This window comes from Streptococcus sp. OMI750 (genome assembly GCF_047463895.1).
GTDB lineage: Bacteria > Bacillota > Bacilli > Lactobacillales > Streptococcaceae > Streptococcus.
In genome coordinates this window covers 55,412-170,754 of the sequence record NZ_JASHCZ010000001.1, presented here as the reverse complement: position 1 = coordinate 170,754, position 115,343 = coordinate 55,412, and the positions used below count along the sequence as shown (strand labels likewise).

Below are 115,343 nucleotides of genomic sequence, written 5' to 3'. Positions count from 1 at the left end.
ACTAGAGGAACCTTTAGATCCATGGTGACCTACTTTTAAGACATCCACTTGCAGTTGCGGATAGTGGCTTAAGAGTTTTTTCTCCCCAGCTTCTTCTAGATCACCTGTAAACAAAAACCGTTTCTGATAGAACTGCCCATAAAGAACAATCGAGTCATCATTTTTACCATCTCCAATACCATCAGGGGCCAAGACCTCTAGGTTGCTGTCAAAAATGGGAAGCCGTTCCCCTCTCTTGACTACTTGAATCGGACAATGAAGCTGTTTCAACTGTTCCCGAAATTTAGCTTGGGTGAGACTTCCTGAGCTAACATAGACTCTTTTAGCAGGAATCTGTCGAGTGACCTCTACCATATCTCCCATATGATCCTGATCGGTATGGGTCAGAACCAAAGCATCCAGTTTTCCAACACCTCGACTCTTGAGATAGGGAATCAGAGTTTTTTCTGCATTAACAGACGAACTTCGCTCCTGCCACTTGTCCCCATTTTTAAAGTCAACGCGTCCTCCGACATCAATCAAAATGGTCCTTCCCCTCCAATCACGTAAAAAGATGCTGTCCCCTTGGCCGATGTCCACCACGGTGATTTCATTTTCTAAAGGGTGTTTGGTCCAACAAAAGAGGAACAGAATCAAACCGCACAACAAAATACGAAGGCCTTTTTGTTTCCGAGTATCGTAGAAGATTCCCAAAAGAAGCAAGAGGACAACTAAAGCTAGTCCTGACGGCTGACCAAATACCAAAGGTAAAGATGTAATCTTTGCAATCCAGCGAATACACTCTTCAATGAGAAGAAAGAAATTGTTAAAGATCGTTAAAGGCTTCAGGATGGACAAAAGAAACAGGAGCGTTAATCCAGGAAGCAAGACAAGGTCAAAAAGGAAAGAGAAAAGGAAGGTTAAAAGGATTGACCAAGGTTGGAAAACACTAAAATAATAGGTTAAAAGTGGTAAAATCCCTAAACTAATCCAGAAACTTTCTACCAACACCTTTTTGATCCCTGAAGAGGAACTGGAATCTACCAAAGTTAAAATAAAGGCGTATGCGCAACTTAAAACGCCGCCAGCTGTCAGAAGAAACTTGGGCATGAAAATCATTAAGAGGATCAGGGTCACAGCCAGATTGTCCATTCCTCGGATGCTCTTTTGAGAAAGTAACTTTTGCACGAGACTACGAACAACTGAAATAGAAAAACCTGTTAAGCCGGCATACACCAAGGAAATCGGAAGCATCAGGAAATCGACGGTCTCTTGCAAGATTCCTAGACGTAAGAGCATTTTTCGAATGCCATTGATAAAAAAGCCAACCTGCATTCCTGATAGGGCAAACAAATGGATAATCCCTAAACTCGAGTAAAGCTGATCCATCTCTTCAAAATCCGTATCCAAATAACCGAAAAGAAGGCCAGTCATATACTGATTCATCGGAAGAGGAAAATGCTCTTTGCTCCAAACAATAGCTTGTCGCCTCCACTGGGATAACCAATCAAAAAGATTCCAAGTCTTGACTGGGATGGCAGATTGAATTGCCTCCATCTTCATTTGGTAATAAATCCCCTGTGTTTTCAAATAAGCCTGATAGTCAAATCCTCTAAAATTCCGCTGTCCTTCTGGCTCTTCTATGCCCCCCTTATAAGTCAGCTCTATCACCTGAGTTTGTCCTTGCCATTGCTTCTTTTCTTTTTCTGATTTCAAGGTGTAAAAGACTTGGTAGGTCTTTCCCTGATTTTTAGCGCGAAAAGATAGGGCATCCCCATTGATCTTGATAGTATCTGGGATCAGACGTAAGTGGGCTGGGGCTTGCCTTTCCACTTGTATTGAACGATCCTGTACTCTCTGAAAGACAAAGAAGGCAAAAAAACAAAGGGTTGCTAAACCAAGACCTAGCAAACTTGAGCGATCCTCTTTATAGTGATGAAGAACTAAAACTACCACCACCACTAGACCACCGATAGAAAGCCAAGATGGTTGATACACACTAAAATACAACCAAAGAAGTAAAAAAGCGAGGTGGGCAAGTGAAAAAGGAGGGTCTTTAATCCACCGTAAAAGCATCTTTAAGTTTCTCCAGTGTTTTTTCACCAATCCCTGAAACATTTTTGAGATCCTCTACCGATCGGAAAGGGCCATTTGCTTCCCGATAGGCAATAATGTCCTGGGCACGTTTTTGTCCAATTCCAGAGACCGTCTGGAGCTCTGCTTCGGTCGCTCGATTTAAATGGACCTTGCCCGTTTTTTCTGCTGGCGCTGACGAAGTTGCAGGACTTTCTGAACTCCCAAGTGCTGGAACATCCTCTCCTTCTTTAGCAACATAGATCACGGCTTCATCGGAGAGTTTTTGCGCCAAGTTGACCGATTGGCTATTGGCATCTGCTGTCATCCCGCCCGCCTTATGAATGGCATCGTGGACTCTGCTATTGGAACGCAACTCATAGACACCTGGTTGTTTGACGGCTCCTTTGACATCGACCGTAATGATCTCGGGTGTATCAGACACAGAAGGAGCCGGCTTTTCTTCTTTTGAACTAGAAGCTGGCACTTTTTCCGAACTCGCAGTTGAAGTGGAAGCCGGGTAAAGATCCGGTACGGTCGATGCACTTAAGTTGGGACGATGAAAAAGAAAATACCCTCCCAGTAAGAGTCCAATCGCTGCAATCGCAAAAAATAGCTTATATTCTTTGATTTTTTCAATCATATCTTCCATAAGAAGCCTCCTCTCACTTTTAATATTCGTAAAAATAAAAAAAAACTGAGAAATTTCTCAGTTTTTTATTTATTTTTCCGATGTTTGTCCGGATCCCATACAAAGCTTGCTAGGTAACTAAAGAACAAGGTCAAGATGCCAACGACTAAAACGGCAGGAAGCAAAAGGATTTTTAACAAACGAATCAAGATAAACGGTTTCGTTGGGGTATTGATCGCTTGTGCTTCCGCATCCAAGCGATCAAACTCCTCTTGGATCCGGTGAGCAACTTCTGCCACGCCTTCGTCATTCATCTTTTTGATATCCGAAATATCAATCGGGTGTCCAAAGTTCATATCAATTCGCTCACCTGTTGCCAACCCTTTCAAGTCTCTTGGCCCAGTATACGTCACAGGCATGATACGGACCTTGGCCATTTTGGCAATAATGGCAACACCGCCCTTGACATCTTGCGAATGCCGGCTTCCACTTGGAAACATAATCAAGGATCGGTTGCTCTTCTTCAACATATTGATGGGATACTTAATGGCTTCGGCTCCCGGATTTTCACGGTCGATCGGAAATGCCCCACACATACGAATCCACCAGCCAAAAATACGATTGGTGAAGAGTTCTTTTTTTGCCATAAAGATAAATTGCTTTGGCTTGGTCGCAAAGGCCATATAGACTGGGTCCCACCATGTCCTATGTGGGGACACCAAGATGTAATTTTCTTCTTGATCTGGAATATTGTCCGTATGATGGTAATGGGCATTGCCATTTAAAACCCAAAGAATAAAGGCAACAAGGCCCCGTAAGTAGGTGTAAAACATAGTTGTTCCTCAAATCCATTTCATAAGTCTCTCAACATGATAGCAAATCATATTGAACCTTCTTTTTCATTATACCGTAACCTTTTTTTGACCGCAAACTTTTTCTGTATAAAAAATGTCTCAGCGGGCCGATTCTATATAGTCTTTTTCTCAAAAAAATGATATCATATTGTCTATGGAAACGAATGAATTAAAGGGGTTATCCCTCAGTGAAGTCCGCAAGAAAATGGATCGTGGACAAACCAATGATTTTACAACGAATACTAGTACCAGTACCTGGCAAATTATCAAGCGCAACGTCTTCACCTTGTTTAATACCTTAAACTTTGTGATTGCGGTAGCCTTGGCTGCTGTACAGGCCTGGAGCAATATGATCTTTTTCGCGGTCATTTGCTTCAATGCCATTACAGGTATTATGACTGAAATGCGCGCCAAGCGGATGATTGATAAGCTCAATCTCATGAGTCGTGAGCTAGTGACTGTTATTCGAGACGGGGAAAAAGATGCGATTCCACCAGAAAAACTTGTTCTGGGTGATCTAATGCTCCTGTCTTCGGGTGAGCAGATTCCAAGTGATGCAGAAGTCATGTCTGGAATTGCTGAAGCCAATGAAGCCATGCTAACAGGTGAGAGTGATCTTGTCTTAAAAGAAGTCGGAGATGAGCTCCTGTCTGGAAGTTATATCGCCAGTGGTCAGGTGTATGCGCGGATTAAGCGCGTTGGAGCAAACAACTATGCCAACAAGCTAATGATGGAAGCTAAAACCTTGAAGCCCATCAATTCACGCATTCTCTATAACTTAGCGAAAATTTCTAGCTTCACTGGGAAAATTATCATCCCATTTGGTCTTGCCCTTTTCTTTGAAGCACTGTTGATCAAGATGCTACCGATCAAGGATTCTGTCGTGAATTCTTCCACAGCTCTCTTGGGAATGTTGCCAAAAGGAATTGCCCTACTGACGGTTACGTCTCTTTTGACGGCGGTTATTAAGCTCGGCATGCGCAAGGTACTTGTTCAAGAAATGTATTCCGTGGAAACTCTCGCACGTGTGGATACTTTGTGTCTAGATAAGACAGGTACCATCACTCAAGGGAAGATGACAGTTGAAGCTCTCCATAGCTTATCCGATCATTTTTCTGAGGAAACGATCAAGGTCATCCTTTCTGCCTATATGCAATATAGTGAGGATACCAATCCTACTGCTCAAGCCATTCGTAAGGCTTATGGGGAGTTGGAGCATGCTTATACTGCAGAAAACATCATACCTTTCTCAAGCGATCGGAAATGGGGAGCCATGTACCTCTCCAACCTTGGCACCGTCTTTCTCGGTGCTCCTGAAATGCTCCTTCAAGAAAATCCAGCAGCTGTCCTTGAAGCACAAGGCCGTGGATCGCGCGTTCTCGTCTTAGCCCACAGTTCAGAACGGATCAGCATGCAGGAATTGAAACTACCTGAAAATCTTGAAGGGATTGCCGTTATTGAGATTACGGACCCCATTCGTGAAGGGGCTTCTGATACTCTTGAGTATTTGCGCTCTGAAGGCGTGGATCTTAAGATCATCTCTGGTGACAACCCTGTAACAGTCTCTTATATTGCTCAACAAGCGGGCTTCAAAAACTACGAAAACTACATCGATTGTTCTACTATCTCGGATGATCGATTAGTCGATCAAGCAGAGGAAACCGCTATCTTTGGACGCGTATCCCCTCACCAAAAGAAACTGCTCATTCAAACCTTGAAAGCGGCTGGTCGGACGACAGCTATGACTGGAGACGGGGTCAATGATATCCTCGCTCTTCGTGAAGCTGACTGCTCCATCGTAATGGCTGAAGGAGATCCTGCAACCCGTCAAATTGCAAATATTGTTCTTTTGAACTCTGACTTTAATGATGTTCCAGAAATTCTATTCGAAGGTCGTCGTGTGGTCAATAACATTGGACGAATCGCTCCGATTTTCTTCATCAAAACGATCTATTCCTTCCTCTTGGCTATTATCTGTATCGCTAGTGCCCTTTTCTTCAACGTCAATTATTTGCTGATTTTTCCATTCATCCCTATTCAAATCACCTTGATTGACCAATTCGTCGAAGGATTTCCACCATTTGTGTTGACTTTTGAACGCAATATCAAACCGGTCGAAAAACACTTCTTAAGACGTTCTCTTCTGTTAGCCTTACCAAGCGCCTTGATGGTCGTCTTTAGCGTCTTGTTCATTCGCCTTTGGGGAGCAAGCCATGGTTGGTCTGCAGCCGATATGTCTACTGTATCCTATTACTTACTTGGATCCATCGGTTTCCTATCCGTTATCCGGGCCTGCCTACCACTAAATATCTGGCGCGCCCTTCTCATTCTCTTTTCTGTTGTAGGATTTTATGCATCTGCGGTCGTATTGAAAAACTTGATCGAGATTTCACTCCTTACAGCCACTACTTTCCCAGTATATCTGGCCTTGATGGCTGTCTTTACAGGAGTCTTTATCCTCAGCACGATTCTACAAAAATATGAATTTGACTAAAAAAGAGGCTGGGACAAAAGTCCTAGCCTCTCAATTGTCTTTGGATTGTCGAGCAAGACACAGTGGTTGAGTGGGCTCTACTACGCTGATTTCATCAGCTTTTACAGCCCTACTCAACTGTGCGGAGGTGGGACGACGAAATCGAATTCTAACGAATTAACGATTTCTGTCCCACTCTCTTTTTCTGTTCTGCCCACCTTTTCCCAAGACTCTTTTCATGCTATAATAGAGCCATGACAGATATCGAATTAAAAGACGGCGAGCGCGTCAATCAACTTTTTTCAAGTGATGTGAAAATCATACAAAATCGAGAAGTTTTTAGTTACTCCGTGGATAGCGTCCTGCTCTCGAGCTTTCCAAAATTACCTAAGCGAGGTTTGATTGTTGATCTCTGCGCTGGAAATGGAGCTGTGGGACTATTTGCAAGTACCCGAACAGAGGCTCAGATCATTGGTGTCGAAATTCAGGAACGTTTAGCAGATATGGCTACCCGTTCAATTACACTCAATGGCTTGGACCAGCAAATGTCCATGATCACTGATGACCTCAAGCATCTCCCCCAACATATCAAGGGGAGTAAGGTGGATATTATCCTTTGCAATCCCCCTTATTTCAAGGTTGATGAGCATTCCAATCTCAATGAGAGTGAACACTACCTCTTAGCCCGGCATGAAATTACCACCAATTTAGATGAGATTTGCCATGTGGCCCAGCGGGTTATCAAATCAAATGGTCGCTTAGCGATGGTCCATCGTCCAGATCGCTTTTTAGATATCATCGAAACCATGAAGCGTTACAATCTTGCACCTAAGCGGATCCAGTTTGTCTATCCAAAAGTGACCAAAGAGGCGAATATGGTATTGATTGAGGCGATCAAGGATGGCTCACTGGACGGTTTAAAAATTCTGCCTCCCCTCTTTATTCACAATGAAGACGGCAGCTATACAGACGAGATTCATGAGATCTACTATGGAAACTAAGGCCTACATGTATGTTCTAGAGTGTGCAGATGGCTCCCTCTACACTGGCTATACCACGGATATCGAAAAACGCCTGAAGACCCACAATGCTGGAAAAGGCGCCAAATACACACGGGCTCGTCTCCCCGTTACACTTCTTTACCAAGAATCCTATCCAGATAAGCCTTCTGCTATGTCTGCCGAGGCTCTCTTTAAGAAGAAATCTCGCCAAGCAAAGCTCAACTATATCAAAAAGAACCGTCGGACTCCATAGTCCAACGGTTTTTCATTTACAAAATGGTGATACGGTATTGGTGACTCCGTGTCTCTTGAGGGGCCAACTGGATCACACCTTTTTTATCTTCAAAAAAGTCGCCCTCTTCTGCAGATGTGGAAATACCTGTCCAAGGCTCTAAGGCAATGAAGGGGCCCTTGTTATTAGTAGACCAAAGGACCAGATTTTCAAAATCTGCAAAGTCAAATTTCAAACCATTACCTGATTTTGTCGAGATCAGCTTCACAGATTTAGAGGCTAACTGATCTAAAATAATGGCGTCTTTCTCGAAAAGATCGTGTTTCAACTGTAAGCTAGATATATGATCTAAAAATGGCGTCCGCTGCAGGCGATCGACCAAACCGGTTTCTGTAAACAAGAGAGGGACGCTACAAGTTTCTTCTTTTTCAAAAATCAACTCGTAGTCTTCATAGACTTCATCTGCTAAAAGGGGGCAATGAAAGGCTGGATGCCCTCCAATGAAATAAGGCATGACTTGATCTAACTCTAGATTTTGCACGCGATAGGTGATGGTGATCTCTTTCCCTTTCAATTCATAAGCGATTTCCACTCGAAAATGGTAGGGGTAATTTTGCAAGCTCTCGTCATTTGAGGTGATTTCAAAGACAAGACGATTATCTGTTTGTGCTTTGAGTTCAAACTCTCTCTTGCGAATGAGACCGTGTCTTGGAAGCTGACCTATCTTCACTCCATCTTTTAGATGATACTGTACTTGGCCATTACGGACACTTCCACAAATCGGAAACAGAACGGGTGCTTGTCCTGACCAATACTCTGGATCCCCTTGCCAGAGATATTCAATACCTTCCTTGCTTCGGATAGAACTCAATTCTCCTCCAAAGGTCTTAAAGTGCACTTCTAGATCATTATTTTTTAATGCAATCACCATGGATGACACCTCTTTATAGTTGTTATAGTAATTATATTCATTATAACCTTTTAGCAAAGATTGTCAATTTTTATCTTTTTAGTTAAAAATTTTTAAAAAAATAAGAAAAAAACCTTGACAAAGCACAGAAATAATTGTAGACTTAATATGTTAACAGAAACATTCCGTTTTAGGAATCCGTTCTTTCTGTTTTCTGACTTTTTTAGGATGCTCCTTATCATGATACATTTTTTCTAAAAGAGTCAGTTATCATTTAGGTCTCCTTATAAATATACAAGGGTTAACAGCTAGTTAACCCTTGTATTTTTGGTTTTCAATAAAAAGACGGCCTATTGCTAGACCGTCTTTAGAATTTATTTATCCCCTTTATTGCGGATGACAAAGCCATTTTTCTTTTCATTGGAAGTGCGATGAGGACGTTTATTACCTTTGCCCTCAAAGTCCCGGCTGTTTTTATTGGACTTGCGTTTGAAATCACGGCGTCCACCTTCACGGTCATCTCTGCGATTTCGATCACGGCGTTGGTCTCCACGACGGCCATTTCCACGGCCGCCTTTGCCTTTCCCACCAAAGCCACCACCGGATGGTTTAAATGGCAATGGTTTTTCACGCGCAATCTCAACTTCTGGAAGACTATCTGGATCTTGAACGGTCAAGCTCAAGATATACATAGCCAATTCTTCAGGAGTGAATTCTGCAGCCAATTTGCGAGCATCTTTACCAAACTTCTCAAAGTTAGTCCGGATGGTTTCATCCTCAAAGTCTCGCTCAATTTTCTTCAGCGCTACTTGTTTTTTCGCTTGGAAGGCTTCTGCTGCTGTTGCAGGTTTCATTCCCTTCATCCGCTTTTTGGTCAAGTTCTCAATGATTTGCAAATAGCCCATTTCATTTGGCGAAACAAAGGTAATGGATTGCCCTGTTTTCCCAGCACGACCTGTCCGTCCGATCCGGTGAACATAGCTTTCTGGATCTTGTGGAATATCGTAGTTGTAGACATGGGTCACACCTGAAATGTCCAACCCACGTGCCGCAACGTCCGTTGCCACCAAGACGTCCAAGTTCCCATTTTTAAAGTCACGAAGGACACGGAGACGTTTGTTTTGATCCAAATCTCCGTGAATCCCTTCTGCTCGGAAACCACGGATCTTCAAGCCACGCGTCAATTCATCGACCCGACGTTTAGTCCGACCAAAGACAATGGCAAGCTCCGGTTGCTCGACATCCATCAAGCGGGTCATGGTATCAAACTTTTCGCCCTCTTTGACACGGATATAGTATTGATCGACCAAGTCGGTGGTCAATTCTTTGGCTGCGATCTTAACGTGTTCGGATTCTTTCATAAACTGAACACCAATGCGTTTGATGGCTTCTGGCATCGTTGCTGAAAAGAGCAAGGTTTGACGTGTTTCTGGAACACGGCTAATGATAGCTTCGATATCTTCCAAAAAGCCCATGTTGAGCATTTCATCTGCTTCATCCAAGATCAAGGTTTCAATATGATCGAGTTTCAAGGCCTTGCGCTTGATCAAATCTAGCAAACGGCCAGGTGTTCCCACAACGATATGAGCGCCTGACTTCAAGGCTTTGATTTGCTTTTCAATGCTTGATCCACCATAGACAGAGCGGACTTTGACACCCTTGCTGCGTCCAAAGCGGAAGAGTTCTTCCTGACTTTGAACCGCCAACTCACGCGTCGGAGCAATAACAAGGGCTTGGATTACTGTGTTATCGACATCGATCTTCTCCAAAGTTGGAAGACCGAAAGCGGCTGTTTTACCAGTCCCTGTTTGCGCTTGACCGATGACATCTTTTCCTTCAAGAGCCAACGGAATGGTTTGTTCCTGGATCGGGCTCGCTTCTACAAAGCCAGCTTTTTCAATTTCTGCTAATAATTCAGCAGATAAGTTAAATTCATTGAATTTCAATTCTTTCTTCTTTCTAAAAAGTGGTGCGAAGCCACTTTATCACACTTCTTTTCAATGCGAAAACGCACTGATTGCATAGGAAGTCTCCTTCCCGGTTACCTGTCGCAAGACTCATCTAAAGGAAAACCCAATCGTTTTTTATGGAATTCCCTTCGGCGAAAAATGTTTTCGCACTAGCGGATTTGGTTGATTAAAGTCGTTTTCCAAACGAAAAGACACCAAGATCCTCCTTGTGGTAGATTGACCAACATTCCTTTTCTAATTGTTCCATCTCACCAGCATTTCTCTCATACAAGTTTGCAACTTATCTAGTATAACACAATGGACGACCAAATGATAGTCAAAGGAGAATAATTTTATTTTTTAGGAAAAATTTTTAAAAACTTGAAAATAATCAAGAGGGCAGTTTCCCCTAGATTTAGCTGACTTTCTTCTGACATCGTTCAAGAATCCCTTTAAATAGGAGTATAAAAACTTCGGAAAAACTTTTTTTGGTAGTTCTTGCGTTTTTACAAATAAATATGTATAATACAGTTAGTATCTAAAATATTTCTGTATAAAGAAATAGGATCATTTTATCTGATTCAACGATTTATTCTAAGTTCTGATTTATTTAGAACCACTCAGTACTATTAAATCTACTCCTACTATTTCCAAGAAGATTTTGTACAGTCGATGAACTATTCACACTGCCCCTTCTTTGGAGAGGAGGGCAGGTGTCTAGATGGTTCCTATTTCTCAGATTATTCTAGATACGAAGAGGCTCGGATTTCTCCAAGCCTCTTTTTTTATCTTTTTTTCACAATCCACCGCATGACCTTTGCCAAAAGGAGCCATAATATAAAGCTACATACCGATACATAAATCCAAGCATTGGGATCCTCTGTCATAGGAAGAGGGATATTCATTCCAAAGAAACCGGTGATCACAGCTAAAACAGCCAACAAGGCTTCAAAGATGGTTAGGGTAGTCAAGTTGTCATTCAGGTTATTGTTTAGGATATTATTGTATGATCCAGACAACTGCTGCAAGACATTGGAAATCAACTCGGTCATTGAAACCAACTGACGCGCTTCAATCATAGCATCATCAAACTGTTCTTTTTCAACATCATTCATCCTGCGATAAATGGCATGCGCTTTAATATGTTCCAGCAACATCCGATTTTGCTTGGCAGCAGCAACTAGATAGACCATACCGGTCTCTAGGTCAGAGAGGGCATAGAGATTCTTGGTCGTCGTTGTCTTTCGAAGCAAGCGATTGAGTTCATCCTTGTGCTTATCCAGGCGATCAATAATCGGATAATAAGCATTACTGATCATTTCAAGACCTGCAAAAAGCAACTTATAGATCGACAGCTCCTCATGGCTTTCCAAATAGCGAACCATTTGTTCAATGATATAGGCATTGACCTGGTTACTGATGGTCACGAGTCGCGTATCTTGAACGATAAAGGTCATAGGAATGGTTTCGTAGTATTCCTTGTCCTTTTCTAAATCCAATACATTGTAGATAAAGGTGATCGTACCGTTTTCTCGATTGTAATCCATATGGGCACGTTCGTTCTTATCCATCGCGTACTCAATGGTTTCTTTGTCAATCTCGTATTTTTTATAAAGATATGAGTTTTCAGCAATCATATCCGAGTCGATATTGATCCATTTCCGATCTTGACCCAATTGTTTATCGATAAACATTCCGTCTCCTTTCTCAACTGTTCTCTATCAAATTGATTTTTTTATTTAAAGACCGCACTGGCTAATGCTTGCTGAATTTCAATAACACTGTTGTCACTCTTAAATTGTAAAACTTCTGAAGGTTCCACTGCTGAAGATACCCAGATTTTTAATTCGGCATCCAAATCAAAATGACCGGAAGTTTCAACTGAAAATCGAGAGATAGAGCGATAAGGAAGGGATTTGTAGGATGTTTTCTTACCTGTTACTCCTTGCTTATCTACCAAGATCAAACGAAACTCAGTAAAGACGATTAAATCACGAATCAAGCTAAAAGCAAGCGTCACTTGCTCTCCCGGCACCAAGATATCTTCCAGATCTCTTTCTACCTTATCGACATTTTTTTGAGAGGCATTGCCCATCAAACCACTTAATAATCCCATAGTTTCTCCTTTATAAGCGAAAACGGATAGGTTTCCATTTTCGTCTTTCTATTTTCTAAGATAGATTTAGAATTGTTTCTTAACCCATTTTTTCTTCCAGCTCAACCTCTGGATACTTATCTGCAAACCAACGGAGGGCAAAGTCGTTTTCAAAGAGGAAAACAGGCTGGTCAAAGCGATCTTTGGCCAGGATGTTTCGGCTTGAAGACATACGCTCATCCAGATCTTCAGGTTTGATCCAGCGAACCGTCTTTTTGCCCATTGGGCTCATCACCACTTCGGCATTGTACTCATTTTCCATCCGGTGCTTAAAGACTTCAAACTGCAATTGACCAACGGCACCCAACATGTATTCACCTGTTTGGTAGTTGGTATAGAGCTGGATGGCCCCTTCTTGCACCAATTGCTCGATTCCCTTATGGAAGGACTTTTGCTTCATGACATTCTTGGCAGATACCTTCATGAAGATTTCAGGTGTAAAGGTTGGCAGTGGTTCAAATTCAAACTTGTTTTTGCCCACTGTCAAAGTATCTCCAACCTGATAAGTTCCGGTATCGTAAACCCCGATGATGTCTCCTGCTACAGCATTGCTAACATTCTCACGGCTCTCCGCCATAAACTGGGTGACATTAGATAACTTAGCCCCCTTACCGGTACGAGGCAGATTGACACTCATCCCACGTTCAAATTCACCAGATACGATCCGCACAAAGGCAATCCTGTCACGATGACGAGGATCCATGTTGGCCTGAATCTTAAAGACAAATCCTGAGAAATCCTTGTCATAAGGATCGACCAGTTCTCCATCTGTCTTCTTGTGACCATGTGGCTCCGGAGCAAACTTGAGGAAGGTTTCCAAGAAAGTCTGCACCCCAAAGTTCGTCAAAGCTGATCCGAAGAAGACTGGTGTTAATTCACCCGCAAGGATAGCTTCTTCTGAGAATTCATTTCCTGCTTCTTGCAAGAGTTCGATGTCATCCTTGACTTGATCGTAGAATGGATTGTTGGCAAAGAGCTTGTCTCCATCTTCTAGACTAGCAAAACGCTCATCTCCTTTATAGAGTTCCAAGCGTTGGTTATAGAGGTCATAAAGTCCTTCAAAGGCCTTCCCCATCCCAATCGGCCAGTTCATTGGGTAACTGGCGATACCCAAGACCTCTTCCAATTCTTGCAAGAGATCCAGTGGCTCACGTCCATCACGGTCCAGCTTGTTCATAAAGGTAAAGACTGGAATCCCACGGTGTTTGACAACCTCAAACAATTTTTTAGTTTGAGCCTCAATCCCCTTGGCAGAGTCCACCACCATGACCGCAGCATCCACCGCCATCAAAGTCCGATAAGTATCTTCAGAGAAGTCCTCGTGCCCTGGGGTATCTAGGATATTGACCCGTTTTCCATCGTAGTCAAACTGCATGACAGATGAGGTTACCGAAATCCCACGTTGTTTTTCGATATCCATCCAGTCAGACTTGGCAAAGTTTCCTGTTTTCTTTCCTTTTACCGTACCGGCTTCCCGAATCTCTCCCCCAAAGTAGAGCAACTGCTCAGTAATCGTCGTTTTACCAGCATCCGGGTGGGAGATGATGGCAAAGGTACGGCGTTTTTTAATTTCTTCTTGTACGTTCATGTTCCTATTTCTTTCTCTTCTTATTTTCTGACAAATTTACAAATTCATCTCTACATCGGATCTCTCCTCAATTTCTCTATCTGTCCTATTATAGCGAAAATAGGCACTTTTTTCAACGATGATTCTTCTTTGAGAGCAAAAAGAAAGACTAAAATCCCTAGATTCTAGTCCTCTTATCATGACTATTAGAAGGCTCCAAATCCTCCGCCACCGCCACCATCCGAGAATCCACCGCCGTCAAAGCCACCACTGCCATCTGAGGAGTTAATAGAGAAGTTTGAAACACTGTAGGAATCAGCTGCATAACTCATCAAGGTAGAGCCGTCTAGGAAGGAATTTGAAGAGGTCGTTAGCCAAACAACAGTGTCCCAGTTTTCGTATGGCAAGGAAATCTGATGATTTTTGAGTACCTGACTCACTTTTTTAGCTTGACCATACATAGTTGCATAGACTAGGATACGATTCCATAGAACGACACTCTCCAGTTCCGCTTGGTTGAAATTTGGAATACTTTCGATCATATTTCGAAAGGCCATCCATTGGAATTGTGCATCCAAGTTCTCTAAGGATTGGAGATGATCTTCGCGAATTTTCACAACAATATAAAATGGAATCAATAACAAAACCAAAAATAAAATGATCCAAAAATAGAAGGAAGATAGGTGTGAACCAAATCCAAAAGATAAGAAACACATGCTCACAAATAAGATCAGTAAGAGCCAAAAATGTAGGGCACAGCCTGTTTTTGAAAAAGCTTCTTCTTTCTCAGATAAGTCTCTAAAATAAGAAGGTAATCCTAATTTTGCAATTTCTTTTTCTACACCTTTTGACAATTGCTGGGCATCCTTTTTTAAAAGCGATTGAACGTCACTTCCAACCTTTCGAATATGGTCTCTTTGTGTGTCTGATGTTGCAGCTTGAAAATCTTTTTTTAGGGCTACTTTGTCAATTTTATACTTTGAGAATACCTCACTGATATTGATTTCAGATTCTTGATCAAAAATCATATCAATAAATTGTAATTCAAAATCAGCCAAGCCTTCATAATGGAGACAAGTCAAGGTTTCCCCATTTTCATCTCTAGTCAAACGAAGATTTCCTCGATCAATGAGATCCAATATAGTTGCTTGGATGAGATGATTGAATTTTAATGATCCTTTCTCTCTAGATATCACCATCTGTTCAAAATCAAGTTGATACAGTGCCTCGGCTAGAACAAAAGGTGGTAAATTCTGTGGTGGTTCGTATAATCGTACTCCTTTTGCAATCCGACGAGTTCTGGTACTGATAAAATATCGAATCCATGGAATGAAAGCGAGGAAAAATAAAAGAAACGATACAATTGGAATGACTCTGAGAAATAGTGTCTTGTAGATAACTGTTTTTTGTTGAATGGATTTTTCTTTTTTTAGAAATGTATCTTTTCCCTTTTCCTTTTTAATCTCATTAGATTGGCCTCGACGCAGAGCTTCTGTCATGGGCCAATAGGCGTGGAGTTCCAATTTTCCATTCTTTGGGAAGTTTCTTAACTGAATGTGATAGCCAGTCGCAGTCCGTTCGACTTGGGCTGGTGGATTAAGGTAACCAGTATGGGCATACAGTTTTCCCTGCTTGGCATCCAAGCCATCCACATAAAAATCTAATTTCTCAACCTGCTCATCTCCATCTGAAATAGGAAACCAATTCAGTTCTGCAATATCGTTATAGAAAGTCAAGAGATGATCAATCTTCCATTTCACTTTGATCTTGACCGTTCCACCGACGATACGTGCATTGTATATTTTTAATTGACGGCCGTCTTCCAGGTCTGTTTCTTCTACACGAATCTCTCGTTTTTCACCATCTACATAGGCTTCAACTTGAGGATTTTCATGGATTTTGAATCCTTTGGGAAGGGGATCTACACTCCCTAAAGTTACATACTGCCCATTGTAGCCTGTCTGAAACTGATAGGTAATTTCTTGTGTAAATGTTGCTTGACTATCTTCCTGCAAGTGGAGGTGACCCACATAGGATTCAATCCTGTAGCGAACTTCATCATCTGCATGTACCATCGTTATGGTACAAAACATACTCCAAACAAGGGTCATCAGTAGCAAGAATCGCTTCATACATTTCTCCTTTTAAAAAAAGGATTGAGACAGTAATGTCCCAACCCTTACACTTGTTATTTTCTCACTGTCACCCGCTCACTTCTGCGATTGAAGATCTGATTAAAGAGTAACAAGGCAAGGGCTAAAATGCTGGATACAACTAGATAGTTGAGCCAGATCTTATCCCCTCTCATAATCGGAGGTCGGGCCATGAGTCCATAATTCCCTCCAGTGATTTGGTTGATACCGACTAGAAATAAATCTAGGACAAAGGTATAGAGAACAATCTCTCGATTTTTTAAGAGGCTCGAATCATAGCATCTCAAGAGATAGATCAAGGAATTAATCAAGAGACAATAATGCCCGAGGAGGAAGGAAAAGCTCGTAATATGAGGGAAGTTATATGGGTCAAAGACCGGATATCCCAAGGCAAAGATCGCTCCACTCACTCCCATCAAGGCAAAGAACTGCTTACTCTTCCATCGGTCTGGCAAGAACAAGACCGCAAACATAGCCAAGCGACAGTGATAAAAAGGCAGGCTATTGGACCAAGGAATGTGATAGGTAAAATACCAAAGATACAAGCAAATTAGCTGGAAGCCCTGTAAGTATTGAAACCATTTCCGAAATTGCTCATTCTGATAATAGCGAAGTGACACCATAATCGCTGTCACAATTAACAAGACCATCACACTATACCAAAGTGCTGAAATAGCTGGTGGTGCTGTAGATTCTGTAGTGAAAAAATGATGCATAAAATCTCCTTATTTAAACAGATTTAGGTATTCTTCTTTTCTTACTGTACTGAACGATCGTATTGATGAAAATCAGTGTCCCCGTCATGAGAACTGTCACGATCAAATAGTTGAGCACAAGGCCGTGGTCACCTATCACAGGAGGGCGACGCATAAAGCCGTAGTTTCCACCCGTTGCGAGATTCGCCAGCTGAATAATGGCATTGACCCCAAACGTCATCTGACAGATTTTCCAAACAGCCCCTTCTTCCACCTGGTAGGATTGAACCAGATAGATCAAACAGTTGGCCAGGAGAGCCCAGTGACCAAAGACATTGTTGATCGAAGATACGTGAGGAAAAGGATAGGGATAAAAAACAGGATGAATCAAGGCCATAATGGAGCCAAAGACTCCCACGAGGGCAAAATATTGTTTGAAGCTCCCCTTGGGAGCCAAAAGAATAATCCACATGGCCATGCGGCTATGATAGAAGGGAAGACTCTCTGAAAGAGGCAAGTGAGCAGCTAGATACCAAGAGTTGATGATGAGCAACTGAATCAATTGCCCCCAATACCAAAAGTTTTGATAACCTTTGGAAGAAGCAAATCGAATAGACAGATAGCCTACCACCATCAATGAAGCCGGCAACAAAAAATACCAAGCCCCCAATTGAGGAGGGGCCGTTGGTTGACTGGTGAAAAATAAATCCCAAAGTGGCATGATTTCCTACCCTCAGTTAATCAATTTTCTATTCTGAACGTGAAACGACAGTCTCTTCAACTATCTTGTATTTGTACTTATACCGTTGGTTGACCAAGCAAATTCCAGCTACCATCACAAAGCTAACCAAAAGGTAGTTCAAGAGTGCACCGTGGTCCCCAATAATTGGTGGACGCCGTAAGAAGCCGTAATCCCCTTTCGTCAAAAGGTTGACCAAGAAAATCAAGGCATTCATGCCAAAGGTGATCTTGAAAATTCTCAAGCCGTCTTGTTTTTCAGATTGATAATGATCCTGTAGGTAAATCAAACTATTGGCAAGCAAGGCCCAGTGGCTAAAAATTAGATTTAGAACTGTGATATGAGGGAAAGGGAAGGGATCAAAGGCTGGGTAAACCAAGGCCGCAATCGATCCTAGAACTCCCAAGAGAGCAAAATATTGCTTGATATAGGTCCCTCTAGGTGCAAAAAGAATCACCAGCATGGCCAAGCGACAATGATAAAAAGGTAAATTATCCGTCAAAGGCATGTGGGCGAGAATATACCAAGCATTGATGGTCAAAACTTGAATCAATTGTGCCCAATACCAAAAGCGTTGGTAGCTTTTGGACTGTGCATATCTAATGGAAAAGTAGCCAACCACCAACAATGAAGCTGGCAGAATGAAATACCATAGCCCAAACTCAGGCGGGGCTGATTTTTGGTTCGTAAACAATAAATCCCAAAGTGTCATTTTCATATTCCTTTAGTTTATAGTAGCCTATCCTTGGAGAGATGAATCCTCTCTTTTCACTAGGCTTTCTCCAACTCCTCTACCAATTTGGCTAAATTCATGGAATTGCTTCCCTTGATAAGGATTTGGTCCTGCTCTTTTAAGCTTTCCTTGACTTGTTTGACCATGTCCTCAAACTGGTCTTCTTCAGCGGTCTTTTTGAAATAGTAGACATGTCCGAGTGGAAACATCTGACTCGCTAACTGAGCCAAGCCCGCAATGTCCTGGCCATAGAAAATCACCGTATCCAAGACATCCGGCGAGAGACTGAGAATCATTTGGTTGTGCAGATCAATGGATTGCTCCCCTAGTTCTTTCATATCTGCAAGAACTGCCAACTTCCGGCCATTTGGATTGGCAGGAATGGTTGAGAAGGTTTCTAAAATCAGGCGCATGGCAGTTGGGTTGGCATTGTAGACATCGGATAAGATATCTGCTCCGTTACTGGCCTTTTTCCATTCCGTGCGGTTGCGCGTCAATTGCAAGGTAGCAAAACTATCACGAATCGCCGCTTCGCTCACTTCTTCTTGCAGGGCAACATAAGCTGCAATCATGGCATTAGTCGCATTGTATTTGCCTGTTACAGGCAGGTCAATAGCATCTGATAAGAAGTTCGCTTCAAAAGTCAGGCTATCCTTGCGTTCCTCCAACTTGGTAATGCTGATGTCAGCTCCTTCACCAAAGCGCACAAGCTCTTGTTGGTTGGGTAAAAAATCCTCTACAATCGGATCGGCCGGTACTAGAAGCAAGCCACCAGTTGGCATGCCATCCGCAATTTGCAATTTCCCTTTAGCGATTTCTTTGCGATCTTTGAAAAACTCCAGGTGAGCTTCCCCAATGAGGGTCACGATTGCTGCCTTTGGATGGGCAATTTCTGAGAGGAGATGAATATCTCCCAGATGGTCCTGTCCCATTTCAAGGACAAGCTTCTCTGTTCCTTCTGGCATATGGAGAACCGTGTAAGGAAGGCCAATCTCGTTATTGTAGTTCCCTTGTGTTTTATAGGTTTTATAAGTAGTAGATAATAACTGAGCTAACATATCTTTGGTCGTTGTCTTACCGTTTGAACCGGTGACCGCCAAGACATCTACTTGACTCTTCTCCAAAACATATTGGGCTAATTTTTGAAAGGCCCCTAGAACATCATCTACCAACAAATACGGGTGGCCTTCTACTTCTTTTTCAGACAAGGTCGCTACAGCGCCATTTTCAAAAGCAGTCTCAATAAAATCGTGCCCATCACGCGCTCCCTTTAAGGGAACAAAAAGGTCTCCAGGCCCAATCAAACGGCTGTCAAATTCAGGTTTGACGAGGGCCACATCTTCAAATTGGCTGATATCATTTTTTGCATGTACTAGATGAGCAACTTCATGTAATGTGAGATTCATATCCGACTCCTCAGTTCTCCGTAGCGTCTTCCCCAAAGGTCTAAACGCTCGTTTCAAATTCTTCTCATTATACCATATTCTAGATCACAAAAAAAGCCACCAAGTGGTGGCCTCTTTCTTACAACAAATGCGCTTCGTGTTTTTGGAAGACTTCTTTTCCAAGCTCTACTAACTTGGTGATCAAATCTGTATAGTTGAGACCCATATTGTCCCAAAGCAAGGGATACATAGACCATTGGGTAAAGCCTGGCATAGTATTGAGCTCATTTAAGAAGATCTCTCCTTTATCCGTATAGAAGAAATCACAGCGAGCTAAGCCCAAACCACCGATCGCACGAAAGGCTTTTTCTGCGTTGGTCCGCATGGTTTTCACAACCTCAGGGTCCAATTGAGCTGGAATGGCCATGGTAATTTTGTTGTCGATGTATTTGGCATCATAATCATAGAAGGCAACATCTTTGACAACTTCACCTGGCAAGGTACTTTTCACATCATAGTTTCCAAGGAGCCCAACTTCGATCTCACGCGCATTGACCCCTTGTTCTACTAAGACACGGCTATCGTATTTGAAGGCCAATTCGAGAGCAGTCCGAAGTTCAGTTTGGTCTTCAGATTTTGAAATCCCAACACTAGAACCCATATTGGATGGTTTGGTAAAGACAGGATAAGAGAGAGTAGCTTCAATTGCAGCAATTTTCTCCTCCAGGTCATCGCCTTCCACTACAGCTACATAAGGAACTTGTGGAATCCCTGCAGATTCCAAGACCCGTTTGGTCGTAATCTTATCCATGGCCACACTGGAAGCTAGGATACCACAGCCGACATAAGGCATTTTCAAGACTTCTAAGAATCCTTGAATAGAGCCATCTTCTCCCATCGGTCCATGAAGAACTGGAAAGACCACCGCTCCTTCCTTGTAAATTGCAGATGGAGCCACTTTCTTAGACCAGTCCACTGTATCATTGGTCATCAATTTCTCATCATCCGCTGGTTTCTCTTCAAAAGCTTGCGTCTGGATGAAATCTCCTGACTGCGTAATAAAATAGGTCTGAACAGAAAATGCTTGGTAATCAATCGCGCGCATCACACTTTCAGCTGAAAGAACAGATACTTCACGTTCTGCACTACGTCCACCATACAACAGGATTAAGTCTTGTTTACTCATAGTTTCTCCCTAATTGTTCCCTTGATTTCTTACTTGATAGTATACCATAATGATAGCCCTTTCGAAAGAACTTCTCTTATAATTCTGTCCGATTTTCAATCGCACGAAGAAGGGTCACTTCGTCCGCATACTCGATATCGGCTCCAACTGCTAGACCACGTGCCAAACGTGTCACTTTGATGCCTGCTGGTTTGAGCACGCGTGAGATATACATGGAAGTTGCCTCCCCATCTGCCGTCGCATTGGTCGCAACGATCACCTCTGTGACGGTTCCATCCATCAAGCGACTAATCAAGCTCTTGAGATTGATATCATCAGGTCCCACGCCATTCATGGGCGAAATTAAGCCATGCAAGACATGGTAGCGACCGTGGTATTCCTGGATATTTTCCATAGCAGAGACATCCCGACTATCTTCTACAACAAGAAGAAGAGATGGATCTCGCGTTTCATCTCGACAAATCTCGCAGGTTTCTTCATCGGTTAAATTGCCACAAATACTGCAATACCCTAGCTCACGCTTGGCATTCAGTAAGTTCTTGGCAAATTCATTGACATCATCATCTGACATACCAATGGTGTAAAAAGCCAGACGAGTCGCTGTTTTGATCCCAATTCCTGGCAACTTCGAATAGCTGTCAATTAATTTTGCAATAGGTGCTGGATAAAGCATAGTTTCCTTTCTAATTCATCGGGTGTTTCTGATTGTATAAGTTAATAATATCGCGCGTAATCGAATGACTAACCGTCGCCTGTAGATTGGTATTGTGCGGAAAGACCACCGCTACTGCAATCTTCGGATTAGTTGATGGGGCATACGCCACAACATTGGTATTAATAGCTTCTTTGCCTCCCTCCACGGTGGTTTCAGCTGTACCGGTCTTGGCACTAATAGGTACACTGGCCCCTTGACCAAGGGTTTTCCCTGTCGTCAACCCACTCGTACCATTGGCAACCTGGTAGAAGCCTTGTTTGATCAAGGCCATGTCCTCAGCAGAGATCGAAACTTGATTGAGTTCCTTGGTTTCGATCGCTTTTTTCAACTGGCCAAGACCCCCTTGGTCATTATTATCATAGATCCCCTCGACGACATGAGGACTCACCCGCTTGCCATCGTTGGCGACGGTTGCCGCATACTGGGCCAATTGCATCGGTGTATAGTTATCAAACTGACCAAAGGCATTGGTCAAATAATTACCAACTGTATAGTCTTTTGGAATAAAACCGGTCGATTCATTGGGAAGGTCAATACCTGTCGCCGCTCCAAGTCCATACTCTGCAAAAGTGGAGCGGAGTTTTTTCATGGCAGGTTCGACCTGATCCACTTTTAAGGTCATATTTGGGGTATAAGGTTGCCCCATCATCTTAAGGGCAATTTGGACCATATAGGTATTAGAGGAGTATTCCAAAGCTTCAACTGCATTGATAGAACGACTGCCGTATTGGGTAAACCAAGAGTTAATCGGCGTCGATCCTGCAAAGACAATAGGCTGATCGGTCAGTACCTGATTGCCAGAAATGGCACCATTTTCCCATCCTGAAGTCAAGGTTGCTCCTTTAACGACCGATCCTGGGACGAAAACATTGGTGACTGTCCCCAGAGCATCGGTTGACAAGTCCTGGCTACCAGCCTGGTGCTTAATGCCTGCCATGGCAAGAACTTTCCCTGTATCAGGCTCAAGGGCTACAGCATAGACACCTTCGGAGTAGGTCGCATTTCCAGCTTGCAACTCTGCGCTAAAGGCAGAGCGGAGAATATCTTCCACCCCTTTTTGGAAATCCAAGTCAATCGAGAGCTTGAGGTTTTCCCCCTTAGCTCCTTTTGAAATATCTACCACTTTCTCCATGTTGCCATTTTTATTCAGGAGAATTTCTTTTTCACTGCGTTTTCCTTGAAGGACCTCCTCGTATTCCTTTTCGAGATAAGAGGTTCCGACCCGGTCATTCAGAGCGTAGCCTTTTTTGACATAGTCCTCAACTTCTTCTGCCGGAAGCCCTGCCTGTTCAGTCGAAACCGTTCCGATGATAGAGGCTAAAGGAGTATCCAAAACCTTGCGATCCCAGCTAGTCGTAATCGCAATTCCTGGAAGATCTTGACTGTCTGCAGCAATGGTCGCGATTTGCTCAGCTCCTAGTGCTTGTGTCGTAATGATTCCGGTGGCAAAATTCTCCACAGCATTCATCTGACTATAGAGATAGATAATCTTTTTCTCATCTTCTGTGTAACCAAGTTTAGAGGGATCGACACTCTCTACAGCTGCTTGATAAATCTTAGCTTCTGGTAGACGGTTGCCATCTGTATCAAATTTCTTTTTCTCGGGTAAGTGACCTACAACCTCTTGGTAGACTTTGGTATTGGCTAGATAGTAATCCACTTCTTGCCGTTCGGTTACTTGAGGATTTTCTACATCCACATACTGCAAGAGTTTACCTGCGGTCTCTCGCATTTCTTGGGCCGTCATTTTGCGATCGCGCGTAAAGGTCAAGACTTGTTTGCCAACATTTTCCACCAAGGGCTTACCAGTGGCATCATAGATTTGCCCTCGCACACTCCCTTGTTTGACCGTCTTTTTCGTAGCCTTTGCCAACTTATCTGTATAGTAGGCTTGGTGAGTGATCTGCATATAGCCAAGCCTGGCAATGAGAGCCAAAAAAAGAAGGCAAATCAAACTAAACAGCAGGTACATTCTGCGTGTAATCGAATGATTTTCAAACTTCCGTATTTTTTTCTTCATGAAATAGTTTATCCTTCTTTTCTAATGAACACTTACACTCCATTTTACTATTTTTCCAAGAGTATCTCAAGAAAAGGAAGGGTCCTTTTCTCTTTTTTGCAAGGAAAAAAGATTGGACATGCTCGCCCAATCTTTTTTTCTAATAAGTCACAACATTGATTTTTCCTTTGTCATACTCAGCAATGAAAATATCCAAAACGTTGTCATAGCCTTCTTTTTCCAATTCAGCTAGCAACCACTCTTCACTTTTCCCAATTGTTTCCAAAATTTCAAGCTGAACCACACCATCCGTAATGATTGGGTATTTAGGATTTTCATCCCCCGCACGGACAACGATCATTTGACCGTTTTGTTCAATGACAGCTCGTTTCACTCCCTTTAATTGGAAAATTCCTTGTGAACGCAATTTCAAGGCAACGTCTGAAGCAGAAAGTCCCTTGGATCGACAAGCTTCCGGATCAAGCTTCCCATTTTTGATAATGACAGTTGGTTTGCCATCGATCAAGTGCTTCATAAAACGGACATTGGTATTGAGCCATTTTAAGAGTAAGATCAAAATAGTCCACATCAAGAGAATCACAATGTATTGAAGAATGGTAATGGAGCTATTGTAGATGACCCCACCAATAATTCCCCCAAGAACAAAGTTCTGTATCTGGTCTACTGCAGAACTTGGTGCTAAGTTTCCTTTCCCGGTCACATTGATTACAAATACCAAGGAAATCAAGCCGATAGCTAATTTAATCAAAATGGCTAAAAAATCTACTGTCATTTGTTCACCTCCACAAGTTCCACGTCTGTTTTATACAGATCCATCTTTTCTAATAGGTAGCTATCTGGGTCAGAGCCTTCGATAGCTCGGTAATAAACCTCTCCAACCTTCAGGATCGCCCCATCTGTGGCTGCTGAAGTATTGACATAGACATCTTCTTTTTTGACATCCAACTCCTTTGAGATGACCTCAATAAAATGGAGTGAGCGTTGGAACTGATCATTATTACTTTGGCTATTTTGGAAATTGCTGATACTGATCAAGACCACTGCCACCAGAGTTAAAATGGAGATAATAGATAATTCGCGGAATTTGCTATCGTGCTTCTCCCGATAGGCTTTCACCGCAAAAAAACCAGTCAGAAGAACAAGCAAGCCAGATATCCCAATGGTCACCCAGTTTTGCTGGCTGATCTGACCCAACACATAGTTATAAGAGTAAAATTTCATAAACAACTCCCTTTTTCCAAATGAATTCAAGCTATTATAATAGATTTCACAAGAGATTTCAAGGCATTGTGATCAGAAAATCATTAAAATTTTGTTATAATAAAACTATCAATTATGTCAAGAAAAGGAAACACAATGAAACTCATTTCATGGAATATCGACTCGCTTAATGCTGCATTGACCAGTGATTCAGCACGCGCTAAACTCTCTCAAGAAGTCCTTCAAACCTTAGTCGCTGAGGATGCAGATATCATTGCCATTCAAGAAACCAAGTTATCCGCTAAAGGACCTACTAAAAAACACCTCGAAATTCTTGAGGAACTCTTCCCTGGCTACGAAAATACCTGGCGCTCTTCTCAAGAGCCAGCTCGCAAAGGCTATGCTGGAACCATGTTCCTCTATAAAAAAGAACTCTCCCCTATTGTGACTTTCCCAGAGATCGGTGCTCCTTCGACCATGGACTTGGAAGGCCGGATCATTACCCTGGAATTTGATGGCTTCTTTGTAACACAAGTCTATACTCCTAATGCCGGTGATGGCCTCAAACGCCTAGCAGAACGCCAAGTATGGGATGTCAAATATGCTGAATATTTGGCTAACCTAGACAAAGAAAAACCTGTCCTTGCTACTGGAGACTACAACGTGGCCCACAAGGAAATCGACCTTGCTAATCCAGCCAGCAACCGTCGTTCACCAGGTTTCACAGACGAAGAACGTGCAGGATTTACCAACCTTCTAGCAGCAGGCTTTACAGATACCTTCCGTCACCTTCACGGCGATGTCCCTGAGCGCTATACCTGGTGGGCACAGCGCAGTAAAACCTCAAAAATCAACAATACAGGCTGGAGAATCGACTATTGGTTAACCTCAAACCGCATTGCAGATAAGGTTACCAAGTCAGACATGATTGACTCAGGCGCACGCCAAGACCACACCCCCATTGTCTTGGAGATTGAATTATAAGGATTTTTTTATGAACTACAATGCAGTCATTCCCGAGTTTATGGTTTCAAATATAGAACAGTCCCGTTCCTTCTACTGTGATTTACTGGGTTTCACCATCGAATACCAGCGTCTAGAAGAAAAATTTCTCTTCCTGTCTCTTGAAGATTGCCAGCTCATGCTTGAGGAGGGAACAAAGGATGAATTAGCTGAACTAACCTACCCATTTGGTCGTGGAGTCAATATCTCCTTTGGTATAGAGGATGTCCCTAGGCTCTATCAGAAATTGTTAGAAGCCAACTATCCTATTCATCGCCCATTGACCAAAAGAAAATTTCGTGTTGACGACCATTATATCTATCCTCATGAATTTGCAGTTTTAGATCCAGATGGCTATTTTTTAAGATTTAGCGAATAGAATGATCATCACCCATCTATGAGCTATACCCAAAAATCTATTTTTTTGAGTCCAGTTCAATAGCGGGTGATTGATTTATCTTTCATCTTAAAGAATGAGACAAACTAACATTCGAGACCTAAAAAAACCGGAGCCCTCAGATGAAGGCTCCGACTTTTTTTATCCTCATTGATGGAACAATGATTGTTTTTTTATTTTTTCTTCTCAATATGATCTTTGAGATCTTCTTGAGCTTTTTTATTGGATTCTGCTTTTTTCTTCAACCATTCTTCTTTGGCCTTGTTAAAGTCTTTTGCAGTGACAACATCTTTGGACATTTCAAGGTATTTGTAGAAGGTTCCTGTTCCTTTTGTACCAACCCATGAAGCAGCACGGCTGTATGGCACAGTACGTTGGAGCATTGGAGCACCACCGTTTGAAACAGTTGGAAGCGTAATAGCGCTATCTGTCAGCCAAGCTTGCGCCGCTGCATATTTTTCATAGCGTTTTGCTTGATCCAACAACTCAGCATCTGCGTCTTTCAACATGTTGGCGTATTGATCCAAACCAACTGCTGCAATCGCAGGGTTGTTTGAACCAGCATCAATACCAAGGTAGTAGAAGACAGAACCATTTACAGGGCTGATACTTTCAAGGTAAGTCGATGGGTCTTGGTAGTCCGGAGCCCAACCACCGCCTGAAATATCATAATCTCTTGCAGCAGCTGTATCACTGAAGTAGGTAATATTTTGGAAATCGTCATCCGATACCTTTTGAAGATCTACAACGACATTATCTGCACCAAGAGCTGACTCTACAGATTGTTTGAAGGAGCTTGCTTGTTGGACCATACTATTGTCCACTTGGCTGACAATGTAGTCCAAATGAATTGGGAATTGAACTCCTTGTTTTTGCAATTCAGCTTTGGCTTTCGCAAATGAAGCTTTAGCTTTTTCAGGATTGTAGAGGCTTGTTTGACCGTCGTCCAAGCTTACATCCTTCCATTGATCTCCATAAGTAACCAATTGTTTTTCAACGGCTTTACCAAAATCTTCTCCATTAACTTGGACATAAGTTGGTGGCACCAAGGTACTCCGAAGGGTCTTCTCAGCCGCATCAGAACCTGAGACTTGTGCCGCATAGGATTTGCGGTCAAAGGCGAAGTTCACTGCTTGACGGAAGTCCTTGTTCAAGATTGCTTTCTTGGTAGAGGCCTTTTGCTCGTCTGTTGTTTTAGCGGTATGATCATACTTCTGACGGTCCAAGTTGAATCCAAGATAGTAAGATGTTCCCAATTGCAACCCGTAGACAATGTTGTCGCCAAAGTTTTTCTTGACACTCTTATACGTTGAGCTATTTGGCATAACAGATGCAAAGGAATATTGACCTTTTTCAAAGTTCTTAATGATTGCATCTGGGTTTGATCCGTCATTAAAGGTCAATTTGACATTATCAATATGGACATTTTCCGCATCATAATAATCTTTGTTCTTGACCAATTCAATTTCAGATTTTGAAGTCAAAGATTTCAAGTAGAATGGACCATTGTATAAGATGCTACTAGGTTTCAAAGAACCAAAGTCTTTTCCTTGAGATTTCAAGAAATCAGCGTTGACCGGGAAAAGAACACCAGAGGTTGTTTTTGAGTTCCAGAAGCTTTCTGGACGGACCAAGGTATATTGGATGGTGTAGTCATCTAAGGCTTTGACCCCAACTGTATTAAAGTCTTTAGTTTCCCCTTTTACATAGGCATCCAAACCTTTGATCGAATTTTGAATCAAGAAGAGACCTTCTGATTTCGATTCAACAGCATGTTTGATACCTGTCACAAAGTCTTGAGCCGTAACAGCCCCATACTCTTCTCCTTCGCTCGTATACCATTTGGCATCCTTACGAAGTTTGTAAGTATAGGTTAATCCATCTTCAGAGACAGTCCAATCTTCTGCTAGACTTGGTACAAAGTTTCCGTATCGGTCATTTTCAAGAAGACCATCGACTAGGTTACTTGTGATATCTGAAGTTGTTGTACGAGTTGCAGCGATGTAATCCAAGGTATTTGGATCCGCTGAATAGACGAATGAGTAGGTTGCTTGATTGCTACTACCACCGCTACATGCTGCTAAAAGAAAGGCACCTGCAACAGAAACTCCTGCAAGAGCTAACAGTTTTTTTGCTTTCATCACTATCTCCTTATGTTAGATTTTCTATCATTATACACTATTTCTAAAAAAAAACCAAATTTATTTTAAAAAAGTTCGTTATTTCTGAATGAATATAATAAGATGACAAGAATAATCGGTCTGGAAACGGTCTTAACTAAGCTAAAAACTTGATCATATAAAGCCAATACCATTGTCAAGCAAGACCTCCCAATTTCATCCTTTTAATAAATATACGTTTACGTAAAAAAGACCCCCGCTGGTCTTTGCGGAGGATCTCCTGTTTAATCAAAATGATAGAGCTGTGGGTACTGATCACATTCTGGATTTTTAGGATGGCAAATAGCCCGTCCAAAATAGATCATGGCCTGATGAGCTGGTAACCAGCGTTCAGGAGGTAGGACGTCCATGACCCGTTTTTCCACTTCTAATGGGGTTGCGGATTTCTTGACGATGTCATGGTGCTTGCAGATACGCTCCACATGCGTATCGACAGCAAAGGCGGGAATTCCAAATCCCACACTCATAACCACATTAGCTGTTTTCCGTCCTACTCCTGCTAAGCTCTCTAATTCCTCCCGTGTCTGAGGGACTTGGCCATCAAAGTTGTCCAACAATTGTTGAGCACATTTTTTGAGAAACTTAGCCTTATTGCGATAGAGGCCTAATTTGGAAATGTGCTTAGCGATAGCTGCTTCACTAGCTGCTGCCATGGCTTGTGGGGTTGGAAAAGCCGCAAACAAACCTGGTGTCGCTTTATTAACAGCTGCATCAGTCGTCTGAGCAGAGAGCATGACTGCCACTAATAATTCAAAATGATTACGAAAATCTAGACTCGGTTTCGCATCTGGAAAAAGGGCGATAATTTCTTCAATCACATGACGTGCTCGTTTTTTTGATAAGACCATAACTTCTCCTTTACATTACTAGAATCTATTATAGCATGAAGGACCGATAGAGGTTAAAGAAATGGCTTCACAAAAAGGACTCGTCCTTGGACAAGTCCTTTTCGATTAGTCTAAAAAATGAGTATGCTTGGTAACCCATTGGGTAACCTTGATATTTAACCAGAACACATAGATCCCAAATGTAATGATGGTAAAGAACCACCATTTAATCCAATTTCCAAACAACTGCATGGCTGTGCCGTCAAAGTACTGACGACGACCATCAATCACGGTATGCTTGATCTTCCAGTTATACAGTATGCACATGCCCCAAGGAGCACAAATACCTAAGGTCAGTACAGTAATAAGAGTTGCTAATAAAACATGGCCAATATATGAAAACAGGCCTCCATCAAAATATGATTCACGATACATTTTCAATCTCCCTATCTTTTTCTATACTAATCTCTTCAAGAAAGTAATCAAGGTTTGAGCAGAGCGCTCGCCAGCCTGAATGATAAATTCATCAAAAGAGATATTGGCTTCGTGATCGGCCGTATCACTCATAGCCCGAATAACCATGAAGGGACGGCCAGCTGCATGAGCGGCCTGAGCAATGGCTGCCCCTTCCATCTCAACTGCCAAAACTTCTGGGAAATGCTCCCGAATCCTTGCGACTTTTTCCTCACTAGCAATAAAGCTATCTCCAGTCGTAATGAGACCCACGTGCGTTGCAGTAGCTTCTTCTTCCAGTACTTTTTTCATTTCCGATACAAAATAGCGACTAGATTCAAAATAAAGCGGTTGGCTGGCCATCTGGCCATACTGGTAGCCAAAAGCAGTCACATCCACGTCGTGATAAGCCAATTTATCCGCAAGAACAATGTCGCCAACAGCTATTCCTGGGGCCAGGGCACCTGCAGAACCCGTATTGATAATGGCTTCCACTTTGAAATCATTGGCTAGGACCGCTACACTCATAGCAGACATAACTTTTCCGATGCCACTTTCAACTAAAACGACTTCATGGTGACCGATTGATCCCGTATAGTAGACTTTTCCAAGACGCAGATGTTTTTCCCCATTTTTAAGAGCTTCTACCAGGATCTTTAACTCCTGTGGCATGGCTGCAATAATTCCAATTTTCATATCATTTTTCTCCTTGTGACGATCTTACAAACGCCAAATAGCAATAATCAAGACAATGAGGAGCACGATGATCCAGAACAAAATCTTATTGAGTTTGGATTGGAGAACACTTTGTTTTTGTTCCTCAATTCGACGACTCTTTGTTACCGTTGGCTCCACTTGGATCTGCAAGGTATCCTGCGAATAACGCTCTTGTGGGCCTTGGCTTCGACTTTCTCTGACGGGACGTTCATAGCCAAATCCTCTGTGGTCTGTTCGAAGGATCTTCGTCTCTTCGTTATCTAGCATCTTAGGGCCCGAGATCTCCTCGCCACGCCTCGCTCGTTCAATCATTTCATCTGTTAATAAAGGTTTTCCCATTGGATCCTCCTCTATTTATTGGATAATTCCCAGTACTGAATCGCCATAATGGTCTTGGCATCACAGATCTCGCCAGCTTGGATCAAGTCTTTAGCCTCCGTCAAGGTCACTTCTAGCAACTCTAAAGTCTCATCTTCATCTTGAGGGCGAGGATTTTCCACTTTTTTCAAATTGGTCGCAGCATAGAGTTTGATCCGCTCGTTACAAAATCCAATGGCTGAATAAAAATCATACAACAACTCTAGATTCCCTGAGTAACCAATTTCTTCTTCCAATTCACGCAGAGCAGCTGCTTGAGGATCCGCATTTTCACCCTTTTCCAACTTCCCTGCAGGGATCTCTACAGAAGTTCTCTCGATCGCCTTGCGGTACTGCTTGACCAAAATGGTCTTGCCCTCATCTGTGATCGGTAAAACCGCTACTGCTCCATTATGAAAAATCAAATCACGCTGCGCTTGACCTTTCCCGTCGGGCAGTTCCACCTGATCTGTGACCACTTGAAAAATCGGTCCTTGATAAATCTCCTTGCGCTCAATGGTTTTTTCTTCAAATTGCATGAAAACCTCCTATTTATTTTTAGGATGATGAGGAAGGCGAGTCGCGTACTCATCCTTATTGACTTGACGGCCACGACCAATTGCAATCGCATCTGCTGGTACATCCTTGGTAATGGTGGATCCAGCACCTACTAGGGAATTGTCGCCTAATTCAACTGGTGCAATGATGGTCGAATTTGAACCAACAAAGACATTGTTGCCAATAAGAGTCTTGTATTTATTTTTGCCATCATAGTTGACGGTGATGGTTCCTGCACCAAAGTTAACGTTGCTACCAACTTGGCAGTTGCCAATGTAGGTCAGATGACCAGCTTTGGTATTCTCTCCGATAGACGAACCTTTGACTTCGACAAAGTTTCCAATATGGACATCTTTGGCCAGGCTAGAACCAGGACGAATATGAGCGTATGGTCCTACTGTCACACCATCTGCTACCGTGCTTTCTTCAATCATAGAGTTGGTGATGACAGCACCTGCACCGATTTCACTGTCCACAATATAGGTTCCATTGGTTAAGACGGCTTCAGCCCCAATTTTTGTGTGCCCTTTTAGGGTAACATTGGCTTCGATTTGCACTTCTGGTGCGATCTCAACATCGACATCGATATAGGCTGCATCCGGATTGACAAAGCTCACCCCATTGACCATGTGGGCTTGGTTAATGCGACGACGCATGATGCCTTCTGCTGTCGCAAGGGCCACGCGGTCGTTAACCCCGAGACTTTCATCAAAGTCTTTGAGCGTATAGGCTCCAACTTTCTCTCCTGCTTCTCGGAAGATCCCAATCACATCTGTGATATAGTATTCACCTTGGGCATTGTTGGTATTGATATTCTTCAAAGCTTCAAAAAGACGGGCATTGTCAAAGACATAAGTCCCTGTATTGATTTCTTTGATTTGTTTTTCAAAATCTGTCGCATCTTTTTGCTCGACGATGCGAAGCACTTCCGCGTTGTCATTACGAACAATCCGGCCATAGCCAAATGGATTCGCTGCTTCGGCTGTCAAAATCGTTGCCACATTCTTGTGGTTGATATGGAAGTCGATCAAGTGTTTGAGACTGTCACCCGTAATCAAAGGAGTGTCTCCTGCAATGACGAGGGTATGCCCTTCAAGGCCTTTCAAGACTGGCTCTGCCATCATAACCGCATGGCCAGTTCCCAATTGTTCGGTTTGTTTGACAAACTCTGTTTGTCCCACTAAGACTTGCTCTACCAATTCCGCCTTGTGGCCCACAACTGTTACAGTCTTTTCAGGTGAGATGGCTCCAACACTACGGAAGACATGCTCCAACATAGAGATCCCTGCAACCTTATGAAGAACCTTGGGCAGATCTGATTTCATACGGGTACCTTTCCCCGCTGCTAAAATAATGGCATAATTTGGCATAACATTTCTCTTTTCTGTACAATATCGCTTACATTATACCATTTTTTAGCCCTTTTGGAAAATAAGACCAGATCAAAAAACTCTCCGAAAAGGAGAGCGTGTTCTATAATGGATAAACCTTGCGAAATTCTTCTAAAACTACCTTGCTGTCAGGTGTAAAAACCAGACCTGCTTCTCCAAAGCAGTCTTTGAAAAAGTCTTCATGAACCTGACGCCAATAAGCTAGAGATTTGTCTCCCTCACCTTCCTTATAGGCATGGTCGGCTGACACTTGATGGAAGGGCTGAACAGAAACCTTTGTAATTTCAATAATGCAGACAGCTTGATCATTACTGTCTAAAACGACATCAAAGGTTCCTTCTTGCGGAAGGGGTTCGTTCTCTAGTGCGTATAGATTATAGGCTGAAGCTGTTGCTGTTTTTTCGCCTTTAAAGACCAGTTCCGCTAAAAGCTCTGGATCCACTCCAAAGGCCCAGGCGTCTATCTCATCTCCGATAGAGGGGTTGATTTGCTTGTAGGCATTCCACATTTCTTGAGGTGTCATAAGTTCTCCTTTGTAATTTTTTACTTTCTTCTTTTATATGTTTAAGATGGTCTGGATGGTCAATTTCTAAATCAAAAATCTCTGGAATAGAGCTGTAATGGAGAATACATTCGATACCCATCTGATTCATTTTTTGTATGAAAGAAGGATTCAGATAGCCTGCTACAGCGAAATCAATCTTGTTCTTCTTTGCTTCATCCTGCATCTGTCTCAACATATCTAACATAATTGGACTTTCCATATCATGCCATTGACTGTTTCTCACAGTCGCAAAAATAAAAGAAGTTAAATCATTCATTCCAACTACAATCTTTGAAATGCCCATTTCTAGTATCCTGTCCAAGTCGAAATAAGCTGATGGTAATTCAATCATCGTGCCGACTTTCCCGGTATAACCATACTGACGCAATACTGTAATAGCTTGTTTTAATTGTTCGGCATCATTGACAAAAGGAAAAATAACAGACAGATTGGGATTGGTTTGAAAAACTTCTGTAACAACATTTGTCTCAGCCTGAAATTCATCTGGACATGCCAATAAACGCCTAGTCCCTCTATATCCAAATAAGGGGTGGCGTTCGTCAAAATACTCTTTAGTCCTGTCTAGACTATTTGCTTCTGCATTTGTTAACTCTGAAAAGCGATACCAGACTTCTTCATCTGAGTACAAATGACAAATAGTGTCTAGATAATCTTTCACAAATTGCTGACAACTTGGTAACAGGATGTTTTGATTGAGCTCTCTCAACAAGTATTCCCCACGAATCAAGCCGACGTGGTGCAATAAATGGGGATAAACTTTTTCAACAATTTTTTCGCCACTAAGAGCTAGTTGATTTTGCATGTTCATTCACCTCGTCTTAAAAGATACAATATCAGATATCATTATACGACACTTTCCTCTAGTTCAAAAGCTTCATAAGGTTCAACTAACTCATATCCTAAAAATTCTGCTACTTTTTTGGAAGCCTCGTTATGAGCATCCCAAAGTGGAAACATATCTCTATTTAAACTCTCTAGAATCATTGCAGCACCAAGCTTTTTAGCAAAGCCATTTCCTTGTTCGTTTGGTCTAGTTGCAACTTCCACTTCAACTGCTCCTTGGTAAACTAACCCTGAGGAAATCCCAGCAATCACTTCATTATTTTTAAGAATTACAAAGCCAAATCCACCTTTTAAAGCAAAATCCTGGTAGGACTCAAAATCCCCCTGTAAATCTTGTGACGATTCTTCCTCAGAAAGGCAGTTATAAATACGACTATCAATAGGTACAATATTGTAACCTTCCTCTATATGAGTAACTAGATCATTTAGAAATTCAACTTGAAAATTTGCCTTATCCTTAAAAGAATAGCGAGTAAAAGATATTAACCCAACTTGCCGATGCAGAAAATCTTGCCACTTAGTGTCTTCTGAAATAATAATCTTATAATCTAAAACATATTGCCTAACAAAATCTTCCCAAAATCTAGAATTTAGCTCCCCTGCTAGGTATAGAAAATTCCCAATATCATAAAAGCTCGTTGTCCTATCACTGTTTCGATAAACAGTCCCGATTTGAGATTTAAGACCATAGAGAACCATATATTTCTTCCATGTTTTAAATAGTTCCATTATCCCCCATCTTTACCTTCCAATTCTTATAGCTTGTCAGTTCTAATTCTGGAAATCCTAATAACTCTGCCTTAGCCTTTAATACTAAGGGAGAGGCATTGTCTGCAGTAATTTCTTCCAAATTCAACCAAATTGCATTTGCTGAATCATTGCTTCCATCAAAAACTTCATGAGGAAGGGATTTTTGAGAACGTTCTAAATCAAGTACGATATCATAAAAGGCCATGATATGGTGTACGGCGAAGTCTTGCCCTTCTTCTTGAACCAGCACGTCATAAATCCTAGGATTTGAATAACAGCTAAGCGTATAGCCTGTCTCTTCCAGAACTTCTCTCTTGAGGGTTTCTGTCAACCCCTCCCCTACTTCCTGGCTACCACCTGGTAGGTCAAAACGATGCTGATAAGGTCCTCTCGTTTTCTCAATGCAGAACAATTCCCCATTCTCAAAGCAAATGCCATAGACACCAAAGTGTTTTTTGATTTCCATATTCTACTCCTTCTAAAAGTCCAAGATCAATAACTTACCCTATCCCTTAAAAGGAAAGAGGCTATAGATTTCATGCTCCTTGACATACTTCTTTAGTATCTCCATATTCTCTTCGATTTTTGCTTGGATATCTGTCTCTTCAAACGTTGACTCAGCAATAAAGAGGTGAATCTTCAATAGATCTGTCAAGTATAGCAAACGGCGTTCCATTTCCGATTCAGGACTTGAGGCTTGCTCGATTTTTGCAAGCTTTTGCTCCAAGCTATCACCATTCAAAAATCTCTGATGAACTCTCCTTCTAATTTTTTGAGTGGATTCCTCCCCTTGTTCTAATGGAGATAAAAGGAGTTTTTTATAGACGATTACCTGATTTTCTTTTTCTCTTTCCAGATAGGCCAATAAAACCAGAGCGCTATCAACAAAGGTCCAAGTGTTAAAATTCCCTTCAAATGGAACTTGTATGATCCTATCTAATAATTCCTTAGCCATTTCCTCTTGGCCATCCAGATAAAGTAAATAGGCCAGATGATTCAGCGATTCGAGATAGCTAGCTTGGGTCTTCCTATTCTTTTTAGGGATCCGGTTTAAATACGATACTAACTCAAGATCATTTTCAACCTCTTCGATGAGTTCTTTCACATTCATTTCTTTTCTCCTATCCAATTCACTTTTTGTTATTGAGAAAGGCTTTTCTCAGGTCAATCTTACCGAAGTAGATATTCTTTCGCTGTCGCTTGGACGTCTGGGGAAAGGTAGCGCTCTATCAAGTCACCTGTCCCAACAATATATTCCTCCAGAGGGACATCTTCTCTTTGTTTCCAAAAATTTGAAAAAGCGAAATAGAACTCCAAAAACTCCGTCAAACTTTCGCTGAGTTTGTAGAAATTAGGATCTCCAGGACTGCCCGCGTAAACTGGAGAACTGTCATCTTTCATATCACAGAAAAGAATATCATCTGTATCTGTAGTAGCGAATATCTGGTATTGCCCTTCACTAAACTGAAGAATATCTTGTAAGGCCCAACATTCGACTGTCCTTGCAGGAGAATCTAATACCAACAAAATGATATTAAAATTTTGATTAGCAAAAAATAAATCCTCATTGAACACTATATGTTGATAATAATCAAGTAATTCTCCTGTAAAATCTGAGGAATGGATCCTTAATTTTTCGTTTGAAAAACTCACTGGTTGGGGAATAAACGTTGTTTCCTCATAGAGTTTAATGATCTTTTTTAATACAGTCACTACTGCCATTTTTCTCTCCTTGGTCATTCCTCTTCCGTCTCCTTTAAGAATTCCAGCCATATCTTCACATCTGGGTTTATCTCATGCGCTATCTCAGCATGCTTCCTATAATCCATATCCAAGTAGCCTTGTTCATTCCGGAAAATAATGCCTTGTTCATAACATGCTTTAAGGGTTGCAAGCATAGATTCTAATGACCGGTATTCGACCTGGGCCTCTTCTTCAAATACATAAAAACCAAGGATTTGCCCCTGACCTTCTGGAGCCAAGTTCATGGCATAAAAATCTCCCCCTCCACTGGCAAAAATTGGGAACCAGCATTGATTCCAAGTAGAAGTCTTCCTCAACTCCTGATAGGTCTGGATACTTTCTTCCAGAGACATCAAATAGAAACCAGGAAAAAATGCCAGCTCACCGAGTGTGATTCCCTCACTATCTTTTGATCCGTTTCTCCAAGTATAAAGGGCATGCAAGTCCTGAGTTAGCTGCAATGGGATTTCCTCAAACAATTCTTGAATCTGTTGAGAAGATAGTCCCGGATTTAGATGGTCTACACAAGGATGATCTAGCTGTTGGAGACTTTTTTCAATCTCATTTAATAATTGGGTGATCGTTTCCATTTGTTCTCCTTGCCTTGTAAATCATTAGAGACGAGTTCCTTCGTTCCTAGAAAAGAGCTTGCGATTATACAATCCCATCTTCTTTATTGTACTCTATCATGCATTTGACTGCATATTCTACCCATTCCCAAAAATCATTAAACTCTTTTCGTTGCTCCCATCCTTCAGCGGCAAAATCATGAATGAGTTGGACTTTATTGCCCTTTCCTATTTCAAAACAAGCTGTATCATCACAATCTCCTCTTTTAGCAAATGGAATCAACTTTCTGCTTGGGTACCTTTCCTGCAATCCCTCATACAAAGACAGGGCCCATTCTGAATCCAACAGATACCAACAATCAAAATCAACTAAATTGAGTTCGATCAATTTTTTAAACGATTCAGGATACTGAAATAGCCTTTCATCCAGTAAATAGTTCTTCATTTCTTATTTCCTTTTTTGTTACTATTGAAATATCACTCCCTCAAGAGGATGTTTCTTATACATTGATACTACTATAAATCGATTGCTCATCATTTCACACTGCTACTCTATGATTGTGCCAAGTATCATCTTATTTTGCTCGGATATCTGAAAGTCATCCATGAAATAGGGTAAAAAGTCATCAAGCAAGGGATGGCTAAGCCCGTCGATTGGGAATCCTCTTTTGTGGCGTTCTTTTAGTAAAACTAAGATTTCAATTGGGAAATATTGCCATAGTAAGGTATTGAATTCAACTAAATGACTATCTTTGGTGTTCGCTAAATGATAATCACACATGGATAAAATTGTTTCTCTAAAAACATCAACATCCTCTGAAAAAATAGTTTCCATAACCTGTTTATAGGCATCATTCACATTATGATAAGGGTTCGAGTCCAAGGGTTTATATTTAGCATCACAGGCATTTTCGAGCAAGCTAGCTAAGCGGTCGCCCTGTCCATTTCCATAAAGAAAAACGACTAAAGGAAATAAACTCTTGGCTGAAAAGAAAATAACTTTTTTCCCTTTTTCAACTTGGGTTTCTTTAAAATAGGCTAATTTATCAATTAAAAATTCTACATAGGTATGATCTAAATAGGCAAGGGCAAATAAGATAGTCAAACAAATATCTGTATCAAAGTTTGAGCCACCTTTCGCTAAATATTTAGCAGAAGCCATATCTGCCATTACAGAACAAAAACAGCCGTTTAGCAAAGATTGATAGGTTTCAGATGTCTTGTTTTCAATGAACTCAGAAACCGAAGTATATGGTTTAATAGCATGAACCATCCGTACATGTTTATAGGAGTAGGTTTCTGTTTTCCCGTTTTCCTCCCAATTGATCTCAAGGCTTTTTTTGCCTGCTTTTAATGCTTCTAAAATTGCTTTAGTAGTATAAAGCTGTGCTTTTTCAAGATCAAAATCTCTCGCCTTTAGTACTTGATTTTTAACGGTTGTTATTTTTCTTTTTTGATTTGAAAGTGTTTTATTCATATTGACCTCTAAAATTTTATTTCTTACACTAAACTACCGCTATTTTTTGAAGTACATCTCTTCCTGCATTCCTATACTATCCAGTATTTCACAAGGAAGAATTGATCCACTTCCCATCATCGAGCCATTCTTTCTTATCAATCCACCATTTCCCCTTTTGAAACACCATTTGAAAACGATAGAGGGTTTCTATACCAGAACGATTCTCCTTGATGTAGAAATAAGCTTGATTCTCGTCATGCTCTTCATCAACGATAGGATGCGTCTCAAATTTGTATTCAAATGGAAAGCGGACTGATAAGGACTCTTCCCTTGCTCTGAGTGTTTTTCTAGATGTACAAAACTGATCAAAAATCGGAGCTAATTCATCCTTCAACATCTCTTTATCAGCTTTGTTTCTTAGGCTCCTAGTGGCCTTTTTCTCCCAAGAATACATAGCCTGCATAAACTGGAGTAAGGTTTCTTTTGCTAGATTCGTATGGCTCATATTTCCTCCTACTTAAACAACGGGACTAAAGGTTCGTTTATTATGAAAACATAGGTCATAAAAAGCTGTATTAAAGGCATTTTTTACTCCTCACGCATGCAAACATGTGGTAACTCTCTTCTAAGAAGTTCCCTTTGCTTTTGATTTGTTCTTCCCGTTGTTAAAAATCGGAGATGTTTCAGACTCTTCAGGTAGCTAACTGTTGATGCGTAGTTAAAAATAGACGTGTCAACAAAATCTAAAAAACGAAGCTCACTAGAGGGCTGGATAAAATCCAATTCTGGTAAATTTTTATTTGCTGTAAATGAAAGATAGAGCAACTGATTTAAATCCCTTATAAAATCAAAGTCCGGCAACTTTACACCATAATCAACGTGCAGATAACGCATGCCAGTATGAAAAGAAATGTTCTCTATTGTTTCCAAATTTGTCATGGAAGATATCCCTAGAGCTTTCACACAATCATTCTGGGGTAAGATAATCTTTTTTACTTTACTAGCCCCAACTATTAAAATCTTTTCTACTTGTTCATATTTTGAAAAGTCTAGCACATCAGATTTACTTCCCATCAAGTAAATCATCCTCGTATTGCTAGGTAAAGAAAGCTGATTAAAATCCATATCTTTCAGCATATCCTCTGGGTTTTCGACAATGTACTTTTGTCTTAATAAGCGATTGATATCGATAAATTCTTTATAAGTCAATTTTTCATCCAATAATGGTGCAATCTCTTCAATAGAATGCAGAGGCTCCATTGCCAATAAATTCTCTCTTTCGGAAAATCCTTTTTTAATGATCTCTAAATATTTATCTAAACTGGTCATTATTCACCTCTTTTTATGAATATCATGCTTCGTTTTCTTTGTTCAACCTATCTATTTTTACAATGACACTTTTACAAGAAGAATAAACCATTGCTTGTCTCAAAAACTAAAATCATGAATCTTCAGAGTATTTTTTCTAAATAAACTATATCCTGCTTGCTCAATCTCGATCAAAAATGACCTTGACTCTGGCTCTACCCGAAGCGTCTAGATATTGCTCTAGTTTCGTAATAGACTCCTCTGAATCAGACAATTGAACAAACAAATCCCCATTGATGGTCATGACATCCTTTGTCGGTAAAAGCATGAGATTCTCAACGCTTGGATCATTCACAATCATTAAGGAAGGGGAATAAATACAGCTTCTGGAGAGGTCTAGATTTCCAAATCGCTCCCTAGCAGACACAAAAATAGATTCCATCCCACCTTGGGCTTTCAGAACAAATTCCCTCTCGAAAAATGCTTCAAAACTGTCGTAGATCTCGATGACATCCATAGTAATCCCATCTAAATAATAAACTTGATGACTTTGAATGTTCCCATCCTTCAATCTATAAGCGAATTGATCTCCAATAGCAGACATACCAAAAAAATAGTAGTCTGATGCATAATCTCTCCAGACATCTTTCCATAGCCTATCCGAATTCCAAGAGTCCAGCGTGATGGCTTGAGCAGAATCTGTACCAAACAAACGATAATAGCCACCATAAAATTCCAAGCCGTTGGTTATGGAGAGCAAATCCAGGTGAGCTTGCGGAAACTGTCTGGCTTTGAGTTTTTCTAGTTCAAAAGCTGAGGCCCCACTTTCTTGTATAACCAGATCCTCACAACATTTTAAAAAATTCTTCATTTTCATTTGCTTCTCATCTCTTCATCTTTGGCTTTAACCCAGCATAAATTCAATAAAGTCTTTTCGATAGGCTTCAGGAAGTTGCTCTTCGATAATAGCCATGATTCCTGTTAAAAAACCTTCTTTATAGTCCGACAAGTCCTCATCAATGTAGATGTCATTCTCAAACTTGGTGATTTCTAGCTTTTTCATCTGACTATAAGTAGACAAGAAAGTAGATAAAGAGGGGCTTAAGCAATAGAGCTTGAAATTCCCAGGAATCTTGCCAAATACAGGACTAAGCTCGCTAGTTAGATCACAAAAAATTGGCTCATCCCCCATCATGTGAGCAAAAACCATATAACTCTCTTTCCAGCTAGGATCCTGCCATCCTTCTGATGCAGCTTCACATAGAGGGAGAGGAATTAGAGCAAGATCATAGGGAGCTCCTCTAAAATAAGCTTCTTCATCAAAGTCTAAATGCTGGTAGAACTCTTTCAATTGACCAGACAAATCTGGCTTTTCGACATGGAAACAGTCACTAGTAAATACAAGCTCTCCTAAGCCCTTGTTTCTATGATAGACTTCTACGAATTCCTTTAACAAATTGAGCATCATTATTGGACTCCTCTCACATTTTTGGGATTATATTTGGCTATTTTCAACTGACGATTACGTATCATTCTGACCGCTAGCGACAGCCTGAGCCCATATTCGTTCAAATTCTTCTTGACTAATCTTGATGGAGTCTGATAGATCCAACTCATCTTTTCGACCATCATAGAGTAGAAACCCTACTTCTGGAACATAATCCTGTAGGCAAGAGGAAGCATAAGAGTGCCCATTCAAAACGTTAATTTGTCGACTTGCACGCTGACCAGTAAACTCTGTATAAATAACTCCTAGGCCTGTCATAAACTCACTATTGCCATAATAATAATATTCTTTTTCACACATTAGAATCTTCCTTTACCATTTGTCTCTCCAAGAATGGCATCCTTTCCTCTTTGCCTCTTTCATCGACTAATTCTATGTTCATTTTCAATTTATAGAATCTACCGGTTTTTATCCTTATTCTCCAAGACTCTCACTTCTACTTTATCCTCCGCTAAATGGAGATCCAATACTTTTTCCTGGTCTTGAAAGAATAGCGTCAGGTCTCTGGTAGAAAATTCAGTAAAATAAGAGGACAAAAAGTCATCCAAATCCTCCATTTGAACAAGACATAAATCGGTGAAAACTCCCACAAAACTAGGATAAACTGCCTTCGATTTCCAACTAGACTTTGAATGGACCTACTTAGATCTTTAGTAGTAAGATTGGCAGAAAACTCATAAAGGCAAGGAATCGGAGAATCGATAGGATTCAACTCCCCAGCATACCAAGCAATTTCTTTAGGTTTATCGGTCAGAAAATGAACATCCTTGATCCCCTTCAAACTCTTGATTCGTCTTTCAACTTTTAATAAGGATAATTTCTTTTTTAAGTCACTCATTGTTCTTGCTCCATCATTCTGAAACAGAAATTTTGCTCACAATCTCATTCTGTTTATCCAACAAATAAAGAAAGTTCCCTTTTGCTTCCAGTTTACCAAGTTTAGCCCCATAATCCATCTCATGAGGAGGGCAGGATTGAATCAACTGACGGATGCTCTTGTCCTTGTACTCTATCTCCCAAAACAAATCCACCTTATCAAGCTGATGCTCCACTTGAATAGAATAGGTCGTGGATTGGATCTTCTTCCTTTTCCACTCCCAGCTATTTTCGTAATCGTTTTTCTCTATTTCATTGACTACATCCTCTATCAAGGAGCATGGAATAAAGAGCTCCTGAAACACGCGCTTTACCCCTTTTAGCAAGGCCCCTAAGAGCATCTTTTTCTGTTCCAATGGACTCGAGCTTTCATAATTAGAAAAATCAAATAAAACCTGAACGGTATAGACGCCAAGTAGGTTCATGATAGCTGGATTGCTAATCGTATCTACACATTCTACGTTGATTTTCCAACAATGCTTGGTCACAACTGGTTTAAAAAGGCGCTCTACCATAGAGGTCATACATTTGGATTCATATACGAACGCTCTTCGCTGGTCTTTCCAATTCTGTCGGTAGTCTTCAACTCTAGCTTCCTCGTAGGTTAACGTAGCTAAGTCCATCAGCTCCTCAATCCTCTGTTGATTTTCCACATAGGGCTTATCTAATTCGAAATACTCTAACTTCATATTCGTGGTCTCGCAGTTTTTTTCTTGTAGAAAGGTTTAGCCTTAGGTCAAGGTATAATGTTTGTGCTCTTCCTTCACTTTTTCCCATAGTCGCGGTGTCCCTCCTAAAATGGAAGATTGTTTGATCATTCTGAATCTCCGCAAGAAATCTTTAAGTATCAATCTTCACAGGACCAATCTCAGCAATTCTAAATAGGTCAGAAGATCCTGATAACATCACATCATTTTGGTTTATAAAATTGAATTCAACCTTATTCTCTAAAAAGAGCAGCTCCAGTTGTCCCTTCACCTTATGAATCCCCTTAGAATAAAAATGGATTTCATCTAAATTAAAAAATTCTAAATTAATTTTTATGGCATTAAATGCACTTTTCTGCCACTTTTCAGGGAAGTTAGTTGGGAAATCAAATACATAAAGGACAAGATCTAATTTGTAATCGTAACATAACACAGTATCAAGAAAAACATTCTTCAAGTCCAAATCACCATCAAACAAATGAATAATCTTTTCCTTCCCCACTGCTTTTTCAAACCATTTCACAAGATGAACTCCTTTTTAAAAATGAATATAAGTCTTCTTTTTAAGATTCATTGTTTCCCTCTTTAAGGAGATGGTAACTTCTCTCTTTAAGTAGATCTTAGAATAGCCTAATCCTCCTGCCGTCCTTTCCTTTGGATACATCCTCAATGATTGTATTTATATGTACTTCATTAAATTGACGGGAAAAGTCTACAATTTTCTGGCGATTCTGTTCTGGATATAGATAAGATGCAGCCAAAATGAACATAAACGGAGAGATTGTTCCTCTTATATTTTCCAAATAAACATCCTTGGTGATAAAGGTCATGATCTTCTCAAAATCATCATCTTTCAGCACAATCTTTCTCATATAGAGTGCTGCACAAGCACCTGCAGCTTGCAATAAGTTATTCGATTCCAAGGACTCATAAACAAAAGACAAGTTCTCTGTTTCTAAATTTTCTAGATAAGCAATCGCTACTGCTAGAGAGCGATAGGTTACAGGGGTTAGGATGTCTCTCAGCAGTAATGACTTGAGATAGGGGACTTCTTCTGTGCAATCCGTTGCAGCCATGGCGTAGAGCAAGTACATTTGTGATTCCCATGATTTAGGCTTTTCCATCTCCCCTTCCAAGGCCTGATGCAAGAATGGTCCATATCCTTTTAGTCTGCCTCTTAAAATTTTTTTCGCTGCCTTTTTTACCAAGGGCGTTCGTCCTGAAGTTAACTCATCTACATAGTCCATCTCAAACTCCTTTATTTCCTCTGCTTGCCAGTTCTTCTTCCAAGATTCTGTTATAAACTATACTTCCGACACAGGCTTCCCAGTCCAGCTCCTCAACTTCTTCCCTAGAAAAAATCTTAGGTTCTATCCTACCATCTAGCCAGACCTTCCCAAAGTGAGGACCATTTGGATCTCCCCACTTAAAGGCTAAATCCTTGAAATGGCTTGGATCAAAATCCGCTTGATGACCAATTATCTGCCAAAACCATACTGGACTTCGATCAAACAAGGTGTAGGAGTCTACAATGATGGGCTTACCTATAAATTGAGCACGACTTAGCTCCTCAACTGTTATAGTAGGACTTGCTTGAAAGATATCGAAAAATTGAATGACATGACCAACATTCACTTTTCCAAGGATTTGACCAAATACAAACATTTCCTCCGAAAATTGATAGCAAAAAATATCACCAATTTTAATAAATCGAAGTTTTGTTCTTGGCTTTTCATTCCACTCTCGAATCTTTATCTGGGTCATTTGTTCTCCATTATTAATTTAAATCCATTCCTACTACTCTTTATTTATGATATGAAAGAGATCGTCTCTTAGAACAATTCCATCGTCTTCTATCAAATAGGCCATGTGCTCCCAGAAGGGCAATTCTTGTTCAAGAGGTTCTTCCAAGGTAAGTACTTGATCCTTCAAGTTTGCTGCAATCTCTTCGACTTCATCTTGCTCAATCTCATAAAACTTTGCTTTCAAAAGAAAGATGCCTGATAGAAAGAGTGAATACGAGGAAACAAAAGTATGCAAGGAAGAATTGACATAAACCCTCGATTCTTGAAAAACTTCCCTTCCTTCTTGATTGCAAAGTAAGAAGACTTGCTTCTCTTCTCCAATTACAAAGGCACCTAAAAAACACTGACCAAAAAGCCTATAACTCTCCTGATTTTTCCTTAGTTCGACTAGTTCGTCGCCTGCTTTGACAAAAGAAAATCCCATTTTGGAGTAATCCTCTAAATATGCCAAAAGGTTGAAACGGACCTCATCCAAACTAAATGGTTTCTCCTCTTTAGGACCTACGCTAAAACCGTACTCCTTCACCAATTCATCGATATTGACTGTCATTTTTCTCCTTATCACTATCAGTCATTGAATACCATTTCTCTAATCGGCCTAGCTAATCATCAAAAGGCATAAAGCTATCATGTTGCTGATAATAATTTAAAGCCTCGACCAAGTCTTGGGGACTAGCATCTGGCTTTTCCTCAAGTGCGACTGCAAGAACATCAATCAACTGCTCTCCATAATAGACTAGCAGCAGATCTTGCTCCGTCACTTCTGTCGGGTAGACATCACGGTCTTCCACAACATCCGGATAATCGGATACCCAATAGAGCCTAGCTAGTGCCAGTTCTCCATCCTCCTTGCCATAGAGGCAAAAATCATCTGATACTAATTGATCCACGCGCACCTGCTCAATTATCTGCTCTAGTGAAAGTTCTTGGTGTTTTCGCATCCCTTCTCCTTTTTAATCTCACTCTTCAACAAAAGAGTTCAAAAATTCCTCAAAAGAAGCCCATTGACCGTAGATCTCAGCTGTTTCTTCTAGAACATAGAAATACACCTTGCCATAATCCTCTGCCCTTAAAGAAAGAGCATAGTTGCCCGATCCAGGATCATAGGCAAAATGGAGAAGATCTGTGGCCTTAAATCCCGCCGGTACAGCCTCATCGTCAAACCAGGTAAAAGACTTCTTCATCTCCTCCAGTGAATCAAAGGAATTGAAAGGAAAGAGATGACGGTCATCGTGAACACCCCTTACTTGGGGCTGGTCACCATTGTACTTGAGATAAAAATCCTTCATGGCTTCCGGCAATTTCTTTCCAAGAATCTCCTCAAATTGTAAAAAATCTTCGCTTGAAATAGCTGGATCTGTGTCTGTTAATACTAGCATCTCGTCTCCTTTTGAGTCTCTCTTCCCAAAGGCTTTTTTTATTTGACCTCCATATTACAGGTCCCTTTTAGGCTATCATACCATAAGATTCCTTTTCCATAAAGCTAAAATAGAAAATGAGCCCAGTGGTTCTACTAGACTCATTTCATCCTTATTATTTTACTTTTTTCAGCCCTTACTTCAAACTCCAACCACCATCAATGGTCAGGATTTGTCCTTGCATGGCAGAGGCCTTCCCACTGGCCAAAAAGAGACTGACTTCTGCCACTTCTTCTGGCTCTATCCAGCGTTTAATAGGGGTCTCGCTAGCCACCCAGTCTGCTAGACCGCCTGGCTCAAAGTCCGCAGCGGTCATAGCCGTTTTGACAGCTCCAGGAGCAATGCCAAAGACCTGAATCCCAGCTTCTGCATAATCCAGGGCCAGCTGTTTGGTAAAGCCTGCTAGCGCATGCTTGGAGGAAGTATAAGCGTGACCGCCACCTCCTGCTAGGCTAGAAGCAATGGAGCACATATTGATGATGATCCCTTGCTTCTTCTCCAACATTTGAGTCAGATAATGCCGTGTCAGCTCTACCGGAGTTACATAGTTGATCTCAAAGATCTCCTGAATCTCCTGAGCGCTTTGCTCAAGAAGTGGTTTGTAGTCATCCAAGATCCCAGCCGTATTGCACAAGATGTCCACCTCTGGACACCAGTCAAAAATCGGCGCCAAATCAAGAGTCAAGTCCCGCTGCAAGAAGCGGAAATCACCCAACAACTGGGGATCCGCTCCCTGGTCCACCCCATAAACCTGGTAGCCCTTTTCTAGAAAGAGGCGAGCTTGAGCCAGACCAATCCCGGAGCTAACGCCTGTGATCAAGACCCCTTTAGTCATGAACTTCCACCCAGTCTGTCGCTAAGACATCACAAGGGGTTGGACTCCACATGGAAAATCCTTCGCCTTCACCAGATACGTTAATGAGAAAATAAGGCGTCACTTCAAGGGCAACCCCGTTTTGCTCGATGGTATCGAAAAGCTGGACATAGTTCTCAGCACCACCCCAACCAGTTCGCACATATTTCTTTTTTGCCTTTAGTCCAGGCAAAATTTCTTCGAATGTCATCATCTTCTCCTTTGATTCTTACTCTCTTTATTATAACAAAAATCAAGCATCCTCGTTGCTTTCTATCTGCCATTTCTTCTTCACCTGCTCAAAAGAAAAAGCCAGAGTAGTTCTCTGACTTTTCGTTAAGCTTCTTACTTATTTTCTTCAGAATGTTGGTAGCCATAGCTGAAATAAAGGACCGTCCCAATCAAGAGAGCAAGGCCAAAGGCAATCCAAGTTCCTAGAGAATACTGGGTCATGAAAGAGACGCAGATGATAATGGATAAAATAGGCAGGAATGGAACCAAAGGAGTCTTGAACTCCCCTTCCTTTGGTAGCCCTTGTTCTTTACGAAGTTTAAGAATAGCTAAGGCCATCATGATCAAATAGGCTAGGGTACAGATATTTAAAAAGGAGGCAATACTCGCTAATGGGAAAACCCCACCTGCAATCGCTGCAGCAATCCCAGCTAGTATCGTTGCCTTTTTAGGCACCTTGGTCTTAGGATCCAACTCCCGCATCATACTGGGAAGAAGACCATCACGCGCTAAACTATAGATCATTCGAGAAAGAGCAAAGGTCATTGAAATGCAGACGGTGATGAGGGTAAAAATCGCAACGAGGGAAACATAGGTCCCTGCCCAAGAGGCTCCTACCTGACGGAGAGCATAGGCAACCGCATCATCCACATTCAACTGACTAAAAGGTACCATCCCCGTTAGCACCAAGGTTACCAAGATATAGAGCACCGTCGTAATCATCAAACTGAGAACAATCCCCCGAGGAATATTCTTTTGAGGCTCTTGAATTTCATCAACCGCCATGGAAATAGACTCGAATCCTAGGAAAGCGAAAAACATGAGCGAAGCCCCCGCCATAATCCCTGTCTGACCACCGTAGATTTCCCCAAATCCATAAGGAGCAAAATTTGCCCAGTTGGCAGGATTGAGATGAAACTTTCCTACCAGAACAAACAAAGCCAGGGCAGAGAATTTCAAAATTACCAGGATCGAATTAAAGCGCAGGACAAATTTAGCATTGTGGAGAACTAGAGCCGTCACCAGAACCATGACTAAAATGGGTAACAGATCCACATAGTTCCCTGCAGTAGGATTAAAGGTCCCATTTAAAGCAGCTGGGAGATGGATACCTCCATTCGCTAACAAGCCCTTGAAATAGGCTGCCCAACCCGAAGCGACCCCGGATACAGCTGTCATAAATTCCATAACCGTTAGCCAGCCTGCAAGCCAAGCTGGAAACTCACCAAAGATAGCATAGAGGTAACTATAGGCTCCCCCAGTCGCAGGAATACGAGAGGCAAATTCGGCAAAAAAGAGAGCTGAGAGTCCTACGCAAAAAGCTGCAATCACAATGGAAACAATCAAGGCTGGTCCAGCTAAAGTAGCAGCAGCAGTTCCCGTAATGGTGAAAATCCCCGTTCCCACCATAGCACCGATACCTAAAACAATCAAATCCCACATTCGCAAATGGCGATTCAGACCAGCATGAGATTTGCCAACATCTTTTTTTCGAAATAGATTCATCCCTTTTCCCCCCTTTTATTGTCATCATTCTATCACACTTAGATTGAAAATGGTAGCCTATCTCTGACAGTAACTTCTCCAACTAATAAAGGAGGGGCACCCCTCCTTAACTGTATTTTAACCTTCTTCAGCCTTCATTTTTTTCAAGGCCCGAATGGTAAACCAATAGTATATAACTAGCCCAAAAACAATGACGGCTGTTGGCAGGAGGACAGTCATACTAGGATTCTGAATTCCTTGTGCCAAGGTCCAGCGATGCAAGAATCCCACTACTAAGAAGGACAGAATAGGAAAGATGAAAGCACGAGCAAACTCTTCTTTCCACTGCCACAGGATAAGTCCTGCAGAAGCCCCTGTCATCAGGAAGGCATCCCATGGATTCGGCACTGTCAACCAAGCAAGTGCTGGTAAGAAACGGACCCCAACTATTTCACTGATAAAATAGATACTCAGAACGAGAACGACTACTCCATAAATTGCTTTTTTTGACTTCTCTTCTGCAAAAATGAGGCGACGAAGGAGATAGAAGAGTAGTCCAACGGCCAAAAGCCCTAAAATACCATCCGTTAGATAGACAAGTGGCTTAAGAACCAGGACTGCTTGCGAAGCAAAATCACTTAAGAGGCGATAAAAAATCACAATTCCTGAGACGATTGCACCATATTTTAGAACAGATCGCGTGGATTCTTTAGGCATGTTCTCTATGATTTGGTCTGCCATTCCCTTAGGATCCTGTCCAAAATAGTCCTTGGCCGTCCATCCATCTCCACTTGCTTGCGAAAAATCTAGCGCTAGAATATAGACCTGCTCTCTCAAAGCTTTCTCCTCATATAAGAAACCAGCGAAATTAAAATAATCCCAGAGATCTTGGAAATAAGCTTGGTCCTCCTGGCTAAAGGTTTGAACCAAAGCCTGCGTTTCTTCATAATAAATAACTGTTGTCATCTTTCTTCCCCCTTTCTTTGGAGACGAAATACAATGAGGGTTAGGGCTAGTCCTATAAGAGGAAGTGCCCATCGTAATACGTTAGCAATTTCTGGATTCACAAAGCGAATCCAACATCCAGTTACAAAGAAAGTCAGCCCCATGACCAGTAGGCTAATAGACAAACGTTCCCGATTCCTATAAGTCATCATCGAAAATCCAAGAAAGATCAGAACAGCCAGAGCAATTGCCCAACCATCTGGCAAAAGGATACTGCTATTCTGACCAAAATGAATGGAAAACATGCGCGCTAGTCTAGGAGACAACTTCAGACTGATCACACTGATGACAAGAGCCCAAGACCACTTGATTTCTCCATAGCTCTGCTTGGACCAAAGCCACATCATGAATTGACTAACCACTAAGAAGATAAGGAAATCTACCAGGTAGGTTAATGGGGCGATTTTCAGTGGTGTCATCCAGGTGAAATCCATTAAATAATGCACACCAGCTAAAATCGCTCCAAGAATGAAGACTAGTCCCACATAAGAGCCTAAAGAACGTTTAGCCAAGTCTGAAAGAACTTGATCCACCATAGCCCGTGGATCCTTTCCATAGTAGTCCATTGCACCAGTCCCGTCTCTCTCAGCAAGCTTTAAGTCACATACCATATTGTAGAGCTGTTCACCGAGTACGTCTTCGTCATAAAAATAAGACTTGGCACCAATATAGGTCATCATTTTTTTCATATAGGCTTGATTGTCCTTATTTAGGTGCATCAATTCGGCTGACATTTTTTCTGTATAATCTTCGATCATTCTTCCCCCTCCTTCTTGATACGTTCTACTTTTGTGACTAGCTCCTGCCACTGGTCCCAAAATTCCCCTAAACGCTCTTTTCCAGCATCACTGAGTGAAAAATACTTACGATCAGGACCATCTGGAGACGGCCTCATTTCCCCATGAATAACCCCTTGTTTTTCTAATTTTTGAAGTAGGGGATAAATGGTCCCAGCGACAATCTTGTCAAACCCCATCTCTTTAAGACTTTGGATCAATTCATAACCATAGATAGGCTTTTTGGAAATAATCTCTAGAACACAGCCCTCCAAGACTCCTTTTAGCAATTGGGACTCTTTCATCCTTCTCACCTCTTTCTTCGTCCACTAGTTGGTTTTACATACTAGCTTCTTCACTATCAGTATACTCCTTTTCAACTAGTATGTAAAGCATACTAGTAGTTTTTTTAAAAAAATTTTTATTCCTTAAAAAACGCATAAAATCAAGGCTTTTCAGCATTCGGTTGTGTAAATATACAAAAATAGTTTAAAAAACACTTTATTTTATGGATTGAATGGAGTATAATAATTAAAATTATACAAAAGGAGACACGAATATGAAAAAATCGAAGCTTGCTCTTTTAGCAGGTGTAGCCGCTGCTTCAACGCTTTTCCTTGCTGCATGTGGTTCATCTTCTAATTCATCAAAGGGAACAACCTACAACTACGTGTATGGTACAGACCCTGATTCCTTGAACTATTTGACTTCAAATCGTTCAACTACAAGCGACATTACAACTAACTTGGTCGATGGTTTGTTTGAAAACGATCAATACGGTAACTTAGTGCCTGCTCTTGCAGAAGACTGGTCTGTTTCAAAAGACGGGCTCACTTATACCTACAAGCTTCGAAAAGACGCGAAGTGGTATGATTCAGAAGGAAATGAATACGCTGACGTCACTGCAAATGATTTCGTGACATCTCTGAAATATGTAGCCGATAAAAAGTCCGATGCTCTTTACTTGGTTCAAAACTCAGTCAAAGGCTTGGATGATTATGTGAACGGAAAAACTAAAGACTTCTCAACTGTTGGGGTCAAAGCTGTTGATGATCATACTCTTCAATATACTTTGAACCAACCTGAATCTTTCTGGAATTCTAAATTGACTACTTCTACTATGATGCCGGTCAATGACAAATTCTTGGAATCAGCTGGGAAAGATTTCGGTAGCGTGAAACCAAATGGGATCCTCTACAATGGTCCATACATTTTGAAGTCCTTCACTTCAAAATCACAAATCGAGTTGGAAAAGAACCCTGAATACTACGACAAGAAAAATGTTCACATCGATACCGTTAAATTAACTTACTTCGATGGATCCGACCAAGACTACCTTGCTCGTAACTTCTCAGATGGTAACCTATCTACTGCTCGTCTCTTCCCAACAAGCTCAACCTACAGTACGATTGAGAAGAAATTCAAGGATAACATCGTTTATTCCCCACAAGATTCTACTGTTTACTACGCTTACTTCAACGTAAACCGTCAAAATTACGGCCATACGAAGAAGACATCTGATGAGCAAAAGAACAACACGAAGACAGCCCTTCAAAACAAAAACTTCCGTCAAGCTTTGAACTTTGCTTTAGACAGAACTTCCTACAGCGCTCAAGTTAACGGGAAAGATGGAGCATCAAAAACTCTACGTACCCTTCTAGTTCCACCGACATTTGTGCAAGCAGACGGGAAAGACTTCGGTACTCTCGTTGAAGAAAAACTTGCCGCAACAGGAGATGAGTGGAACGGTGTTAGCTTCGCAGATGCTCAAGATAGCTTGCATAATGCGGATAAAGCCAAAGCGGAACTTGAAAAAGCGAAGGCTGAATTGCAATCACAAGGTGTTCAATTCCCAATCCATATCGACTATGTTGTGGACCAATCTTCTAATGCTCTTGTCCAACAAGCAGACTCTTTGAAGAGCTCAATCGAAGCAGCCCTTGGTACAGACAATGTCGTGATCGATGTACAAAAATTGTCTACAGACGATGCAGATAACGCTACTTATTTTGCCCAATCACCAGAGCAAAAAGACTTTGATATGGATATCACTGGTTGGGGACCTGACTTCCAAGACCCATCTACTTACTTGGATATCTTAAACTCAACAGATGGTTCAACCTTGACTGGTATGGGACTTGATCCTAAGAAAGACCAAGCACTCATCGAGAAAATTGGTTTGAACGAATACCAAGCATTGCTAGATGCTGCCAATGCTGAAAAATTGGATACCAATGCACGTTATGAAAAATACGCTGCTGCCCAAGCTTGGTTGACAGAAAACGCCATTGTTCTTCCAATCTACTCTAAGGGTGGAGTTCCATCTATCACGAAGGTGACGCCATTCTCAGCAGCAAATTCTGCAATTGGTATTAAAGGTGAAACAAGCTTCTTCAAATACCAAAAAGTGCAAGACAAGACAGTCACAACGGCTGACTACGAAAAAGCTTATAAGAATTGGTTGAAAGAAAAAGAAGAATCAAACAAAAAAGCGCAAGAAGAACTTGCGAAACACGTGAAATAATCACGATAAAAACACCGAGGTTGAACCTCGGTGTTTTTTGTTCAGCAACTTGTCGTCTTTTTCATTTCTCAATCTTTTATAGACTCAGCGCTACCTCACGACAATCTTCCGATAACTTCTAGAAGTCAGAAGAAAGACGAGAACATAGGAGATAAAAAAGACAGCGCAGATAGAAAGTGTTGTTTGAAGTACCAAGCCCGCATTGGTTGCTCCTAAGATAGCAACGATCTTTGCGATCATCTTGTAGGCCACTCCTAAGTACAGGAAGGAGAAGAATAATGGAAGGAAAAAGACGGTGAGAATCTGTTTGCGAATGGTGGTGGACGTTTGCTTTTGGTCCAATCCTACTTGTTGCAAAATCACAAAATTTTCCCGATCTTCATAGCCCTCTGAAATCTGCTTGTAGTAAATCACGAGAACCGTAGCCAAAAGAAAGATCACCGATAGAAAAATCCCGATAAATAGAAGAGTCCCTGCTGTTTCACGCCAATCTTTCTCTATGCTGTATCGATCAAATCCACCAAAATAAGTCGCACCATATTGACTCATTTTGTCTGTCGAATACAGCTCTTTGATCAAGCCAGAAATAAAATCTTGGTTATCTTTATTTTTAGCAGTAATAGAGAATTCCAAATTTTTATCAACTTTTAGTCCCAGTTGGTTCAAGTCAGGGAGGACCAGGTACAAGCCCATTTGGTGTTGAAACAGGTCGGATTGAGGGAGTTTTCCTTGGATAAAATTGGAGTTTAGTTTTTCTTTAATTGTGAAGGTCTTCCCATTGATTTCTAATTGTGCGTCTAATTTTCCAGGATACTGATATCCATAGGCTAGGATTTCATTTTCCCCAAGCTCAACTTTTTGACCGGTCAGTTGCTCATAAGTCGCTTGATCAAAAAAGTAGACTGTTCCTTCTGTCTTCAACTCCTGACCATTTGATGGAGTAGACTGGTCATTCACCTCTAAGATCCTTCCATCAATCTTTCGAATTTCAGCTGACCAGTATGTTGTCTGTGCCACCTGATAATCTGACAGATGTGTCGCGTCAGCTGTTTTCTTAATTTGAGCTTGAACATCCTCAACAACCGGTTCTGTCTCAGCATCTGAAGGCATATGCCCCACACTAATCATGTAATCAGAAGGGTAAACAGTATCTAGGTAATTCTGCCCTCCAATAAAGATATTGAGCGATCCGGTTAAGGTGACCAAGACCATGGTGGAGAGAATACTAATAGTCGCAAGACCCGCTGCATTTTTTCTCATCCGAGCTATTAGGTTGGAGACAGATATAAAATTCTCTGGCTTGTAATAGTAGGATTTCCGACCTTTGAGAAATCTTAGGAAGGTAATGGAGCCTGCATTGAATAATAGATAGGTCGCTAGAATGACCAAGATGACGGCAATAAAGAATCCTTGAACCGCTGCAACTGGCCGCTCAACGGTTAGCGCTATATAAAAAGCAATTCCTAAGAGCCCTAGTCCTAACAGAGTTTGAACCAGCAAGAAGCGTCCCTTCTTCTCCCCTGCCTTTTTCTGTTGCATGAGGTGGAGGGAACTGTAGCGCAAGAGACGGAAAGAATTCAACAAAAGAATGAGGCCAAAAGCTAAGGCTAACCCAAGTAAAGTGTTAAGAACAGCCTCTATCTGGAAGGTTGATTGAATGACGACTGGTAGCCCCATACATTTTAGGAGCAAGGCGAAAATCAAGCGATCAAACAAGAGTCCCAAGCCCAGTCCTACTCCAACTGTGAGGATATAGAAGATAAGCAATTCCCATAAGGTCATGACGAGGAGGTGCTTCTTCTCCATTCCCAGAACACTGTAGAGTCCCAGTTCTTTGGAACGATTTTTCATGACATAGCCATTGGCATAAGCCACTAAAATGATGACGACCAGCTGGACGACAAAACTACCGAAACCAAGAACAGTTCTCGCCGCTCCCCCTCCGTAAGAATCCTCTAAATGAGGGGTCGATGATAAGGCGATAAAACTATAAAGGATCATGGTCGTTAATATGACAGCCAGGGCAAAGGGGTAATAGAGTTTGCGATTTTGTTTAAGGTTGGAAAGAGCTAATTTACTCGATAATTTAAACATAGCTATCCTCCTTACCCGCCATGACCGTCAAGGTATCTGAGATTTCTTGGAACATCTGACGTTCCGTTTTTTCTCCCCGGAAGATCTGGTTGTAAAGGATCCCGTCCTTGATAAAGAGCACGCGCTTAGCCCGAGCTGCTGCTGCTGTTGAGTGGGTCACCATGAGAATGGTTTGCCCCATGCTATTGATGTCTTCAAAGACATCTAGCAAGGCAGCCGAAGACTTGGAATCCAGCGCCCCTGTTGGCTCATCGGCAAGGAGGATTTCAGGGGAGGTGATGATAGCCCGTGCTACAGCCACCCGTTGTTTTTGTCCACCAGAGATTTCGTAGGGATATTTTTCAAGCAGTTGATGAATGCCTAACTCCCGACTCACGTTCTCCACCTTACTCATCATTTCCTTGACTGCTCTGCGAGAGAGAACTAGAGGCAAGAGGATATTGTCCTTGACAGACAAGGTATCGAGCAGGTTGAAGTCTTGAAAGACAAAGCCTAGTTTTTCCCGACGGAAGCTCGACGCATCCTTGTTCTTGATGGTTGAGGTGTCTATGCTATTTAGGTAGACCCGGCCTTCCGTCGGCTGGTCCAGCATGGCTAGGATATTGAGGAGGGTCGATTTCCCGGATCCTGATTCCCCCATGATGGCGACATATTCACCCTTCTCAACGGTGAAGTGAATATCCTTCAAAGCTTCGACTTGTGTTCCTTGAAAGCGGGTTTTGTAAATTTTTTTAATGTGTTGAACATCTAGTAAGGTCATAGTTAATTCCTTTCTAACTCTATAAAAGCTTCAATCGTTTTTTACAAATCAATTGTACTAAAACTGAGAGGCTTTCACCATAACAAAACCTTACAAAAGATGCATTTAATCTTACATTTTTGTAAGATTGACATATTTTTTTAATTTTACTACTATAAGTTTACCACATTATTTTAGTCAAAAGAACCCCCCTTGATACTACAAGGGATTAATTCGGCTCTATAATATTTGTAGTGGGTAAATCCCCTATAGGTATTATGGAGCCTATTTTGTTGTAGAAAAAAAGTCCCATATGACCTATAATGAAAAGCAACCAAACCATCATTAGAAAGAATCATATGGAACAATTATATTTTATCACAAAGCTTCTCGATATCAAAGAGCCAAACATCAAGATTGTAGATATCATCAATAGGTATACTCACAAGGAAATCATCGCTAAACTGGACTATGAGGCTCCATCTTGTCCTGATTGCGGAAGTCAAATTGGAAGCGACGAATAATCTCGTCAAACTTATCAAACGAAATTCCTTTGGTTTTCGAAACTTTGATAACTTTAAAAACGGATTTTTATCGCCCTGAATATAAAAATGGAGAGGACTACAATCGTCCTCTCCAGGTGTTAGCTTTTATTCAACCCACTACAGTTGACAAAGAGCCGAAGAAAGAAATACTGTGTGGTCTTTGAATAATAGATATTTTAGAGGCTAGATTCTTGAATAATTTTGTAAGATTCATAGTCATGAAAGTGAATCCTATCTCTGTTTCGACGACTTGTTTGTCCCTAACACGTACTCTTCGAAAGAAAAAATAATCTATGCTCTACCATTTTCAGGGTTCATTTGAACGATTTTAGGTCCAGATAACACTTGAAGAGCATAAGCGAACAGTGCATCTTCATAAGCATAGTTGAATGAAATCTAGGGCAACCAGTATGAGAGTTTTCCTATAGAAACATTTGACTTGGGGTACTGTCAACAAAAAAACTAATCATTTAATATTCATGAGTTGTTAAAATATCACAGAACAGACTTACTTTCAAACTTAACTGATTTGTGTTATAACTTGTAAACATTATCAACTTAATGGCGCGATTGTCAAGTTAAGATACTAGGATTAAAAATTGTCTTTTTTCTATCTGAATGTACATATAAAACACAATCACTTACTTTTTTCTTTAAAAGATTCATATATTTTTTTATATAACTCTTTTATATCTTTTTTCTGAGAATTAAATTCTTCTTTACCGTAGTCAAAATTTGCAACTACAAATCCCTCGTCAGCATTAGAAAAAGTAAAAAATTCTATTTCAATGAGTTTATTATGCTTAGAGTCCTCTATAGTGTCTCCTAAATTATTATTAAATTGCTTCACTTCTTCTTCACGAACTCCGAACCCCATAGCAGCTCCATTTGCAATGATGTTTGAAAATACTTCTTCTGAAGACGCTACTTCTTTTACAGTTATGAAGTATGTAGCTTCTTCTGTTTCTACTTCTTTCACTTTATGCCATTTTTCTGTATCACTAGAAGAAACCGTATAAACTGTTAACTCCACCGTCGGTTTATTGGTATTTTCTTTTAAGATCATTTGTTTTCCAAAGAAGAAAATAGCAAGTAGCCCAGCTACAAAGATCAAAGCAATATAAATTATCTTTTTCATACATTATCCCCTATATCTTTCATATCAATGATCACATCAACTTTGTTATAGACAGCTGGATCGTGAGTCGCTATAATAACATATTTGTCTTCATCTCTTTCATTTAATAATAAACGAATGATTTCTTTTCCAATCTCACCATCTAAAGCTCCTGTGGGTTCATCTGCTAAGATAATTTTACGTGGTTTCATTAACATTCTGGCAATAGCTACACGTTGAGCCTGCCCTCCAGACAATTCATATATTTTTTGATGTAAATGGTCGCTCGACAGTCCTACTTTTTCAAGTACATCAGTTATTATTTTTTTGTCTTTAGTGATAAGTTTCAAATTATCATATACTGTTTTGTTCTCTATTAAAGAATAATTCTGAAATACATATCCAACAGTATTTTTAAAGAAGGTTCTTTCTTTTATCTTCCAAATATCCTGTTTATCAACTAAAACGTTCCCACTATCAATTTTTTCTAATCTTCCTATAATATTAAGAAGAGTACTCTTACCAGAGCCAGAACCTCCAATCAATGCATAGCTTTTTCCAGATTCAAATCTTAAATTTAAGTCTGTAAAGATCTTCTTTGAGCCGAAACTTTTTGAAACGTTCAAAAGGTCAATTGTCATGTTTCATCTCCTTTTAAAATTTTAGTGTAGCTTTCAGATAATTTTCTAAAACTCATTATTATTGACAACATCAAAACCAGCAGAGAAGCAAGACCAATATATAGCAGCTCTATTTGCCCTGTCATAAGAAATGTAAATAGAATAACCATTGTAATAGCCATCATAAAATACTTAAGACTTGAAATTGCTATATATGTTTTTGACAAACCCAAAATGATTTTTTTCACATATTCATTCTGTTTTAGGGCAATATAAAGTTGGACATATTGATAAATGAGTATAAAGACAATACTGTAAATTATCTTCTGCAAGATTTGTGACAGTAGAATTTGGTGCTCTAAGGATTGGATCTTCAACTTCACAATTTGGTAAACATCTACTGGATTCATTGAAACATTCAACTGGTTAGCCATCTCATTTATTTTCTTTACCCCCTCAGGACTAAAAAGAGACTTATTAGTTATATTACTAGCCAAAGTAAACTTGTTGTTTTCGATCATTTTGTCTGTATCTAACACAACAACAATGTTATCTTTGCTATCTGCTACACTTGCCATTGGTAAAATATCTTTATTTTTATGATCGATATCAGCATCCTCATTGAAATAAAAAATTTTATTACCATTAGGAATTATTTGTACTGCAAGCTCTTCTTTTGTATAGTTTGTTCCAATAAATTGTTCTGCTACAACTGTATTCTCAATAGATTTCTGGTTTTCTTTCCATTTCTCAGGAATATAAATAGTTGCTATCTTATTATCTAAAATATGATAATTTGTTCCATTCACTTTATTTTGTAGGTTAGCACCTGTTTGATTGATATAAATCAGATCTTTATTTATTTCTGGATTCGTTATTCCATCATTTTCTAATTGTTTAGAAAAGTCTTCTAAAGCATGAGATGTTTTCATAAAATCTGGAACATAGGCTGAGGATCGTTCTATATATAAATAATCTAAGTTTTTGAAGGAAGCAGCTATCTGTAGATACTGATCATCCGAATCACTTACTTCTCCATTTTTAGCAGAGTTATTTTCTATTCCAAGGAACTCAATTCTTCTCCAGTCCTTTACTGTATCCCATGGTACTAAATTCTGTATCTGAATGTTAATACTGGATTGACTACTCTTTGTTTCTTGTAAAAAAATTCCTGAGATAAGGATGATAATCGAAATAATGGCAAGCCATACGACAAAAATAAGCTTGTTTTTTGCCTTGTTTTTGATAATTTCAATGGGCTTTTCAATCTGAATCGTTAACCAAAATAAAACAAAGGTAATGAGATCAATGATTTGAAAAAATATAAAATTCGTTAAAAGCAGAGAGAAAAATAACTTAGAACTATAGGTTAAGAAACCATTTCCCAAAAAAGAACTGTAAAAAATCATCAATAAAGCCATCATAATCAGTTCAAAAATAAGAGAAATGACATACTCTCTTCTTAGATCGTATACAGGCAATCCCAAAGAACGTCGTATCACCCCTTCTTTAATCTGCCTCGTCCTAACAACAAATAAAACAACTAATAAAGTTAAGTAAATGGAGCTCATTAACAGTATTCTTAAAGTTCCAGTGAATTGTAAGATTCCTCCTATATACCAAGGATAAGCAATATAGACTGTTTGCAGCCCCGTCATAGTAAGTGGTTTCAAACTGTCTACATCCATTTCCCCAAGGGTATAATACATCCCTATTATCGGTACTGACTTTAACTGTTCATTGTTTTCATCATCGACATTTACATACTTCAACTGACCCGAATTCTGAACGACCGGCTTGTAAATGGTAACTTTTTCCGTTTTTGATAAGTCACGAAGCATTTCGTATATTTCATTATTAGAAAGATTGCTTTTTCCTTGAATAGAAAAAGCACCATCAATTGGTAAAGGTATGGGCGTTTCGGTATCGCTAATAGTGACCAGACCAATTGCAGCAATCAAACAAAAGAAGAATCCAATGATACATAATTTTAATTTCATAAGCACTTACCATATTACAAAAGACACTATCTTATAATTAGATCTCTTGTTTTCATAAATTATTTTTAAAATCTATAATAATCCCAATATGCATATAATCGAACATCGTTCCAAGATTTTTTTGCACTTGATAATATCCATCTATAATTTTTTATCGTGAACTTTAAAGGTTCCAAAAATATTCGTTACTGAAGATTCTGAACCAATATTAATTGGAGACTTAACAAAGGAATTTGAATAACCATAGCTATTCATTTACAACATATTCCCATACATAAATAATGGGATATGGAGCTGGGATTGCTGTAGTTGCGCTAATGACACTAGATTTAGTAGAAAAGCTAAAACTTAAAACACTTGCAACTAGAAAAACAGACACTTTCTTTTTAATTCTCCTTGAATTAAAATATTTGATAAAACCTCCGTACTAATCCTCTTTTTAGTCCCTCAATTTTACTTTAACATGAATTGATAATATTTAGTTTTTATCACAGTTATAGTATCTAGATTCGTTATAATATTTCATAACACTCCTTTTTTAAAAATTAAACACCCCTTTTTGTAAGCACCTACATTTCAAGTGTAATGCTTTTTTAATCTGTTAACTGTTTTTAGTATATTTTTTTAGAAAAATAGGGGGCTATCTATAAAGTATAGATTTGGAAAACAAAATCATATCAATCGATGTTCTTCAGTAAATGAATATGATCATGGTACAATTAAAAATGGGCATTCAATCGTATTTATTTCTAGATTAATATCTTTAAAATACATCTTATACCTCTTTCTTATTGAAATAAGATATTGTCTTTAAGAGAAAACGTAACTAACAAATTGTATTTTTGAAATACAAAATCTAAGATTTCACGCTGAAAATATGTTACCTATTATTTTTTATGGTAGTTGTGTTTATTCCATTTAGAAAGAGCTGACATCGAGTTGATTTGTCAAGAATGACAAGAATATTGAGTACTGTTGATTTAGCATAACCAAACTTACTCATGATGGCTAGGTAGTCACCTTTTTCCAAAGTCAATAGATGTTTTTCAGAGATTCTACTTGATTGTTTTGAAAACGAGTTTTATAAATCCTTTGAACGTATTTTAAATCCAATAGGTCATGATAGACTCCTTCTTAATATCCTGTTAATTGATATTGATCCTGCATAATGGTACAATCAAGCTTAAAACGTTCGGTCTCTTTTGAAGTTGGTACTGATTTTCTTTATTTCTAAATTTTTTAATAGTTTCTCCGTTATCTTATACTCAATGAAAATCAAAGAACAAACCAGGAAGCGTGCCGCAGGCTGTACTTGAGTACGGCAAGACGAAGCTGACGTGGTTTGAATTTGATTTTTGAAGAGCATTACTGTTATAAGTGTACTTTAAAAAATAAGACCAATCCATAACATAACCTTACATTTTACCCTTGATTTCTTACATTTTTGTAAGAAAGCAAAAATGAGTCTGGGACAAAAAGTTCTCAATCACAAAAAAGCTAGAGATTTCCAATTGTGGAACTCTAGCTTTTTAATTTTAAGTCGTTCTCTTATTGTATTTTAGGAGGTTATTGGCCATGAGAACCAATCCCATGTCATTTTTAACCTGTCGTTTGCCTCTTAGATCACATCTCTTGTAACCCAAACAAGCCTTTATCTGCCCAAAGACAGGTTCCACATCAATCTTACGTTGAGCGAAAATTTGTCTACCTTCGGGAGATAAAAGCGCTTGGTATTCTTTAGTTTTTAAGTGCTGATAGCGTTCGTTCATATACAGTCCCTTTTGAGGAGCTATGTCAGGTTGTTCTGCCTTATAAACCCTAATTTCTTGCCTAAAACCTGTCGTGGTATGGCTGTGTTTGAGGTGATCAAACTGGTATACCCAACCCTCTGGATGGGTGTAGGTATCAGTTGTTTTATCGTAAGTCCAATTATCTAAATTCCTATCAGATTCTTTGTAGTTTTTCTTCTGTTCCTTATCAAAAAGACTATATTTAATCAAATGATCAACACCTATCCTATCCAAGGTGAGAAGATTCTCCTCGCTACCGTACCCCGCATCGGCGACAACTGTCTTCAAGTCATGTGGATGGGTTTCAAGGAATGGCAGAAGAGTCTTAGTGTCTGTCGGATTTGAGAAGACATCATAGTGAAGAACAAATTGGTTTTCAGTAGCGATTTGAAGATTATATCCAGCCTTGAGTTGACCATTTTTCATATGGTCTTCTTTCATCCGCATAAAAGTGGCATCTGGATCGGTTTTAGAAAAGCTGTTGCGACCTTCAAAAGTTTCTTGATGCTTCTCATATTTTTCAGCACGTATTGAAAAATCATCCTTGACTTTACGTAAGACTTTCTTGAGTTTACGACGTTGGGTTTTACGTTCGTCCTTTCCTTTAACGGGTGTCTCCTCAATATCCTGATTCAATTTTCTTAATTCTTCTTCAAGGATTTGAGCGAATGCAAGCAACTGCTCTGAGGAGATAGGCTCTTGTGTATCCAGTTCGATAGCTTGATGGATAAGGAGAGTGATTTCTTCTTGAAAATAGACCTGTATCTGTTCTTGAAGTTTAGCGTAAAACTTGTCGGTTGCCTTTTTCCACACCAAACTATACTTGTTGGCATTAGCTTCAATCTTAGTCACATCAATAAACAAGCAATCTAAGGTCACTAACTCTTCCATTTTTAAACGAAGATTGAAGTCAATGAAAAGATTACGAATGAGGTCTTCCATCCCTTCAGCAACTCGAAAACGATTGATGGTGCGATAGCGGACAACCAACTGTCCTGTTAGGTACTGCATAGCGAGATTTTCAATCATCATTTTTTCAATTTTTCGACCAGAGAAAATCCCTTGTGAATAGGCAAATAGAAGAGTAGATACAAGCATTTTAGGGTGATAAGACGGGCTACCAAAGGCATGATAGAAGGCGTGGAAGTGACTGTCATCTAGTGCATTGACAACCTTTTCGATGGTGAAAACGATGTGGTCTTGAGGTAAGACTCAAGCAAGTTCTAGTGGTAAAGTTGTCTGATTTGTGTTATAGTGAATGTGCATGGGATAGCCTTTCTAAATGGTTTTTTGGACAATTCTATTTTATCAAGGCTATCGTAACCATGCAAAAAAGCAACGGCAAATCCGTTGCTTTTTTTGGAGTTAAAGGACTTTTGTCCCATCCTCATTTTCATTTCTTAATTATTCAGCTGATGAAGAGGTAGCTTCCCCAATAGATTGGTAGACACCTTCAAGAATATTTTTCATTGAGTCACGTGCTGTTCTAATTTGTGTCAAGAAAGGCGTACGCCCTTGCTCAGGGACAAGCGTGTCATCTGAACCTGCACTTGACAGCATGTTATTGAATTGAGCTTTTGAGTCGTCCATAGCCTTGATAGCTGGTTCTATTTGTTGAGTATAAGTAGCTCTCTGTGCTTCTGGAATTTGTTGACCGATATCTTGTGCATATTTTTTGTAGTTATCTACTAATTTGCCATAAAGATTTTTAAAATCACCAATTGTTTTGGCATTATCAATTTCTTCATCCGTTAACAAGATGACTTCTTTGGAAGCAACAGAAGATTTTGATTTTTTTTCTGAACTGCTTGACTTGCTTTCTGAAGTAGATGATTTTTCTACTTTGCTAGAAGAAGCCTTTGCTTCTTTGTTAGAAGATTCTGAAGCAGTTTTACCAGAACATGCTGCCAATGTTGCAACTGACAAGAGAGCCACACCGGCTGTAAGAAGTTTTTTCATCGTTATTCTCCTATAAATAAAGTTTGAATATATTTTAAATGATTTCCCTTTCATTGTCAAATATTTTCTGTTTTCAAATGCTTTTATAACCTTATTTATCACTATCTTTTAACATATTTTCTTTCCTAAATAATACTGCATGTTTTGATTTTTTATGCATAAAACGAATAAATTAAAACCAGAAAATACTGATTTTCTGGTCTATTCTTACTTTTACTGATGAAGTAACTGTGTAAATTCTTCTTGCAGTTCCTTGTTGTCTGTTGGTTTTAGATACATCTTTCCACCATTGGTCGTTGGAGAATGAAAGACAATGCCTTCTCCTGTATCTGTAATGGCAAAGAAATAACTATGCACATCTGGATACTTGTCCCAATTGCTATAGCGTTCCACGATGCGGTATTTTGCATTTCCCTGACCAGTATCTGTATAAATGGCATCCATCTTGCTATTTTCCCCTAGAGTATAGAGGTTGTCTGGTCCTACATCACCGCCAGCGATGCCTTTTTGGTAGTTGGGTTGTCCCATCTTTTCGCCCCAGGTCTTCATAAATTCTGCTAATTTTGCTGATTTTTCCGCACTCCAAGGCGTTTTTTCCTGGCTTTGGCTATTTCCCGCTGATGGTGTGCTGTCAAAAGCTTGCCAGTCAAAACTCTTGAGATCCAGTTTATCCTCATCCGATTTTCCAAAGAGGGAATTCAGATCTGACCCCGGTACTTGGACTTCTTCTTCCTGGACTTTGGTCGCAGCTTGAGGCGTCTTTTCTATCCGTGAGAGCACGGCTACTCCTCGACCAGTACCAGATAACCAACTCACTTCTAGGACTTCTCCTCCCTGATAGAGGGTCGTCGCATTGCGCGCTCCACCGTGTCCAGCGACAAAACCTTCGGCTAGCAGAGTCGGTTTTTGGTCCTTGAGGTAATAAACTCCTGTCACAAAGTAGCTTCCATCAGTCTGCTGATTGGCGATGATCATCTCATCTACCCCATCGTTATTTAAGTCCTTAAAGGCATAGCGGACAGCTTCTGGCTGATTGATGATAGTCTCGATCACCCAGCTATTGATCATCCGATCTTCTTTAGCTAATGCATCATTCAATTTGGAAATGGCATCTAACTCTTTTGAAGTGGCAAAAATCTTTTGGTAGTCTGAAAAAACAGACTGGTATAATTGTTTGTTATCTGCTTTTTTCGCTTGTTTTTTTGCTGAAGTCTGGCTCGTTGCAGCCTCTTTTTTAGGACTGGACTGACGTTGGTATCTTTGGTAACATCCTGTTAACATGACCATACTCGAAGCCACTAACCCTAAGGGCACCCATTGTTTTCTTTTCATCTGATCTCCTTTACTCTCCCCTATTTTCATACTAAACTTTATTATACTAAAAAAAGAGTGAGGAAGGAATCCCTTCTTCACACTTAGTTTTCTTTATTCGGATTCTTTCTACGATCCGTTTGACTTTCAATATGCTCTTTCACCAAGGCAACCACCTCATCATTGGTTGGAAGGTCCGAGTGCTGAGCATCTTCCCCCGTCACTGTAATCTCCGTGTAGCTAGCTGCTTGGTTTTGGTAGATATATTTCCCAGCAGAAACACTGGTATCTGGGACCAACTCATCTGAATCATAGGTGATGGTCCCTGCTACTGAATACATATGAAGTGTATTGGGGATGGCTTCTTTTCCCTTGATAAAATCGGCCAACATCTCAGATTTATTCTTGATATTGGTCTCCGTGAAATTATAGGGAGTTCCGATGGTCATAAGGGTCTTGAGATCGATATCATAATCTCCCAGATAATTTTCAATAAAGGCTGTATAAATCAAGCCACCGTTGGAATGACCCAAGCTCTTAAAATTATTAAAATTGTATTTTTCTTGAAGGGCTTCGAAGGCTTGATTAAATAGTTTGGCTTGCTTTTTAATGTTGCTATAACCATCTTTGTTGTTTTCAAAACCAACCACAATTACTGGTTCATTGTCCTTGGCATCCATACTTCCACTATAGGTGATATGCCCATCATTCCAAACTTTGACCTTGAGCAGGCTGTGTTTGGTTCCTTGGCGGTCTTGGTTGAGCTTGGTCACCAAGCCATCAAAGCGGTTCTCTGTCGCTGAGCTTCCCGGAATCATGATGATGGGAGACAATTTTGAATTATAAAATTTCTCAATTTTTGAAACATTGGTCCGAGTCCAGCTATAAGAAGGAATGGCTAAGCCGATCAAGAAAAGACAGACCAAAGTAAGGACGATGGCTGTTTTTTTAGATTGCTTCATCGCTTTCTCCTTTCACTTTTAAATCTTTTCGAATACGATTTCCCATGCGGACAAATGGTAGATAAAGGAGCACATCGATGGCAAAACAAAGGATACTGACAGCTAAGGCTCTCAGACTTCCTCCGGTTCCAATAAAGGCATAGAGAAGGCTAGGTGTCCCGTCTGGAACCGGATAGACGGCTGCTGGCATCAGCTTGAAGCACAAAGCAACAGCTGCTATCGTCATATTCACCAAAGGAATCAATAGGAAGGGAATCACATATAGGAGGTTGAGAAGAACTGGTATGCCTACCATGAAGGAAGCCCCATTGTTAAAGAGACTTGGAAACAGACTGAGGAGGCTGACTTTATTGTCCTTTTGACTTCGCGAAACCAATAAGATTGCAACCAAAAGCGCTAGGACAGCACCGACACCAGCCACCAGACCAAAACTGCGTTACAAATTGGTCAAGGTATAGAGATGAGGAATGCCTGTCGTTGAATGATGGGTCACAGCGTAGGTGAGATTTTCCAAGGCAAAATTGTCATCCGCAATTGAGTTCAAGGCAAAGGCTTGACTATTACCAAACCAAGTAGATAGCCCACTAAATAGTCCCATGACAAAGGTGGACAGGAGATGATGACTGCTTACCGTTAGAGAAGCCAAGAACTGTCGGATAGTCTGAAAAATATTAAATTGGTTCCCGAGAACCAAAAGAAGATTGAGGCTGACCCCTAGAACTAAAGACAAGAAAATGGGACGCACCGTCTTGGGCTGATAGATGAAATCCTTGTCTACAATCTGGTCGTCACTGGCCTTGGATAGACGAAAGATTTGCCCGATTAGATAGCCTAAAAAAATCGCTAAGACGATATTGGTCGTCGCAGGTAAGTTGATACGCGTCAGTTGCCCGTCATGGAGGGGGCCCACCAACAATTCCTGAGAGCCTACTATTAGACTGACCAAAAGAGCTGTCACTCCAGCTGTCCCTGTACTTCGACCATAGTGCCAAGCTGTATATTTTCCAGCGAAGTAGGTCACTAAAGGCCCAGCTAGACCTCCTAAAAAATTGGAAAAATTAATGAGGACTTGACTAATGGCCTGATCCCATGGCAACCAGCTATCCATCGAAAAGAGCTGATGGATATAGCCTCGATCGGAGAAGACCGATAGAGCGATCACCCGAATGATTCCAGAAAATAGGAAAAAAGGAAATAAGGAAACCAGGGTTTTCTGGGAAATTTGAATCAAACTTTTTTCTCGTAACCAGAAAAACTTCTGGACTAAATACTTGGTCATGGGGCCTCCTGTTCGAGTTGATGACTTCTTCACGTTTACTGCTTTCTTCTTATTATATCATACTGGCGAGCCTTTCCTTTCGTTTGGAGAGACGTCATCATTTGAGAACGCTGTTACTATTTTCAAAACTTTTCAAAAACTCTTTGACAGAGGTCTTCATTTCCTCTATACTATTTGTTAGCTAACAAAATTATGGATCAGGTTACCGTTAGTCTTACTTTGCTACCTGACGGAAAATCAGATCGTAACCATGAATTTTCATCCGATTTTATACCAAATTCCATATCTTTAGGAAGATTTAGGAGGAATCAGACACCGATGTCACAAGAAAAAATTTCAGCCAAGGTCCTGTTTGCAATCTTTGCGACGGGGATCCTGTCCTTTTGCGGGGTGGCTGGAGAAACTGCCATGAATATCACCTTCCCAATATTGATGAAGGAATTTGAGATCAATACCGCAACCGTTCAGTGGGTCACCACCATCTATCTTCTAGTGGTTGCCTGTGTAGTCCCCTTATCTGCCTACCTTAAGCGCTCTTTTAAAATGAAGTCCATCTTTTTAGTTGGAAATCTCCTATCTGTTTTAGGTGTTCTCATTGACTTCCTAGCTCCAAGTTTTGGCTTTGTGGTTTTGGGTCGATTGGTCCAAGGAATGGGGGTTGGTTTTGCCCTTCCTCTGATGTTTAATATCATTTTAGAGCAGGTCCCAAAACGCAAGATCGGTCTCATGATGGGAGTGGGTACCCTGATAACAGCCATCGCTCCCGCTATTGGGCCTACTGTCGGTGGTCTCTTGACGGCTAACTTCGGTTGGCGGTCCATCTTTTTGGTTCAATTCCCGATCCTTCTAGCTTCTCTGGTTGCAGGACTTCGCTCCATTAAACAAATCAGTACAGTCAAGCGAGAAAGGCTTGATATCATGAGTCTTCTCGCCATTATTGCTTTATTTTTAGGCTTGATTTTAGGGATTCACGGTCTTTCTGATCATGCTTTCTTTAGTTTTTCTGTCCTTGGTTGGCTGGTGATTGGGTTCTTGGGACTGGTTCTCTTAGTCTGGCGGTCCAATCAGTTAGAGACTCCCATTATCAACCTTGCCATCTTAAAGAACCATCTCCTCACTGGCCATGTTCTTGCCTTTTTCACCTTCCAATTAGGTTCTCTGGCCATGAGTTTCCTCTTGCCCAATTATGTCCAATTGGTCAACCACTCGAGCACCACGCTTGCGGCCTTGATGCTGCTTCCAGGAGCCATCATTGGAGCAGGTTTTGCTCCTTTCTCCGGTCTCATTCTAGATAAGTTGGGCGCCCGTAAACCGATTCTCCTTGGAGCTACTTTAATCCTTCTGGCCCATTTCCACTTCACCCTTTTTGCCCTGAAGCTGACAAATGGCTTGATTCTTATCTTTTACATGATCTTTATGACTGGTATGGGACTGGCCTTTGGCAATATTATGACCAACGGACAAAAACAACTCTCTCTGGAAGAGCAACCCGATGCGAACGCGATCTTTAACACCCTGCAACAATTTGCAGGCGCTGTCGGAACAACCCTGGCTTCGCTGATCGTTGCCATGAGCCAAGCTAATCAAAAGATGGACTTCACCCAAGCCACTGCTAAAGGAAGTCGCAACGGTTTTATGGTCTTATTTGCCTTGGGTATTTTCCAACTGCTTCTCTTATTTTGGGTTGTGGGAAAAGAACATGAAACCAACTAATTAATCTCATTAAAAGAGAGTGGGACAGAAATCGGTAATTCGTTGGAATTCGATTTCGTCGTCCCACCTCCGCACAGTTGAGTAGGGCTATAAAAGCTGATGAAATCAGTGTAGTAGAGCCCACTCAACCACTGCGTCTTGCTAGACAATCCAAAAACAATTAAGAGGTTGGGACTTTTGTCCCAGCCTCTTTTTGTTATCCTTTTCTTACCCTCGTTACAATGCCATCAGTATCCTCAAAAATTATGCCACTTCTGCTAAATAAACCTTGATAGGATAGAGGTGTATGCCAAATTCTCTCTCCATTTTGCTTATAATGTCAAATTTTACAACTAAAAGATTCCATTAAATTGTCGAACTTTTATCATTTGAATTTAAGTACTTGATTTCTTTCTGTTTTTTATTTATAATCATTCTAAATAAGATGAAGGAGACATTGTATGACTGAAATGAAACATGGAGTAGATGAATCATTTAGCGATCGCTTGAATATCTTGAGAGCTGCGGTTCTAGGGGCCAATGATGGGATTATTTCTATTGCTGGGGTGGTGATTGGGGTAGCTAGTGCCACGTCAAACATCTGGATCATTTTCCTTTCTGGCCTGTCTGCAATTCTGGCCGGTGCCTTTTCGATGGCGGGAGGTGAGTATGTCTCTGTTTCCACACAAAAAGACACGGAAGAAGCCGCTGTTAACCGCGAGCAAGCCTTGTTGGATCGCGATCCAAAGTTAGCGAGAGAATCTCTCTACCACGCTTATCTTCAAAATGGAGAATGCGAAACTTCCGCAAAGATTTTGACAGAACGGGCCTTTCTGAAACACCCCCTCAAAGCCTTGGTCGAAGAGAAATACGGCATTGAATACGAAGAATTTACCAATCCTTGGCATGCAGCTGCATCTAGCTTCCTTGCTTTTTCTATTGGTTCCCTTCCTCCAATGCTCTCTATCATTCTCTTTCCAGCTAACTATCGCATTCCAGTGACAGTCTTCGTTGTTGGACTATCCTTGATCTTCACTGGCTATAGCAGTGCGAAACTAGGAAAAGCACCAACCAAGCCAGCCATGCTTCGCAACCTGATCATTGGCCTCCTTACCATGGGAGTAACCTATTTCTTTGGACAACTCTTTAGTATCTAAAAAGCTGAGACTTCTGTCTCAGCTTTTCTTATGCTTCTAATAAGGCTTGTGCTTGTTTTTCCAGTCCTGCGACCGCTTCATCTGTCAAAACTAATTCACCTGTTCCCCAAGCTTCTGGGTTTACGGTTGTTCCAGTGAACTCTCCAACAACTTGAGTTCGAACGAATGGCAAGAGCGCTTGGTATGTCGCAAACATTGGTTCGTGTCCGGCATTGGCTACTGAAGAAACCGTTACGATCTTGTCTTGAAGGGCAGATGGACCACGCGTTTCTGACAGGTCAAGGGCACGGCTAAGCCAGTCGATCAGATTTTTCACCACGCCTGGAATGGCAAAGTTATAAACTGGCGAGAAGATCCAGATGGCATCCGCAGCAAGGACCGCATCACGTGCTGCTTGCACAGCTGGCAAGGTTGGCGTTTCCAAATCTTGGTTCATCATTGGAATATCCTTGTAGTCCAAGTAAGTCACCGTTGCTTTTCCTTCAAGAAGGCTTTCTGCTTTCTGGGCCATTTTGTGGTTGAAAGATCCTTGACGAAGGGATCCGACGATAAATAAAATGTTTTTCATAGTTGCTTTCTCTTTCTGTTGTAAGAATATTTGTTATATTAACTATTATACATGCCCTAGATGTAATGTCAAGAATTACAACTTGGAATTTACTAAGCTTTATTAAATTCACTAAGCAAGGGCTAAGACGATCGATACTAAAAAGGTTGGACAATAATAGCCAACCTTCAATGAATTATAACCGTATAAATCTATAGAGGATCAACATCCAAGAAAAACAAACCCCAGAGTTCTTTACAATCCAATTAATGATAACTTCAAGCCCGCTATCTAGTCTTGCTCGACAATCCAAAGACAATTGAGAGGCTAGGACTTTTGTCCCAGCCTCCTCTCTTTTATGCATGCTCCAGCCCTTTTCGTGTGTTTTCCTTGATGGTTTCGGCTGAATGGAGTAATTTTTCTTTTTCTTCTTCTGTCAAATGCAAGTCCAATCGTTCAATAATTCCTTTTCGACCTACAATCGCTGGATAGCCAAGATAGGTTCCATATTCTGGACGATAGTTAGAGACCGGCATTTCCTCGTGGCTATCATTGATCACAGCTTCTGCTAAGCGTTGGGCTGCTGCAGCAATCCCAAAGTTGGTATAGAATTTACCAAAAAAGACAGTATGACCACCACGCAAGGATTCGTAGTTAATGGCATCAAGCTCTTCTTGAGAGAAGAGATCGGTAATAGCGTGTCCTTTGACACGGACCTGACTCCAAGCAACAAATTGAGAATTTCCATGCTCACCAAGGTTATAGCCAGATACACTAGCAGGAGAAACCTGCAAACGATCCGCAACTGCTCGCTTCATGCGAGCTGTATCCAGCAAGGTCCCTGTCCCAATCACCTGCTCTTTTGGAAGGCCGGTATATTGTTGATAGAGTTGAGTGACTGCATCGACCGGATTGGTCACTACCAATAAGACCCTACTAAAGCCTGAAGCCTTCAAATCACGCGCTACTTGCACCACTTGCTTGCTAGTAAAAGGAAGCTCCGCAAAACGGTCATCTGTGTTATTAGCCTGCAACTCGATATTTCCAAGAGTCGACACCACGACATCCGCATCTTTTAAAGCCGCGTAGTCATTGACCGTGATATGAACCGGATACCCCGTATTGGCAACTGTATCACAGAAATCCAAGGCATCTGCCTTGACCTTTTTCTCATTGGTATCAATCAAGACCAAGTGATCACAGGTGTGTTTCAAAATCATGCTGTGGGCCAAGGTCGCACCCACATGCCCCAAACCAATAATACCAATTTTTCTTGTCATCAGAATCCTCTTTTCTAGTATCGATCACACTGTTGGTGAGGATAGCTCTTTGTTGACTCTATTCTACCACAATCCTAGAAAGGTGGATTGAAAAAATGGGGAAATTTTCAAGTTTTTTCAAAAAAGAAAAGAGGCGGTGCCTCCGTTAACGACTCAGGAAAGAAGAGTCTCAATTTCTTCAATGGACAACCCCGTCATCTCTGAGATAAGATCAGGCGTCATTCCTCGCGAAACCATTTTGCGGATTAACTGCAGACGTTCTTCATTACGACCTTGTTCTAGACCTTTTTCTAAACCTTGTTCCAGCCCTTGGACTAAACCTTCTTCACGTGCTTCATCAATCGCCGTCTCCATAGTCATATCATAATTTTCTTGAATGCGAATTCGCTCGTCTATCATGGTCTTCTCCTCCTTGGTCCAGCTAGATGAATCTAATAATGAATCTGCGTGAGCCACAGCCTGACTGGGAGCTTTTGTAAACGGAAGATTCCCAAAAAACTCCAACCACTGTCTACCTGCATCTGTCAGGTTCTCATCTTTATTATACTTGTCTAGCTCTAAAAAGGCAACCTGCAGAAGATTTTGGTGCTTGCCATTTTTATAATAGGCCTTGAGTTGCTTGCCAGACCGGCTATTGGTCAGCCAGTATTTATTGATGGCGGCCTCTTCGTCTAGTAAGAGCGACTTCTCCAAAATGGCAATCCCATAGACGGGCTCCATCTGCTCGTACATCTTATGTGTCTGTCCTTGCTGGCGCAGTTTTTGTACATTCTCCACCAGCTGATTGGCCAGATAATAATGGAACCGGTTCAAGAAATACTGCTGTTTGCGAATCTGGATCTCGATGATCACCTCGGTTCCATCATGGAGCTTGGCTCTCACATCCACCGCAGTGGAGAACAAGTCATCCTCCTCATAAGCCATGCTGTGGGGCTGGCTTCCCTCCACTATCTGAGCGTCCGCCACATCCAGCTCCAAAATGTCTCGAATAAATGCTGCCGTCACCTCTGGCAAACTAAAAATCTTCTTGGCCATGATGTCCAAGGTCGGCGATACGTGCGCGTGTCTTTTCTGCATCCCTGCTCCTTTTCGATAAAAAATAGAGGGAAGGTCCCTCTACTTCTATAATTCGAAAAAAATTTGGGAAATAAGAAACATCTTATTTTGTCGCATTTTTTAAAGCTTGTTGAAGTTCTTCATCAACCGCATAGACGTATAACCCGTTAACTCCACGGGTGAGCAAAACATTTAACTCATTTCGCAATAATGTTTCTCCGTAATTAATCATTTCACCTGATTCAAGTTTTCTGTTTTGAACAGCACTTTTATTTTTGCTTTCACTTATATCAAAAATAATTTTCCCATCTCTATATTTGACAGATGGGCCAATGATAACTCCCACATAATTTAGATCAAATCCCTGAACGGTAAACGTTGAGCCAATTTCATGAATCGTTTGAGACTGCTCTATCCAGGATAAATGTTTAGATTCTTTTTCTTTTGCAAGTTGTCTGTTCCACGGACAAGACCAGTCTCCGATACGGACACACCAATAGTCAGAATCCTTTGGTTTTGATTGACTACTATATTCCCAATCATAGGTTGCTGTCAAGCGTGAAATTCCTAAGTTCTGATCGCCATCCTTTTTTATGATGGCTTTTTGAAGCTCTTCAGGAGAGTCGAAAACTCTAATATCATAATCATTATCAATTGGAACCTTATTCACAACTCCAACATCAACAAGATTTCTTATCCACTCTACTGTTTCCTTTGTCGCATGGATACGCATTTGATTATGTAGTGTAATGAGATTTCCTTTTAGATTTGCCTCGTGTTCTAATTTCAAGAAAGAATCATCTGTCCATATTTGAGATTTGTTCATAATCTGATTCTCATCATAAACAAGTACGACTACTTTTGATTTCGCAAGTAAATCATTTAAATGATTCCCTCCTAGATAAGCTTGATTTTTTGCAGTCAATAATAAATGGCCTTCATCAACCACTACAATTCCAGCATCGCTATTTTCTTTTTTCAGAGCATTCAAAAATTGAGTTGGTTTCATCACAACATTAATATTTGATCCACTCTTCCATTCTAATTTTTTCTCAATTTCTTGGTAAACACTGAGTTGGTCATCATGATTCACAACTAGATTGATATCATTATTTTCACGAATCATCTGAATATCTTCAGAATTCAATAAATCATCAACGAGAGAACTCATCAAAACTGTTTTTCCTGCACCAGCATCACCCTTTACTAAAATTAAAACTCCTGTTTCATTTCTACTGATAACAGAGGTGATTTTTAGCAAAATTTCATTTTTGGCCTTTACTTGTTCATCCGTTAACTTGTGAAATGGAGAGGATTTAAATATCGCTGAATTTCGAATAAAGCTTTCTGCTGGGAATAAATACTGGTTTTTCCGATTTAGGGTTCTCCATATCTTTGAGAAAATCTCGTCTAACTCTTCAGAAGTATAATATTGGTTTTGAGGATTTCCTCTTCTATTCTGAACCCTTTCAACTTGATCAACACTTGATAGGTAGAGCATTAACCTATTCTCAATATCCAAGGTCAAAGATTTATTGAAATGGTTATGCCCAATAACAAACATTTTAGAGGTTTTAGATTGTTCAAATTGTCGCCAATCTTCTCGGTCCTTCTTTATATCATCTGATAGATGCTGATTTGTTCTACGAATAATATCTGTTGTTTCTCCGACATAAACACTATACTTGTTTTTATTCTCATCGTTTACGATGTAAACAGTTGGGTAATCAAAGATAAGCTTAGAATGTTTCGGAGCAATCGTTCCTTTTAATTGATCAAATGTTCGATTTGAATAATCGATTTCTATAACTACGGGTGATTGAATGTTGCTCATTTTTTCTCCAAGTCCGTATATTTTTTATTATTTCCCTTGCTTAATTCTACAGGATATTTTTTTGCATTTATGTCAATTTTCTCTTTTATTATTTCTTCTACATCCAGATTCAAATTATCTGCTAACATTAAAGAATACATAAAAACATCCGCAAGTTCTTCTTTGATTTCTTTTAGTGACTTTTCAACTACTTCCTCTGATTGTTTCCACTGAAATAGTTCCAACAATTCGCTCGCTTCTAGTGAAATCGAAATGGCCAAATCTTTTTCATTATGAAACTTTCTCCAGTCACGCTCATCTCTAAATTGATTAATTAAGTCGATTAATTCCTTCATCCGTCTATCCTTTTCCTGTGCATAATCTCCTATTATTATAGCATGTTTGGGAAAGAAATTAACGCTTTCAAAGCATTTTGTTGGGATTTGGCGCAAAAAAACGAACCTGGTCTGGTTCGTTTTTTCTTAGTCTAAATGGATCCCTTTTTCTGCTAGATTGTCCAGGCATTCTTGAAGGTAAGTATCCCTGTGCTCGGGATAGATGGGGGTGTTCAAGGCTTCCTCTTCCAGCTCTGGATAGGCTGGGCAGGTCTTGCCTCGGTAGGTCGGCTCCCACCACTCTGGGCTGACCTTGTAGCCACGAGCCGTCATCTCCTTCATGATCAGGCGGTGATAGGCATAGAGGCGATAGGGCGAGTAGTCAAAGACATAGTTGACCGTCGCGTGCTTCTTGCCCCAGCCATTGCCTCGAAGGGCGCAGCATTCCCGGTGTTGACCCAGGAGCTGGGGACGAGGCAGTTTGGGAATCAAGTCTTGGTGCCAGAGTCTCATCTATTGCCCTCCTAGTAGCGTCGAGTCTTGTAAGTAGCGATTAGGGTAGCGCTCAAGTAGCATCTGGATCCCCTCGATCAGATCCTCTTGGCTAGCTTGGCCATGCTGGTATTTCTCAAGTAGCAGCATAAAGTCCGCCTTTTCCTCTGCAGTCGCCTGCTTTTTGAAATAGCCCCAGATATGCTGAAAGGCATTGGAGACCTGGCCACGATTTTCTGGCAAGGCCAGCGCTTGCTGGATCAGGTCCTCGACGTGGCTGACCTCTACCTGGTCTTGCTTGAGGTACTCCCGGATTTCCTTGTAGAGATTACTGGAACGACTGAGTACCAGGTATTTATTTTTCGCCCATAGGACTTGACAGTGATGTTTTTGATCCACTCGTGTCTCCTTTTGATCTTCTCTATGAATAGTCCTCCCATTATACCATGGAAATGAGTGAAGTCATAAAAAAAGAAGCCAGACTTTTGTCCAGCTTTTTTAATTAATTACAAGGCTGTGACGGCTGTGATCAAACCAAAGATGATCCCTGGTGCATTAGCTGCAGCAAGTGGGATATCGCGTTCTTTTTTAAAGAGTCCATAATAGACCCAAAGACTACAGTTGATGGCTGCGACAAGCGGTTGAATAAAGTTCCCTTTGTGACCTGCGAGGTTATCCATGATTTGTGGGAAGTAAGACACATACATCATAACAGACATAAAGGTCGCAACCCAACCAAGAATTTTCATTTGTTTTTCATTCATTTTGAAACTACCATTTCCTTTTCTTTTTTTTAAAGTATGCACTATTCTACCTTTTGTCCTTTACAAATTCAAGTCTTTTTTTCAAATGTTACCGAACTGTAAAGTGTCACAATCTTGTGATTTTGCAGGAAGATGGATTTCTTTTCGAGAGAGTCTTCTCTCTAGTTGCCATTTTTTTGACACATTGTCTAATTTTGTGCGAATGTAATCATTTTCATCTTGCATAGCATGCAAATTATTTGCATTTTCTTCCTACTTATGCTATTCTGATACACAGAGGTAAAATTTTATGAATAAACAAAAAATCAACCAAATCGTTGGCTCGATCGGTGCCTTTATTGGGATTATCGTTTTCATTGCCTACATCCCACAAATTATTGCTAATTTACAGGGAAATAAGGCCCAACCTTTCCAACCCTTGTCAGCTGCTATTTCTTGCTTGATCTGGGTCATTTATGGTTGGACAAAGGAACCTAAAAAAGACTGGATTTTGATCATTCCGAATTCGGCAGGTGTCATCCTAGGGGGATTGACTTTCCTTACATCACTTTAATAGAAAGTGAACAAAGACTGAACTCTACGGGTTCAGTCTTTTTTGTGTATCCCTTTGAAAAACAAAAACAATCGCAGTCGGTTTTCGTACAAAAAAGCCCGCTATGAGCAAGCTAAAAAAATTGACAATTCTTTTCTTTGAATAACCTATGCTGGATTATTGTGCAAAAATATCCAAATAATATCTGATTATTATTAGAGTATATTGAAACTTTCCGCTGTGAGAAAAGTGCCTGAAATAATTATGTTTCAGGCACTCGGAATTATTGAGACCTTAGGCTCAATAATTAGTCATGGAACTTCTTCGAAGTTCGCTGACGTCCGTACTCACCTAAGGAAAGTTTCTAATTTAATTTGAGTTTCTTTTCCTAAATCTGCACAATCTTACGATAACTCCGAGAGGTGATCCAAAAGACGATCAGGTAGGTGATAAGAAAGACAGCACAGACACTGAGGGTGACGACGAGGACTTGGCCACTATTAATCACGCCAAGGGCTTTGAGGATCAGGCGGATCATATGGTAGGCAAAGGCCAGGTGGACAAAGGCAAAGATGAGGGGAAGGAAGAAGACGGTCCGCACTTGACGGTTGATGGTCCGTTTGACCTCATCTTCATCAAGTCCCACCTGTTGGAGGATGACAAAGCGGTCACGGTCTTCATAGCCTTCTGAAATTTGCTTGTAGTAGATAACGATGACTGTTCCGACCATAAAGATCAATGACAAGAAAATACCGATAAAGAAGATGCCACCAAAGAGGCTATTCATTTCTCTCACATTATATGCTCGATTGCCTCCATAGACAAATGTTCCTTGGCCCTGTTGGCTGCTCAATTCATCGATCATCTTGTCATAGCTAGCTGCCAGCTTGAGTTGCTGGTCTTCGTCAACATTGACATTGAAACCACCATAGATTTGGGTAACGACAGCAAGGTTCGGAAACTTGGCAACAAAGGCTGAAAGGTCAGGTACGATCAGGTAATTGAAATCCTCCGTCAGCATGTTAAAGATGTTTGGGACATGATCCGTGATAAAATCCTTGGTCACTTCTTCCTTGATTTGGAAGTCTTGCCCATTGATGGTGAACTGTTTCTGCCCTGTCAGAGCCTGGTTATGGGCAAAGAGAACGACTTGGTTGCCGGCCAGATCAACGTGTTCTCCGGTCATTTGCTCATAGCTAGCTGCATCAAAGACCAGAAAGACTGTCCGCGGTCTGACATCGCGTTCATCATCAGGATAGACCGTGAAGTCTGTGCCCTTTTGTGATTCGACCCCAAAGGTGGCATAGTTCACCAGGTCACGATTTTTGATCTCAAGATGATTCTCAGAAGCAAATTCATCAAACTTCTGGTTGATTTGCTCCAGGTCCACCCCTTTTCCTTGAATGGAGAAATCATGTGGATTCATGATTTTCTTGATCATTTCGCCACCGACATAGATGTTGGTGGCAGCAGAGATCGTCACCAGCACCATGGTCGAGAGGATGGCAATGGTCGCAAGGCCCACCGCATTTTTCTTCATGCGATAGATAAGGTTAGAGACCGAGATCATGTTGTTGGGTTGGTAATAATAGTTCTTCTTTTTCTTAAGAAGATGCAAGAAGACGGTGATCCCCGCATTAAAGAGTAAGTAGGTCCCGATCATAACCAAGACAACGGCTAGAAAGAAGATCAAAATCGCAGACATGGGGTCTTTGACTGACAAAGCCAGGTAGTAGCCAAAACCGAGAGAGGCTAAGCCCAGGATGGTTTGGGGCCACAAGAAGCGGGCTTTCTTTTCACCACTAGCCTTCTCACGCGTCAATTGCAGGGCATTCAAACGGAGAATGCGCCAAGCATTGAGAAAAACTAAGAGGCCAAAGATGAGACCAAAGGTGACAAAGACCAAGATGACAATCCCAGGTTGGAAGGTAGATACCAGCTGAACCTTCATCTTCATCAGTTTCAAGAGAAAGGCAAAGATCAGCTTGTCAAAGAGAGCCCCGATCAAGACACCGGCTGAGATAGTCACAAAGCCAAAGATCAAGAGTTCCTTGAAGATCATGCTGATGAGATGGCGTTTCTCAAGGCCTAGCATACTGTAAATTCCCAACTCCTTGGAGCGGTTTTTCATGACAAAGCTATTGGCATAGAGCACGATGATAGCCCCCGCAACATTTACCACGAACAGTCCCAATCCAAGGGTGAAGAGGATGGGAGATCCCCCTCGAAGCTCGTGAATATGGGGATTAAAGGTCAGGGAGTCAAAGAGGTAGGCGATGGTCACTGCGAGAATGATTGCAATCGCAAAGGGATAATAGAGCTTGCGGTTCTTGATGAGATTAGAGCAAGCTAGTTTAGTGGTTAATCGAAACATCTACTCCACCTCACTTGCCATGACTGTCAGGGTATCCGAGATTTCTTGGAACATCTGGCGCTCTGTCTTTTCCCCACGGAAGATCTGATTGTAGAGAATCCCGTCCTTGATAAAGAGCACGCGCTTGGCCCGAGCTGCCGCTGCGGTTGAGTGGGTCACCATGAGGATGGTTTGTCCCATGCTATTGATATCTTCAAAGACATCTAGAAGAGCAGCCGAAGACTTGGAATCCAGCGCCCCTGTTGGCTCATCAGCAAGGAGAATTTCTGGAGATGTGATGATGGCCCGTGCTACAGCCACCCGTTGCTTTTGCCCACCAGAAATTTCGTAGGGATATTTCTCAAGGAGTTGGTGAATGCCCAACTCCCGACTCACGCTATCGACCTTGCTCATCATTTCCTTGACCGGTCTGCGTGAGAGGACTAGAGGCAGGAGGATATTGTCCTTGACGGACAAGGTATCCAGCAGGTTGAAGTCTTGAAAGACAAAGCCTAGTTTTTCCCGACGGAAACTGGAGGCATCCTTGTTTTTGATGGTCGAGGTGTCGGTGCTATTGAGGTAGACCCGGCCTTCCGTCGGCTGGTCCAGCATAGCTAGGATATTGAGAAGGGTCGATTTCCCGGATCCTGATTCCCCCATGATGGCAACGTACTCCCCTTTTTCAACAGTGAAGTGAATATCCTTTAGGGCTTCGACCTGCGTCCCTTGAAAGCGGGTTTTGTAGATTTTTTTGATGTGTTGAACGTCTAGCAATGACATACTTTTCTCCTTTTTCTAGTAGATCAAGAAAAATTCTTGGGTTTGTTGCAGGACTTGGAGACCAAATTCCGTCTTTTCCAGATCGGTTTGCTCATTTGGTTTCTTAATCTTTTTGGGTTGTTTCATCCATTTCAAGAGTTTCATTTTCTTGACCTCCTTCATTTGATGAGACTATTGTATAAAAAATAAAAGGCGGCTACCATAACCTAACCTTTCATTTTACCGTTTATTTCTTACATTTTTGTAAGATGGAAAAAAACTAATCCATGACCAACTTCTTCTCTTCAAAGCGAATAGCGACGGTTGTGCCTTGGCCAACCTCTGAGTGGAGACTAATCTTGTGGCCCAATTGCTCTGCAATTTTCTTAGACAGATAGAGCCCCAGCCCTGAGGATTGCTGGGTCATGTGGCCATTGTAACCAGAGAAGCCCCGCTCAAATACGCGGAGGACATCGCTATTTTTGATTCCAATCCCGCTGTCTTTTATATAGAGGGTCTGGTCTTTGAAATAGATCTCAATTCCACCTGTACTGGTGTACTTGAGGCTATTGGACAAGAGTTGCTCGATGATGACCAAAAGCCACTTGCGATCGGTAATGACGGCGACATCCAAATCATGCAGGTTCACTGTCAAGTTCTTTTGGATAAAAAAGAGGGCATATTTGCGGACCACTTCTTTGACCAAGTCCTCTAGCGACACGCGCTTTAAGACCAGATCGTCATGAAAACTCTCCAGTCGCAGGTACTGCAGAACCAGATTGGCATAGGAGTCAATCTTGAAAAGCTCCTGCTCCATCTGCTGCTTGACAATAGGTGTCTCGACATCTTGGACCAAGAGCTGGCTAGCTGCAATGGGCGTCTTAATCTGATGAACCCAGAGGGTGTAGTAATCCATCAGGTCATTGAACTTGGCCTGGGCTACTTTGCCTTGCTCCAGGCGCGCCTGCTGTTCTTCTGTATATTTTTCATAAAGGAGATGTTCCAGTGGTGAGGCAAGCTCTATTTCCTCATACAGCAGAGCTTTGCGGTACTCCTGAAAGGTCATAGCGAAATCCCAGATCAAGATACAGATGGTAAAAAATCCTAGCATCAGAGTCGCATAGATAAAAACCGTCCCCGTCTCTGGAAAGAGAAAGGCAAAGACCAAATCGACCATCAAAAAGATGACCACTAGATAGAGCAGGCGCCTGCGGGATACCACATACTGCCAAAAGATGTTTCCAAATTTATTCATGGACCAACCCGTAACCGATGCCTTTCTTGGTTTCGATGAAGTTTGACAAGCCAGCCTCTTCTAATTTCTTGCGAAGGCGGGCCACATTGACAGACAAGGTATTATCATCAATAAAGAAGTCGCTATTCCAGAGCTCTTTCATCATATCATCGCGCGCCACGATACTGCCCGCATGCTCAAACAGGACGCGCAGGATCTGAAATTCATTCTTGGTCAACTTGATGACTTCCCCTTCATACACCAAGTCCGTGGACTTGAGATTGAGGATGGCTCCCCGATGCTCCAGCAGATTTTGATCTGTGCCAAATTCGTAGGAGCGGCGCAAGAGCCCTTGGACTTTGGCAAGGAGCACATTTTGATCAAAAGGCTTGGTGACAAAATCGTCTCCACCCATATTGATGGCCATGACAATATCCATGGCTTGATCCCGTGAGGAAAGAAACATGATCGGAACCTTTGAAACCTTGCGAATCTCCTGGCACCAGTGGTAACCATTGTAGAGAGGCAGTCCAATATCCATGAGAATCAAGTGGGGGTCGGTTTCGACAAAGATCCCGAGGACATCCATAAAATCCTCGACTGCGACCACTTCATAGCCCCATTGTTCCAATAATTGTTTGACCTGTTGGCGGATAATGTCATCGTCTTCGACTAAGAGAATTTTATGCATGGCTTTCTTTCCTTCTTTTTTTCTTCTTCCTATTATAACAGATTAAGAAGCAGAGAAAAAGGCTGTTTCAGAGGGAAAGAAGATCTCACTTCTCCTTTCTTGATGGAGGGCGCTTTTTCTCCATCCATTTTTGTGCTATACTGAAAGAAATAAGACACGGGAGGCACAGATGTCAACTATTTTTGATTACCTAAAAGAAGTGACCTACGATTCCATATACGACCGTCCTTTCAAGGAACTGGATGTCCTGGCACTGACAGAGCTGACCTATCTTCCTTTTGATCGGATCGTGCCCCAAGGGGATACGACCAATATTGAAGTCCGCTTATCTGATGCAGCAGAGCTAGTCGATCGAACCACCGATTTCATCGTGACAGACCAACACCTGCAATTAGTCGATGACTTAGCTAGTTCAAAGCGTTTTAAAAACATCAAACTCCTCAACTATGTCAACGAATATGACCCTGATATTCAGAAGCAGTTTGCGGCTATGACCTATCGTCTTACCATGGATGTTTATTTAGTTGTCTTCAGAGGGACGGATGATACCTTGATCGGCTGGAAGGAAGACTTCCACATGACCTATATGGACCATGTCCCAGCTCAGAGGCGCGCAGCCAGCTACCTGCAAAACGTCATGAAGGAATTTCCTAAAGGGCGCTTCTTAGTAGCCGGTCACTCCAAAGGGGGCAATCTCGCAACCTATGCCTGCACTTACCTTCCAAATCATCTGTTTGAACGGGTCGATGCCATCTACAGCTACGATGCTCCTGGCCTCAACAGGGCCATTATCGAGACCGAAGGCTACCAGCGGACGTCCCCAAACATTCTTCGCTTTGTCCCACAAGGATCCATCGTCGGCATGATGCTAGAAGTTCCTGAGCCCGCTACAATCGTAAAAAGCCGAGCTTTTGGTGGCTTTGTCCAGCATGACGCTTTTACTTGGATGATTGAGAAAGATAAATTTGTGACCCTGGATCAAACCAGTCCCGATAGCCAGCAGACCGACGAGACCTTGAAGCAGTGGGTTCGCGAAACATCGGCGGATGAGCGCAAGAAGTTCTTTGATACCTTCTTCGGCCTCTTCTTGGATGCAGGTATTACTTCAATCAATGATTTGAGGAACTTGAAAAATTTCTCCAAGATCAAAGAGATCTTTCAAAATGCTCAAGACCTAGATCCTACAGAAAGGGAAATGCTGGAACGTCTAGCCAAGCAACTCCTCGATACCCGTGTCCAAGCTTGGAAAAAATGGCAGACGGTTCCCCGCATTCTGGTTCAAATGGCTGTATTTTTCAAGTGAAAAAAAGCAGTCGAGTCCTCCTCACCTCTGCTCCTTGAGCACAAGGAGTGAGACTCAACAACTGAAAAAAAGACCACCTCTTCTATTCACTAGAACACAAAAATCATCTGAAATGTCTTTCAGATGATTTTCTATTTTCTATTGGTCCTGAGAAGATGGAGCATCTGGCGTGCCTTCTTCTATGGAAGCTGGGCTTGCAGGCTCTGTTTCTGTCTCAGTTGTGGCAGTGTTGTTCCTTGCTGAAGCTGCTGCTTCTGTTTCCACTGGAGTCTCTGTAGTGACAGGCGTTTCAGTTGTGGTAGCTGGTTTCCCCGCTTCGGTTGCAGATGGCACCGCTGCTAACTCTGCCTGAAAGGCTTGGATAGCCTGTAGTAAGGCTGCCTTGTCACTCTTTGGATTAGCCAATTGGTCAAAGAGAGCTTCTAAGCGATCAAATACAGCATCACTAGCACCCTTTTCCTGCAATTGTTGGTGAAGCGCCATCAATTGGTTATAGAGCTGTTGATAAAGGGCGACATCCCCAATCTGAGGTTCTTCTGTTTGCTTTTGTTTTTGCTTTTCAATGGTGTCACTGATTTCGCGTAACAGAGCTTGTCCACTTGCAATAGCCTTGTCTGGATCCGTCTCATTTCCAAGTTGGGCCAAACTTGCTTCAAAGGCAGTTCTTTTGGCCTGGTCTTCGACTTGTGGCAAGAGCGACTGGATTTGCTCTGAGAGGGCTGTCAGGATGCTGGTTCGTTGACGGGATTCTGTCGCCTTGTCCAACTCTCCATATAAGCCCTTGAGGAAATCATAGACCGCTAAGTTATAAGATGGGGACTGACTTCCTTTTTGATCCAAAACTGTTTTTTCAACAGGATAGGTTTGGCCTTTCTCTTGAGAGAAGAGCTGGTCAATTGCCTGCTTGGTTTGGTAGAGTTCTATAAAGTGAGACTTGGAATCCCAAGCTTCTTCAAAGGCTTGAGCTCGGTAGAGCTTCAAGGCTAGATCTGCTGCCTTAGTGCGGAGTTCTGGTGTCAAGCGCGCATCGCTCAAGCTTTGGTAGAAATACTTGAGGTAATCGACCGATGTCACACCCGTCCGATCTTGCATCTCTTGAACAGCTTCTAATAGCTTTCCTTCCTGCTCTAGACGCTTGCTGTCCTTGGCAGCATAGGCTTCCTGCAGTTGAGAGACCAACTCTTCCTTCTTCAATTGGAAGGCCTCTGTATCTAGCAAGCGCACTTGTTCCAACAATTCTTGGTAACGACGATCCAAGGCTGTCTCTTCTTTTGGTTTGACCGCTTGGGTCGCATGAATGTACTGCTCATCAACCTGTTTGAGACTGGCTAGGTAGCCTTCCGTCGAGTTGCTTGGGAAACTCTTGACATTTTCCAAGAAGTGGCCCAAGATCAGCTCAATCCGTCTTTGCTGCAATGGATCAGAAGCATAGAGGCTGCGACTTTCTGCTAAGAGCTGGTTGACCTTGTCCTCTACTGCTTTTTTGTCCAAGTCTCCTTTTTTATAAGGAGATTGAATGGTTGGAAGACGGTGGGCTAAGTAGTCTGCTAGTCCTGCTGAACGCACCTTGATGTAGTGGTTGTGATCGCCATGCGGAATGACAAACTGACCATTTTCAATCTGGAGGCTATAAGGAGAAATCCCTGAACGAAGCGCTGTTGCATAGAGTTCATTGATAAAGTCTAGTTCAGGATTGCCAGTTTCAAGTGGGATGCGGACATGTTCCTTCCGAACGGCATAAGGATGGATGTGGGTCGGATCGTATTCTTGGTCTGGATTGTTAAAGACAAAGAAACCATTGGAAATCTTAATGGCCTCGCGAGGGACACCATAGGTCTTACTGATGTACTGGATCTTTTCCTCATCTGAGGCATCGCGAGAATAGGTCGCAACATCATCTGTCAGGGGCTGACCCTTGTCCTCTTCTTTCTTACCAGCTAGAGTTGCCTCTGCTGCTGCAATCTCTTGAGGAGATAGGTCCTTTTTATAGAAATAATGGGCATGGTTGCCATGAGCGACCATATATCCTTCCTCATCCTTGCTGATGACCTTGTCTGCGTGGAAGCCGTGATCGTGCTCCTCTTTGTGATCGTGACTGTCGCTATGCTCATGATCCGGATCAACTGGTCTTGTGCTTGGATTTGAAGGCAAGCTTGGACTCACTTCTGTTGAACTACCAGTTCCTTGAGCACGAAGCAATTGGAATTGCCGCGCCAACTCACGCTCTAAAGGCGATAGAGAGCTGTATGGGATAAAGTGGAAATGATCCCCATGAGGGTAGACAATCCCTTGATCGGTCCACTTAGTAATCTTGCTTGGATCAAAGACAGAACCGTCAGACTCCACATGACGAGTAGACAACGGGGCTTTCTGCAATTCTTCGATCAAGTTGGTCAGGGTTGGACTCGATTTGGAAGTAGCCGGTTTAGAAGTCGTTGGTGTTGTCTGTGTAGGGGTTGGACTAGCAGACGGCTGACTGCTAGCTTGTTTTCCTAAGTTTGGAGAGTCTTGATTTGGAGTCCCTTGCCCTTGTTCTGTGCTTGCTCCAGCTAGGCGTGAGCCTTCAGCCTGATGGCCAGCTTGACCACCTAGGACAGAGAGGGCCGCTGCTAACTCGCCAGCAGATAAGGCACTCTTTGGAATATAATGAAAATGGTTACCATGGGGCACAATAAAGCCGTCCCCTGTATCTGAAATGACATCTCCAGGGCTAAAGACATAACCATCGTCCGTACGATAGCCTCCTCCTGAATGATTTTTAGCAGTCAGCGTTTCAAGGGTCTTCCCCTCTTTTAGCGCTTGACTAGGTTGACGGAAGTCACGGGTTTTTCCTGCCTTGTGCGAGGAGCTCGCCTGTACCGATCCCGTTTCCCCTTCTTCTTTAGCGCCTCCTTTTTGTTGTTGAGCGATCTCTTCGATCGAGCGCACATTGACCGTATGCTGAGCATCCTTTAAGTAGAGATAGTATTTACCAGCGCGTTTAATGATATATCCATCCTTGACCTTGCTGACAATATCAGCTTCTTGGAGCTGATAAGTTGGATCTCGCAAAATCAACTCCTCACTAAAGATGGCATCAAATGGGACCTTACCACTATAGTAATGAAAATGATCCCCATGAGAAGTGACAAAGCCTTCATCCGTAATTTTGATGACAATCTGCTCCGCCTGAGTCTTTTCCTTGGCATTGACTGCTTCGATGCTGTCTTCCTTTTTGCTGGAGGCAGACGATGACGCTTTCTTTTCTGCCTGTAGATACTGAATCTGATTCTTTTTCTCTTCCTTAGCTTGTGGTTGCTGACTGAGTGCATAGGCACATAACCCTATTCCCAAAGTTGCTACAATTCCAATCGTTCCCTTTTTCTTCATCCTTGATTTACTCCTCTAATTCTTTGGCTAAAGTCGCCATATTTTCTTCTAAATTTGCTAATAGATCCTTATCGTTTTGCGGATCAGCTTCCAGTGGATCCAAGACCTTGACACGCGCCCCTGTTGCCTTGGCGATACTATCTGCCACCTTTGACGACGTGTGCTTCTCTACGAAGATCGTTTTCACCTGATAATCTTTGACAAACTGCTGGATCTCCGCCAATTGCCGGGCGGTTGGTTCCTGCTCAGGGGAAATCCCTGCAATCCCCAACTGCTTGAGACCAAAGCGTTTGGCCAGATAAGAAAAGGCCGTATGCTGAGTCACAAAAGTCTTTTGCTTGGCCTTGTCAAAGACAGGCTGGTAGCGGGCTACTAGTTCCTCACAGCGCTTTTCAAGCTTTTGGGCATTGGCTTGATAGAGCTCCTTGTTCTTTGGATCGATCTCTCCCAGGCGCTGAGCGATGATCTTTCCTTCCTCTGCGATTTTTACAGGGTCCAACCAGGTATGCGGGTCATACAGGTGCTTGGCTTCTTTTCCCTGACCAGCCTCGACATCCTCTAATCCAGCCACCTTATCAAGTGTCATTCCTTGACTACCTTCGATCACCTGTAACTTGGAACCTTGTAGATTAGGATCTAAACGACCTGCCCATGATTCCAGGGTCTGAGAATGATAGACAAATACATCCGCATCATAGATCTGAGCCACTTCCTTGGTTGAGGGCTCGTAATCATGGATCCCTGCACTGGACTGAACCATCCAGATGTCATTTTGATCCCCAGAGATTTCCTTGACCAGGGCATAGATGGGATAAAAACTCGTGACAATTTTAAGACCTTTTTTAGAAGGGGGCTTGCCTGCGTTTACTTGGCTAGCACAAGCTGCAAGCAGAAAGAAACCGAGGAACAAGAGTCCTAGAACCTTCATTTTTCTCCTTATCATCCTTCACCTCTTTTTTATTTTTATTAACCAGTTTATTAATCAGTTAATTAACTAGTTAATAATACTGCTAATCATTTGCTTTGTCAAGTCTTTTTTACATTTTTTTCCTTTTAATGCTAGAGACTAACCTTTTACTAGCCTCCGCGACCTTTCATTGCAGAAAAAAAGAGGCTGGGACAAAAGTCAGCCTCTCAATTGTCTTTGAATTGTCGAGCAAGATGCAGTGGTTGAGTGGGCTCTACTGTGCGGAGGTGGGACGACGAAATCGAATTCTAACGAATTAGCGATTTCTGTCCCACTCTCTTTTATTGACGGTAGAAATATTGATCAGCTGGGTAGTTGCCTGCAGATTGAGTGAGCACCAGACGTGGCTTGCTGGTGTCAGACTGGTCTCCATCTGGGTTTTGGAAGCCAATTTTCAGCAGTCCAATCGCCGCACCGGTCTCACCCATCTTCATCTCAACATAAGGGATCTTGCTCTTCTTATCCGAATCCGCAACAGCCTTGAGACTACCTTGACCCTTGACTTTTCCATCTGCTTGGATGACGATCTCAGCACCCTTGCCATTGCGCCAGGTTCCTGCTAGGCTTGAGAAATCGCCTCCGTTTATGGCCGCAATATCTAAATCCTTCTCACTTTTCACTTGTGGATAGGCTTTCCACCACTCTAAATGGTAATCCCGGAAGGCCACATCTCCAAAGATAATTCGACGCTCTTGCGAAGCCACTCCATCAGGACCTGTCACACCTGGCGGGACCAAGTACAAGATTTGCTCCTGCCCTTGGATCACAGTCCCATTGGCCCCTGTGAAATAAACTTCATAATAGCCTTTTCGTTTCTTAGGCTCCTTTTCCCTATTGAAAAGGTAACTAGCCCGAGTCCCCCCACTCCAGAAGGTCCATCCTGTCTCACCATTTACAATACTTGGAAAGGCGCTGGCCTTGTTTTGGTAATATTCTTCTGGAGTATAGCCATAGAGTTTAAAACCTGAAGCAGCGATTTCTTTTTCATAGGAATCATTGGAATAGGCACCTTCAAATGCTGAGAGATTGCCATCAAGGATAACGTCGTTAGGATCTGTCGATTTGAAAAAATCCTCCCGATTGGAAAAGACCATCTCGTGATCGGGATTTTGATCAGACATGGTGACCGTGATCAATGGTTTCTTGTCTGTCTTGTATTTGAAGACACGAACCGTAACGGTAAAATCAGTATTGCCATCAGATTTTTTCATCTTGTCAGTCGCAACTTTATTAGCCCCTTCGATCTTCCAATCGGTGCTAAATTCAGCGGACACCTTGCCATCAGCCGTTTTGTAAGCGATCTTCCAGGCTTTGCCATTTTTCTCGATTTTAGCTTCATCCCGTTCATTGGAAATATAATCCCCACTCAAGTCAATGGGTTTTTCTTTTAACTTGATGACCTTCTTGCTGGTCTGGCTAAATTCTTTTTGATGGTCCGGTTGGATGTTAGAGCTAGAATAAAGATAGACTCCTCCAATCAGGACAACAGCTCCGACCAGTCCCAAAATCGGGCCCAGGTATTTTTTCTTCCATTTTAGATTCATTTTACTACCTCCATGGAATAAGATCTTTACACTAGTATACCCTAAATCGAAAGTATAGTAAAATTCCCCTCTATGTAGTGGTTTTCTAGGTTTAAACTGACTAGTTATAGCATAGAATACCTGTTTCTCAAAAACAATATTTTGTTTAACGTTATTTTTTTATCGTTTTTCGATACTTTTTTGTTGACTTATTTTTTATAAGGAGTATACTATAGGTGAAAAATAAATAAACTTCAAGGAGGCTTTCGATGAAAAACTCAAAAACCTTAAAAATTGTCATTGAAGTCTTAACGGCTTTCATTTACTTCTGTGGCTTTATGACCCTGGTTGCACTGGTCATCCACCTGCTTTCTCGGATGGGAGTGTTTAAGGATCTCATTCAATCTGGACGCTTGTCCTTTGAGGTAAATGGCATCCAGCTCTTCCCCAAACATCTGCAACCCCTCTGGCAGTTGCTCTTCCCACTAGCCTCAAGTGCTATTTATATTTTTCTTCTCATCACCATTCGTAGCTTCCTCCAAAATCTCTACCAAGAAAAGATCTTTTCTCACTCCAACATTGATCTTTGTAACCGAGCTTGGAAGATCCTCTTGGTCTTGTCCTTTATGTCCGGTACACTTGAGACCAGTGGCGATGTTTATCTTCTTCCCTTTACCTTCCAATTGACCTTTAACACGGGACTCCTCCTCGCTGTCCCAATTGTATGGGTGCTTGGCAAAATTTTAGAGAGAGGGATTGAGATCGCAGAAGAAAATGAGCTGACCATTTAAGGAGGGTGCCATGATTATCGTCAATCTAGATGTCATGCTGGCCAAGCGAAAAATGAAATCCAATGAGCTAGCCGACAAAATCGGCATCACGACAGCTAACCTCTCCATCCTCAAGACAGGCAAGGCCAAAGCCATCCGCTTCACTACCCTTGAGGCCATCTGCAAAGAACTTGACTGCCAGCCTGGAGATATCCTGGAATACCAGCCAGATGAATAGTGACTATTTTCGGAGACTTTCCTTAGGTGAGGACGGACGGTAGCGAATCCCTTTGGGATTCCATACCTAAGATTTGAGCCTACTGTCTCAAATCTTCCGAGAGTCTGAAACGAAAATGTTTCAGACTCTTTTTCTCACTGCGGAAGTCTCCATTAACATTCATGACTAATAGGACCCACCTATGGAAGTTTTCTAAGAGACTCATATACAACAAAAGCACTCCCGTGGGAGTGCTTTTCATAACCAATTATTCGTTTAGCCAATGATGCTTCCATTTGGTACAGATGGATCAAATGTTAAGACTGTTAATTGATCCCCGTGTTCTGCGGAAAGAATCATGCCTTGACTGACATATTTCTTCATCATTTTACGTGGTTTAAGGTTGGCTACGATTTGAAGTTTCTTTCCGACCAATTCTTGTTCATTTGGATAGAATTTCGCGATACCAGAGAGGATTTGACGGTCTTCGCCATCTCCTGCATCTAGGCGGAAGCGAAGCAATTTGTCTGATCCTTCGACACGTTCCACTTCTTTGACTTCTGCGACACGGATTTCAACCTTGTCAAAGTCTTCAAATTTAATCTCGTCTTTTTCAGACTTGAGTTCCACTTCTTCTGGAATCCATTCTTTTTCTTGTGGTTTACCAGCAGTCATTTGAGATTGGATGTAGGCAATTTCTTCATCCATGTCCAGACGTGGGAAAATTGGAGTTCCTTTGGCAACTACTGTGACATTTTCAGGGAATCCTGCTAAGGTCAAGTTTTCAAGATCGAAGTCCAAGCCCAAGCCAAGTTGTTCCATGATGGCATTTGAGGTATTCATCATGAATGGTTGGATCAAGTGAGCCACAACACGAAGGCTAGCTGCTAAGTGAGCCATCACTGCTGCCAATTGTTCCTTATCACCATCTTCTTTAGCGAGTACCCATGGAGCAGTCTCATCGATGTATTTGTTAGTCCGAGAGATGATGTTCCATACCGCTTCTAAAGCGCGTGGGTAATCAACCGCGTTCATTTGCTTGTGGTATTCAGCGATGTTTTCTTCAACCACCTTGGCCAAATCTGCATCAAATGCTGTGACATTTTCGACATAAGCTGGAATTTGACCACCAAAGTATTTATTGATCATGGCTACCGTCCGGTTGAGGAGGTTTCCAAGGTCATTAGCCAATTCATAGTTGATGCGGGCTACGTAATCTTCTGGTGTGAAGGTACCATCTGAACCAACTGGAAGACTGCGCATGAGGTAGTAACGAAGTGGATCCAAGCCGAAGCGTTCCACCAACATTTCTGGGTAGATGACATTTCCTTTAGACTTAGACATCTTGCCGTCTTTCATGACAAACCAACCATGGGCAATCAAACGCTCTGGCAATTTGATATCGAGCATCATGAGAAGGATTGGCCAGTAGATGGAGTGGAAACGGAGGATGTCTTTTCCAACCATGTGGAAGACAGTGCCATTCCAGAACTTGTCAAAGTTTTCATGATCTCCTTGACCGTAACCGAGAGCGGTCACATAGTTGAGAAGGGCATCAATCCATACATAAACCACGTGTTTAGGATTGGATGGAACTGGAACTCCCCAGGTAAAGGTAGTCCGAGATACTGCCAAGTCTTCCAAACCTGGCTCGATGAAGTTTTTCAACATTTCATTGAGACGGCCATCTGGAGTGATGAAGTCTGGTTGGGATTTGAAAAACTCAACCAAGCGGTCTTGGTATTTGCTGAGGCGAAGGAAATAAGATTCTTCAGAAACCCATTCTACTTCGTGGCCTGATGGGGCTACCCCACCGATGACCTTGCCATTCTCATCACGGTAGACCTCAGCCAATTGGCTTTCTGTAAAGAACTCTTCATCAGATACTGAATACCAACCAGAGTATTCACCAAGGTAGATGTCGTCTTGAGCAAGCAAGCGTTCAAAGACCTGGGCCACCACTTTTTCATGGTAATCGTCTGTCGTACGGATGAATTTATCGTATGAGATATCGAGTAATTGCCAGAGTTCTTTCACTCCAACCGCCATCCCATCTACATAAGCTTGCGGCGTAATGCCAGCTTCTTCAGCTTTTTGCTGGATCTTTTGACCGTGCTCATCGAGACCAGTCAGATAGAACACATCGTAGTTCATCATGCGTTTGTAACGAGCTAAGACGTCACAGGCAATGGTTGTATAAGCTGAACCAATATGCAATTTACCAGATGGGTAATAGATAGGGGTTGTGATGTAGAATGATTTTGTCATTTTCTTTTCCTTTCAAGGCTAATGAAACCTTATGTAATAACACTTCATTATATCATTTTTAGGAGACCCTGAAAACCCAAAACCGGCTAGGTTTGCGATAAACAAAAAAAGCTGACCGAAGTCAGCTTTCTATTATTGATAACGAATCACGCTATCTTACTTTCCAAGATAGTATTCTTTTACAACGTTCAATTTTTCGTCAAATTCGAATACCAATGGTGGGAAGTTAGGGATTTTTCCACATCCATGATTTCGTCGTCTGACAATTGTTTGATGTGTTTTACAAGGGCACGGATTGAGTTGCCGTGTGCTCCTACGAATACGTTTTTCCCATCTTTAAGAGCTGGAGCGATTTTATCCTCCCAGAATGGAAGGGCACGTTCCAACGTCACTTTCAAGTTTTCAGCATCTGGAATCACTGAGTCATCAAGTGAAGCGTAACAACGGTCAGTGTATGCTGAGTGCTCATCATCGCGATCCATAAATCAAATTTCATTTCAGATTCTAGATTAATTTACTGTCTAACCCCAGAAAGCATCTTCTACTGCTTGATCTGATGAAAAGAGCCAAACTTCCTTGATCTTTCCATCATCCATGCGAAAAAGATCAATACCATTCATGTTGAGTTCCTCGCCGTCTGGGCGAGTTCCGACAAAGGTCACATTGGCTGCTACAAGGTCAATATTTTCAGACACCCAGTTAGTCAATACTTTGAAGGTACCGTTTGTTTTTTCTGAAAATTGAGCCAAGTGTGCTCCAAGTGCTTCTTTTCCAACAACTGTACCGGAATTACTATGCTGACCTGGCTGGTGCCAGATGATATCATCTGCCATAGTCTCAAAAACAGCTGGAAAATCACCTGTTATAAGACCATTGTTATATGCATAAAAAATTTCTAAATTTACTGACATGAGTTACTCCTCGTTTCTCTTATTTATGATATAATTTTATCACTTACTAACAAAAAGACAAGTAGGCACTTTATTGTTATCTAGTATCAAATACGATACTATTATTGTCAAATAAGAGAATATTTTTAAAAAATTTGGAGGAATTATGGTAACCAAAGTCAGTGAATACGGAATTTGTCCTTTTGCAACGACACAGCGTGTACTAACAGGCAAATGGGCTCTAGTCATCATCTATCAACTCAGTACGGGGACTAAGCGTTTTAATGAACTACAACGTCTAATTCCTGGCATTACCCAAACCATTCTAACACGACACCTCAGACAGCTCGAGAATGATAAAATCGTGGAGCGTAAAGTCTATGCTGAAGTTCCCCCACGGGTCGAATACAGTCTAACTGAAATGGGTAGAAAATTTCAAGGTGTCCTAGATGCCATTGAAAATTGGGGACTGGAGTATATCGAAATTCTAAACTAATTATCTCCTCGGTTCATCTCACCTTACAAAGTGAGGCAAACCGAGAGTCACTTCTCAAAAAAAGGCGGAATAAATCCCGCCTTTTATCTTTTATAGTTATTTTCCAAGATAGTATTCAGAAACTACGTTCAATTTTTCGTCAAATTCGAATACCAATGGTGGGAAGTTAGGGATTTCCACATCCATGATTTCGTCGTCTGACAACTGTTTGATGTGTTTAACAAGGGCACGGATTGAGTTACCGTGTGCTCCTACGAATACGTTTTTACCATCTTTAAGAGCTGGAGCGATTTTATCTTCCCAGAATGGAAGGGCGCGTTCCAACGTCACTTTCAAGTTTTCAGCATCTGGAATCACTGAGTCATCAAGTGAAGCGTAACGACGGTCAGTGTGTGCTGAGTGTTCATCATCACGGTCCATTGCAGGAGGCAATACATCGTATGAACGACGCCAGATGTGAACTTGTTCATCACCAAATTGTTCAGCAGCTTCTGCTTTGTTTTTACCAGTCAAACCACCGTAGTGACGTTCGTTCAAGCGCCATGATTTTTCAACTGGAACCCACAATTGGTCAGAAGCTTCAAGAGCCAAGTTAGTAGTTTTGATCGCACGTTTCAATACTGAAGTGTAAGCTTGGTCAAATTCGATACCAGCTTCTTTGATCAATTTACCAGCGTCGATCGCTTGTTGTGTACCTTTTTCAGACAAATCAACATCAGCCCAACCAGTGAAAAGGTTAGCTTTGTTCCATTCAGACTCACCGTGGCGAGCAAAAACCAATTTTACCATTAGATGGATCTCCTTTTTATTCTCCGAGGTTTCCCCCCGTTTATCTATTTTATTCTACTAGATTTTCAGTAAAAAATCTAGTGGCGACCATAGAAAAGTGCAATTTCTCACAAAAAAGAGCCTGACGGCTCTGGTTTGAAAATGAGGAATGTTTATTTTTTCTCTGAAACAACTTTATTTTCTAATTGATTCTCTTCCCTCAAGGAATTTCGTTGTTCAATCATGTTTCTGATATCTTTTAAATCACTATACATATGAACCATATAAATAAGCAGACAGAGATAAACACCAAACCCCAAATTATAATATACTGTTTGAATGGTTAATGAAAATGCAGCATATATTAGAATAACACTACAAGATAGGTGAATCAAAAACGATTGTAGGCTAGCCAAAAATGGATACCCTTTTTTCTCAAAAGAATCATGAATAAAATAGGCTATAACAGGTAAAAGAATTAATAGTATGAGAGAAATAATAAAGTAAGAATTCACCAAACCTTTAAATTCTTGACCCCAAAATACTGAGTTGCTTTGCCGAAAGAGAAAAACCTGTGAAGCATCAGAATACGAATAATAAAGACCATTCAAAAATGGAAGTCCAACAATTGAAAAAATTAGAATAATATATAATACAAGCTCCCAGACTAAACTAAGATTACTTTCTTGTTTTCTTTCTGACATCTTTAATTCCTTTCCTTAACCACTCTGTCTTCAATCTCAACCTCATCGAAATTCGAATCTGTCACAGTTCCTAAGACATAGAGACCATTTGGCAAACTCGATGTTTGTACAATCGCTTCTAATGCATCCTTAAACCGGATATGATCCCTTTTCACACCTTTGGGTAATGTCACTTGAACATATAGGACATCGTGATCTAAAGCTTCTTTTATCGGAAAACCATACCATCCTCCAAGAACAGTCCGTCCCTTCTTCGCCGATTGTTTCTCGTAATCTTCCAGCCAATGTATCCCGCCAATATACTTTATTTTACTTGAAATACCAAGTTTTAATGCTACCTTCGATCCTCTTAAAATAGAATTTTGATCTATTTTTTTCTTTAATTCCTGTTCCAACCTTTTTCTTTCAGGATGGATTTCTAGGGCTTTTTCAAGAATCGGTACATACGTGCTAGGAGGCTCACTATACATTACCATTGAATCACCAAGTAATCCAAAACGTCCCTCTTTAGCTACAGGCGGAGAATATGGCAAAATGATTTGTTCAAACATCATTTGTTTCTTCAATGGAATAGAGATGACCTCCCCATTAACCATTTCAGAATAGGTATAATTAGCATTAATCACTAGTTTTGTTTCACTTGTAAGCGAAAGACTCGTGATCCGAACCTCTCCTGTATAATGATTATTCTTGTAGATTTCCTTGATATTTGATTCTAAATTTTTATAGAAACAAATACATAAAAGGATAAAAAAAACAACAATGACCAGTAAACTTTTTAGTTTTTCACTCTTTATTTTCATTTTTTAAATCTTTCTATAAGTCCTTATCTCACAAACATTGTTACCCTATCCAACTATATGAGGGGCTGTTTTCAAGAAAAAGAAAGACCATATAGCACCAATCATAAAAATGGTCACTGCTGCTAAGGTATAGACCTGCCACATTTTCCAAGAAAAATTCTCCAATTTTTTCATCTCGCTCTCCTTTTGTTTGATCGTGAAAGTATATTATATCATGATTTTCCCTATTTTTCTCTCGATATAAAATACAGGTAGATTCCCATGGATTAAAAAAAGAGCCTGACGGCTCCTTTTTTATTTTTTCTACTGTTTCTTCTGGCATTCTGGACAAAGACCATAGACAGTGGTTTGGCACTTGGTAATGACGTAACCACTCTTTTCTCTCGCTTCTGCTCTCACATCTGGAACTTCGATGTCAACATCATCAATCTTTCCACATCGTTCACAAATCAAATTCAGATGATCATGTCCCATAAAATCAAAGTAGGTCGTGGTGTCATTGCGCACTTTTATTTCAGAGACAAAACCTTCTTCAATGAGGACCTTGAGATTATTATAAACCGTTGCCAGACTCATATTGGGAAAGGCCGGTCTTAAATCTTGGTAGATGGCATCCGCACTCGGATGTTCCTGGCTTTTGACAAGATAGGAAAGGACAGCCCGACGCGTCTCTGTAATCCGTACAGATTTTTCACGCAAGTGTTGCAATACATCTTCCACTTCTTGTTGTTGAATAGCATCAAGTGTTAAACAAGCTAGCATGGTCTTTCCCCTTTCTATCTTTTCTTTTAGACTATTATATCATGAATGCCAAAATTTGCCTAATTAGAATGTTTGTAAATAAGAAAAGAGGCTGGGACAAAAGTCCTAGCCTCTCAATTGTTTTTGGATTGTCGAGCAAGACGCAGTGGTTGAGTGGGCTCTACTACGCTGATTTCATCAGCTTTTACAGCCCTACTCAACTGTGCGGAGGTGGGACGACGAAATCGAATTCCAACGAATGACCGATTTCTGTCCCACTCTCTTTTGTTTTCTATTCTTAACTTCCCTAATTAAGGATCCATCTCATGGTTCCTAGTAGGACTTTGACAAAGAGGAACATAAAGAAGAGTTCCACCAGAAACCAGAGGCCTTTAAACAGATAAAGAATTGGCTTTATCATGAGCAGAACAAAAATTCCAAAAATCCATCTCATGGTCCACCCTCCATTTCTCACTTTTTTCTATTATACTCCTATTTATAGGCCCTGTCTAGAAACTACTACAAAACAAAAAGTCCCTTCTAGCAAGCTAGAAGGAACTTTTGTAAATCACAATTATTTAACTGCTTCTTTAAGAGCTTTACCAGCTTTGAATGCTGGAACTTTAGAAGCTGCGATTTTGATTTCTTTACCAGTTTGTGGGTTGCGACCTTTACGAGCTGCACGTTCACGAACTTCAAAGTTACCGAAACCGATCAATTGAACTTTTTCACCTTTTGAAAGGTATTCTGAAACAGCTGCAAATACAGCGTCAACTGCTGCTGCTGAGTCTTTTTTAGTCAATTCTGTAGCTTCTGCCACTTTTGCGATCAAATCTTGTTTGTTAGCCATTTAACAAATCCTCCAAATTTTTTTAGGCTTCATGCCTTAACAGTACTATAATATCTAAAAAAAGCCTTTAGGTCAAGTACTAAACCTGTTTTTTCAAACTTTTATTAGGCCTATTCGTAACGCACCAAAACTGCAAATGCATTCTCACCCGTATGGGTTTGAATAATGGATCCTGTTTCAAGAACAGGGATGGCTGTTTCAACGAGTGATTGCAACTGAGCCTTCATTTCATTGGCCCATTCTGCTGTTCCTGCATAAGAAATCCCGATTTCAGCGACCTTGCTACGAGATAATTTCTCAGTCAATTCATCCAACCACTTCTTAAAGGTCTTGTTACCGCGCCCTTTGACGATTGGTTCTAACTGACGATCCTTCATTTCCATCACGACACGAATATTGAGAAGAGAGCTCAAAAGTCCGGTAACACGGCCAATCCGACCACCTTTAACTAGATTTTCCAAGGTAGATACGCCGATATACAACTCTGTCTTTTCTTTGACTTCTTCGATGCGAGCCAAGACAGTGTCTAAATCAGCTCCTTCTTTGGCCAACTTGGCTGCTTCAACGACTTGGAACTTCATGGCTTGGTCTGTAAAGCCACTATCAATCACGGTCACATCTGCCCCTGACAAGGTTGCCCCTTGACGAGCTGCCTCTACTGTTCCTGACAAGGCATGAGACATGTGAATTGAAACAATGTGGGCTCCATCTGCAGCTAAGTTTTCATAAATCTCTGCAAAGACACCAACAGGAGGTTGGCTGGTCTTGGGTAGATTTTTGCTAGACTGCATTAAGCGCAGGAAATCCCCTTGGCCCAACTCACTGTCTGAATAAAGGACTCCATCTACCATCACAGAAAGTGGTACGATGCTAATCCCGTATTCTTCAACCACTTCTGGCTCGATAGTAATAGATGAGTCTGTAACTATTTTAATATTTGCCATATATTTTTATACTCTTCCTAAGAATGTTCTGCTTTCATTATATCAAAAAACACGGGGTTTTGCAGTGAAAGATAACCAACTCTGCGCTCTCAGTCGTCTGCAGCGGAGAAACCGGTATTGTGAAGGACATGATCTTGAACGATGCCCTTTTCATCAAGGAGTAGTCCATGGAGAACTCCGCCGTAAACCGCTCCTCCATCAACACCCATTTTCTGATCTGAAATCCAAAGATTTTCGGTACCAATTGGTTCATTGAGCAGTCCATAAACCGGTGTATGACCAAAGACGATCCATTTTCCTGTCTGATTCTCCGCTTCATGGAAGGGCTTGCGGATCCAGACCTTTTGGTAGTCACTGGTATCCCGCCAATTTTCAAGGGTTAAGTCCACCCCGGCATGGACAAAGTAATAGGTTTCTGTCTCATAATCAAAGGGCAAACTGCGGATGAAGGCCACCAAGTCAGGGACAGTGCTCTCTACTGCTTGCGCATCCGCAATCCCATCTACAGGAGCATCGAGTGGCCGGCCTAAAAGAGAATTAATAGTTGTATCGCCACCATTTCTTCGGTAGTGATCATAGCGCTCTTCTGGATTGTTCAACCAAGCTAAAAACATGTACTCATGGTTGCCAGAAAGACAAACTGCCCCATGATGATCTACGTAGTCTTTCACCAGCTCGACGGATCGTTTCCCATCTTCTCCCCGGTCGATCAAATCTCCTAAGAAGACTAATTGGGCTTTTCCGTCCCACTCTTTCATAAGCTCTTCGAGCATCTCTGCTTTCCCGTGAATATCTCCAACGACAAAGTATGTTGACATGATTACAAACCTTCTTTCTCTCTTAACGCTTGAGAAGTTGCTCTGCTTGTTGACGGGCAGCTTCCGTTAGATCCTCTCCTGCCAGCATCTTGGCAATTTCTTCGATTCGTTCCTCTCTATTGAGCAAACGTACAGTGGATACGGTTGAGTGTTCATCACTGATCTTTTCAATATAGAATTGATAATCTGCTGCAGCGATGACTTGAGGCAGGTGAGAAATGGCGAGCACTTGGCCATTTTGACCAATCTTATGAATTTTCGCTGCGATAGCTTGGGCCACGCGCCCAGAAACTCCTGTGTCCACCTCGTCAAAGACGATACTGGTTTTTCCTTCTTTTCGAGAAAAAGCCGACTTAATGGCCAACATCAAGCGTGATAATTCTCCACCAGATGCTACTTTAACGAGCGGTTTAAAGTCCTCACCTGGATTGGTCGAAATGTAAAATTCGACAGCTTCATTTCCCTCACGATTAAACTTAGCCTTGCTAAAGCGCACTTGGAAACGCGCCTTGTCCATGTAGAGGTCTGCCAATTCTTGCTGGATTTCATTTTCTAAAGCTTGGGCCAAGGCATGCCGCTGATCACTCAAATCTTGAGCCAAGGTGACCAAGCTCTTTTCTAGACGTTTGAGTTCTTTTTCCAAGTCCTCAGACGAGAGATCACTGCCGGTGAGGAGGCCATATTCTTTCGTGATTTGTGCCAGGTATTCCAAGACATCCTTGACTTGACCACCATACTTGCGCGTGATGGAGTGGATCAAATCCAAACGCGACTCCACCTGCATGAGACGATTGCCATCAAACTCCAGACCATCGACCACATCTTCTAAGCGCTTGGTAATATCCTCAAGGGCATAGAAGGTTTCAGCTAACTGGCTTGAGAGCTCTTTGTAGCTGGTATCATATTCTTCGATATTTTCCAAATCATTCATGGCTGAGCGAACATTGGCTAGACTCGAAAAATCTTCCGCATCCAGCATGGTATAAGCGTTGGTAAGGGTATCTGCGATCATTTTATGATTGAGCAGGCGTTGGCGTTCTTGCTCCAAACGCACATCCTCATCCACTTCCAAGGAAGCAGCCTCAATCTCCGCAATTTGAAACTCTAACATTTCAATACGGGCCTTGTTTTCCTGCTGGTTGCGCTGGAGTTCCACCACTTGTTTGCGCAGGCGTTTGTAGTCTTCAAAGGTCTGACGATACGCGTCTTTGGTTTGGAAAAAGGCTGCGTCTCCAAATTCATCTAGCATAGCGATATGCAATTGGGGTCGCATGAGTTCTTCCTGATCGTGTTGGCCGTGGATGTCCACCAAATGTTGACCGACTGCTTTTAAGACCGATAAATTCACCATTTGGCCATTGATCCGACTGACACTTCGTCCATTTTGCAGGATCTCTCGGCGGATGATCAACTCATCGGTCCACTCTAGTCCTTGTTCTTCAAAGAGCGCTGTCAAGTGGCGATTGCTCTCAACAGCAAATAGACCTTCGATTTCCGCTTTTGGGGCTCCGTGACGAATGACATCCGTCGTTGCGCGGCTTCCCAGCATCATATTCATGGCATCGATAATGATGGATTTCCCTGCACCTGTTTCCCCTGTCAGTACCGTCATTCCCCTTTCAAAATTTAAGGAAATCTCTTCGATAATAGCAAAGTTCTTAATCGAAATTTCTAACAACATAGGCTCTTACCACCCAAAGATTGATTTGAGGATATTCTCAGCCTCTGGTGCGGAATAAGCAATCAACAAAATCGTATCATCATCTGCGACAATACTAAAGATATGGTCCTTATAAATCTCCCGCAAGCGACGTTTGACTAAAGGCGCTGTCCCTGGAACCATAGTGAAATTGACATATTCTCCCATGCGACGATGAGACAAGATATTGCTTTCGATCATCCCGATCCCTTGGTGGTGCTTACGTGGCAATTCATAGACATAGGTCATGTCTTTCAGAGGGCGTTTAACGATGCCCAATTCTTTGATATCCCGTGACACCGTCGCTTGAGTTGCTGAGATGCCTTCTTCTTTTAAATGTTCGACGATCTCTTCTTGGGTTCCCACTTCATGATCACGAATGAAGCGACGAATTTTTTCTAATCTAATATTCTTACTCTTCATGTTTAAATTCCTTGTGTGCCAGCTCCACAACAGCCTCCAGCTGTTCTGTCGTTGGCTTTGTTTTTTCTTCTTTTTTTTCTAGATACATCAAAAATTCGATGTTGCCATGGCCTCCTTGGATAGGGGAATAATCCACTCCCATCACGGAAAAGCCATGTGTTTCTGCAAATGCAGCAACCTTTTCAAGGACTGCTAAATGAATCTTAGGATCCTTAATGATCCCATTTTTTCCGATCTGCTCGCGCCCTGCTTCAAACTGGGGTTTGACTAACGCAACCACTTGTCCATTATCTGCCAAAATCCTATGAAGGGCTGGCAGAATCAAGTCCAAGGAAATAAAGCTGACATCGATACTCGCAAAGCTCGGTGTCGCTTCAAAATCATCTGGCTCAGCATAGCGGAAATTGAACTGTTCCATTGAGACTACCCGAGGGTCATTGCGCAATTTCCAGGCCAACTGATTGGTCCCGACATCCACCGAAAAGACCTGGCTGGCTCCATTTTGCAGCATGACATCCGTAAAGCCACCTGTAGAAGCTCCAATATCAATCGCAATTTTATCCTCTACAGATAAACCGAATTGGTTCAGGGCTTTTTCTAATTTAAGACCGCCCCGGCTGACATATTTGAGCTTTTCGCCCTTTAGTTTCAACTCGGTTGCTTCATCAATTTTTTCACCCGGTTTATCGAAGCGCTCACCATTGATAACGGCAACGACAAGACCTGCCATCACCCCTCTTTTGGCTTGTTCGCGGGTATCAAATAGGCCTTGTTTATAGGCTAATACATCCACTCTTTCCTTAGCCATCTATTCGTAATCCTTCTATTAATTTCTTGATCGCTTGCGGATCAAAGTCGCAAGTAGCTGTAATCTGATCCAACAAATCTTCGCAAGCATCTAATTCACTTGTCAGCAAAGCTTTTGATTCTTCCAATCCCAACAAGACTGGATAGGTCGATTTTTCTGCTACTAAATCCTTTTGAGGGGTCTTGCCCAGAGCTTCAAAATCAGCGACCAAATCCAAAATATCATCCCGCACTTGAAAAGCCAGGCCTAATGTTTTCCCGATTTTATCTAAGAGCTGACCAATGTCTGCTTGCAACTCTAACATCAAACCTGCTGCGATGAAAGGATAGGCAAGGAGGCGTCCTGTCTTATTGGCATGGATGGTCTGCAATTCTGCTAGCGTGAGCTGTTTGTGCTCCCCTTCCATATCAAGGACTTGGCCAGCTACCATTCCACGACTTCCGGATGCATCCGACAATTCAAGGATCAAAGAGACCTTGACCGCATCAGGAAGGGCACTGGCAGCTATCATCCCAAAGGGATCAAGAAAAAGCGCATCCCCTGCTAAAATTGCCAGGTCTTCTCCGAATTTCTTGTGGTTGGTCAATTGCCCCCGACGGTAATCGTCATTGTCCATAGCCGGTAGATCATCGTGAATGAGGCTTCCTGTGTGGATCATCTCCAAAGCCCCCGCTACTTGAAAATGATCCTCTGTCAATTCCTGTCCAAAGGCCTCTAATAATTCTAGAAGGAGCAATGGGCGCAGGCGTTTTCCACCTGCCTGGATGGAATAAAGGACCGACTCCACTAAATGGGGTGCGATGGATTTTTCCTCATAAAAAGAGCGAACCGCTTGCTCTACTCTATTTCGTTTTTCTTCTTGTCTCATGCTAGATCCGCTTCAGTACCATCTGCTTGCATGACCTTAACCAAGGTTTTCTCTGCTTGATCCAAGGTATCTTGCAATTCTTTTGACAACTTCATTCCTTTTTGGAATTCAGAGATAGCTTCTTCAAGAGCTACATCTCCACTCTCCAATTTCTGGACGATGGCTTCCAAATCTGCTAAATTTTCTTCAAATTTCTTTTCTTTCGACATGTTTTACCTCTACTTCTAACTGGCCATCTCTCATGATGAGGGACAGCGGGTCTCCTTCTTTTACTTTTGCAACCGAATCCAAGACCTGATCGTCTTGCTTGACCATGGCATAACCACGCGCAATAATCCGACTGGTATCCAGCATCAAGAGGGCTTCTGATAAGCCTTGGACCTTGACCTTTTGCTCTTTTAGGACTTGTTCCATGCGGCTGGTTAAGATCCTCTTATCTTGGAGAACACGGTCTTGATAACGCTCGATACGATGCAATGGAGACATAGCTTCTAAGCGATGACGCAGACCTTGTAGCTGATTGGCCCCTTGTCCATAAGCATCCCGCATCCCTTGTTTCAAGCGCAATTGCAACTGGTCAATTTTTTGCAGGTAGCCATCATAGAGTCTTTCAGGCTGTCTAAAAATAACCGATTGACTTAATTTGGCCAAACGTTCACGATTATAGGCCAAACGATTGGACATAGCTGTTGCCATGCGATTCTCCTGCTTTTGTAAATGGGACAAGAGATCTAATTTAGTTACCGGAGTGGCTAATTCAGCTGCTGCTGTCGGAGTAGCGGCTCGTCGGTCCGCTACAAAATCGGCTAGAGTCGTGTCTGTCTCATGCCCGACACTGGAGATAATCGGGATCCGCGATTCAAAGATCGCACGCACTACCGCTTCTTCATTGAAGGCCCAGAGATCTTCAATTGAACCACCCCCACGACCGATAATCAAGACATCCAAATCATCCCGTTGGTTAGCCCTTTGAATATTAGCAACCACCTCACTAGCAGCTCCTTCACCCTGAACCTTGGTCGGGTAGAGCACGATGTCCACACCAGGAAAACGACGGCTCACCGTTGTGATAATATCGCGAATCACAGCCCCACTCTGACTAGTGACCACCCCGATCTTTCTTGGGAATTGTGGTAGAGCTTGCTTCCACCGATCCTGAAAAAGCCCTTCTTCGGTCAGCTTTTTCTTGAGTTGCTCAAACTGAATGGCTAAGGCCCCTACCCCATCTGGTTCCGCCTTTTCGATGACAATGGAATAACTCCCACTTGGCTCATAAAGTTGGATCCGACCAATGACATTGATTTTCATGCCTTCTTCTAGCTCAAAACCAAAACTCTTATAGATTCCAGCCCAAACAGTCGCCTGAATCACAGCCTTTTCATCCTTTAGAGAGAAATACTGGTGATTAGGACGCTTCCGAAAATTCGAAACCTGACCCGTCAAATAGACCCGCTCCAGATAGGGGTCCTTATCAAATTTTAATTTGAGGTATTTGGTCAGACTGGATACGGATAAATAGTTGGACATAGGAACTCCTTTCTGCAGAATATGATCAAGTTTAATTATACCAAAAAACACCAAAAAAGGCTGGCAGACAAAGCGAAATCATGAATTTCCTTTCTCCACAATCCTCATTTTATTCAAGTCACTTTCTACTGGTCTATTTTAAACCAGCTTCCTTATTTTTCACACTTCTCTAATCGTTCAATAAAGGAGCTAAGAAGTGCTTGGGGTTCCCCTTCATTTGGATAGGCATAACTAATATAGAAGACTGTTTTTTCCTCTTCAACCAGGGGAATTGTGACAAGATTTGGATATTCTGGAAAAAGAGTCAGAACGGTCATGAGGCCAGTTCCTAAAATTTTCTTCGATGAAGCTCAAAACCTATTTAGGATACAACAAAAAGACAAGTAATGCGACTTGTCTTTTCTTCTTTAGGAGATTTTTATATACCTATTTTTGATAGGTTTTTACAACTAAATCGACCCCTTCATCTGCTTTAAAGGTATAGACAGGGTTCTCAGTCCTTTCATAAAAGGTCATTGATAGAGTTTTACCATCCACGAATACTTCAATTGAGTTGGCATCTCGAAGAATCGAGAAATGATGATCCTTTTCACCATCCAACTGAATCCATCTCGATTGAAATGCTGGGCTTTCTTTTCCAGAAATGAGGTGTCCAAATCGGTCTCGACTCAAGCTAAAGCGTTTATTGGAGGCATCGTAAATCAATTGCAAGGCACTATCAACATCGGATTCATCCCCATATTTTAGGATAAAGGAGCGACCTGATTTGGAATCTATCTCAAACAAGGTTTGTTTCCCTCTAGCCGGGATCATGATCTGATTGCCCTTAACAGTGGTTTCTGGTGCATTCTCTACAAGAAAGTGACTTTTCACAGACTCAGGTAATTCCTGAACCAATCTTCCGTCTCTCAAACCTAATTTTCTAGGAACCGTCATGCTTCCTGCCCAACCATGACCTAAGTCATGACTAGGGATGGAACGTTGCCACATTTGCATCCAAGCAACCATGTATCGTTCGCCATTTTGTCCTTGACAAGTTTGAGGAGCATAGAAGTCCAAGCCACCATCAATTTCATCATAGGAATCGACAAAAAACTGACCCGTTTCCCAATTCATATCACCGATAAAGGCAACAGTCGAATTTAAATTCCAGTATTTTTCTTGCTGTCTTTCCATTTCAATGGGAGACAGAATCAAGACCCATTTACCATCTAAGGGGAAGAAATCCGGACATTCCCACATGATACCTTGCCCTTTTTCACCTTCCAGTAAGACTGATTTAAAGCTCCAGTCCTCTAGATTACTTGACGCAAACAAGAGAATTTGTCCTCGATCATCTACTGTTTTGGAAGCAACTACAGTATAATAGCTTCCTTGGTATTCAAAGACTTTGGGATCACGAAAATCAGCAATATCTGCGATACCCTCAATATGCTGCACATGAATCACTGGGTTGGCTGGCAATTTTGCGAAAGTAACTCCATCCGTTGAAACTGCCAGACACTGAGTTTCTTCGCGCTTCTCCTCATCATCTATATGACCAGTATAAAGCAAATAGAGCTTGTCATCTTTCACAATAGCACTACCCGAGAAACAACCATCCTTATCATAGTTTTCACTTGGTGCTAAAGCTACTGGTAATTCTTCCCAATGGAGGAGATCTTTTGACTTGGCATGCCCCCAATGCATGGGACCCCAAACACTATCATAGGGATAGAATTGGTAAAACAAATGGTATTCCCCACGGAAATAAACAAAGCCATTAGGATCGTTCATCCAGCCAATTGGAGGTAGTAAGTGAAAGGTTCCTCTATATTGCTGGTCAACCTTCTCCCTGTTTTCATCGATATACTGATTCGCTTTTCGAATAGTTTCCTTCATACTGAACACCTACTTAATACCTGTTCCAGACCCACCTAAACCTTGAATAATATATTTTTGTGCTACGATATATACTAGAATAAGTGGAATTGTAGAAATTGTCAAAACAGCCATCACTTGATTAATATAAACTGGTTGAGTTGTATTAATAGTTGTAATCGCTACCTGCATTGAAAATTTTGAAGAATCTGTTAACACCATCAACGGCCAGATATAATCATTCCAACTAGAAATAAAGGAAAGAACACCGACTGTGGCAACTGCTGGTTTCGACATCGGCAACATAATCTTGAAAAAGATCCGCAAGATACTTGCACCATCTATTTTTGCTGATTCGATAATTTCTTCTGGAATGGCAATAAAGAAGTTTCGGAAAAGATAGATATTAAAGACACTAGCTAATCCAGGGATAATAACCGCTAAACGATTATTGACTAAGCCAAGTGAATTAATAATTGTAAATTGAGGAATCAACACTGTTTCCATCGGAATGATTAACAAGGCCAATAAAAAGCCAAACAGAATTTTTTTACCTGTAAAATTTATTTTTGCAAATGCAAATCCCCCTAAGGCATTAACAATAATAGAGCCAAGTGCAAATGTTCCTGCATAAAAAATACTGTTCCCCAGGTATGTTAGAATACTAAAACGTGAAAGAACTTCTTGGTATGGTTTAAACCAATCAGCTGGATTTAAACTAGGTAAGAATGCTTTCCAACTTGTTAAATTCTTGTACACATCTGCTTCTGGTTTCATAGCTGAAACCACCATCCAGATCATAGGAAATAGAAAGAGGCCTGCTAATAGAATTAATAAAATATATTCTAAAATAGAAGTCGGTTTTAAACGTTTCATCCTAATCGTCCTCCTTCAAAACTCGCCGTTGTACAAGACTGATCATACCAATCAATGTTGTAAATACTAAGGCAATAGAACTTGAATAACCAACGAGACGGTCTGTGAAACCTTGTTGGTAAATATAATATACCATTGTAATTGTTGAGTTTAGTGGTCCACCTTGAGTCATGACCATTGGTTGCACAATCAATTTAAAGGCTGAAATCAACGTTGTCAATAGAACAAACAAGGCCGTTGGTTTCAATAAAGGCATTGTGATGTATCTGAATTGAGCCCATTTTGAAAATCCATCTAACTCAGCAGCTTCATAGATATCTTGTGGAATATTTTGCATTCCTCCAAGGAACAACAACATTTGATATCCTGCTCCTTGCCATGCAGAAACAAAGACAATCGCATACATGGCCTGTTTTGGACTTGTCAAGAATGGTTGGGATGAGATACCAATTTTATTCAGTAGGGCATTGAGCAAACCATTATTTGGATTTAACAAGTATAGCCAAAGGATAGAGATAACCACGAGAGACATCACAACAGGAGCAAAGAATGCTACCTTAAAGAACATGTTTCCTTTACGTTTCTTATTTACGATTAAAGCCATACCAAGGGCTGCCCCAAGTTGTACTGGAATAATCCAAACAACAAATTTCAAGGTATTCAAGAAGCTTTTTATAAAGATCGGATCTTGTGCTAAGCGCATGAAATTTTGTAGCCCTACAAATTTTCTGTCCTCTGGGGTCAATAGGTAATAATCTGTAAAGGCATAATAGATGACCATACCAACAGGTATCACCAAAAAGATAAAAAGTAATACTAAGGCTGGAGCTAAAAAGCTATAGCCCATAATATTTTCTTTAAGACGTTCTTTCTTTTTTGTTTCGACTTTCTTTGTTTCGCTCATTGTTCGTCTCCTAAGATGAAATCATTAAATAAAATAAGGTGGAAGGTTCATTTCATAACTTTCCTTCCACCTTTTGAATATCAACTATTTATTTAAAGATTGGTCGATTGCTGTTTGCATTTCTTTCGTACGAGCATCTAATACTTTTTGTACATCTGGATTATCTTTATAATAGCTGATATCTTGCATCGCTTGTTGGAAAGCGCGTGAAACTTGTGGATAAGCTACTACAACAGGACGAGGATGGGCTGATACAGCATTTTGTTCCATCAAGAAGCGCAATGGTTCAGATACTTTATCCTTAATATTTTTAATTGTTGATTTTCTGATTGGAAGAACACTGTTCCCCAAGCTTATAATTTCACTAGATTCTGTATTTGTTGCAAACTTAACAAATTCAGCAGCAGCTTCTTTTTTATCAGATTTTGTTGTAACAGCTAATTGCCAACTACCTGAAGGTGAGACCAATTTCTTCGTTTTATCTGAAACTGGATAAGGAAGAATACCAAAATCAATATCTTTGTAATTTGTTTGTAGATCCCCAATCGTCCAAGACCCGCTTAGAACCATCGGATACTCACCTGTTTCAAATCCTTTTTCAACAGGACTAACTGTAGTGTAATCCTCTTTTACTAGATTTTGAATAAATTGAACAGCTTCAACACTTTCCTTACTATTGAAGTAACCTTCAGCTTTTGTTCCTTTAGAATTTACAACAGAACCACCATTTGACCAAATAAGAGGCATATAAGCATATGGTAACATCTCATCATTTGAATTCAAACGGAAATCGATTGCTGGTTTATTAAAATGATCTTTTAATTTCTTAGCAATGGCATTAAACTCAGACCAGGTCCATGGCTTTTCAAGGGTTGGCAAACTCGCTTCATCAATCCCAGCTTCCTTAAACATCTTCTTGTTATAGTATACACCTACATTTGATTCAGAAAAACCAAATGCATAGAATTTACCATCATAAGTTCCCTGTTGTTTAATACTGTCCAGTACATCATCCATGTCATTGTCCTTTAGATAATCATCCAAGGGAGCAATCACTTTTGATTTTGCATAGGCAGCAGTGTTTGGTCCATCTAGCGTAATAACATCTGGTAAACTATTTGTCGTAACAGCAGCATTGACCTTATCTTCATATCCTCCACCGCTACCACTACGTGGAATATATTCTGTCACAACCTTGTATTTGGTTTTCTTTGACTTGTTGAAATTATCAACAACTTGTTGCCAAGCTTTTCCCTCAGCTGTTTCATCTGAGAATTGAACCCAGACTTTTATTTCGTCCGAAGAACTTGCAGTTTTGGATTTTGATCCCCCACCACATCCTGCAAGCAATCCTAATGATAGTGCTGCAACTACAGATAACTTAATACCTTTACGCATAGCGTCCTCCTTTTTGAAACGTTTCATTTTTTATTGATTTTTTTAACCCAAACTAAATAGTTGAGTTTTTTGAAACGTTTCATTTTATGACTAAATTATAACAGCGCTTTCATAACTTGTCAAGCACTTTTTATAATTTTTTTGTTGTGTTTCCTTCAAAAAAATGTACCGGTAAACTAATGACATTCTGATCTATTTTTTCTTCACGAATTAATTTAAGCAATAGTTCAACTGCTGCTTGAGCCATCTGAGCTATTTGTTGAACAATCGTAGAAAGTAAGTAAGGTTGATCAAAAGCTGGTCTTAATCCATCAAAACCAATAATCTGATAATCTTCTAGAGGAGTTTTTCCCATCTCCCCTAAAACTTTTATCACACGAAGGGCCATAAAATCATTTACTGTGAAAATCCCATCAATCTGAGGATGCTTTTCAAAAAAGGTTCTTATTTGCTCTTCTGCTTGATTCAGTGGTTCCGGCATTTCAAGACAATAAAGGTTCGTATTTATCTGTTTAGCCTCTGCTTTGAAACCTCTCCCCCGTTCCGTTGTTTCATTCAAATGTTTATTCACACCACTAATGTATGCTAAATTTTGACAATCGCGTTTGACTAATTCGCGACAAGCCAGTTGACCACCATGAAAATTTTCAGAAGTTACGTAATAGACATTTTCAGAAAAATGACGGTCAATACTAACAAAAGGTAAATTAGAGGAGATATACTTATCGATATCTGAATAGGTGATCCCAATGATCCCATCTACCTTATTTTTTTCAAGTAATTTTATGTACTCTATCTCGTTTTGAGCATCTTTATCTGCATTACAAATCAATAATTTACATTGATTTTTCAATAATTCCTTTTCTACATGATAAGCAAACTCAGAAAAGAATGGATGCCAAATGGTTGGAATGAGTAAAGCGATAATATTACTACGATTCGTTTTTAAACCTCTCGCATATTCATCTGGCACATAAGAAAGTTTTTCAATCGCTTGTTGAACTTTTTTTAAGGTCACCTCTTTAATGCCTTTTTCGTTATTGATAACACGAGAGACTGTCCCAACACTAACTCCAGCTTCTGCTGCAACATCTTTCATGGTAATCGATTTTTTTTTGCTCATTCATTTTTCACCTCCTTTCATCCATACTATCATGAAAACGTTTCATTTTCAACATTTTCGTTTAAATTGTCACTCCACTTCTTCATCCATTTGGGAATTTCTTTGCTAATGCTTGTCGGTAAAACCACATAAGCCTCCTTGCTCAAGTCTTCAGCAATCGCTGAATGGAGGTAGGTAGCGACCACCACGCGCTCATAGAGACTGACCTGTGGAAATTGACCTGCAAACCCCGCGATCATCCCTGCCAAGGTATCTCCCATGCCACCTGTTGCCTGGTAAGGACCACCAACATCTAGCTGATAGCCCACTTCTTGCCCACTTGTCCAAATTCTTGTGTGGGGCCCCTTTTCTACTATGACAGTTCCTTCAGGAAAGTTCTGTACTGCTCTTTGGCTCTTCTCTTCTGTCTGGCTTGCTAGTTCAAGTCCCGATAGTTTTTCCCATTCTTTTTGATGGGGGGTAAAGACCAACTGAGCTTCTGGCAAGTCAAATTGAGAGGTTGCAAAAAGACTAATAGCACCTCCATCTAAAATCAGAACCTGATGCCTAGAGACCTGCTCAAAAATCATTTGTAAGACTCCTTGGTTTTCATTAGATTCCTTTAAGCCCGGCCCTACTAGAATCACGCTAGCTTTTTGCACTTGCTCACAAAGGAGTTCATGATCCGCTAGATCAAAGCCCATGGCTTCAGGAAGATGGCTATGAAGGGCCGACAGATTGTCAGCATCTGTTGCAACAGTGATCAAACCCGCCCCACTATGAACCGCAGCGATCGCTGCCATAATGATGGCTCCCCCATAGGGATAGGTTCCTCCAATCAGGAGCAGACGACCAAAATCTCCCTTATATGACGTCATTGGGCGCTTCACAATGACGCGCTGGATCTCTTCTTTCTGAACTCTTTTCATACCTTCCTCATTTCTAGCGAAAAAGGAGAAGCCACGACTCCCCCTCCTTCTTTTATTTTCCTCTAAATTCTGCGAAGACTTGCAAGATCTTAGCAGCAACAGCTTGTGGTTGATTTTGTTTGGCCACTAATTGATCATCAGCGTAAGGCCGAAGGGATGGAAAATCACCAATTTGAATCGCATAGAGAGCTTTTTCAAAGAGCTCAATATCGTTTTGATCATTGCCAAAAGCCACGAAATTTTCCCCACAGAGTTCTTCGACCGTCGTCGCTTTATGTGTGTCTGCTGGATTAAGATAGATGCATTTTTCATGCGCATGATAGCGAATATGGGCCTTATCCGTCTTTTCGATCCGTTCAATGATCTCATCCACGAGTTCTTCATGACCACCCATATAGATCACGACTTTAATCGGGTCCGTCAGGTCTTCTAACGAACGGTACTGAGCTTTCTTGAGGGGATCCACATTTGCAATAAAAGGAATCTTTTCTAAAATCTGACCACTATAATCAAAGGTATCGTCCACAAAAAATGGTAGATTGTAATGGCGACAAAAACCAAGGACTTCTCGATAAACATCCTTGTCCAATTGATCCTCATAAACCAGTTGGCCCTGACGATAAGCTAGCCCGCCATTTAAGCCAATCACGAGTTGCTGACTCAATTGATCCCCTAAAAGGCCTAAACAATCCCGATAAGAACGCGCAGAAGCAAAAGCGACTTCATGGCCAAATTCTTCTGCTCTCAATAAGACCTGTTTGATTTCATCATCGATGGTAAGACCATCGAATGACAAGGTTCCATCTAAATCAAAGACAAACTTCATCTCGTTCACACTTTCATTTTTTTAAGGTACGAACAGCTGCTTCGTAGGTTTGCTCCATCAACATGGTAACGGTCATAGGACCAACTCCTCCTGGTACTGGAGTAATGTGACTAGCTAGGGGTGCAACAGAGTCAAAATCGACATCCCCACATAATTTGCCATCTTCATCGCGATTCATCCCGACGTCAATGACCACTGCGCCTTCTTTCACGAAGTCTGCTGTTACAAATTTCGCACGACCGATCGCAACAACCAAGATATCCGCTCTTCTAGCAATTTTAGGCAGATGATGGGTCCGGGAATGGGTCAAGGTCACCGTCGCATTTTTTGCGAGGAGCAACTGCGCCATGGGTTTCCCAACAATATTGGAACGACCAATCACGACCGCTCGCTTCCCTTCCAGATCAATCCCGTACTCTTTGAACATCTCCATGATCCCAGCTGGGGTAGAAGGAACCATGAGGGGATTGCCAGCCCATAAACGTCCCATATTCAATGGATGAAAGCCATCTACATCCTTTGTCGGATCTATGGCTAAAAGGACCTCATCCGCATCGATATGCTTAGGAAGGGGCAACTGCACCAAAATCCCATGCCATAGAGGATCTTGATTGTATTGTTCAATCACTTCTAATAATTCATCTTGGCGAATGTTTTCAGGAAGTCGTCTCACCTCACTGCGAAAACCTGCCGCAATAGCAGATCGTTCTTTATTTCTTACATAGATCTTACTGGCTGGATTATCTCCTACCACGATCACAACAAGACCAGGTACCAGTCCTGTCTCTTCTTTTAATCGTGCTGTTTTCTCAGCGATCTCACCCTGTAATTTTAAAGCGAGCGCCTTCCCATCAATGATTGTCGTCATGTCAATTCTCTTTCTAGTCAAGTAATGAAAATATTTCTCTCTATTATAGCAGATTTCATCTCTCAAACCTAACTGTTCCTATTTAGAATTTCCTATAGACGAAAACTATATCCAGGTAGACAAAAAATGAGCTTGAGACCACCCCAAACTCATCCACTAACCTGCTTAGTAAAGCAATTCATAAATTTCCATTGCAATTAAATCAATGCTATCAAAGGTATAGGTTTCACGTGCTTCAACATCACGAAGGGTAAAGGTTGAACCTTCTTCTTCATTGTGATTGTATGCTACTTCCGCGACAACAACACCGTCACGTTCAAAATTACGTTTTAAGTTTCCACCGTCTTTTGTCATCGTCTCCAAACGGTTGATAATCCGTACTAAATGTGATTCCATTTTATTTCTCCTCTTTACTTTCTACTCCTCTATTTTATCATAAAAGAGAAAGCTCTTCCAATAAAAATTCACATTTTTCCATCGATTTACTTTCTTATCCATTCTTCAGCATCAATCCGTAGCAAATTCTTGCAAACTTCTAGAATACTGATATAATGAAACTATAAATCTTTGACTATTTTTGACCTTTTAAAAATAGGCTATTCTCTTGATGGAAGACCATCAAAACCCTACTGTGAGGTGTGTATATGCTTTGTCAAAATTGTAAAATAAATGAATCAACCATCCATTTATATACAAATGTAAATGGACGTCAGCAGCAAGTAGACCTCTGTCAAAATTGCTATAAAATTATGAAAACAGACCCAAATAACAGCTTCTTGAAAGGTATGACCCAACGGAGTCAACTGACTGGAGACCCTTTCGAAGATTTCTTTAATAACCTTGGAAACTTCCAAAGTCCGCAAGAACCCCAAACACCTCCAACTCAATCTGGAGGAAATTATGGAGGTGGTGGCTACGGCCAAAACAATAACCGTGGTGGCGGTCAAGACCCTCGTCAAGCCCGTCCTCAAAAGCCAAAAGGGCTTTTAGAAGAGTTTGGAATCAATGTCACAGAGATTGCCCGCAAAGGGGATATTGACCCTGTCATCGGCCGTGATGAAGAAATTATCCGTGTCATCGAAATCCTCAATCGTCGAACCAAGAATAACCCTGTTCTGATTGGAGAACCTGGGGTCGGAAAAACTGCTGTTGTAGAAGGCTTGGCCCAAAAAATCGTCGATGGCGATGTTCCTCATAAATTGCAAGGTAAGGAAGTCATTCGCTTAGACGTTGTCAGCCTGGTTCAAGGAACTGGTATCCGGGGCCAATTTGAAGAGCGCATGCAACAATTGATGGAGGAAATCCGTCGCTGTGAAGATGTGATTTTGTTTATCGATGAGATCCATGAAATTGTCGGTGCTGGATCTGCTGGAGACGGCAATATGGATGCTGGAAATATCCTCAAACCAGCCCTCGCTCGTGGCGAATTGCAATTAGTCGGTGCGACTACCCTCAATGAATACCGAATTATCGAAAAGGATGCAGCCCTTGAACGCCGGATGCAACCCGTTAAGGTCGATGAACCAACGGTGGAAGAAACCATCACCATCCTCAAAGGCATCCAAAAGAAATACGAAGACTACCACCACGTCCACTACACCGATGGTGCAATCGAAGCTGCGGCGCTTCTTTCCAATCGCTATATCCAAGACCGCTTCTTGCCAGACAAGGCCATTGACCTCTTGGACGAAGCCGGCTCTAAGATGAATTTGACCCTGAATTTTATCGACCCTAAAGTCATCGACCA

At 41.3% G+C, this 115,343-nt stretch carries 116 protein-coding genes and 7 pseudogenes (2 of these 123 running past the window's edge); 17 read left to right on the top strand and 106 right to left on the bottom strand.

The window, feature by feature from the left end:
• From QM830_RS00970 to QM830_RS00960, 3 genes are all read right to left on the bottom strand, one after another.
• Positions 1-2,055 carry the 5' portion of a DNA internalization-related competence protein ComEC/Rec2 gene (locus QM830_RS00970; RefSeq protein ID WP_414325186.1) on the bottom strand. The gene continues 192 nt to the left of window position 1, outside the view, so 2,055 of the gene's 2,247 nt are visible here — the first part of the coding sequence; its start codon is at positions 2,053-2,055; its stop codon lies off the left edge, out of view.
• Positions 2,036-2,704 carry a helix-hairpin-helix domain-containing protein gene (locus tag QM830_RS00965; RefSeq protein ID WP_414325185.1) on the bottom strand — a complete coding sequence of 223 codons (669 nt, stop codon included), beginning with the start codon at positions 2,702-2,704 and terminating at the stop codon, positions 2,036-2,038. Before QM830_RS00965 ends, QM830_RS00970 begins: the two co-directional genes overlap by 20 nt.
• 65 nt (positions 2,705-2,769) lie before the next feature.
• A complete protein-coding gene (locus QM830_RS00960) occupies positions 2,770-3,516 on the bottom strand; it encodes a lysophospholipid acyltransferase family protein (RefSeq protein WP_009732518.1) in 747 nt (248 codons plus the stop codon).
• A gap of 175 nt (positions 3,517-3,691) precedes the next feature.
• Here QM830_RS00960 and QM830_RS00955 point away from each other — a divergent pair, with 175 nt between their 5' ends.
• The 3 genes from QM830_RS00955 (at position 3,692) to QM830_RS00945 (ending at position 7,264) form a co-directional block, all read left to right on the top strand.
• Complete coding sequence (locus QM830_RS00955; RefSeq protein ID WP_414325184.1) at positions 3,692-6,031, top strand: cation-translocating P-type ATPase; 2,340 nt, start codon at positions 3,692-3,694, stop codon at positions 6,029-6,031.
• 233 nt (positions 6,032-6,264) lie between these two features.
• Complete coding sequence (locus QM830_RS00950) at positions 6,265-7,011, top strand: tRNA1(Val) (adenine(37)-N6)-methyltransferase (RefSeq protein ID WP_414325182.1); 747 nt, start codon at positions 6,265-6,267, stop codon at positions 7,009-7,011.
• On the top strand, positions 7,001-7,264 hold the full coding sequence (locus QM830_RS00945; RefSeq protein WP_009732515.1) for a GIY-YIG nuclease family protein: 264 nt from the start codon (positions 7,001-7,003) through the stop codon (positions 7,262-7,264). Before QM830_RS00950 ends, QM830_RS00945 begins: the two co-directional genes overlap by 11 nt.
• A gap of 16 nt (positions 7,265-7,280) precedes the next feature.
• Here the strand turns inward: QM830_RS00945 and QM830_RS00940 are convergent, their stop codons facing one another.
• The 15 genes from QM830_RS00940 to QM830_RS00870 all read right to left on the bottom strand — a co-directional run bounded on the left by QM830_RS00940 (position 7,281) and on the right by QM830_RS00870 (position 24,671).
• A complete protein-coding gene (locus tag QM830_RS00940) occupies positions 7,281-8,174 on the bottom strand; it encodes an aldose 1-epimerase family protein (RefSeq protein WP_414325180.1) in 894 nt (297 codons plus the stop codon).
• Between the two features lie 353 nt (positions 8,175-8,527).
• The gene (locus QM830_RS00935; RefSeq protein ID WP_414325178.1) at positions 8,528-10,099 is read right to left on the bottom strand and encodes a DEAD/DEAH box helicase; all 1,572 of its coding nucleotides are present in this window, start codon (positions 10,097-10,099) and stop codon (positions 8,528-8,530) included.
• Between the two features lie 788 nt (positions 10,100-10,887).
• Entirely contained in the window at positions 10,888-11,796 is a 909-nt protein-coding gene (locus QM830_RS00930; protein ID WP_009732512.1) for a magnesium transporter CorA family protein, read from the bottom strand.
• Between the two features lie 41 nt (positions 11,797-11,837).
• Positions 11,838-12,218: a PH domain-containing protein gene (locus QM830_RS00925; protein ID WP_003015210.1), complete on the bottom strand. Its 381-nt coding sequence runs from the start codon at positions 12,216-12,218 to the stop codon at positions 11,838-11,840.
• 79 nt (positions 12,219-12,297) lie between these two features.
• Positions 12,298-13,845: a peptide chain release factor 3 gene (locus QM830_RS00920; RefSeq protein ID WP_414325177.1), complete on the bottom strand. Its 1,548-nt coding sequence runs from the start codon at positions 13,843-13,845 to the stop codon at positions 12,298-12,300.
• Between the two features lie 185 nt (positions 13,846-14,030).
• Positions 14,031-15,956 carry a DUF2207 family protein gene (locus QM830_RS00915; protein ID WP_414325175.1) on the bottom strand — a complete coding sequence of 642 codons (1,926 nt, stop codon included), beginning with the start codon at positions 15,954-15,956 and terminating at the stop codon, positions 14,031-14,033.
• 56 nt (positions 15,957-16,012) lie between these two features.
• Positions 16,013-16,693 carry a TIGR02206 family membrane protein gene (locus QM830_RS00910; RefSeq protein WP_414325173.1) on the bottom strand — a complete coding sequence of 227 codons (681 nt, stop codon included), beginning with the start codon at positions 16,691-16,693 and terminating at the stop codon, positions 16,013-16,015.
• Positions 16,694-16,706: 13 nt separating this feature from the next.
• Positions 16,707-17,393, bottom strand: coding sequence for a TIGR02206 family membrane protein (locus QM830_RS00905; protein ID WP_414325171.1), 687 nt, complete (start codon positions 17,391-17,393; stop codon positions 16,707-16,709).
• A gap of 28 nt (positions 17,394-17,421) precedes the next feature.
• A complete protein-coding gene (locus tag QM830_RS00900; RefSeq protein ID WP_414325169.1) occupies positions 17,422-18,123 on the bottom strand; it encodes a YwaF family protein in 702 nt (233 codons plus the stop codon).
• Between the two features lie 59 nt (positions 18,124-18,182).
• Positions 18,183-19,550 carry a UDP-N-acetylmuramoyl-tripeptide--D-alanyl-D-alanine ligase gene (locus tag QM830_RS00895; protein WP_414325168.1) on the bottom strand — a complete coding sequence of 456 codons (1,368 nt, stop codon included), beginning with the start codon at positions 19,548-19,550 and terminating at the stop codon, positions 18,183-18,185.
• Between the two features lie 118 nt (positions 19,551-19,668).
• Entirely contained in the window at positions 19,669-20,715 is a 1,047-nt protein-coding gene (locus QM830_RS00890; protein WP_009732505.1) for a D-alanine--D-alanine ligase, read from the bottom strand.
• Between the two features lie 76 nt (positions 20,716-20,791).
• A complete protein-coding gene (gene recR / locus QM830_RS00885; RefSeq protein ID WP_414325167.1) occupies positions 20,792-21,388 on the bottom strand; it encodes a recombination mediator RecR in 597 nt (198 codons plus the stop codon).
• A 10-nt stretch (positions 21,389-21,398) separates the two neighbouring features.
• A complete protein-coding gene (gene pbp2b / locus QM830_RS00880) occupies positions 21,399-23,450 on the bottom strand; it encodes a penicillin-binding protein PBP2B (protein ID WP_414325166.1) in 2,052 nt (683 codons plus the stop codon).
• A 139-nt stretch (positions 23,451-23,589) separates the two neighbouring features.
• Positions 23,590-24,222 (bottom strand): DUF421 domain-containing protein, encoded by a 633-nt coding sequence (locus QM830_RS00875; protein ID WP_049515494.1) that lies wholly within the window; start codon positions 24,220-24,222, stop codon positions 23,590-23,592.
• On the bottom strand, positions 24,219-24,671 hold the full coding sequence (locus QM830_RS00870) for a DUF3290 family protein (protein ID WP_414325164.1): 453 nt from the start codon (positions 24,669-24,671) through the stop codon (positions 24,219-24,221). Before QM830_RS00870 ends, QM830_RS00875 begins: the two co-directional genes overlap by 4 nt.
• A 135-nt stretch (positions 24,672-24,806) precedes the next feature.
• On the opposite strand from QM830_RS00870, the gene QM830_RS00865 reads away from it, so the two are divergent.
• On the top strand, positions 24,807-25,634 hold the full coding sequence (locus QM830_RS00865; RefSeq protein WP_414325163.1) for an exodeoxyribonuclease III: 828 nt from the start codon (positions 24,807-24,809) through the stop codon (positions 25,632-25,634).
• A 10-nt stretch (positions 25,635-25,644) separates the two neighbouring features.
• Complete coding sequence (locus QM830_RS00860) at positions 25,645-26,031, top strand: bleomycin resistance protein (protein WP_003014423.1); 387 nt, start codon at positions 25,645-25,647, stop codon at positions 26,029-26,031.
• Between the two features lie 191 nt (positions 26,032-26,222).
• Here the strand turns inward: QM830_RS00860 and QM830_RS00855 are convergent, their stop codons facing one another.
• The 34 genes from QM830_RS00855 to QM830_RS00690 form a co-directional block, all read right to left on the bottom strand.
• The gene (locus QM830_RS00855; RefSeq protein WP_414325161.1) at positions 26,223-28,190 is read right to left on the bottom strand and encodes a peptide ABC transporter substrate-binding protein; all 1,968 of its coding nucleotides are present in this window, start codon (positions 28,188-28,190) and stop codon (positions 26,223-26,225) included.
• A 263-nt stretch (positions 28,191-28,453) separates the two neighbouring features.
• Positions 28,454-29,077 carry an endonuclease III gene (nth, locus tag QM830_RS00850; protein WP_315375136.1) on the bottom strand — a complete coding sequence of 208 codons (624 nt, stop codon included), beginning with the start codon at positions 29,075-29,077 and terminating at the stop codon, positions 28,454-28,456.
• A gap of 105 nt (positions 29,078-29,182) precedes the next feature.
• The gene (locus QM830_RS00845) at positions 29,183-29,491 is read right to left on the bottom strand and encodes a hypothetical protein (RefSeq protein ID WP_414325159.1); all 309 of its coding nucleotides are present in this window, start codon (positions 29,489-29,491) and stop codon (positions 29,183-29,185) included.
• 21 nt (positions 29,492-29,512) lie between these two features.
• Positions 29,513-30,205, bottom strand: a complete 693-nt coding sequence (locus QM830_RS00840; RefSeq protein ID WP_414325158.1) for a 5'-methylthioadenosine/adenosylhomocysteine nucleosidase — start codon at positions 30,203-30,205, stop codon at positions 29,513-29,515.
• A gap of 24 nt (positions 30,206-30,229) precedes the next feature.
• Positions 30,230-30,565, bottom strand: coding sequence for a cell wall synthase accessory phosphoprotein MacP (macP, locus tag QM830_RS00835; protein WP_009732494.1), 336 nt, complete (start codon positions 30,563-30,565; stop codon positions 30,230-30,232).
• Positions 30,566-30,576: 11 nt separating this feature from the next.
• Positions 30,577-31,122, bottom strand: coding sequence for an NUDIX hydrolase (locus QM830_RS00830; RefSeq protein ID WP_414325156.1), 546 nt, complete (start codon positions 31,120-31,122; stop codon positions 30,577-30,579).
• A 9-nt stretch (positions 31,123-31,131) separates the two neighbouring features.
• A complete protein-coding gene (glmU, locus tag QM830_RS00825) occupies positions 31,132-32,511 on the bottom strand; it encodes a bifunctional UDP-N-acetylglucosamine diphosphorylase/glucosamine-1-phosphate N-acetyltransferase GlmU (protein WP_414325155.1) in 1,380 nt (459 codons plus the stop codon).
• A 103-nt stretch (positions 32,512-32,614) separates the two neighbouring features.
• Complete coding sequence (locus QM830_RS00820) at positions 32,615-33,055, bottom strand: ASCH domain-containing protein (protein WP_414325154.1); 441 nt, start codon at positions 33,053-33,055, stop codon at positions 32,615-32,617.
• Positions 32,997-33,899: a putative PEP-binding protein gene (locus tag QM830_RS00815; RefSeq protein WP_414325153.1), complete on the bottom strand. Its 903-nt coding sequence runs from the start codon at positions 33,897-33,899 to the stop codon at positions 32,997-32,999. The genes QM830_RS00820 and QM830_RS00815 overlap by 59 nt, the downstream gene beginning before the upstream one ends.
• Positions 33,900-33,940: 41 nt before the next feature.
• Complete coding sequence (locus QM830_RS00810; protein WP_414325151.1) at positions 33,941-34,669, bottom strand: GNAT family N-acetyltransferase; 729 nt, start codon at positions 34,667-34,669, stop codon at positions 33,941-33,943.
• Positions 34,656-35,156: an NUDIX hydrolase gene (locus tag QM830_RS00805; protein WP_414325150.1), complete on the bottom strand. Its 501-nt coding sequence runs from the start codon at positions 35,154-35,156 to the stop codon at positions 34,656-34,658. Before QM830_RS00805 ends, QM830_RS00810 begins: the two co-directional genes overlap by 14 nt.
• 39 nt (positions 35,157-35,195) lie before the next feature.
• The gene (locus QM830_RS00800; RefSeq protein ID WP_414325149.1) at positions 35,196-35,801 is read right to left on the bottom strand and encodes a DUF6707 family protein; all 606 of its coding nucleotides are present in this window, start codon (positions 35,799-35,801) and stop codon (positions 35,196-35,198) included.
• 59 nt (positions 35,802-35,860) lie between these two features.
• Positions 35,861-36,412 carry a hypothetical protein gene (locus QM830_RS00795; RefSeq protein WP_414325147.1) on the bottom strand — a complete coding sequence of 184 codons (552 nt, stop codon included), beginning with the start codon at positions 36,410-36,412 and terminating at the stop codon, positions 35,861-35,863.
• Between the two features lie 14 nt (positions 36,413-36,426).
• A complete protein-coding gene (locus tag QM830_RS00790; protein ID WP_414325145.1) occupies positions 36,427-37,023 on the bottom strand; it encodes an SMI1/KNR4 family protein in 597 nt (198 codons plus the stop codon).
• A 64-nt stretch (positions 37,024-37,087) separates the two neighbouring features.
• Positions 37,088-37,447, bottom strand: a complete 360-nt coding sequence (locus tag QM830_RS00785; protein WP_414325144.1) for a hypothetical protein — start codon at positions 37,445-37,447, stop codon at positions 37,088-37,090.
• A 102-nt stretch (positions 37,448-37,549) separates the two neighbouring features.
• The gene (locus tag QM830_RS00780; protein WP_414325142.1) at positions 37,550-38,479 is read right to left on the bottom strand and encodes a hypothetical protein; all 930 of its coding nucleotides are present in this window, start codon (positions 38,477-38,479) and stop codon (positions 37,550-37,552) included.
• Positions 38,480-38,567: 88 nt separating this feature from the next.
• Positions 38,568-38,966 (bottom strand): NTF2 fold immunity protein, encoded by a 399-nt coding sequence (locus QM830_RS00775; protein ID WP_414325140.1) that lies wholly within the window; start codon positions 38,964-38,966, stop codon positions 38,568-38,570.
• 83 nt (positions 38,967-39,049) lie between these two features.
• Entirely contained in the window at positions 39,050-39,790 is a 741-nt protein-coding gene (locus QM830_RS00770; protein WP_414325139.1) for a hypothetical protein, read from the bottom strand.
• Between the two features lie 160 nt (positions 39,791-39,950).
• On the bottom strand, positions 39,951-40,640 hold the full coding sequence (locus tag QM830_RS00765; protein WP_414325138.1) for an SMI1/KNR4 family protein: 690 nt from the start codon (positions 40,638-40,640) through the stop codon (positions 39,951-39,953).
• Positions 40,641-40,673: 33 nt separating this feature from the next.
• Complete coding sequence (locus QM830_RS00760; RefSeq protein WP_414325136.1) at positions 40,674-41,237, bottom strand: hypothetical protein; 564 nt, start codon at positions 41,235-41,237, stop codon at positions 40,674-40,676.
• Between the two features lie 54 nt (positions 41,238-41,291).
• Positions 41,292-41,576, bottom strand: coding sequence for a hypothetical protein (locus QM830_RS00755; protein WP_023917559.1), 285 nt, complete (start codon positions 41,574-41,576; stop codon positions 41,292-41,294).
• 551 nt (positions 41,577-42,127) lie between these two features.
• Positions 42,128-42,841 (bottom strand): hypothetical protein, encoded by a 714-nt coding sequence (locus QM830_RS00750; RefSeq protein WP_272078960.1) that lies wholly within the window; start codon positions 42,839-42,841, stop codon positions 42,128-42,130.
• Positions 42,842-42,992: 151 nt separating this feature from the next.
• Positions 42,993-43,382 (bottom strand): Imm50 family immunity protein, encoded by a 390-nt coding sequence (locus QM830_RS00745; RefSeq protein ID WP_272078962.1) that lies wholly within the window; start codon positions 43,380-43,382, stop codon positions 42,993-42,995.
• Between the two features lie 97 nt (positions 43,383-43,479).
• Positions 43,480-44,106, bottom strand: coding sequence for a hypothetical protein (locus QM830_RS00740; protein ID WP_238656053.1), 627 nt, complete (start codon positions 44,104-44,106; stop codon positions 43,480-43,482).
• Position 44,107: 1 nt separating this feature from the next.
• On the bottom strand, positions 44,108-44,623 hold the full coding sequence (locus tag QM830_RS00735; RefSeq protein WP_272078964.1) for an Imm26 family immunity protein: 516 nt from the start codon (positions 44,621-44,623) through the stop codon (positions 44,108-44,110).
• Between the two features lie 33 nt (positions 44,624-44,656).
• Positions 44,657-45,214, bottom strand: coding sequence for an immunity protein (locus tag QM830_RS00730; protein WP_285338136.1), 558 nt, complete (start codon positions 45,212-45,214; stop codon positions 44,657-44,659).
• Positions 45,215-45,266: 52 nt separating this feature from the next.
• Positions 45,267-45,605, bottom strand: a complete 339-nt coding sequence (locus tag QM830_RS00725) for a hypothetical protein (protein WP_272078967.1) — start codon at positions 45,603-45,605, stop codon at positions 45,267-45,269.
• Positions 45,606-45,623: 18 nt separating this feature from the next.
• Entirely contained in the window at positions 45,624-46,043 is a 420-nt protein-coding gene (locus tag QM830_RS00720) for an SMI1/KNR4 family protein (RefSeq protein ID WP_272078970.1), read from the bottom strand.
• 175 nt (positions 46,044-46,218) lie between these two features.
• Complete coding sequence (locus tag QM830_RS00715; protein WP_414325133.1) at positions 46,219-46,917, bottom strand: 3-oxoacyl-ACP reductase; 699 nt, start codon at positions 46,915-46,917, stop codon at positions 46,219-46,221.
• Entirely contained in the window at positions 46,910-47,146 is a 237-nt protein-coding gene (locus tag QM830_RS00710; protein WP_000141913.1) for a DUF2829 domain-containing protein, read from the bottom strand. Before QM830_RS00710 ends, QM830_RS00715 begins: the two co-directional genes overlap by 8 nt.
• A gap of 134 nt (positions 47,147-47,280) precedes the next feature.
• Complete coding sequence (locus tag QM830_RS00705; RefSeq protein WP_414325132.1) at positions 47,281-48,672, bottom strand: APC family permease; 1,392 nt, start codon at positions 48,670-48,672, stop codon at positions 47,281-47,283.
• A gap of 117 nt (positions 48,673-48,789) precedes the next feature.
• Positions 48,790-49,617: a hypothetical protein gene (locus tag QM830_RS00700; RefSeq protein WP_414325131.1), complete on the bottom strand. Its 828-nt coding sequence runs from the start codon at positions 49,615-49,617 to the stop codon at positions 48,790-48,792.
• A complete protein-coding gene (locus QM830_RS00695; protein ID WP_414325130.1) occupies positions 49,614-50,414 on the bottom strand; it encodes a hypothetical protein in 801 nt (266 codons plus the stop codon). The genes QM830_RS00700 and QM830_RS00695 overlap by 4 nt, the downstream gene beginning before the upstream one ends.
• Positions 50,411-50,737, bottom strand: a complete 327-nt coding sequence (locus QM830_RS00690; protein WP_414325129.1) for a PadR family transcriptional regulator — start codon at positions 50,735-50,737, stop codon at positions 50,411-50,413. Before QM830_RS00690 ends, QM830_RS00695 begins: the two co-directional genes overlap by 4 nt.
• Before the next feature lie 254 nt (positions 50,738-50,991).
• On the opposite strand from QM830_RS00690, the gene QM830_RS00685 reads away from it, so the two are divergent.
• The gene (locus QM830_RS00685) at positions 50,992-52,956 is read left to right on the top strand and encodes a peptide ABC transporter substrate-binding protein (RefSeq protein ID WP_414325128.1); all 1,965 of its coding nucleotides are present in this window, start codon (positions 50,992-50,994) and stop codon (positions 52,954-52,956) included.
• A gap of 90 nt (positions 52,957-53,046) precedes the next feature.
• On the opposite strand, the gene QM830_RS00680 is transcribed toward QM830_RS00685, so the two are convergent.
• Both QM830_RS00680 and QM830_RS00675 read right to left on the bottom strand, forming a co-directional pair.
• A complete protein-coding gene (locus tag QM830_RS00680; RefSeq protein ID WP_414325126.1) occupies positions 53,047-55,050 on the bottom strand; it encodes an FtsX-like permease family protein in 2,004 nt (667 codons plus the stop codon).
• Entirely contained in the window at positions 55,043-55,810 is a 768-nt protein-coding gene (locus QM830_RS00675) for an ABC transporter ATP-binding protein (RefSeq protein WP_414325125.1), read from the bottom strand. The genes QM830_RS00680 and QM830_RS00675 overlap by 8 nt, the downstream gene beginning before the upstream one ends.
• 338 nt (positions 55,811-56,148) lie before the next feature.
• On the opposite strand from QM830_RS00675, the pseudogene QM830_RS00670 reads away from it, so the two are divergent.
• Both QM830_RS00670 and QM830_RS00665 read left to right on the top strand, forming a co-directional pair.
• Positions 56,149-56,298, top strand: a pseudogene (locus QM830_RS00670) (ISL3 family transposase); the annotation flags it as partial.
• Positions 56,285-56,436: pseudogene (locus QM830_RS00665) on the top strand (transposase); the annotation flags it as partial. The pseudogenes QM830_RS00670 and QM830_RS00665, both read left to right, overlap by 14 nt.
• A gap of 535 nt (positions 56,437-56,971) precedes the next feature.
• Here the strand turns inward: QM830_RS00665 and QM830_RS00660 are convergent.
• From QM830_RS00660 to QM830_RS00635, 6 genes and pseudogenes are all read right to left on the bottom strand, one after another.
• Positions 56,972-57,472: a hypothetical protein gene (locus QM830_RS00660; protein ID WP_414325124.1), complete on the bottom strand. Its 501-nt coding sequence runs from the start codon at positions 57,470-57,472 to the stop codon at positions 56,972-56,974.
• Positions 57,469-58,092 (bottom strand): ATP-binding cassette domain-containing protein, encoded by a 624-nt coding sequence (locus tag QM830_RS00655; RefSeq protein WP_414325122.1) that lies wholly within the window; start codon positions 58,090-58,092, stop codon positions 57,469-57,471. Before QM830_RS00655 ends, QM830_RS00660 begins: the two co-directional genes overlap by 4 nt.
• A complete protein-coding gene (locus tag QM830_RS00650; protein ID WP_414325120.1) occupies positions 58,089-60,071 on the bottom strand; it encodes an ABC transporter permease in 1,983 nt (660 codons plus the stop codon). The genes QM830_RS00655 and QM830_RS00650 overlap by 4 nt, the downstream gene beginning before the upstream one ends.
• Positions 60,072-60,136: 65 nt before the next feature.
• Positions 60,137-60,390 (bottom strand): annotated as a pseudogene (locus QM830_RS00645) (hypothetical protein).
• Positions 60,391-60,868: 478 nt separating this feature from the next.
• A pseudogene (locus QM830_RS00640) lies at positions 60,869-61,212 on the bottom strand (ABC transporter ATP-binding protein); the annotation flags it as partial.
• Positions 61,213-61,606: 394 nt separating this feature from the next.
• Positions 61,607-63,058: pseudogene (locus QM830_RS00635) on the bottom strand (IS1182 family transposase); the annotation flags it as partial.
• Positions 63,059-63,087: 29 nt separating this feature from the next.
• Here QM830_RS00635 and QM830_RS00630 point away from each other — a divergent pair.
• Positions 63,088-63,288, top strand: a complete 201-nt coding sequence (locus QM830_RS00630) for a hypothetical protein (protein WP_414325118.1) — start codon at positions 63,088-63,090, stop codon at positions 63,286-63,288.
• Here QM830_RS00630 and QM830_RS00625 read toward each other — a convergent pair.
• From QM830_RS00625 to QM830_RS00610, 4 genes and pseudogenes are all read right to left on the bottom strand, one after another.
• Positions 63,266-63,820, bottom strand: coding sequence for a hypothetical protein (locus QM830_RS00625; RefSeq protein WP_414325116.1), 555 nt, complete (start codon positions 63,818-63,820; stop codon positions 63,266-63,268). The genes QM830_RS00630 and QM830_RS00625 overlap by 23 nt on opposite strands.
• A gap of 213 nt (positions 63,821-64,033) precedes the next feature.
• Positions 64,034-65,152 carry a DUF4767 domain-containing protein gene (locus tag QM830_RS00620; protein WP_414325115.1) on the bottom strand — a complete coding sequence of 373 codons (1,119 nt, stop codon included), beginning with the start codon at positions 65,150-65,152 and terminating at the stop codon, positions 64,034-64,036.
• Between the two features lie 83 nt (positions 65,153-65,235).
• Positions 65,236-66,093 carry an alpha/beta hydrolase gene (locus tag QM830_RS00615; protein ID WP_414325113.1) on the bottom strand — a complete coding sequence of 286 codons (858 nt, stop codon included), beginning with the start codon at positions 66,091-66,093 and terminating at the stop codon, positions 65,236-65,238.
• Positions 66,080-67,372: pseudogene (locus tag QM830_RS00610) on the bottom strand (PTS transporter subunit EIIC). Before QM830_RS00610 ends, QM830_RS00615 begins: the two are co-directional and overlap by 14 nt.
• Before the next feature lie 318 nt (positions 67,373-67,690).
• On the opposite strand from QM830_RS00610, the gene QM830_RS00605 reads away from it, so the two are divergent.
• Positions 67,691-69,085: an MFS transporter gene (locus QM830_RS00605; protein WP_414325112.1), complete on the top strand. Its 1,395-nt coding sequence runs from the start codon at positions 67,691-67,693 to the stop codon at positions 69,083-69,085.
• A 440-nt stretch (positions 69,086-69,525) separates the two neighbouring features.
• Entirely contained in the window at positions 69,526-70,221 is a 696-nt protein-coding gene (locus tag QM830_RS00600) for a VIT family protein (protein ID WP_414325110.1), read from the top strand.
• A 28-nt stretch (positions 70,222-70,249) separates the two neighbouring features.
• On the opposite strand, the gene QM830_RS00595 is transcribed toward QM830_RS00600, so the two are convergent.
• The 8 genes from QM830_RS00595 to QM830_RS00560 all read right to left on the bottom strand — a co-directional run bounded on the left by QM830_RS00595 (position 70,250) and on the right by QM830_RS00560 (position 76,508).
• Positions 70,250-70,789: an NADPH-dependent FMN reductase gene (locus QM830_RS00595; protein ID WP_414325108.1), complete on the bottom strand. Its 540-nt coding sequence runs from the start codon at positions 70,787-70,789 to the stop codon at positions 70,250-70,252.
• A 335-nt stretch (positions 70,790-71,124) separates the two neighbouring features.
• Positions 71,125-72,048, bottom strand: a complete 924-nt coding sequence (locus QM830_RS00590; RefSeq protein ID WP_414325107.1) for an L-lactate dehydrogenase — start codon at positions 72,046-72,048, stop codon at positions 71,125-71,127.
• Between the two features lie 153 nt (positions 72,049-72,201).
• Entirely contained in the window at positions 72,202-73,125 is a 924-nt protein-coding gene (locus QM830_RS00585) for an Rpn family recombination-promoting nuclease/putative transposase (RefSeq protein WP_414325106.1), read from the bottom strand.
• A gap of 82 nt (positions 73,126-73,207) precedes the next feature.
• Complete coding sequence (locus QM830_RS00580; protein WP_414325104.1) at positions 73,208-74,938, bottom strand: DUF2075 domain-containing protein; 1,731 nt, start codon at positions 74,936-74,938, stop codon at positions 73,208-73,210.
• Positions 74,935-75,273, bottom strand: a complete 339-nt coding sequence (locus QM830_RS00575; RefSeq protein WP_414325103.1) for a nucleotide pyrophosphohydrolase — start codon at positions 75,271-75,273, stop codon at positions 74,935-74,937. Before QM830_RS00575 ends, QM830_RS00580 begins: the two co-directional genes overlap by 4 nt.
• A 126-nt stretch (positions 75,274-75,399) precedes the next feature.
• Positions 75,400-75,765 (bottom strand): TIGR02328 family protein, encoded by a 366-nt coding sequence (locus tag QM830_RS00570; protein ID WP_150905542.1) that lies wholly within the window; start codon positions 75,763-75,765, stop codon positions 75,400-75,402.
• Positions 75,766-76,143: a YbgA family protein gene (locus tag QM830_RS00565; protein ID WP_414325102.1), complete on the bottom strand. Its 378-nt coding sequence runs from the start codon at positions 76,141-76,143 to the stop codon at positions 75,766-75,768. It abuts the gene before it with no gap.
• A 107-nt stretch (positions 76,144-76,250) separates the two neighbouring features.
• A complete protein-coding gene (locus QM830_RS00560) occupies positions 76,251-76,508 on the bottom strand; it encodes an SWEET family sugar transporter (RefSeq protein ID WP_223325305.1) in 258 nt (85 codons plus the stop codon).
• Positions 76,509-76,797: 289 nt separating this feature from the next.
• Between QM830_RS00560 and QM830_RS00555 the strand changes: the two genes are divergently transcribed.
• The gene (locus tag QM830_RS00555) at positions 76,798-77,061 is read left to right on the top strand and encodes a SemiSWEET family transporter (protein ID WP_003012241.1); all 264 of its coding nucleotides are present in this window, start codon (positions 76,798-76,800) and stop codon (positions 77,059-77,061) included.
• A 367-nt stretch (positions 77,062-77,428) separates the two neighbouring features.
• Here QM830_RS00555 and QM830_RS00550 read toward each other — a convergent pair whose 3' ends face one another.
• From QM830_RS00550 to QM830_RS00530, 5 genes are all read right to left on the bottom strand, one after another.
• A complete protein-coding gene (locus tag QM830_RS00550; RefSeq protein ID WP_414325099.1) occupies positions 77,429-79,414 on the bottom strand; it encodes an FtsX-like permease family protein in 1,986 nt (661 codons plus the stop codon).
• Positions 79,415-80,173: an ABC transporter ATP-binding protein gene (locus QM830_RS00545; RefSeq protein ID WP_223325303.1), complete on the bottom strand. Its 759-nt coding sequence runs from the start codon at positions 80,171-80,173 to the stop codon at positions 79,415-79,417.
• A gap of 15 nt (positions 80,174-80,188) precedes the next feature.
• Positions 80,189-80,317, bottom strand: coding sequence for a hypothetical protein (locus QM830_RS00540; RefSeq protein WP_004219855.1), 129 nt, complete (start codon positions 80,315-80,317; stop codon positions 80,189-80,191).
• Between the two features lie 115 nt (positions 80,318-80,432).
• A complete protein-coding gene (locus tag QM830_RS00535; protein WP_414325097.1) occupies positions 80,433-81,407 on the bottom strand; it encodes a sensor histidine kinase in 975 nt (324 codons plus the stop codon).
• A complete protein-coding gene (locus QM830_RS00530) occupies positions 81,400-82,077 on the bottom strand; it encodes a response regulator transcription factor (RefSeq protein WP_342977672.1) in 678 nt (225 codons plus the stop codon). The genes QM830_RS00535 and QM830_RS00530 overlap by 8 nt, the downstream gene beginning before the upstream one ends.
• A gap of 169 nt (positions 82,078-82,246) precedes the next feature.
• On the opposite strand from QM830_RS00530, the gene QM830_RS00525 reads away from it, so the two are divergent.
• Positions 82,247-83,380, top strand: coding sequence for a DUF2974 domain-containing protein (locus tag QM830_RS00525; protein WP_414325095.1), 1,134 nt, complete (start codon positions 82,247-82,249; stop codon positions 83,378-83,380).
• Positions 83,381-83,518: 138 nt separating this feature from the next.
• On the opposite strand, the gene QM830_RS00520 is transcribed toward QM830_RS00525, so the two are convergent.
• The 3 genes from QM830_RS00520 to QM830_RS00510 all read right to left on the bottom strand — a co-directional run bounded on the left by QM830_RS00520 (position 83,519) and on the right by QM830_RS00510 (position 89,260).
• A complete protein-coding gene (locus tag QM830_RS00520; protein ID WP_414325093.1) occupies positions 83,519-86,749 on the bottom strand; it encodes a pneumococcal-type histidine triad protein in 3,231 nt (1,076 codons plus the stop codon).
• Between the two features lie 7 nt (positions 86,750-86,756).
• Positions 86,757-87,692, bottom strand: coding sequence for a metal ABC transporter solute-binding protein, Zn/Mn family (locus QM830_RS00515; protein ID WP_414325091.1), 936 nt, complete (start codon positions 87,690-87,692; stop codon positions 86,757-86,759).
• Between the two features lie 305 nt (positions 87,693-87,997).
• Positions 87,998-89,260, bottom strand: coding sequence for a DUF6287 domain-containing protein (locus QM830_RS00510; protein WP_414325090.1), 1,263 nt, complete (start codon positions 89,258-89,260; stop codon positions 87,998-88,000).
• 248 nt (positions 89,261-89,508) lie between these two features.
• Here QM830_RS00510 and QM830_RS00505 point away from each other — a divergent pair, with 248 nt between their 5' ends.
• Positions 89,509-90,030 carry a DUF2975 domain-containing protein gene (locus QM830_RS00505; RefSeq protein ID WP_414325088.1) on the top strand — a complete coding sequence of 174 codons (522 nt, stop codon included), beginning with the start codon at positions 89,509-89,511 and terminating at the stop codon, positions 90,028-90,030.
• A gap of 10 nt (positions 90,031-90,040) precedes the next feature.
• On the top strand, positions 90,041-90,247 hold the full coding sequence (locus QM830_RS00500; protein ID WP_023022515.1) for a helix-turn-helix domain-containing protein: 207 nt from the start codon (positions 90,041-90,043) through the stop codon (positions 90,245-90,247).
• Positions 90,248-90,502: 255 nt separating this feature from the next.
• On the opposite strand, the gene metG is transcribed toward QM830_RS00500, so the two are convergent.
• The 3 genes and pseudogenes from metG to QM830_RS00485 all read right to left on the bottom strand — a co-directional run bounded on the left by metG (position 90,503) and on the right by QM830_RS00485 (position 93,405).
• A complete protein-coding gene (metG, locus tag QM830_RS00495; RefSeq protein ID WP_414325086.1) occupies positions 90,503-92,494 on the bottom strand; it encodes a methionine--tRNA ligase in 1,992 nt (663 codons plus the stop codon).
• 156 nt (positions 92,495-92,650) lie between these two features.
• Positions 92,651-92,976, bottom strand: a pseudogene (locus QM830_RS00490) (2,3-bisphosphoglycerate-dependent phosphoglycerate mutase); the annotation flags it as partial.
• A 39-nt stretch (positions 92,977-93,015) separates the two neighbouring features.
• The gene (locus QM830_RS00485; protein ID WP_009732431.1) at positions 93,016-93,405 is read right to left on the bottom strand and encodes a nuclear transport factor 2 family protein; all 390 of its coding nucleotides are present in this window, start codon (positions 93,403-93,405) and stop codon (positions 93,016-93,018) included.
• A 145-nt stretch (positions 93,406-93,550) separates the two neighbouring features.
• Here QM830_RS00485 and QM830_RS00480 point away from each other — a divergent pair, with 145 nt between their 5' ends.
• Entirely contained in the window at positions 93,551-93,880 is a 330-nt protein-coding gene (locus QM830_RS00480; protein ID WP_009732430.1) for a winged helix-turn-helix transcriptional regulator, read from the top strand.
• A 96-nt stretch (positions 93,881-93,976) separates the two neighbouring features.
• Here QM830_RS00480 and QM830_RS00475 read toward each other — a convergent pair whose 3' ends face one another.
• From QM830_RS00475 to QM830_RS00365, 23 genes are all read right to left on the bottom strand, one after another.
• On the bottom strand, positions 93,977-94,669 hold the full coding sequence (locus tag QM830_RS00475) for a phosphoglycerate mutase (RefSeq protein ID WP_000240128.1): 693 nt from the start codon (positions 94,667-94,669) through the stop codon (positions 93,977-93,979).
• Between the two features lie 152 nt (positions 94,670-94,821).
• Complete coding sequence (locus QM830_RS00470) at positions 94,822-95,352, bottom strand: hypothetical protein (RefSeq protein ID WP_414325084.1); 531 nt, start codon at positions 95,350-95,352, stop codon at positions 94,822-94,824.
• A gap of 2 nt (positions 95,353-95,354) precedes the next feature.
• On the bottom strand, positions 95,355-96,155 hold the full coding sequence (locus QM830_RS00465; protein ID WP_414325082.1) for a hypothetical protein: 801 nt from the start codon (positions 96,153-96,155) through the stop codon (positions 95,355-95,357).
• A 45-nt stretch (positions 96,156-96,200) separates the two neighbouring features.
• A complete protein-coding gene (locus tag QM830_RS00460) occupies positions 96,201-96,329 on the bottom strand; it encodes a hypothetical protein (protein ID WP_277754531.1) in 129 nt (42 codons plus the stop codon).
• 129 nt (positions 96,330-96,458) lie between these two features.
• Entirely contained in the window at positions 96,459-96,917 is a 459-nt protein-coding gene (locus QM830_RS00455; RefSeq protein ID WP_414325081.1) for a Fur family transcriptional regulator, read from the bottom strand.
• Positions 96,918-97,470: 553 nt separating this feature from the next.
• A complete protein-coding gene (locus QM830_RS00450; protein ID WP_003006038.1) occupies positions 97,471-97,746 on the bottom strand; it encodes an HU family DNA-binding protein in 276 nt (91 codons plus the stop codon).
• Between the two features lie 110 nt (positions 97,747-97,856).
• Positions 97,857-98,690, bottom strand: coding sequence for a DegV family protein (locus QM830_RS00445; protein WP_414325079.1), 834 nt, complete (start codon positions 98,688-98,690; stop codon positions 97,857-97,859).
• Between the two features lie 89 nt (positions 98,691-98,779).
• Entirely contained in the window at positions 98,780-99,508 is a 729-nt protein-coding gene (locus tag QM830_RS00440) for a metallophosphoesterase (RefSeq protein WP_414325078.1), read from the bottom strand.
• A gap of 22 nt (positions 99,509-99,530) precedes the next feature.
• Complete coding sequence (gene recN, locus QM830_RS00435) at positions 99,531-101,189, bottom strand: DNA repair protein RecN (RefSeq protein ID WP_414325077.1); 1,659 nt, start codon at positions 101,187-101,189, stop codon at positions 99,531-99,533.
• Positions 101,190-101,195: 6 nt separating this feature from the next.
• Complete coding sequence (locus tag QM830_RS00430) at positions 101,196-101,630, bottom strand: arginine repressor (RefSeq protein WP_003012247.1); 435 nt, start codon at positions 101,628-101,630, stop codon at positions 101,196-101,198.
• Positions 101,620-102,438 carry a TlyA family RNA methyltransferase gene (locus QM830_RS00425; RefSeq protein ID WP_414325076.1) on the bottom strand — a complete coding sequence of 273 codons (819 nt, stop codon included), beginning with the start codon at positions 102,436-102,438 and terminating at the stop codon, positions 101,620-101,622. The genes QM830_RS00430 and QM830_RS00425 overlap by 11 nt, the downstream gene beginning before the upstream one ends.
• Positions 102,431-103,306 carry a polyprenyl synthetase family protein gene (locus tag QM830_RS00420; RefSeq protein WP_414325075.1) on the bottom strand — a complete coding sequence of 292 codons (876 nt, stop codon included), beginning with the start codon at positions 103,304-103,306 and terminating at the stop codon, positions 102,431-102,433. Before QM830_RS00420 ends, QM830_RS00425 begins: the two co-directional genes overlap by 8 nt.
• Complete coding sequence (locus tag QM830_RS00415; protein WP_009732418.1) at positions 103,303-103,515, bottom strand: exodeoxyribonuclease VII small subunit; 213 nt, start codon at positions 103,513-103,515, stop codon at positions 103,303-103,305. The genes QM830_RS00420 and QM830_RS00415 overlap by 4 nt, the downstream gene beginning before the upstream one ends.
• Entirely contained in the window at positions 103,493-104,833 is a 1,341-nt protein-coding gene (gene xseA, locus QM830_RS00410) for an exodeoxyribonuclease VII large subunit (protein WP_414325073.1), read from the bottom strand. The genes QM830_RS00415 and xseA overlap by 23 nt, the downstream gene beginning before the upstream one ends.
• A gap of 426 nt (positions 104,834-105,259) precedes the next feature.
• Positions 105,260-106,714 (bottom strand): glycoside hydrolase family 32 protein, encoded by a 1,455-nt coding sequence (locus tag QM830_RS00405; protein WP_414325071.1) that lies wholly within the window; start codon positions 106,712-106,714, stop codon positions 105,260-105,262.
• A 9-nt stretch (positions 106,715-106,723) separates the two neighbouring features.
• Positions 106,724-107,569, bottom strand: coding sequence for a carbohydrate ABC transporter permease (locus tag QM830_RS00400; RefSeq protein ID WP_009732414.1), 846 nt, complete (start codon positions 107,567-107,569; stop codon positions 106,724-106,726).
• A 1-nt stretch (position 107,570) separates the two neighbouring features.
• The gene (locus tag QM830_RS00395) at positions 107,571-108,473 is read right to left on the bottom strand and encodes a carbohydrate ABC transporter permease (protein ID WP_009732413.1); all 903 of its coding nucleotides are present in this window, start codon (positions 108,471-108,473) and stop codon (positions 107,571-107,573) included.
• A gap of 84 nt (positions 108,474-108,557) precedes the next feature.
• A complete protein-coding gene (locus tag QM830_RS00390) occupies positions 108,558-109,871 on the bottom strand; it encodes an ABC transporter substrate-binding protein (RefSeq protein WP_009732412.1) in 1,314 nt (437 codons plus the stop codon).
• Between the two features lie 130 nt (positions 109,872-110,001).
• Positions 110,002-110,994, bottom strand: coding sequence for a LacI family DNA-binding transcriptional regulator (locus QM830_RS00385; RefSeq protein ID WP_414325068.1), 993 nt, complete (start codon positions 110,992-110,994; stop codon positions 110,002-110,004).
• Positions 110,995-111,023: 29 nt separating this feature from the next.
• On the bottom strand, positions 111,024-111,902 hold the full coding sequence (locus QM830_RS00380) for an NAD(P)H-hydrate dehydratase (RefSeq protein WP_414325066.1): 879 nt from the start codon (positions 111,900-111,902) through the stop codon (positions 111,024-111,026).
• Positions 111,903-111,954: 52 nt separating this feature from the next.
• Positions 111,955-112,728 (bottom strand): HAD-IIB family hydrolase, encoded by a 774-nt coding sequence (locus QM830_RS00375; protein ID WP_414325064.1) that lies wholly within the window; start codon positions 112,726-112,728, stop codon positions 111,955-111,957.
• A 13-nt stretch (positions 112,729-112,741) separates the two neighbouring features.
• Entirely contained in the window at positions 112,742-113,596 is an 855-nt protein-coding gene (locus QM830_RS00370; RefSeq protein WP_414325062.1) for a bifunctional methylenetetrahydrofolate dehydrogenase/methenyltetrahydrofolate cyclohydrolase, read from the bottom strand.
• A 165-nt stretch (positions 113,597-113,761) separates the two neighbouring features.
• Complete coding sequence (locus QM830_RS00365; RefSeq protein ID WP_003005989.1) at positions 113,762-113,992, bottom strand: DUF1797 family protein; 231 nt, start codon at positions 113,990-113,992, stop codon at positions 113,762-113,764.
• Positions 113,993-114,240: 248 nt separating this feature from the next.
• Here QM830_RS00365 and QM830_RS00360 point away from each other — a divergent pair, with 248 nt between their 5' ends.
• Positions 114,241-115,343 carry the start of an AAA family ATPase gene (locus QM830_RS00360; RefSeq protein ID WP_414325060.1) on the top strand. 1,153 nt of this gene lie beyond the right edge of the window, so 1,103 of the gene's 2,256 nt are visible here — the first part of the coding sequence; the start codon lies at positions 114,241-114,243; its stop codon lies off the right edge, out of view.

Bases quoted from the DNA above. Each gene is read 5' to 3' on its own strand.
- QM830_RS00965 (WP_414325185.1), bottom strand. From the start codon at position 2,704: ATGGAAGATATGATTGAAAAAATCAAAGAATATAAGCTATTTTTTGCG.
- QM830_RS00960 (WP_009732518.1), bottom strand. From the start codon at position 3,516: ATGTTTTACACCTACTTACGGGGCCTTGTTGCCTTTATTCTTTGGGTT.
- QM830_RS00955 (WP_414325184.1), top strand. From the start codon at position 3,692: ATGGAAACGAATGAATTAAAGGGGTTATCCCTCAGTGAAGTCCGCAAG.
- QM830_RS00950 (WP_414325182.1), top strand. From the start codon at position 6,265: ATGACAGATATCGAATTAAAAGACGGCGAGCGCGTCAATCAACTTTTT.
- QM830_RS00945 (WP_009732515.1), top strand. From the start codon at position 7,001: ATGGAAACTAAGGCCTACATGTATGTTCTAGAGTGTGCAGATGGCTCC.
- QM830_RS00940 (WP_414325180.1), bottom strand. From the start codon at position 8,174: ATGGTGATTGCATTAAAAAATAATGATCTAGAAGTGCACTTTAAGACC.
- QM830_RS00930 (WP_009732512.1), bottom strand. From the start codon at position 11,796: ATGTTTATCGATAAACAATTGGGTCAAGATCGGAAATGGATCAATATC.
- QM830_RS00925 (WP_003015210.1), bottom strand. From the start codon at position 12,218: ATGGGATTATTAAGTGGTTTGATGGGCAATGCCTCTCAAAAAAATGTC.
- QM830_RS00920 (WP_414325177.1), bottom strand. From the start codon at position 13,845: ATGAACGTACAAGAAGAAATTAAAAAACGCCGTACCTTTGCCATCATC.
- QM830_RS00915 (WP_414325175.1), bottom strand. From the start codon at position 15,956: ATGAAGCGATTCTTGCTACTGATGACCCTTGTTTGGAGTATGTTTTGT.
- QM830_RS00910 (WP_414325173.1), bottom strand. From the start codon at position 16,693: ATGCATCATTTTTTCACTACAGAATCTACAGCACCACCAGCTATTTCA.
- QM830_RS00905 (WP_414325171.1), bottom strand. From the start codon at position 17,393: ATGCCACTTTGGGATTTATTTTTCACCAGTCAACCAACGGCCCCTCCT.
- QM830_RS00900 (WP_414325169.1), bottom strand. From the start codon at position 18,123: ATGACACTTTGGGATTTATTGTTTACGAACCAAAAATCAGCCCCGCCT.
- QM830_RS00895 (WP_414325168.1), bottom strand. From the start codon at position 19,550: ATGAATCTCACATTACATGAAGTTGCTCATCTAGTACATGCAAAAAAT.
- QM830_RS00890 (WP_009732505.1), bottom strand. From the start codon at position 20,715: ATGAGTAAACAAGACTTAATCCTGTTGTATGGTGGACGTAGTGCAGAA.
- recR (WP_414325167.1), bottom strand. From the start codon at position 21,388: ATGCTTTATCCAGCACCTATTGCAAAATTAATTGACAGCTATTCGAAG.
- pbp2b (WP_414325166.1), bottom strand. From the start codon at position 23,450: ATGAAGAAAAAAATACGGAAGTTTGAAAATCATTCGATTACACGCAGA.
- QM830_RS00875 (WP_049515494.1), bottom strand. From the start codon at position 24,222: ATGACAGTAGATTTTTTAGCCATTTTGATTAAATTAGCTATCGGCTTG.
- QM830_RS00870 (WP_414325164.1), bottom strand. From the start codon at position 24,671: ATGAAATTTTACTCTTATAACTATGTGTTGGGTCAGATCAGCCAGCAA.
- QM830_RS00865 (WP_414325163.1), top strand. From the start codon at position 24,807: ATGAAACTCATTTCATGGAATATCGACTCGCTTAATGCTGCATTGACC.
- QM830_RS00860 (WP_003014423.1), top strand. From the start codon at position 25,645: ATGAACTACAATGCAGTCATTCCCGAGTTTATGGTTTCAAATATAGAA.
- QM830_RS00855 (WP_414325161.1), bottom strand. From the start codon at position 28,190: ATGAAAGCAAAAAAACTGTTAGCTCTTGCAGGAGTTTCTGTTGCAGGT.
- nth (WP_315375136.1), bottom strand. From the start codon at position 29,077: ATGGTCTTATCAAAAAAACGAGCACGTCATGTGATTGAAGAAATTATC.
- QM830_RS00845 (WP_414325159.1), bottom strand. From the start codon at position 29,491: ATGTATCGTGAATCATATTTTGATGGAGGCCTGTTTTCATATATTGGC.
- QM830_RS00840 (WP_414325158.1), bottom strand. From the start codon at position 30,205: ATGAAAATTGGAATTATTGCAGCCATGCCACAGGAGTTAAAGATCCTG.
- macP (WP_009732494.1), bottom strand. From the start codon at position 30,565: ATGGGAAAACCTTTATTAACAGATGAAATGATTGAACGAGCGAGGCGT.
- QM830_RS00830 (WP_414325156.1), bottom strand. From the start codon at position 31,122: ATGCAATTTGAAGAAAAAACCATTGAGCGCAAGGAGATTTATCAAGGA.
- glmU (WP_414325155.1), bottom strand. From the start codon at position 32,511: ATGCCAAATTATGCCATTATTTTAGCAGCGGGGAAAGGTACCCGTATG.
- QM830_RS00820 (WP_414325154.1), bottom strand. From the start codon at position 33,055: ATGACACCTCAAGAAATGTGGAATGCCTACAAGCAAATCAACCCCTCT.
- QM830_RS00815 (WP_414325153.1), bottom strand. From the start codon at position 33,899: ATGCAAAATCAACTAGCTCTTAGTGGCGAAAAAATTGTTGAAAAAGTT.
- QM830_RS00810 (WP_414325151.1), bottom strand. From the start codon at position 34,669: ATGGAACTATTTAAAACATGGAAGAAATATATGGTTCTCTATGGTCTT.
- QM830_RS00805 (WP_414325150.1), bottom strand. From the start codon at position 35,156: ATGGAAATCAAAAAACACTTTGGTGTCTATGGCATTTGCTTTGAGAAT.
- QM830_RS00800 (WP_414325149.1), bottom strand. From the start codon at position 35,801: ATGAATGTGAAAGAACTCATCGAAGAGGTTGAAAATGATCTTGAGTTA.
- QM830_RS00795 (WP_414325147.1), bottom strand. From the start codon at position 36,412: ATGGCAGTAGTGACTGTATTAAAAAAGATCATTAAACTCTATGAGGAA.
- QM830_RS00790 (WP_414325145.1), bottom strand. From the start codon at position 37,023: ATGGAAACGATCACCCAATTATTAAATGAGATTGAAAAAAGTCTCCAA.
- QM830_RS00785 (WP_414325144.1), bottom strand. From the start codon at position 37,447: ATGAAGAACTATTTACTGGATGAAAGGCTATTTCAGTATCCTGAATCG.
- QM830_RS00780 (WP_414325142.1), bottom strand. From the start codon at position 38,479: ATGAATAAAACACTTTCAAATCAAAAAAGAAAAATAACAACCGTTAAA.
- QM830_RS00775 (WP_414325140.1), bottom strand. From the start codon at position 38,966: ATGAGCCATACGAATCTAGCAAAAGAAACCTTACTCCAGTTTATGCAG.
- QM830_RS00770 (WP_414325139.1), bottom strand. From the start codon at position 39,790: ATGACCAGTTTAGATAAATATTTAGAGATCATTAAAAAAGGATTTTCC.
- QM830_RS00765 (WP_414325138.1), bottom strand. From the start codon at position 40,640: ATGAAGAATTTTTTAAAATGTTGTGAGGATCTGGTTATACAAGAAAGT.
- QM830_RS00760 (WP_414325136.1), bottom strand. From the start codon at position 41,237: ATGATGCTCAATTTGTTAAAGGAATTCGTAGAAGTCTATCATAGAAAC.
- QM830_RS00755 (WP_023917559.1), bottom strand. From the start codon at position 41,576: ATGTGTGAAAAAGAATATTATTATTATGGCAATAGTGAGTTTATGACA.
- QM830_RS00750 (WP_272078960.1), bottom strand. From the start codon at position 42,841: ATGAAGTTAGAGTATTTCGAATTAGATAAGCCCTATGTGGAAAATCAA.
- QM830_RS00740 (WP_238656053.1), bottom strand. From the start codon at position 44,106: ATGGACTATGTAGATGAGTTAACTTCAGGACGAACGCCCTTGGTAAAA.
- QM830_RS00735 (WP_272078964.1), bottom strand. From the start codon at position 44,623: ATGACCCAGATAAAGATTCGAGAGTGGAATGAAAAGCCAAGAACAAAA.
- QM830_RS00730 (WP_285338136.1), bottom strand. From the start codon at position 45,214: ATGACAGTCAATATCGATGAATTGGTGAAGGAGTACGGTTTTAGCGTA.
- QM830_RS00725 (WP_272078967.1), bottom strand. From the start codon at position 45,605: ATGCGAAAACACCAAGAACTTTCACTAGAGCAGATAATTGAGCAGGTG.
- QM830_RS00720 (WP_272078970.1), bottom strand. From the start codon at position 46,043: ATGCTAGTATTAACAGACACAGATCCAGCTATTTCAAGCGAAGATTTT.
- QM830_RS00715 (WP_414325133.1), bottom strand. From the start codon at position 46,917: ATGACTAAAGGGGTCTTGATCACAGGCGTTAGCTCCGGGATTGGTCTG.
- QM830_RS00710 (WP_000141913.1), bottom strand. From the start codon at position 47,146: ATGACATTCGAAGAAATTTTGCCTGGACTAAAGGCAAAAAAGAAATAT.
- QM830_RS00705 (WP_414325132.1), bottom strand. From the start codon at position 48,672: ATGAATCTATTTCGAAAAAAAGATGTTGGCAAATCTCATGCTGGTCTG.
- QM830_RS00700 (WP_414325131.1), bottom strand. From the start codon at position 49,617: ATGACAACAGTTATTTATTATGAAGAAACGCAGGCTTTGGTTCAAACC.
- QM830_RS00695 (WP_414325130.1), bottom strand. From the start codon at position 50,414: ATGATCGAAGATTATACAGAAAAAATGTCAGCCGAATTGATGCACCTA.
- QM830_RS00690 (WP_414325129.1), bottom strand. From the start codon at position 50,737: ATGAAAGAGTCCCAATTGCTAAAAGGAGTCTTGGAGGGCTGTGTTCTA.
- QM830_RS00685 (WP_414325128.1), top strand. From the start codon at position 50,992: ATGAAAAAATCGAAGCTTGCTCTTTTAGCAGGTGTAGCCGCTGCTTCA.
- QM830_RS00680 (WP_414325126.1), bottom strand. From the start codon at position 55,050: ATGTTTAAATTATCGAGTAAATTAGCTCTTTCCAACCTTAAACAAAAT.
- QM830_RS00675 (WP_414325125.1), bottom strand. From the start codon at position 55,810: ATGACCTTACTAGATGTTCAACACATTAAAAAAATTTACAAAACCCGC.
- QM830_RS00660 (WP_414325124.1), bottom strand. From the start codon at position 57,472: ATGAAAAAGATAATTTATATTGCTTTGATCTTTGTAGCTGGGCTACTT.
- QM830_RS00655 (WP_414325122.1), bottom strand. From the start codon at position 58,092: ATGACAATTGACCTTTTGAACGTTTCAAAAAGTTTCGGCTCAAAGAAG.
- QM830_RS00650 (WP_414325120.1), bottom strand. From the start codon at position 60,071: ATGAAATTAAAATTATGTATCATTGGATTCTTCTTTTGTTTGATTGCT.
- QM830_RS00625 (WP_414325116.1), bottom strand. From the start codon at position 63,820: ATGAAAAAACTTCTTACAGCCGGTGTGGCTCTCTTGTCAGTTGCAACA.
- QM830_RS00620 (WP_414325115.1), bottom strand. From the start codon at position 65,152: ATGAAAAGAAAACAATGGGTGCCCTTAGGGTTAGTGGCTTCGAGTATG.
- QM830_RS00615 (WP_414325113.1), bottom strand. From the start codon at position 66,093: ATGAAGCAATCTAAAAAAACAGCCATCGTCCTTACTTTGGTCTGTCTT.
- QM830_RS00605 (WP_414325112.1), top strand. From the start codon at position 67,691: ATGTCACAAGAAAAAATTTCAGCCAAGGTCCTGTTTGCAATCTTTGCG.
- QM830_RS00600 (WP_414325110.1), top strand. From the start codon at position 69,526: ATGACTGAAATGAAACATGGAGTAGATGAATCATTTAGCGATCGCTTG.
- QM830_RS00595 (WP_414325108.1), bottom strand. From the start codon at position 70,789: ATGAAAAACATTTTATTTATCGTCGGATCCCTTCGTCAAGGATCTTTC.
- QM830_RS00590 (WP_414325107.1), bottom strand. From the start codon at position 72,048: ATGACAAGAAAAATTGGTATTATTGGTTTGGGGCATGTGGGTGCGACC.
- QM830_RS00585 (WP_414325106.1), bottom strand. From the start codon at position 73,125: ATGCAGAAAAGACACGCGCACGTATCGCCGACCTTGGACATCATGGCC.
- QM830_RS00580 (WP_414325104.1), bottom strand. From the start codon at position 74,938: ATGAGCAACATTCAATCACCCGTAGTTATAGAAATCGATTATTCAAAT.
- QM830_RS00575 (WP_414325103.1), bottom strand. From the start codon at position 75,273: ATGAAGGAATTAATCGACTTAATTAATCAATTTAGAGATGAGCGTGAC.
- QM830_RS00570 (WP_150905542.1), bottom strand. From the start codon at position 75,765: ATGAGACTCTGGCACCAAGACTTGATTCCCAAACTGCCTCGTCCCCAG.
- QM830_RS00560 (WP_223325305.1), bottom strand. From the start codon at position 76,508: ATGAATGAAAAACAAATGAAAATTCTTGGTTGGGTTGCGACCTTTATG.
- QM830_RS00555 (WP_003012241.1), top strand. From the start codon at position 76,798: ATGAATAAACAAAAAATCAACCAAATCGTTGGCTCGATCGGTGCCTTT.
- QM830_RS00550 (WP_414325099.1), bottom strand. From the start codon at position 79,414: ATGTTTCGATTAACCACTAAACTAGCTTGCTCTAATCTCATCAAGAAC.
- QM830_RS00545 (WP_223325303.1), bottom strand. From the start codon at position 80,173: ATGTCATTGCTAGACGTTCAACACATCAAAAAAATCTACAAAACCCGC.
- QM830_RS00540 (WP_004219855.1), bottom strand. From the start codon at position 80,317: ATGAAACTCTTGAAATGGATGAAACAACCCAAAAAGATTAAGAAACCA.
- QM830_RS00535 (WP_414325097.1), bottom strand. From the start codon at position 81,407: ATGAATAAATTTGGAAACATCTTTTGGCAGTATGTGGTATCCCGCAGG.
- QM830_RS00530 (WP_342977672.1), bottom strand. From the start codon at position 82,077: ATGCATAAAATTCTCTTAGTCGAAGACGATGACATTATCCGCCAACAG.
- QM830_RS00525 (WP_414325095.1), top strand. From the start codon at position 82,247: ATGTCAACTATTTTTGATTACCTAAAAGAAGTGACCTACGATTCCATA.
- QM830_RS00520 (WP_414325093.1), bottom strand. From the start codon at position 86,749: ATGAAGAAAAAGGGAACGATTGGAATTGTAGCAACTTTGGGAATAGGG.
- QM830_RS00515 (WP_414325091.1), bottom strand. From the start codon at position 87,692: ATGATAAGGAGAAAAATGAAGGTTCTAGGACTCTTGTTCCTCGGTTTC.
- QM830_RS00510 (WP_414325090.1), bottom strand. From the start codon at position 89,260: ATGAATCTAAAATGGAAGAAAAAATACCTGGGCCCGATTTTGGGACTG.
- QM830_RS00505 (WP_414325088.1), top strand. From the start codon at position 89,509: ATGAAAAACTCAAAAACCTTAAAAATTGTCATTGAAGTCTTAACGGCT.
- QM830_RS00500 (WP_023022515.1), top strand. From the start codon at position 90,041: ATGATTATCGTCAATCTAGATGTCATGCTGGCCAAGCGAAAAATGAAA.
- metG (WP_414325086.1), bottom strand. From the start codon at position 92,494: ATGACAAAATCATTCTACATCACAACCCCTATCTATTACCCATCTGGT.
- QM830_RS00485 (WP_009732431.1), bottom strand. From the start codon at position 93,405: ATGTCAGTAAATTTAGAAATTTTTTATGCATATAACAATGGTCTTATA.
- QM830_RS00480 (WP_009732430.1), top strand. From the start codon at position 93,551: ATGGTAACCAAAGTCAGTGAATACGGAATTTGTCCTTTTGCAACGACA.
- QM830_RS00475 (WP_000240128.1), bottom strand. From the start codon at position 94,669: ATGGTAAAATTGGTTTTTGCTCGCCACGGTGAGTCTGAATGGAACAAA.
- QM830_RS00470 (WP_414325084.1), bottom strand. From the start codon at position 95,352: ATGTCAGAAAGAAAACAAGAAAGTAATCTTAGTTTAGTCTGGGAGCTT.
- QM830_RS00465 (WP_414325082.1), bottom strand. From the start codon at position 96,155: ATGAAAATAAAGAGTGAAAAACTAAAAAGTTTACTGGTCATTGTTGTT.
- QM830_RS00460 (WP_277754531.1), bottom strand. From the start codon at position 96,329: ATGAAAAAATTGGAGAATTTTTCTTGGAAAATGTGGCAGGTCTATACC.
- QM830_RS00455 (WP_414325081.1), bottom strand. From the start codon at position 96,917: ATGCTAGCTTGTTTAACACTTGATGCTATTCAACAACAAGAAGTGGAA.
- QM830_RS00450 (WP_003006038.1), bottom strand. From the start codon at position 97,746: ATGGCTAACAAACAAGATTTGATCGCAAAAGTGGCAGAAGCTACAGAA.
- QM830_RS00445 (WP_414325079.1), bottom strand. From the start codon at position 98,690: ATGGCAAATATTAAAATAGTTACAGACTCATCTATTACTATCGAGCCA.
- QM830_RS00440 (WP_414325078.1), bottom strand. From the start codon at position 99,508: ATGTCAACATACTTTGTCGTTGGAGATATTCACGGGAAAGCAGAGATG.
- recN (WP_414325077.1), bottom strand. From the start codon at position 101,189: ATGTTGTTAGAAATTTCGATTAAGAACTTTGCTATTATCGAAGAGATT.
- QM830_RS00430 (WP_003012247.1), bottom strand. From the start codon at position 101,630: ATGAAGAGTAAGAATATTAGATTAGAAAAAATTCGTCGCTTCATTCGT.
- QM830_RS00425 (WP_414325076.1), bottom strand. From the start codon at position 102,438: ATGGCTAAGGAAAGAGTGGATGTATTAGCCTATAAACAAGGCCTATTT.
- QM830_RS00420 (WP_414325075.1), bottom strand. From the start codon at position 103,306: ATGAGACAAGAAGAAAAACGAAATAGAGTAGAGCAAGCGGTTCGCTCT.
- QM830_RS00415 (WP_009732418.1), bottom strand. From the start codon at position 103,515: ATGTCGAAAGAAAAGAAATTTGAAGAAAATTTAGCAGATTTGGAAGCC.
- xseA (WP_414325073.1), bottom strand. From the start codon at position 104,833: ATGTCCAACTATTTATCCGTATCCAGTCTGACCAAATACCTCAAATTA.
- QM830_RS00405 (WP_414325071.1), bottom strand. From the start codon at position 106,714: ATGAAGGAAACTATTCGAAAAGCGAATCAGTATATCGATGAAAACAGG.
- QM830_RS00400 (WP_009732414.1), bottom strand. From the start codon at position 107,569: ATGAAACGTTTAAAACCGACTTCTATTTTAGAATATATTTTATTAATT.
- QM830_RS00395 (WP_009732413.1), bottom strand. From the start codon at position 108,473: ATGAGCGAAACAAAGAAAGTCGAAACAAAAAAGAAAGAACGTCTTAAA.
- QM830_RS00390 (WP_009732412.1), bottom strand. From the start codon at position 109,871: ATGCGTAAAGGTATTAAGTTATCTGTAGTTGCAGCACTATCATTAGGA.
- QM830_RS00385 (WP_414325068.1), bottom strand. From the start codon at position 110,994: ATGAGCAAAAAAAAATCGATTACCATGAAAGATGTTGCAGCAGAAGCT.
- QM830_RS00380 (WP_414325066.1), bottom strand. From the start codon at position 111,902: ATGAAAAGAGTTCAGAAAGAAGAGATCCAGCGCGTCATTGTGAAGCGC.
- QM830_RS00375 (WP_414325064.1), bottom strand. From the start codon at position 112,728: ATGAAGTTTGTCTTTGATTTAGATGGAACCTTGTCATTCGATGGTCTT.
- QM830_RS00370 (WP_414325062.1), bottom strand. From the start codon at position 113,596: ATGACGACAATCATTGATGGGAAGGCGCTCGCTTTAAAATTACAGGGT.
- QM830_RS00365 (WP_003005989.1), bottom strand. From the start codon at position 113,992: ATGGAATCACATTTAGTACGGATTATCAACCGTTTGGAGACGATGACA.